Below are 115,343 nucleotides of genomic sequence, written 5' to 3' on the forward strand. Positions count from 1 at the left end.
TGGTTTTGTTTCCGGGCGCGCGGGGCGTTTTTTGGGGGCTGGGCTTGGCTGGGTGTGCGCTTTTTCGCGAGATAAATACGCTAACCCTAACGACGCCTTGCCCAAAAAATCGACCCGGCCCGGAGGGTTTCGCCGGATTTGGGCCTGCTGCCGCGTTAAAAATCGCTTGCTTAGCTCACTAAGCGGCGCGCTTTTTGCCTTGTATCAGGCCCAAATCCGACGAAACGCGATCCGGAAATAAAACGTCAACAGAGCCTAGAAGAGGCCGCGCAGGCGGATGGCCAGTGTGCCTGCGACGGGTGACAGGCCTCGCTCCGAACGGGCGCCGCCGGCCTGGCGGGTGGCAGCCAGGCCAAAACGCAGATGGGCACTCAACGGGGCTTCAAGGCTGGCGTACCAGGTTTGGCTACCATCGGCGAGACCGGTGTAGACCCCGGCGGTGAGGTCGCAGCCCGCGAGGGTCTGCGTGGCCGAGAGGCTCAGGTAGTGCCGCCGCATGCCTTGTGGAATCAGCATCTGTGCCAGGGTGGCGCGGTTGGCCTGGGTGAGCAGCGCAGGTTGCTGTGGACCGGCTTCGCGGTCGATCAGTTCCAGGTAGTGCCGGTATTGCGCATCGGAGAGGCCACGCCTGTCGTAAGCGTATTCGAGCTGGAAACGCGGCAGCTCGCGTGGGGTGAAGATGACGCCGATGGCTGCACGCGGGTAGGGCTCGTCATCGTTGGCCCGCACGCTGTCGAGGGTCTGCACGGGCGACTGCCGGGCCTGGCCCACCAACTCTGGCGCAATCGGGCGAGGAGTGCCTCGGGCGTGGTAAACCGAGCCGTAGTAGCTGAAGCTCTCGCCCAACGTGCCACTAAGGGTGGCGCCCACGCCGGTGGACTCGCCACTTGCCCGTCGTAACAGGATGGCGGCGCTCAGGCCGTCCCATTCATAGCCAAGCTTGAGCAGGCTTTGCTCCACGCCCCGGTTGAAACCATCGGGCGGATTCTCGAAATCTTTGCTGTAGACCGCCGCCAGACTGGCGCGACGACCCACCCAGCTGAATAGCAGCATTGGCACGCCTTCGCTCTGGCCCAGGCTATCGGTGGGGTCAGCCAGATCGGTGCGTTTCTGGAAGAAGCCCAGCGGCTGCAAGACATAAGACTGGTCGAGCGAATACTGGCGTTTGCCGACCGACACGCTGGTGCCCTCGCTCAGGGTGAAGACGCGATTCAGTTCCTGCACCCGGCTGCGCGAATGTTGGCCGTCCTGCCGGTTGTGTTCGGTTTCTAGGCGCAGCCGCCAGCTCACCTCCTGCCAGCGGCCTTCCAGCAGGCCGGCAAGGTGGAGCTGCTCGCTGGCGATGCCGGTGAAGTTGTCGGCATTCAAGGGGGCCCCGCGCACGCTGCGGGTTTGCCATTCGGCCAGCGCAAAGCCGCCAGCCCAGTCGTCTTCCGCCTGCGCCAGCGTGGCTGCGGTGAGCAGGCAGATCGTCGGCAGGGCCAGCCGGGCTTTCATTGTTCCAGACTACGCGGGTTGAACAACGCTGGCGGAAAGGTGGCGGCACTGAGCTTTTCAAACTCCACCCGGGTCTGTTCACTGGCGTCCTGCGGGTCGAGGTAGAGGGTGCTCGGCGGCAGATTGCCGCTGGCCGGGGTGAACTGGGCAATTTTCAGCAACTTGCCGCTGGCGACATGCAGCATGGCCTTGATGGGCACATAGCGGCTTTTCTGGCGGCTGACGATGAGTTCGATCCGGGTATAAGTGGCTTCGCGGTTCTTGCTGGTCAGCTGCAGGGCCAGGCATGGGCTGTCGGGGCAGCTCTGTGGCGGCAGCTCCATTTCGCTGGCGGTGTAGTCACTGGCAAAGCTGATGCGGGCGATATCGCCAATCGAAGCCTGGCCACGCAGGGTTTGCAGCGGCGTCAGCCGGATCGCCCGTTTGGTTCGGGGGGCATAGAAGAACAGCCCATTGTCAGTGGTCAGGAATTTCTGGCCGCGTTGATCAAAGCTGGTGGCTTCGACCAATACCTGATTCGGCCCGCCGCCCTTGATCAGATAAGTGCCCGGCTCTTGCTCCTTGCCGTCGCGTAGCGGCGTGATGCGCACCGAGGCTTCGAAGCTGGGCACCGGCATGCGGTAGTGGTCTACCTGCCGCAGGATGTCTTCGACAGGCAGATTGGCGGCTTGCGTCAGCGGCGTGGCAGCAAGCAGCAGGGTGAGCGGCAGCAGGCTTGGGCGGATGGTCATGATCGGGATGAAGGCTATGGTTAGGCGGGGGCGAGTCATCAAGTTCTGGCTGATGGCGCAATCAGGCCGGGGCCAGTGCGCTGACAATCGGCAGGCGACCCAGGCGGCGGCTGGTCCACCAGGCGGCCAGCATGGCGACCAGGGGCAGTGTCAGGCTGATGGGCAATACGTATTCAGGCAGCCACAGCAAATGCAGGATGACGCCACTATTGCGACCCGGCGGCGGTGGCAGTTCGATCTGCAGCAGATTGATGACAACGGTTGCGATTGCGGCGAGACCCGCGCCGATCAGACTGCTGGCCAGCCCGAGCAGCCAGCCTTCATGCACAAACAGCCGGCGAATGGTCTGGCTGGAGATCCCCATGGCACGCAGGGTGCCGATTTCACGCGCGCGTTCGAACAGGGTGGTGAGGGTCATGGTCGAGACGCTGAGGAACACCAGCAAGGCGATGACACTGCCAAACACCACAAACTGGTTGCGATAGAGCTGCAGCACCTGAGTGTAGAGCGGCGCCAGCTGTTGCCAGCCTTTCAGCTCGTAGCGGTGACCCAGGCGCAGGCCGATGCGGGCCTGTGTGGCTTCGCTGAGCGCGCTATCGTTGAGCAGGACGGCAAAGTACGAGAGTTTGTCGGTACGTAACAGCTCCTGCGCGGCCTCGATGGGCAATTGCAGCGAATACAGCTCGGTTTCGGGAATGCCGGTGGCGATCAGCCCGGCGACTTCGACGTCGATGGCGTTGATGGCCCCGCTGACGGTACTGCTCATGACCGTTACGGAATCACCCGGCTGTACGCCGAGGCGGCGGGCCATTTCCCGGCCCAGCAAGGCCCGGTAGACATTGCGGTCATGGGCTTGCAGGGGGACGCCGGCCGATAGCGTCTGAAACGCACCAAAGGCTTGCCGCTCGCGGCCGGGGTGGATGCCCTGGCCCTGAAAATTGAGGGTACGTGGGCCATTCGATACCAGACCACTGAACACCAGCCGTGGCACTACCCGCCGCACCGCCGCGTCACTTTCCAGACTGGCTTCGAGCCGGACCTGATCATCGCGCGTCAGTCCATACTGCAAGGGCTGATCGGCATAGCCATCAAACTGGCCCTGCAGGCCAATCTGAATATGACCCAGCCCGGCGCGGATGGTGCTTTCGCGCAGGCCGGTGAGGGTGGCGGCAATGTAGCCGACGAATAGCAGCAAGGCCAGATTGCCGATGCAGAGGGTGAACGCCAGCAATAGCGAGCGTCGTCCGTTGCGCCAGATATTGAGAAGTGCCAGTCGTAGCCACTGCATCAGCCTATCCTTTGGCCATCGGCCAGTTCGATCACGCTATTCGCCAGCTGCATGACACGCGGGTCGTGGGTGGCGATGACAAACGTCGTTTGCATGGTCTGGTTCAACTCGCTGATCAATTGCAGGATTTCGGCCGCCGTCTTGCTATCGAGGTTGCCGGTAGGTTCGTCGGCAATCACGAAGCGGGGCCGGCCGACCAGTGCGCGGGCGATGGCAACGCGCTGCTGCTGGCCGCCTGACAGCTCTCCGGGTTTGTGGGCGAGCCGGTAGCCCATGCCCACACGCTCCAGCATGGCGATGGCACGTTCGCGCCGCTGGGCGCGGCTCAGGGCTTGCGGCGCCAGCGCCAGCTCAACGTTTTCCAGGGCGCTCAGCACCGGCAGCAGATTGAACTGCTGGAACACGAAGCCGAGTTTGCGATTGCGGAACTCATCCAGTGCAGCCGGGCTGATGCTGGCCAGATCCTGACCATCGAGCCGCACCTCGCCGCTGTCGGGGACATCGAAGCGCGCCAGCAGATTCAGCAGGGTGCTTTTGCCACTGCCGGAAGGGCCGGCGATGGCGACCACTTCCGGGGCGTCGATGCTGAATGACAGATCGGTCAGGGCCACGATGCGCTCGCTGCCGCGTCGGTAATGCTTGGTGACTGATTCGACGGCCAGAATTGGCGGCTGCGGCCGGCTGGCGGGGGCCAGTGGCTGGCTTTGCGGGCTAGGGGGGGGCTGTAGATGTCCCATCAGTACACCAGTTCGATGCGCATTTCGTTGGCGCCGGGTTTGAGGTCGATGGCGGCGTCTTCAAATCGGGGCGGGCCCTGCTTGCCGCGTGCATTGCGCGAAAATCCCCAGCCTTCGGCCGGCATGCCGCCGGCGGTGTAATCAAACTGCCGATTGCCGTTTTCGTCGTGGTAGACCATCACCGCAAAGCGGCCGGAGCGCAGGGTGTCGAAGTGCAGCTTGACGCTGCCCCCGGCATCCGCCTGCACCATGCGGGACTGGTTGCAGGTCTTGAGAAAGTGGGCCTTGTCGCAGACCGAAGCCAGAATCCCGCCCTTGGCGTTGGCAATGCCGCTGACCTGTACCGTCAAGGTCGCCGGCGCCCCAACGGCCGGCTTGCCCGACACATAGCCCGCCAGCCACGCTACCAGCGCGCCAAAGCCGAGCATGATGAAAAACATCAGGCGCAAGGTGTGTTTGTTCATGAATCCCTCATGTTATGGGTGGGTTTGGCCAGTTGGTTCGGCTTGCGTTTATCAGCCTCTACGCGGCACCCAGCTGAAGCGCCGCACCGACAGCGCCAGACAGCCCCCCATCATGCCGAGCAGAATCAGCCCGCTATACAGTTCTGACTGCTGCTGCACGTTGCTGGCCAGACAGTGGCGCAGGCTTTCCACCATGGCATTGAGTGGCATGAAATCCAGTACGGTTCGAATCGTCGGGGGCAGGCCATTGACCGGAATCATCAGATTGCCCGAGAACATCAGCGGAAAGTACAGCAGATTGCAGAAGATGCTGGCGGCGGTCACGCTGTTCGAAACCGAGGCAATCAGTAGCCCCAGCGATAGAAACGCGCCGGTGCCCAGTGTCAGCATCAGCAGGGCGGCGGCCAGTTCCGGCCCACTTGGCGCCGGACGGACACCGTAAAACCACCAGGCGGCGGCGAACATCAGCAGGCTGGCCAGAAGCGTGACGACCAGCCGCGATAGCCACCATGCCACCACCACCCAGCCAGTCTTGATCGGGAACAGCTGGTATAGCCGGAACATGCCGCTCTCGCGCGCGGCAACCAGCGGGCCGGCAAAGCCCATCAGACCGGTGGACAGGATCACCATGCCAACCAGACCGGTGACCAGATACAGGCCGTAGCTGAGTGTGGGCGCGGATGACTCGGTTGCCGGCGGTATCTGCACCCGTTTCGGCTGGGAGAGGCCGTTCAGGTTGTAGTTGTCGCTCATGGCGTAGATCAGGCCGTAGGCGGCCTCGAAGGCTGGTCCGGTCGTCTGTTGGCCGCCCAGCTGCAAGGTCGTGGTCTGACCGGCGCCAACATTCGCCGCAAAACCCTTGGGCACCGTTACTACGATGTCCTGCCTGCCATCGGTCGGGCTGCTGTGCAGGCTGATCTTGAAGCCGACACTGCCCTGCATCGACAGGCCGGAGCGCAGTTGCCGCAGATAGGCCTGGCTGGCTGGGGTCTGGTCAAGATCGACCAGTGCCAGGGATACCGGCCCCAGTTTGCTGCCGCCTCCGAATAGCGCCATCTGCATGATCAGCAGCAGCAAGGGGAAGGCAAAGGTCCAGAACAGCGCCAGACGACCGCGCAGAAACAGCACAAGGTCGGCGCGAATCAGGTGTAGCAGTACTTTCAGCATCGGGTCAGTCCTGGGCCACGCGGGCGAGAAAGTCTTCGGTTGAGGCGGCTTCGAGACTGAAAGCCGACACCCCGTGGCGGTCAATGAATTGGCGGAAGCTCTGGTCGAAGCCATCGCCGCCTTGCAACAGCCAGCCGCGTGGGGTGGGCTGGGGCGGATGCAGCAGGCCCGGCAGCTGGTTCATGGCTTCGGCGGCAGCAGCGGGCAGGGGTTGCAGGATCTGGCCCTTGAAGCGGCCGGCATAACGCTCGACCAACTCGGGCAGGCTGCCTTCATCGACGATCTTGCCGTCGTTCATGCAGACAATGCGCTGCATGCCGACAAGATCGGTCGGGTGGTGCGAGATGATGACCAGTGTCATCGGTAACTGCTGCCACAGCTCGCGCACGGCGCGTACAAACCATTCATCCAGCCCCAGCGTCGGTTCGTCGAGCAAGGCGATTTCCGGTAGATGCGCCAGCGCCAGCCATAGCATTACCCGTTGCTTCTGGCCGCGGGACAGGACGTCCCATTCGCGCTCCTTCAGTTCGTCGAGACCAAGAGCACGGGTTACCTCGGCATCGCTGCGCGGGTACATGACCTGGTGCATGGCCATGATCTCGCGCACTTTGCTCTGGCCGGGCAGGTCGCCGCCCTGCAGCAAGCCGCCCAGCAGGTGGCGGCGATCGCCGCCGGGGGCGGTGCCGGCAAATTCGAGGCGAATCTGGCCGCGATCCGGCTGGCGCAAGCCGAGCAGCGTTTCCAGCAACAGGGTCTTGCCGCTGCCGTTGCGGCCGACCAGCGCCAGACGCTCGCCTCGTCGCACTGTCAACGGGCCAGGGGCCAGGGTGAAGGCGGCCGAGAGCTTGAGCTGGATGCCGTCGATCTGGATCGCTACCGGCGCATCGTTGACCGGATGGGGGCTGGGAGGCGGGGGGGCGATGGTGTCTGCCGTGCGGGCTTCGGGTGTTTCGATGCCATAGCGGGCCAATACCCGCTGGGCGTGGTGATGGTAACGCGGGTCTTGCATCGCCTGCCGCAGCTTGGCGACGCCGAGATCCCGGTTGCCGCCGTAGGCTTCGGGCGCGTTCAGCAAAAGTGTAGCGTGCTGGACCAGCAGGTCGGGATCATCGGGTATCAGCTCGGCAGCGCGGTTGAAGGCGGCGACTGCCTGCTGGCCCGCCGCCGCAACCTTCACCAGATTGGGACGCGCCAGGGCGATGGCCAGCACCGCCCGGCAGCCCCGCCACAACCAGAGCCGGCCCACTGGCAGGCAGTCGGCTTCCTGCAGCAGCAGATCAATGCCGGCTTCTTCGTCTCGCGGCAGTTTGTCGCCATTGTGGGCGCGCAGCAGCGCGTGCTGGATGCGGGCGCACAACAGGCTGTCGAGCAGGCCGGGCAGGCTGTGGTAGTCCTGCTCCGCCAAGGCAGCCAGCACAGGTTCCAGTTCGGACGGTTGTTTGCTGGCCCAGGCGGCAAACATGGCTTCGCGTGCCCGGTCTACCAAGGCTTGCTGGTCGGCAGTGAGCGGCGCTTTCGATAGCACACGCGGCAGGCTGCGGCCCAGGGCCGCTTCGACGAGCGCGACGATTTCGGCGTCGCTGACGGCCTGGCTGATTTGTTCGTAGAGCCGGCAGAGGCCGGCACTGCCCTGGCGTTCCAATAGCTCGGCGACCAGTTCGGCACCCACAGCACAGGCAGATTGGTAGACGCGGAGGTCGCTATCGGTCGTCTCGCCAAACATCGCATCGGCACTGCGACTGAGCAAACGGCGCAAGGGGGGAAGCAATTCCGGCTGGGCGGGGGGCAAGCTGGCGCCTGCTGCCTGCGAGGCCACATGGTGGGCCAAGCCTTCATCCAGCAAGCGCACGCCACAAGTCAGAAAACTGTGAGTGACTTCGTGGAACAGGGTGTCGCGCAGTCCCAGCGGGTAATCCGGTGACAAGGTGGATAACCGCATCAGCGTGAGACCGGGAAAGGCTTCGAGCGCCAGATGGACATCCTGCTGCTCGGCCCGGCACTGCAGCAGGATGGTGGGGGCGGGGCGCTGCAGCAACTGCCGGCAATGCTGGATGGCTTCATCGAACTGCTGTCGCAACAGGTCGGGCAGGGGCGCACTCCCTTGCACGAACACCGGGCCTTGCTCCTGCACCGGCAGGCGCCCGGTCGCCACTTCGCGATACACCGCAAAGCCTGGAAAGCGGCCACGCAAGGCGAATAGCTGTTGCAGGCAATGGCTGGCGCCATCGGCATTGCCCGCCGCTGCCTGCATCAGCATCTGCCTTCCCAATCGGCGCAGGCTATCGCCACCGGCCATGTCGATGGGTGTGGTGCTGATGTCGGCAGCTGGGGCGGGCCGGGTGGCTTCCAGCAATAGATTGTCGCTCATGCACTTTCCTTGCCGAACAACATGACCGACACCACGGTCTCGCTGACGCCATCAATATCGAGCAACGCAGCCAGCTCGTCATCGTAGTAGGCGCCGTAAACCAGTGAACCCAAGCCCAGCCCTTGTGCAACCAGACACAGGTTCTGCGACGCATGGCCGGCCTCGAGCAACGACATGCGATAGCCGCGACTGCCATATTTGGCTGTCGCCCGCTGTGGCAGGCTGGTCAGGGCCATGACCAGGGGGGCCTTGAAGCCGGCCTCGCCAGACTGGATTTCGACGCTGGTGAAGGCCGTGCCATCTTGCGGCTTGAGTTGGCGCAGGCAATGTTCACGCGCATCGTAATGGGCGATGCAGGGCTCTACGCCTTCGATCTGGTTCAAAAACAGGTAGAACTCGGTCGGGTAAAGCCCACCCGGCGAAGGGTAGGGCCGGAATGCCAGCTTGATATGCGGGGCATTGTGGCTTTGCATCCAGCGGTTCACGCGGATGGCGTGGTGCAGCAGGCTGGAAACCTGCTGTAGCGTGAGGCTGGCTTCAAACGCACGGGCGCTATGGCGGCCAGCCAGCGCTGTGGCCAGTTCGCCCAGTTCCAGTGCGGGTTCGGGCAGGTCGATGCGGGGGTTGGCTGCAAAATGGTTGTAACCCGCTGCGCCTTTGGCGATATAGCTGGGGTGGTGCAGATACCGCACGATGTTCTTCACCTGCCCGGAAAAAGTGGCACGGTGGAACTTGGTCTGCTCGTGCAGGATTTCGGTCACATTATCGAGGTCGAATTCTCCCGCCATGGCTTGTGGTGGCAGAAGGTCTTGCAGGCTGTCATTCATGGTGTTTTCTATCCCATTCTCAAGGGAAAGGGTGGGGGTCGGTATTGGCGGGGGGCACAGCAGGCAGGCCCCAGTGCCGGGCGATCTGCTGCAGACGCCGGGTGTCGAGGCTGATGCGGCCGTCGCCAAACAGCAGGGGCTGCAAGCCCGGCACCACGGTGCGCACGACCTGAAAGCCCAGCGAACCGATGTCAGCGGCGGTGACATCGGCAGCCAGTGCCCGGTAGCCCATCTGCCGCAATCGGCCGAGCAGGGCGGTCTCGTCGCTCAGCTGCTGCAGGGCCGGATCATCACTACGAATGACCTGTGGGTTATCAAACAGGAAGTCGAGCGTGGACTGTCGGGAGCGATCGAGAAAATAAGCAAAGTGGTCGCTCGGGTTGTCGATAGCGGTCCGCTCAGGCAAGGGCGAGCCTGACTGCAGAATGGAATCCGCCCAGATATAGCCGTGCAGCGACTCTATCACCGCTTTATTGATGGCCTGGGTGATCGACAGGTGGGCGCTGGCGCCCACCGACATGGTGGCGCCGTTGCGGTTACGAGCCAGGCACAGAACCACTGGCAGGCCAATGTCGGTACTGATGTCCCACAAGTCGATTTGCAGCGGCGAGGCTTGCAGGGCGTGCTGCACGCCAGGCAGCAGGCTGGCCAGGGTGGCGTCGGTCACTTGCAGGCGGCGTGGGGCATAGCGCATCTGCCACATGGCGGCAAAGGCGTCGCGCTCGATGGTTTCACATAGTCCCGACAAGATGGCGCGCTCGGCATCCATACCGCAGGCCAAACCGGTTGAGGAGGACTGAAACACAATCTCGCCCGGCTGTTTGACGCGCATGCCCAGATACACCAGCTGCGCCGGCAACCAGCACTCGCGCTCTGGTTCGGTCAGGTCTAAGGCGGGTACCCAGGCGCGGACCAGATCGGCGTCGGGCGCCGCAAATTCGAAGCCGGGCTGCCGGGTTTGCTCGGCGCTGAATAGCACAAAGTCTTCAAGCGGCGTGGCGGCGGCACCCAAAGCGTTCTGGCTGGCGTAGTGCAATTCGTCATCAAAAAAGGCGGAGGCCGAGTAGCGCTCGATGGCTTCACCAAACGCCGACCACAGGGCGGAGGTGCGGTCAAACGCGGCACCCGAACCGGCCAGACTGGCCCGGTCGCTGGCCAGCTGCTTGCTGCGACTGGGGTCGATCATCAGGGCTTTGAAGTCGATCATCATCGCGTTGAAGACAAACAGGCCGCGTGCGGCCGGGTGCTCGGTTTCTTCAAACAAGGCGGTGATGATGCCGTGGCGCCGATGCACCAGAGCCTGATGGATCATGGCCAGACGGCCTGCTTCGGACAGTCTTTCCATGGTTTACCCCTTGCGCCGCAGCTGGGCATGCAAAAACGCGGTGCCCACCGGACGCCCGGTATTGGCGGTGCCGCAGACCGGGCAGCGCGGCAGGCGCAAGACCAGACTGCGCTGGACTTCGCCACTGAAACTGTCGATTTCGCAAAACTGGCCCAGATGCAGGTTTTCCAGCGTGCCACTCAGATAGCGCATCACCATGCGCGAAGCTTCGGCAACGGCCCACTGAATGGCCAGTTTGCTGGGCAGCGCGTGGTAGAGCACATTGTCCGCAACGGCGCGCGAATCGAATTCGGCAACAAACCGACGGGTGGCCCGTACGCGGTGGAAGTAGCACTCATAACAGGCAGTGGCCTTGGGGATCACCAGCGGGCCGCACTGCACGGTGGTCCAGTCGATGCCCAGATACAGGCTGGTCATGTTGTGCGCGATGGCCTGCTGGTTGAGCTGTCGTGACTGCGCGAAATTTTCATAGTCGGCACAGGCCACCAGCATGCAACGACGATCCGGGAACGCCGGCAGCGTGGTGTCGGCGGATAGTCGCGTCACGGGTACGTCCATGTCGATCAAGGCTTGCGCCAGCGCATCAGCCAGGGCGCCTTTCCCTGCCAGCGCCACCATCCAGGTCGAGCTATCCATAGTCGAAGCCGGATCGACACCGATCTGGCCATCCGCTTCACGCCGATGCGCCAGATGCTGGTGGGTGGCATCTCCACGACTGCGTGCATCGTGGCTGACCAGAACCTTGGTCTGCGCCAACGACTTCACCGCCGCTTCGACCGCCGAGGCGGGAAACACGGCAGAGAGGGTCGAAGTCAGCTGATCGAGCACGATGCCATCCTGCGCGTGTTCCAGAATGCTTTTGATCATGCCGGCGCGATCTTCAACCGTGAAGCGGCGGCCCACGACGGAGAGCGCAATCTTGTCGTCGCCCAGTTGGGTGACTTCGGCCAGCGGAGAGAGGTAGAGACGTGAATTCATGGCGCTATCGTGGTCGGTATGGTTTGGGGTTTGGCCGATGAGACGGTGCGCGAGCACTGAAGCCGGCTGGCTGATCCTGCAACGGCTCCCGAGGTTTCGGGCGGGCTTCAAGCCGGGGATGGCCAGGCGGTCATCCCCGACACTGCAAACGGCATCCAGCCATCAGACCGCTGATGCCGCATCAGCACCTGCGTGCAGGGTGATTAGCAGCAGCAGGAGCAGGAGCAGGTGCAGCAGGAGATGCTGACGCCAGCCAGTGCGCCTTCCATATCGTCTTGCAGGTACTCGGCTTCGGTCGAATCAATGATGAGGATTTCGGTCGTTTCAATCGTGATATTCATTGCTACGTTTCCCTTCTCCGAATTGTTGGAAAAATGGGCAAACAAGTGTTTGCTTGGGGCAAACGACCAAGCCTGCCCGCAAACATCCTAATATGTTGAGAATAATTGAATCAAGAATTTGCGATGCTGCAACTGCACACAAAACATGAATTGCCGCGATACGCTTTGTTTAGCTGTTTGTCATTTAGATCAAATGATCTAAGTGAGCTTTTTTAGTGTTTCTCCACAATTAACCCGCAATGTGACGCGGTATAACGCAGTTCTTCTAAAAGATGCCGCTTGTTTTACAAGGTGCGTAGAGCTATGACACTAATTGTAAGGTTTGGTTGTCGATTCAAAGTATGTGATTGTGACGGAGGATGGGTGTCCCGATGAGTCAGGCTGGATACTGGTCGAATGGCTGATAACACCGGTATTGAATGACCACACCGGTTGCAAAAACGGTGTTGCCCGGTATGGCAATGCGGCAGCTCAGCAACTTCAGGGTCTGGTGTAATTGTTGTCGTCAGCGTTGAGCATGTCGGGATAAGCGGGCTGGCCCGTCAGCGGGGGGGATGCAATACTCAATCGAGATTGCAGGAGTGAGAACACGATGTTCAAGCTTTGCCGTGACATCCTTCCAATGGTCTGGGCCCTGGCAGCAATGCCTGCTGCCGCTTATACCAGCATCAAGTATGTTCAACCGGCGGTAGATGCCAATTTCTACAAGCCGGTTTCCGCGCCGGGGCAGCTGCTGACTTCGGCGTGGGTGAATCCGTTTTCATCACCGACCGGGGTGCCGATGCCTTGGTCGCACCTGAAGTCCGATACGCATCTGCGGCTTGCGGTGCTGGTGCCGCCAGGGGTGAGTGTCGCAACCGGTTATATCAATTCGTATTTCTTTTCTGAACAGCTGTTTGGCGCCTCTTACCTGGACGCCCCTTACTGCCCGAATACCAGTCGTCCGGCCGGCAAGCCCGTCTGCAGTTATCCGGGCGTGGATACCGGCAGTGATTACTTGTACAAGGGCGATTTGCCGGCGTATCGCGTATTCAATAACTGGATCTATCCGCAGGGAAGCATCAGCCCGGTTGTCAATGAACGCGCCCGATATGTCTACGTCAACGTCTACAACCCCGCAGGTTACGAATTCGTGTTTGGCCAGTTCGATGTGATGATGATGGTGGCTGATCCGGCGGCTTACCTGAGTTGGCTGAAAAAGCGCCCCTGGTCTGTTGTTTTCGATGGTACGCCAGGGCAATCGAGTGATGGTGTCGATAGCGCGACCACACCCGTCAACCCGACCAACCCGGCAACCTGGACGCCGACCCTGGCCAGCATCGACAGCCGCAACCCCAGAGCGGTGGAAATCAAAGGCTTCAAGGTGCCGTTGGCACCGGCGCATGCCAATATGCCCACCAGCCTGTTTGTATTCGCGACCATCGGCAACACCTTTTACTTCCTGACCCGGCAGGGCTGGCTGATACCAACGGCTCATACCAAGCCCTTCGAACTGAGCTACAACCAGGCCACCACCTCCGCCTACAGTGCCAACATCCTGCCCACACCAACCGATTTGAGCGGCTTTCGCAATCTGGATCTGTTCATTGGCTATGGCATCGACAACACGGGCACCGATGCCTTGACCGAAATGCAGCGCAGCAAGCGCGCCATCAAGCTGCTGCATCTGGACTGATTGGCCGGCATGGCTGGGGTTCGTCGCTGACTTAGGCTCTGTTGACGTCTGGGTTGTCACGTTTCTGCAGATCTGTCTTTGTAGAGCCTTCGCTGTGCGCTTACCGTTCCCGCAAACTCTCCTGCAGATGCTCAGAGAGCGGGCTGAGGAAGTATTCGATCACCCGGCGTTTGCCGATCTTGATCTCGGCTGAGACGGCCATGCCGGCCGCGAGGTTGACGTCCTTTTTCTCTACCCGCACTTGGCTGCGGCTCAGCTCCAGCCGGATCGGGTAAGTCAGGCCGCGCTTTTCGTCCTGCACCGCATCGTTCGAGACGGTCAGCACCTTGGCGTCGATGGTGCCGTACTTGGTGAAGTTGAAGGTTTCGACTTTCACCTCGGCTTGCTGGTCGGCATAGACAAAGCCGATGTCCTTGTTTTCAACCCAGGCTTCCACCACCAGCCGCCCTTGCTTGGGCACGATCTGCATCAGCGGCTCGGCCTCTTTCAATACCCCACCGATCGTATGCACGGCCAGCTGTTGCACTACGCCATCCACGGGTGCCGTCAGCGTCAGCAAATGGCGTCGCTGTTCCGCCTTGACCAACTCCTGTTTCAGGCTGCTGGCTTTGTCCTTGGCCTGGTTTAGTTGATCCAGTGTTGAGCGTTTTGCTTCCGCCAACAAGCTGATCCGCTGCTGCTGGTTCTGGGCAATGGCATGCTGGATCTCACGCTCCTTGCTGCGCTGGGCTGCCAGATCACGCTGGGTTTCGACCAGCGCCTGCTCTTTTTCGAGCAAGGCGTGCTTGGCCACAAAGTTCTTGTCGGCCAGACCTCGGAAGTCTTCGGCCCGTTGTTTGACCAAGGGCAGCGTATCAGCCAGTTTGGCGACCAGCTCGCGCGTGGTTTCCAGCTCGGCCTGACGGCGGGCGGTTTCTTCATCCAGTGTGGCCAGTTTGGCCTGCACTTCCTGATACTCGCCCAATAACAGACGTTGCTGGTCGGCCAGATTGAGGCGGGTCGGTGGCCTGAGTGGTTGTAGCTTCGGGGGCTTGCCGCTATTGAGTGCTTCGTACAGGGCTTGGGCCCGGGCCAGCGCCAGTTCAGCGGCTTCCAGTTCAGCGTCCAGTCGTTTGGCGTCGGCGCCGGCAACGGTGGCATCCAGCTCGACCAGGCTATCGCCGGCCTTTACCGGCTGGCCATCGCGCACCAGAATCTTGCGGATCACCGCCAGCTCGGGCGCTTGGATCGTCTTGGTCCGGTCATCCGGAATGATCTTGCCCTGAGCGACGGCCACGACGTCGATCTTGCCGAAGATGCTCCAGAGCAGGGCAAAGCCACAGAGAACAATCAGGGTCCACATGGTCGCCCGTGGAATGGGCGAAGGCGGGGTTTCCTGCAGTTCCAGCGCGGCGGGCAGGAATTGCGCCTCATGGGCCAGTCTTTCCTTGGGGTCCAGTTCTTCCCGGATATCCCAAGCGGCGCGCCAGACGGCGGCATAGCGTTTGAGCAGATCAAGGGTAGCAGCGAGTCTCATGGCATCACCCCTGTTGCAAGCTGTAAAGGTAGGCGTAATAGCCATCGGCCCTGGCCAGCAGGCTGTCGTGGGTTCCTTCCTCGACAATCTGGCCCCGGTCCATGGCAATGATGCGATCGGCGTGGCGCACCGCAGACAGGCGGTGGGCAATGACGATCACGGTGCGACCCTGGCAGATGGCCTGCATATTGTCGCGGATCACCCGTTCCGACTCGTAATCCAGCGCACTGGTGGCTTCATCGAAGATCAGGATGCGTGGATTGGTGGCCAGGGCGCGGGCAATGGCAATGCGCTGGCGCTGACCGCCTGATAGCCCGGTGCCATGTTCGCCGACAATGGTGTCGTAGGCTTCCGGCAATTCGGTGATGAACTCGTGCGCGCCCGCCAGCTTGGCGGCTTCGATGATGGCCGGCATCGGCATGCCGGGGTCGGCCAGGGCAATGTTGTCGCGGATGCTGCGGTTGAACAGCAGGTTTTCCTGCAGTACCACCCCGATCTGCCGCCGCAGCCAGACCGGATCGGCCAAGGCCAGATCAACCCCGTCGATCAGTACCCGGCCGGTTTCCGGCACGAACAGCCGTTGCACCAGTTTGGTCAACGTGCTCTTGCCCGAGCCAGAGCGACCGACGATACCGATGATCTGGCCGGGGGCGATCTTGAGCGAGACGCCGCGCACGACTTCGGGGGCATCGGGTTTGTAGCGGAAGCGTACCTGGTCGAATTCGATGCTGCCTTCGATGGCAGGCAGGGCGGCCCGGCTGACCGGGGCGACCTCGGTGCGGGTGTTGAGGATGTCACCCAATCGTTGCATGGAGATGCCAACCTGCTGGAAGTCCTGCCATAGCTGGGCCAGTCGCATGATGGGGCCGGAGACGCGACCTGCCAGCATATTGAAGGCAATCAACTGGCCGACTGACAGTTGGCCGTCGATGACGAGACGGGCACCCAGCCACATGGTGAGCACGGTGACGACTTTGCCGATCAGCGAGACCGACTGGCTGGCGAGGTTGCCCAGATGGCCGACCCGGAAGCTGGCCGAGACATAGGCGGCCAGTTGGCGGTCCCAGCGTTCGATCACCCGCGGCTCGACCGCCATCGATTTGATGGTTTCGATGCCGTTGACGGCTTCCACCAGAAAGGCTTGGTTCTCGGCACCACGGGCAAACTTGGTATCCAGCCGGGCACGCAGCACCGGCGTGACCAGTAGCGATAGCGCGATATAGCAGGGCAGGCTCAGTAGCACGATCAACGTCAGCCAGCCGCTGTAGTAAGCCATGACGGCGAGGAAGATCACTGAGAACAACAGATCCATCACCAGGGTGATGGCGTTGCCGGTGAGGAACTGGCGGATGTTTTCCAGTTCACGCACCCGCGCCACCGAATCGCCGACCCGTCGGGCCTGAAAATAGGCCAGAGGCAGGTTGAGCAGATGGCGGAACAGCCGGGCCCCCAGTTCAACGTCGATGCGGTTGGTGGTGTGCGAGAACAGCCAGCCGCGCAGGCCGGTAAGCACCACTTCAAACACCGAGACCACCAGCAGGCCGCCGGCCAGCACATCCAGCGTCGACAGGCCGCGATGCACCAGTACCTTATCGGTCACAACCTGAAAGAACAGTGGCGTCAGCAGGGCAATGACCTGCAATACCAGCGACACGATCAGCACTTCACTCAGCAGCTTGCGGTATTTGACAACGGCGGGGATGAACCAGCTGAAGTCGAAGCGGGCCAGTTCACCCGCCAGCGAGGCGCGCGAGGTGAAGAGGATGGCGCGGCCACTCCAGCGGCTACGCAGCTGGTCGAGGTCCAGCGTTTCCGGACGACCGACGCGGGGGTCTTGAATCAGCACCTTGCCATCGCTGGCCCGTGCCAGCACAAAGTAGCCGCCATTGACGTCTTCGACCAGCGCCGGCAGGGGCAGCTTGGCCAGCCGCTCAATCGATGAATCGACGGCCCGGCATTTCAGCCCGAGCTTGCGACCGGCCAGCAGAATGCGGGTTTCGTTGAAAGCCACCCCGCCACCAAACTCGTGGGCAAGCTGGGCGGGTTCGGCGGCAATGGCGTGAAAGCGGGCCAGGATCACCAAGCCCAGCAGGCCACTGTCGAGCGGCGGAGCCTGAGTAGCGGCCACCGCCGGGGCTGAGGGCTGGTCGGGGTTAGGAGTGTCCATGGGCGGCATGTCTGGCAAAAAAAGGGGTGAACTATAGCTGAATCTGCCAGCGGCTATCTAATGGTTTGGTTGGGCTGTCTGGCGATTGTCGGATTTATGTCATGCAAAATTTTTTAAACTCGCAAAATCCATCAGGAAAATACAGATGCCCCTGATTGGTCAGGAGGCGGGGTCAACCAAAGCCAGATTTCTGGCCGTGCTGGCGCTTTCTAAGAACTAAGCCATACCGCCATGACAATTTGAATAATCGGCAAACCAGAGTGGTTTGGCGGGAAATTCACACGAATCAGCTGATGAATCCTTAGGCTCTGTTGACATTTTATTTCCGGATCGCGTTTCGTCGGCTTTGGGCCTGATGCAAGGCGAAAAGCGCGCCGCTTAGTGATAAGCCACGCGATTTCCCGTCTGGGCGCACAGGCTGTAAGGCTTGCATCGCAAGCCAACAGCCTGGCAGTTAACGCGGCAGCAGGCCCAAATCCGGCGAAACCCTCTGGGTCGGGTCGATTTTTGGGGCATGGCGTCGTTAGGGTTCGTTTATTTAGCTCGCTAAACCTCACTCACCCTGCCTCGCCCTGCCCCAAAACTCGGCCCGGCGCGACCGGAAACAAAACGTCAACAGAGCCTAGTCATCAAACTGGCCTTCTGGCCAGCTTGATGACTATCAGTCGATAGCTGCATCAAGCAGCAGGGCGATGCCCGTTCCCAGCAGGTCGAACAGGCCGTCCGAGCTCGACGCAGCAGCGGGGCTCTTGGCCGGCGCATCGAAGAGCGGTTGTCCAACAGCCGGGGGCGACGATGGGGGGGCCGGTGTGCCGGTAACCCGCTCGGATACGGCAGCGCCGGCCTGTAAGCGTTGGGCGTCGCTACGGTATTCGCCCAGGGCTTTGGATACGGCATTCTGGTCAAGCACCGCTAATGGGGCGCCGCAATAGCTGCAATGGTCTTCCTGGCGAATATCCACAGCGCCGCCGCAGCTATTGCATTTGACCTGTGCGACCTTGACCGACAGCTGCTGTCGTTCGAGTGTCGTGAGGTCGCGTACGAATTGCTTCTCTCGCAGGAAGTGCCAGAAGTTGATCAATCGGCCGTGCCCTTGCGGGCAGCGGTGGTATCTGAACCGGTTGGTGCGGACCAGATCATTGGTCAGGACCAGCTCGGCATAGCAACGGACGCAATGCAAGGCCCCGGTTTGCTGGCGTGGCTGGCCTTCTTGCTGATGCTGGTTGATTTCTTCAAACAACGTCAGCACGGCATTAGGCGCCAGCTGGCCACTTTCGTTCGGGTCAAACCAGATTTGCTGGCAGCTGAAGCAGAAGTCGAGTTCGATGCTACCGCCAAGCTTGCGCTCGTACTCACGTGCCTGCATGGGTTGACTACATTGTGGGCAGTTGATGGTCATGGCGCTTTCCTTTCCCATTGAACTATAGACGCTGGTGACGGCTCCTTTCCGCTCGCACGGGCCGAAATCCGGGATAGCCAGCCTCGCTTATGCCACCTGGGCAGGCCCCGCAACCAGACCCGAGCCAATGGAATAGGTGGGAGGCGCCGGGTTGAGGCCCATCAGTTGTAACCAGCCACGGGTGCCATCGGCCTGACTGTAATTGCCAAGGACGGTCGCGCGCGCAGCGTGGCGGATCGGCGTGAGGTCTGCTGCGTCCAATAGCACCGAGATCTGCCGGCACAGAGCGGCGTCGTCGAAGAAGTCAACCAGAAAGCCGTTGACCTCATGCCTTAACACTTCTTGCACGGGAGCGGTCGCCGAGCCCACCAGCACACAGCCACAAGCCAGCGCCTCAAGCATCGACCAGGACAGCACAAATGGGTAGGTAAGGTAGGTGTGAACGGTGGATATCTGTAGCACTTTCAGATAGTCGGCATAGGGCAGCTTGCCTAGAAAGTGAACGCGGTCGGCATTGAGAGGGACTTCGCTTGCCATTTTCTCGCGCCAGTTGGCGGCACCTTCAGGTTTGCTGCCGTAGCTGACATCATCGCCGCCGACGATCAGTACGGTGACCTCCGGGCGCTCTGCCAGCAACCGACCCATCGCACGGATGAATTGCGGAAAGCCTCGATAAGGTTCGAGGTTGCGGGCGACGTAAGTGATGACCTGGTCCGACCGGCTGAGGACGCGCCCGTTGGGCAGGGTGAAGCGGACGTCTGGATCGGGGCGGGCGGCCTGGGTGTCTACGCCTTCGTGGATCACCCGGATCTTGGGCTGATAAAGCGGCGGGTGTAGTGATTGCTGCCAGTGGGTGGGAGCCACGGCGATATCGCACTGTTCAAGGTTGAGCAGGTGCAGGGCATTGCGGGTGCGGATGCGGGCGCGGTCATCCAGCGAGACGGGGGAGGCGGGGTCAAAGCCGGCATCGGCGCCGTCCGCGTGGTAGTAGAACTCGCAGAAGTGGATCAGCGTGGCGTCAGGAAAAACATCTTTGACGTATAGCGACTCTCCCCAGCCAGGGTGGGCAATGATGAATCGTGGATTGAAGCCATGTTGTTTGAGTTCAACCAGCTTGCGCACTACTTCCTGCCCCACCAGCACGGCGCGTTCGAAGGAAACGAGATAGCGGTGGGTGGCTTTGTGGGCGTCGCGCTTGGGCTTGTAGCGGATGGTCTGTACCCCCTCCATGCTGCGCGCCTGCGGTTGTGCCAAGGCCACCAGGCGATTGCCGGGCTGATCTAGCAGGGCTTGGGCAATATGGCGGAACTGGCCGGGGAAGTTCTGGTGCAGAAACAGGATGTCCATGAATGAGTATCAGCGTTTCGTTTGGTAGAGCAGGACGATAGATAAGCCGACGGCCGATGGCTTATAAAGCGCATCGGCCGTCCGGATGGCGGATACACCTGATTTCAGCCTTGTGAGCCCTCGTAAACAATTTTCCAGCCAGGGCCTTCCTGCTTCCAGTAAAGCCGCTTGCGGGTGCGATTGTTGAGATTGTTGCTCTGGTAGTCCTGATCAAACGAGGTCAGCAACATCGGGGTTTCGGCCGGGTAGGCGAACAGGCTGACATTTTCAAGCTTGACCTTGGCCCACTGTTTGCTCGCATTGATCTGCGACTTCTGCTTGCGCCAAGTATTGATATCGGTGCCATTGGCGCGAAAATCATCGCTGTAATGTGCCAGATAGTGTTCGGTATCCAGCTTTTCCCAATCACTGCGCCAGTGGTCAAGCTGGGCCTGGGCCTTGGCGGCGCGGCTACGCCACTCGTCCATGGCCAGCCATTCGATACGGGGAGTAATCACGACCGGAGTGCCGGCCGACAGATAACGCCCCAGCGCGGCCATATCCGGGTTGGTCAGCACGACGCAACCATTCGAGGCCAACGGCGGGCGGCTATAGGTATCGGAAGGCGAACCATGCAACCAGATGCCGTGGCCGTCCCGCCCCTGCCGTTTGTCCCATTCATTGGGATAGGACAGCGGCCAGGCGCCAACACCGTAAAGATCGGCCTGAGCACCGTAGGTTTTGTCCAGATCGGCTCGCGGCAGCTTGCCGGTGACAAAGTACACACCAACCGGTGTGCGCTGATCGCCTTCACGATTTTTGCCAGCGCCCTGTTTGCCGATGGTGACGTAAAAATCCAGCAGGTAGCGGGGCACCCCATTGTCGTTGCGGAACATATAAAGCCGCGAGCTGGTGGCATCGACCACCACGGCATAGGCTTGCTGGGGAGAAAGCTTGACCAGGCTGGCAGGAATGGCCTCGCTGGGGGGCGGTGCCAGATAATGCTTGAGCCGCACCTGCGCTTCTGCTCGCAGATCGTTGAGCTTCTCGGCGTGTGCATCCCCGGCATTGCCAAGCGTGGTGAGCGGGCGCGTACGCGCCAGCAGCAAGTCACCCTTGATCAGATGGGCAAGCTTGTAGTTGGGGTTTTTTTCGATCAGCGCATCGACCAGCCGGAGCGCATCGTCCAGCCGGTTACTGCGTACCGCATTGAGCGTGTCGATCAGCATGCGCTCGGGCGCTGCTTCCACGCTGGCTTGCGCCATGGTGGCGGCAGTAACCGGAGGCGGCGGTACGCTGCGTGACCAATTCATCGAGTTGGCCGACGGGGCCACGTAGACGCCGATCAGCAAAGCACTGGCGAGCTTGAAGTGGTGCGCCATATTTGACCTATCCAACCCGTTCTTCCTTGATCAGCCAGCGTCCGCCGGTCTTGATCAGCACAATGGTCTTGCCGGTCGAACTCTTCAGGGCGTCCGAGCGATACGCCTGCACCATCCGTACGGTAGCTGTGTCGTCATCGTCGAAATCCACCTTGAAATTGCTGAGCTTGACGCTGATGCTCTTGGCTGCGCTGATCCGTTCGCGCCGCTGTTTTTCCCACTCGCCACGGCTCTCGCCTTTGGGTGGCTTGAAGTTCTTGGCATAGAAGCCAAGGTAGGCGCTGACCTTGCGATCCGACCAGGCATCTGCCCAGTCATTGAGCGACTTCAGCACTTCGGCTTCGGTGGCTTTCTTGTCGTTCTTGCTGTCGGCCACCTTGGCCGGCTCGGCCGGTTTGGTTTCGACCGGCTTGGCATCGACAGGTTTCGCATCAGCCGGCTTGGTCTTGCCGGGATCTGCTGCAGGCTTGGTGTCCACAACCGGCTTAGGCTCAACCGGCTTGGGGGGATCAATCTTGGCAATCGTCTGGGCCGGTGTCGGGGTTGGCACCGGCTTGGCGGGCGCGGGTGTGACAGCCGGTGGCGTTATCGGTGGCATCTGGGGCTTGGCCGTGCTACTGGCGGTTGCCAGCTGCGGCAACTTGCTGCCCCGTGGGTTTTTGTTGAACAGCTCACGAATCAGCGTCAGCTTGGCCTGGGCGCCGCTATTGCCCTTTTCCAGCGACAAGGCTCGGTCGTAAGCCTGGGAGGCTAGGCGTGCGTAGAGGTCGCCCAGGTTTTCGTGGGCGGTGGCATAGGCCGGATTGGTCTGGATCGCCAGTTGCAAGGCCGATTTGGCCTTGTCGAGCTGATTCTGTTGTGCATACAGCACAGCCAGATTGTTATAGGGCTCGGGTAGTTCGGGGTAGTCCTCAGCCAGAGCGGTGAATACCTTGATGGCTTCATTGGCGCGATTCTGCTCGGTCAGGATCAGACCTTTCAGAAAACGTACCTGCGCATCCTTGGGATTGCTGGCGAGGAACTTGTCGGCGCGTTCAAGCGCATCTTTATGCTGGCCCTGCTTCAGTAAGCGGCCGATATCTTCTGCTTCATCGGCATAGGCTGGGGGCGCGAGCACAAGGCCGGCGCCGACGAGCAGCGAAGCGAGGCGGCGTAAGGTCATCTGTTGTAGTCTCTCGCGGTTTGGAGCCTGAATTCTAAACCGGAAATTTTACCAAGAAGGCAAACGCCTTCCAAACCAACCCTGTTTTGATGCGCTTTTACCCATGTCTGCACTGTTTCCTCCCGCGTTCTTATCGGTCTTTTTGCTGATTTGCTCGAATGTCTTCATGACTTTTGCCTGGTATGCCCACCTGCGCAATATGGCCGGCAAGCCGTGGTATCTGGCGGCGCTGGTCAGCTGGGGAATCGCTCTGGCCGAATATCTGCTGCAAGTCCCGGCCAATCGGGTCGGCTATGACGTGTATAGCCTGTCACAGCTAAAGATCATCCAGGAAGTCATTTCCCTGTCGGTGTTCATACCGTTTGCGGTGTTTTACATGCACCAGCCATTGAAATGGGATTACCTGTGGGCGGCCTTGTGTCTGGCCGGGGCGGTGTATTTCATGTTCCGTAGCGCCTGACGGACGTGGCTCTGTTGACGTTTTGTTTCCGGTCGCGCCGGGCCGAGTTTTTGGGGCAGGGCGAGGCAGGGTAAGTGAGGTTTAGCGCGCTAAATAAACGAACCCTAACGACGCCATGCCCCAAAAATCGACCCCGGCCTTGCGAGGCTGTTGCCGCAAAGCGGCTTACGGCCACGGCATCCCCCTTGCGGGGACAGAGGGTTTCGCCGGGTTTGGGCCTGCCGCCGCGTTGACTGCCAGGCTGTTGACTTGCGATGCAAGCCTTACAGCCTGTGCGCCCAGACGGGAAATCGCGTGGCTTATCACTAAGCGGCGCGCTTTTTGCCTTGCATCAGGCCCAAAGCCGACGAAACGCGATCCGGAAATAAAATGTCAACAAAGCCAATTTGCCTTGCCGGAGCGTTTGGTTTAATTTGTAATCATTAATGTTTATAAATTAAATGGAGCATCAACCATGCCTGACTCATCCGCCAACGCATCACTCATGACCTTGCTGGATGCCAGCCTGCAGCAGGCCGCCTGGTATCAAGGCGGCTATTTCAATCATCTGCCCATGGCGCTGCATGCGCTGGCAGAGCTGGGGGCCTCTGAGCAAAGGCTGCAGGTCTGGTTCGATCACTACGCAAGCCGCCTGCAGCCTGTAGCGGCGATTGAACCGGCGCCGGACTTCGACCCCATGGCGCATCTGGGCGAGGCCGATACCTTGCCAGCTTGTCGCGCTTTCTTCCTGAAGGCGGTGGAAGAGGGTGATGCGCTGGCGGTTGCGCGCACCTATTGGCCCCGGCTGGCGCGTGGCCCTGCTGCGGCGGCGTTTCATGGCCTGATCCAGCTAGCACATGCCCTGCAAGTGGGTCACCCCGGGCAAGTGGCGCATGGGCTAGCGGCCCTGACGGCCTCAAACTGTGATTTGGGGACGCCAGGGCTGTCAGCTCAGGCTGACAGCGTGGTTCAGCGATTGGTGGCGTTGCGGCAGTGGCGGCTGCTACTTGCATCGCAGCCACTGAGCGATTGGATCATCGGTCGCATCCAGTGGGCGGTGAATCTGCCGGGTTTTGCGGCGGCCGCCTGCATGCCAGAAGGGCTGACCCTGGCGGATCTGACGGCGGCTTGTGCCCAGCTGTATTGGCAGCATCGCAATCTCACGGCCTTGCATATGGTGACGGCCTGCCATGCTTACCGGCAGATCACCAACCATCTGGGCGATGGCGATCTGGGCGCACTATGGCTGGCGCTTGCGGCAGCGTTTGTGGCGGTGGATGAAGATTTCGACCCCGTACCGCCGCAGCTGCCGGCCACTCTGCCGGACTGGGCACAGCTACGCGCCAAGGCCTGCGAGTCGGACAACGAGCATGTCATCAAGCTAACGCATTGTTGCTGGCGAGAGTTCGAACATTACGGCTGGCCCCTGCACCAGGCGATTGCGGCGCGGGTGAATGGCTTGCTGGTTGCGGCCTGAGGGCCGGTTCAACCGGGCATGCACGGCGGCAGTCTGCTGATTGGGGTAGAATTCAGGCCAACCCCCCAATTCAGTATCCCTATTCATTTATTTAGACTGACATTCAATATGAGCAATAAGACTCCCGAGCCGGTTGCACCGGCGCCCAGCAATTTCATCCGCACCGTCATTGACGACGATCTGGCCAGCGGCAAGCACAGCAAGACCGTGACCCGTTTTCCGCCGGAACCGAACGGCTATCTGCATATCGGTCACGTCAAAGCAATCTGCATCAACTTCGGCATCAAGGAAGATTATCTGGCGCGTGGTTATGCCAGCGAGTGCAATCTGCGTTTTGATGACACCAACCCGGAGAAAGAGTCCGAGGAATACGCCAACGCGATTCAGGAGGACATTCACTGGCTGAACTTCGAGTGGAATGGCAACGTCCGCTGGGCGTCCGACTACTTTGAGCAGCTCTATCAGTTTGCCGAGTCGCTGATCAGCCAAGGCAAAGCCTTTGTGTGCGAGCTGAATGCCGAGCAGATGCGTGAGTATCGCGGCAGCTTTTCCGAGCCCGGCAAGAACAGCCCCTTCCGTGATCGCAGCGTTGAGGAAAACCTTGATCTGTTCCGCCGCATGCGTGCCGGTGAGTTTGAGGATGGCAGCCGGACGCTGCGCCTGAAGATCGACATGGGGTCGCCCAACCTGAACCTGCGTGATCCGGTGATCTATCGCATCCGCCGGGCGCACCATATCCGCACGGGTGATACCTGGTGCATCTACCCGATGTACGACTACACCCACTGTATTTCGGATGCACTGGAAGGCATCACGCATTCTTTGTGCTCGCTCGAATTCGAAGACCATCGCCCGCTCTACGACTGGGTGCTCGACAATATCGAGATCCCTTGCCATCCGCAGCAGATCGAATTCAGCCGGTTGGAATTGCTGTATGCGATTACCAGTAAGCGCAAGCTCAATCAGCTGGTGATTGATGGCCGGGTGACCGGTTGGGATGATCCACGCATGCCTACCGTCTCGGGCATGCGGCGGCGGGGGTACTCGCCCGCTGGCCTGCGCCTGTTTGCACAGCGCTGCGGGGTATCCAAGCAACCCAATGTGATTGATTACAGCGTGCTCGAAGGTGCGGTGCGTGAAGTGCTGGAGAGCGAAGTACCGCGCGTGATGGCGGTGATCAACCCACTCAAGGTGACACTGACCAATTTCGACCCGGCACAGACCGGGAGCCGTGCGGCAGGGTTCCACCCCAATCACCCGGAGTTCGGCGAACGTGAAGTACCGATCAGCCAGACGCTCTATATCGAGCGCGATGATTTTGCTGAGCTTGCACCGGAAGGCTGGCAGCGCTTGGCGCCGGGCACTGAAGTCCGCTTGCGGTATTCCTATGTGATCCGCTGCGATGACGTCATCAAGGATGCTGCCGGCGAGGTGATTGAGCTGCGTTGCAGCATCGACCACGAGACGCTGGGCAAGAACCCGGTTGGCCGCAAGGTCAAGGGCGTTATTCATTGGCTGAGCGCAGCCCATGCGATTCAGGCGGAGGTTCGTCTGTATGACCGCCTGTTCACCGAACCCCGGCCGGATGCAGTACGGGGTGAGGATGGCCAGTACCTGGACTTCCAGCAGTTCCTGAACCCCGAATCACTGCGTGTGGTGCAAGGCTGGGTAGAAGCCTGTGTGGCGAATGCGGCGCCGGAAACCCGTTATCAGTTCGAGCGCCTCGGCTATTTCGTCACCGACCGGTACGAACATCAGCCGGGGAGTCGCGTGGTGTTCAACCGCACCGTGGGGCTCAAAGACAGCTGGCAGAAGGCGAGCTGATGGCGGTTATCAACCTGCGCGACGTCAATCGGGATAATTGGCGTGCCTGTGCGGCTCTGACACTGGCCCCGGCACAGCAAGACTGGGTGGCGCCAAATATGGCGTCTCTGGCTGAAGCCGGTTTTGAGCCGCACTATCGACCGCGAGCCATCTATGCCGACGATGTGCTGGTGGGATTTTTGATGTACTGCCCGGATATCGAATCGGACGACGCCAAACGGTTCTGGTTGTTTCGCTTCATGGTGGACGCCCGCTATCAGCAGCGTGGCTATGGGCGTCAGGCACTGGCGCTGGCTATTGCTGAAATGCGAGCGCTGGGCGCCGCTACCATTCGCATTCCCTTCAAGCCCGATAACCTTGCAGCGGCCAGCCTGTACGCGGCAGCGGGTTTTGTGCCGACAGGGGAGCGTGATGAGGCCGGCGACGTTCTGGCAGACCTGAGTTGGCCGGAATCTGAGGGAGTGCCGCATCAAGAGCCGGCCGCCGGGAACCTGCAGAATCATCTGCAGTTCTTGCTGGAGTTGGAGAAGCTGAAAGCCATCCTGCGCAAGACGCGACCAATTGGACTGGAGCGCTATGAAAATAGCGCGGAGCATAGCTGGCATGTCTCGCTGATGGCGATACTGTTGGCCGAGCATGCCGAGCCGCAAGTAGACATCGCCCGTGTGGTGAAAATGCTCTTGCTGCACGACATCGTGGAAATCGATGCCGACGACACCTTCCTGTACGACGAGGTCGCGGCACAAGCCAAGGCCGGCAAGGAAGTGCAGGCCGCCCAACGGCTGTTCGGCATGTTGCCACCGGCCCAGGCGGCTGATTTCATGGCAGCCTGGCAGGAATACGAAACACGGGCCACGCCGGAAGGGCGTTTCGCCTATGCCTGCGACCGGATGTTGCCGGTTCTGCAGAACCTCGAAACGCAAGGTCGAACCTGGCGGGAACATCAGGTGCGGCTGGAGCAGGTTCTGAACAAGAATCAAGTGATCAATGATGCGGCACCGCGACTCTGGCAATACCTGCGTGCCCGTCTTCAGACCGCCAAGATGGAAGGATGGCTGGATTGAGGCGAGCACCCCGGTTTCTCGCATTGTTTGCCCAATTTAATGATATGTGCGGGTTGGTCGCGCGCTGGTTTGACTGCCGGCCAGCCTGAGATGTCCTGAGTGATAGGAATCCTGTGAGTACCTTAAAGAACGATACTTTCCTGCGTGCCTTGTTGCGCGAACCCACTGAATACACCCCTATCTGGATCATGCGTCAGGCGGGGCGTTATCTGCCTGAGTATTGCGAGACACGCCGCCGCGCCGGCTCCTTCCTTACGCTGTGCAAAAGCCCGGATATGGCCACAGAAGTGACGCTGCAACCGCTGGCCCGTTACCCGCTTGATGCGGCAATCCTGTTTTCGGACATCCTGACGATTCCGGATGCGATGGGCTTGGGCCTGTATTTTGCAGAAGGTGAGGGGCCTAAATTTGAGCGGCCTTTGCGTGAGGAGTGGGAGATCCGTAACCTGGCCGCCCCCGATCCGACCGATCGACTGGGCTATGTTATCGACGCCGTACGCCAGATTCGTAAAGCGCTTGATGGCAGTGTGCCCTTGATTGGCTTTTCGGGCAGCCCGTTCACCCTCGCGTGTTACATGATCGAAGGCGGGGGCTCTGATACCTTCTCCAGGGTCAAGACCATGCTGTATGACCGGCCGGATCTGCTTGATCACATCCTGGCAGTGAATGCCGAGGCGGTGACCAGCTATCTGAATGCCCAGATCGAAGCCGGAGCGCAGGCAGTCATGATTTTCGATTCCTGGGGCGGCGCACTGGCGGCTGGCAAGTATCAGCGCTTCTCGTTGAAGTACATGAAGCAGGTGGTAGATGGTCTGACCCGCGAGAAAGATGGCCGCAAAGTGCCGGTTATCGTCTTCACCAAAGGCGGTGGGCTGTGGTTGGAAGAGATCGCGGCAATCGGTTGTGACGGGCTTGGCCTTGACTGGACGGTTGATCTGGGTGATGCCCGGCGTCGGGTGGGCCGTCGGGTCGCCCTGCAAGGCAACCTCGACCCGAATTCGCTATTTGCCTCACCCCAAGCCATCGAAGCAGAAGTTGCCCAGTTGCTGGCAAGCTATGGTGCCGGTTCCGGGCACGTATTCAATCTTGGGCACGGCGTATCGCAGTTCACCAAGCCTGAGCATGTGGGCGCATTGGTCGAAGCAGTACATCGGCTGTCGCGTGCTTATCACTGATTCTGCATTCAGAATGCCGCAAAACAGACCTTGATGGGGATCGGCTTCCTTTCAGGGTCTGTTGGCGTTTGGCAGCGCCAGGGGGGAGCGGACCTCTCGACCAAGAGCCGGATTGCGATCAGCAAGGCTGGTATGTGTAATGACCGCCCTGAAATTCGGCCAAACGGGCCATATTAGCCGAATGGCTACTTTTCGAGCTTGGCTGAATAATAAAAAAGTCTTTTTGAAACATTGGTTTATGGGCATTTGTTAATCCCTTGCGCGGGTTGTGTCGCCTAACTTATGCACACAGTTCGAATCTGGAAAATTTGCACCTGTCAAGCCCTGAAAAACACATTCACGTAGAATCTGCTGCTGATTAATACATTGATTTTTAAGTATTTTAATTTTCGCCTAAGTTTTGAACAAGCTAGGACTTTGCTTGATGGATCTTGGGTTTAGCGCGTTTCCCCAGTCTTATTCACAAGCTTATCCACAGAACCTGTGGAAAGAATGCAAACCCGCCTCCCTCAAGGCTTTGCTGCCGATAGCCCGCATGCGACAGTGATCAAGCGGCTATAAAAAGCACGAGCATTCGCAATGGCGCCGCTTGGTGTTTTTCGCTACCGGAGCCGTGCCTCAGAAATCAGCAATTCCAACCCAGGTGAGTCTGAATGTACGCAAATGTTGTGCTGGACGTACCGCTGGCCAAGGCTTTCGACTACCACGCCCCAGAGCTGACACACGCTGATATCGGTCGTAGGGTGTTGGTGCCCTTTGGCAACAAGCTCAGGGTGGGGCTGGTGGTGGGAGTGTCGAGCCAGCCCGAATACGCCAGTGAACGCATAAAAGCCCTCTCTGCAGTGCTGACTGACATGCCGCCACTTGGCGAGGATTTGCTGCAGCTATTTCGTTTTTGCAGCAATTACTATCAGCATCCGCTCGGACAGGTGGTATTCACCGCCTTGCCCGGCCGGTTGCGCGATCCCAAGCCCTTTGCGACGCGAGAGCGCTGGCGATATCAGTTGCAGTCGGTGCAAGCGTTGATTGCGCAGCTGCCAGCTAGGGCGATTTTGCAGCATCGGCTGGCCAGCTTATTGACCGAGCCTCGTAGCGAAGCAGAAATCCGGCAGATTTCACCAGGGGCATGGAAGATCGTGCGGGAGTGGCTTGCTGCGGGCTGGGTGACAACAGTGACCGAAGCCCCGGTATCGGTTTCAGCTGAGGCTGGCAAACCTTTGAACGCCGAGCAACAGGCGGCCGTGGCTGAAATTGCCGCAATACGCGGGTTTCAGCCATTTCTGTTGTTCGGGATTACAGGCAGTGGCAAGACCGAGGTCTATCTGGAGGCCATTGCCAACGTGCTACGCCAGGGCCGGCAGGCGTTGGTGCTGGTGCCGGAAATCAACCTTACCCCCCAGCTACAGTCCCGATTTGCCGGTCGCTTTCCCGGCGTGAACCTGGTGAATCTGCATAGCTCCGTGGCCGATGCCGAGCGTGCCGCCAACTGGCTGCAGGCGGCGCGTGGAGAGGCTGCCATCGTGTTGGGTACCCGGCTGTCAGTTTTCGCGCCCATGCCCAAGCTCGGCATCATCGTGGTGGATGAAGAGCATGACAGTTCCTTCAAGCAACAGGACGGATTGCGCTATTCAGCCAGGGATCTGGCGGTATGGCGGGCTCATCAGCGCCAGGTTCCCATTGTGCTCGGTTCCGCCACGCCCAGCCTCGAAAGTTGGTACAACGCGCAAAACGGGCGCTATCGCCGACTGGATCTTCATCAACGGGCCGTAGCAGGCGCTCAGCCGCCGAATGTCCGACTAATCTCCACCAAGCATGTCGAGTTGCAGGATGGGCTGCATCCCTTTGTCTGGTCCGAATTATCCGAACGGTTAAGTCGGCGTGAGCAGGTGCTGGTATTCGTCAACCGACGTGGCTACTCCCCGGTGCTGTTTTGCGGGGAGTGTGGTTGGATGGCCGCATGCACCCAGTGCACGGCCCGGATGACCGTGCACCTGTCCGAACGGCGTCTGCGCTGCCATTACTGCGGAGCGGATAGCGCGATTCCCCGTGCATGTCCCGGCTGCGGCAATGCGGATCTGCACCCCTTGGGACACGGTACCCAGCGGCTCGAAGCCGCGCTGAGCTCGCGCTTTCCTCATGCCAGGGTTTTGCGGGTGGATCGAGATACCACTCGCCAGAAAGGCAGCTTCGAATCCGCGCTGGATGCGGTACATGGCGGCAAGGTAGACATTCTGGTCGGCACCCAGATGCTGGCAAAAGGGCACGACTTTCCCCGGCTGTCCCTGGTGGTTGTTGTCAACGCCGATGCAGGCTTGTATAGCGCAGACTATAGAGCTGCAGAAAGGCTTTATGCTCAACTTGTACAGGTTTCTGGTCGTGCTGGCCGAGCCCAGATCAGCGGGGATGTGCTGGTGCAGACCGATTTTGCGGAACACCCACTCTATGCCGCTCTGGTGGCGCAGGACTTTCCGGCCTTCGCAGATTTTCAGCTGGCCGATCGGCGCGTTGCGGGTTTTCCGCCTTTTCGGCATCAGGCTGTTCTGCGTGCCGAGGCAGCCAAGCTCGAAATAGCCATGCAGTTTTTACAGGAAGCTACGGCGTTGGCACCTGACGTCTCCGGGGTGACGATTTATGACCCCGTACCGGCTAGCCTCACCCGTTTGGCGGGTATGGAGCGTGCGCACATTCTGATTCAGAGCGCCTCGCGGCCGGCACTGCAAAACCTGTTGACCACCTGGCAAACATCGCTGCGTGATATCAAGACCCGGCAGCTTCGCTGGGCACTCGATGTCGATCCGCAAGAATTTTAGATTGTCCAACATAAGGGTTTTCCCACCCCTTTTTTTGCACCGAACTGGTGCGGTGTAGGTTCTTGTGTGCGTTGCGTATTGGCTTATCTTGTTGAAATGAATGAATAATTTAAATTGCACTATTGCAGTGCATCAAAACTCATTGTTCGGAATGATTGACAGACAGGAAATGTCACGTTTACCTTAGGGACGCCTTGTAGAGAAAAGTCACAAATCGAAAAGCGGCCCGATTCTTGTTTCGGAGACATGTCGGGTAAAGCGGAAATAAATCCGACGCTGGATGAACGAGCTACTGGGCGCAGAGAAACTATCCAACCATTTGAGAACGACGGAGTGAATCAATGAGGCTGACTGCTTCCCACCAAGCAATTCTTCTGGCTTTTGCAGGCGTTGTTGCTGCATCTTCTGTTGCCCACGCTGCTGCTCCAGCACCGCGTTACATTGTTACCTTCAAGCAAGACCAGGAATCGCTGTCCAAAGCAGCAAGCGTCCGTGCTTATGGTGAAGTGAAGCGCGAGTTGGCTGAGCACGGTTCTGTTGCAATGGAACTGTCCGCATCAGCATTGAAGTCTGTTCAGAATCACCCCAGCGTAGCTTCTGTTGAAGTCGATGCACCTCGCTACCCCCTGTCGAACGAACTGGCTGCAGCAGGCCAAGTAGTTCCTTACGGCATCAAGATGGTTCAGGCTGATCTGCTCAGCGATGCCAATGCAGGCAACCGCAAGGTTTGTATCATTGACTCTGGTTACGATCTCTCTCACGAAGATTTGGCTGCAAACAACGTTACTGGTGACGACGACCCATTGGGCACAGGCAAGTGGTCCGTCCCTGGTGGCCCCCACGGTACCCACGTGGCTGGCACCATCGCTGGCATCAACAATGCCGTTGGCGTTGTAGGCGTATTGCCGAACAAAAAAGTTAAGCTGCACATTGTTAAAGTATTCAGCGAAGGTGGCTGGGCTTACTCGTCCGACCTGGTTGCTGCAACTGACAAGTGCAAGGCCGCTGGTTCCAACATCATCAGCATGAGCTTGGGCGGTGCTGCATACAGCTCTGCCGAGAAGAAAGCATTCGACAAGCTGCTGTCCGCTGGCGTTCTGTCAATCGCTGCTGCTGGTAACGATGGCAACAGCACCATGTCCTACCCCGCTTCGTACCCCGCTGTAATGTCTGTTGCAGCGCTGAACGACAAGAAGGAATGGGCTGACTTCTCCCAGTACAACAGCGCTGTAGCGATTGCTGCTCCAGGTGTTGACGTACTGTCGTCCGTAACCATGGGCGAAGGCCGTGATGCTACGCTGACCGTTGATGGCGCAGCAGTAACCGCTTCTGTTTTCACTGGCTCCCCAGTGAAGACTGCATCGGCAGCTCTGGCTGATTGCGGTATCGCAGACAGCGTATGTAAAGATGTGTCGGGCAAGGTTTGTCTGATTCAGCGTGGCACTGTCAGCTTCGCAGTCAAGGTCAAGAACTGCCAGTCCGGTGGTGGTATCGGCGCTATCGTTTACAACAACGCTGCTGGCATGCTGAACGGCACGCTGGGTACTGAAGTTGTATCGATCCCGGCTCTGGGTGTTTCCGACACTGACGGCGCAGCTTTGAAGGCCAAGCTGGGCAAGACTGCTAATGCAGCAGTTGTTGCAACCAACTACTCCAAGATGAACGGTACATCGATGGCAACACCGCATGTATCTGCTGTTGCTGCCCTGGTATGGAGCTACTTCCCGACCTGTACAGCTTCCAACGTGCGTAAGGCTCTGCAAGCAACTGCAGAAGACCTGGGTGCATTGGGCCGTGACACCAAGTACGGCTACGGTCTGGTTCGCGCCAAGGCCGCTAAGGACTACATCAGCAAGTACGGCTGCCAAGGTCTGTAATCTCTACTGCGGGCTGATTTCAGCTCGTGGAAATGTTGGAAACAAAAACGGGGCGGAAACGCCCCGTTTTTGTTTTTATATGGGACGCTATATAAAATCAGGGTCGGATGGATTGGTTTGTGCTATTTCCTCTGGCTCTCCTCAAACAAAATGCGTCATTTCCCCTTTCAAAGAAAATGTCTTCTTTTCTACGCATCTCTTTAATTTATATCGTCATTATATTTAGCATTCCAACGGCCTGGGCGCGACAGCCTCTAGGCAGCAAAGCCATTCCTCCTGGCGTAAAGCAGGCATTGGCCAAACAGCGAATACCTCTGATGTCGCTGGGGTTGGCGGTGCTGGATCCCGAAGGGCGGCCCCTGCTGATGCATCAGGCAGACAAGGCTTTCAATCCAGCTTCCACCATGAAGCTGCTGACGACCTTCGCTGCGCTGGATTTACTCGGGCCGGCGCATCAGTGGCGCACCGAGTTGTGGAGTACCGCGCCGGTAGTCAATGGGGTACTCAAAGGTGATCTTTATATTAAAGGTCAGGGAGACCCCAAGCTGACGATTGAGTCTATGTGGTTATTGCTGCGAAAGCTGCGGGCGGCGGGGATTCATACCATCGAAGGTCGGCTGGTTCAGGATCGGACAGCGTTTGGCCAAGTTGCGGTGGAGAATGAAGCCCAATTCGATGAGCAACCGGAGCGAGCCTATAACGTCAAGCCAGACGCATTGCTGATCAATTTCAAGGCAGTCGGTCTCGACATTCAGTCGGACTCGCAAAAAATTGTCGCCCGTTATGAACCTGCACTGTTCGGGGTGGCGCTGGATAATCAACTCGCGCTGGTTGATGGTGATTGCGAGCTTTGGCGCAGTGGCATGGAGCGTGTAAGGATTGAGGGAAGGCGCCTGCTACTGGCTGGTCGCTTTCCCCGTCAGTGTCATCAGCTGTTTTATACCGGGCTGCTGACGCATTTTGAGTTTGATGATCTATTGATCCGCGCTCTATGGAGCGAGATGGGCGGCAAGCTGATCGGAGAAGGGGCCGACGGCCGGGTGCCAGCAGAGGCCCATCTGATCGCCGCACACGCTTCTTCCCCCTTGGCGGAGCTGGTGCGGGATATCAACAAAGTCAGTAACAATGTGATGGCCAGGCAGTTATTTCTTGGATTGGGCGTGGGGCGGGATGATACGCAACCATTGCGTACCAATGCCCGTTTGGCGGTAGAAAGCTGGTTGCATGGCCAGAACCTGCGTTTTCCTGAGCTGGTTCTGGAAAATGGCTCGGGATTATCTCGAAGCGAGCAGATCAGCCCTGCGCATCTGGCCAGCCTGCTGCAGCTGGCGCGAAACCACCGATATGGGCCTGAATTGATGGCGTCGCTGCCGATTGCCGGGGTTGATGGTACCTTGCGCCGCCATTTTGTCGACACAGGTCTTGCCAGCGAGGTGCGCGCCAAGACGGGCTCGCTGGATAATGTCCGGGCCTTGGCGGGCTACGTGCGCGACCGGCAGGGACGTGGCCGCATCATGGTGGCCATGATCAACCATGATCGGGCCGAGGCCGCTTGGCCTGTGTTCGAAGCACTGGCAAAGTGGGTGGCGTCGGGAGGCAGTCGAACCCACGCGCGGTGAGGTAGGCTCACCCCGTGCCGGGTCTCTTGAGGGGCGGTGATGATCGGGAGTGTTCGCTCAAGGTCAATCATGGGTCAAGCCGCTTTGATGCCCAACTGCAAGGTGGGCCTAGGCTACTGCCTGCCTGTCTTCAGCCTGGTTTACCTGATCGGCTTTCAAAATGCCCCGTGCGCATGATGTAGGAAGGCCGGGGGCCTGCGCTGCTCTTGTAGAATCTCTACTTTCGTTTCCTCTATCGGAACTCGCATGCAATATCAGGATCTCCGCGACTTTATCTCCCAGCTTGAAGCGATGGGGGAGTTGAAACGGGTCAAGGCTGCTGTATCCCCCGTGCTCGAAATGACTGAGGTGTGCGACCGCATGCTGCGACAAGCCGGGCCGGCACTCTTGTTCGAAAACGTGCCAAGCTATACCACGCCCGTGCTGGGCAATTTGTTTGGTACGCCGAGGCGAGTAGCGCTGGGGATGGGGGCGGACGAAGTATCGGCCTTGCGGGAAATTGGCAAGTTGCTGGCTTATTTGAAAGAACCGGAGCCGCCCAAAGGCTGGCGGGATGCCATAGATAAATGGCCCCTGTTGAAGCAAGTGCTGAATATGGCACCTAAGGAAGTGCGGTCGGCACCCTGTCAGGAAGTGGTGGTGGAGGGAAATGAAGTGGATCTTGGCAAGCTGCCGATCCAGCATTGCTGGCCCGGCGATGTGGCGCCATTGATCACCTGGGGGCTGGTGGTGACACGCGGCCCCTATAAGAAGCGCCAGAATCTGGGGATTTACCGACAGCAGGTACTTGGTCGTAATCGTGTCATCATGCGCTGGCTGGCACACCGGGGTGGGGCGCTCGATTTTAGGGAATTTGCGCAGGCCAACCCTGGCAAGCCCTTCCCGATTTCTGTGGTCCTTGGTTGCGACCCCGCGACGATTCTCGGCGCGGTGACACCCGTGCCGGACTCGCTGTCTGAATATCAATTCGCAGGCCTGTTGCGGGGGTGTCGCACCGAACTGGTCAAGAGCCTAGGAAACGACCTGCAAGTACCGGCAAGAGCAGAGATCGTTCTGGAGGGACATATCTACCCCGATGCCAGCTCTCCCACCGGCTATGAGCAGGCGCTCGAAGGCCCGTATGGCGACCATACCGGTTATTACAACGAGCAGGATTGGTTTCCGGTATTTACCATCGACCGCATCACGACACGCCGTAACCCGATCTACCACTCCACTTACACCGGCAAACCACCGGATGAGCCAGCGGTGCTAGGGGTAGCCCTGAACGAGGTATTTGTCCCCATCTTGCAAAAGCAGTTTGGCGAGATTGTGGATTTTTTCCTTCCACCAGAAGGGTGTTCATACCGCATGGCCGTGGTATCGATTCGCAAGCAGTATCCCGGCCACGCCAAGCGGGTGATGTTCGGTATCTGGTCCTTTCTGCGGCAGTTCATGTACACGAAGTTCATTATCGTCGTCGATGACGACGTAAATGTGCGTGACTGGAAGGAAGTGATGTGGGCTATCACCACCCGCATGGATCCGATGCGTGATACCACCCTTGTTGACAGCACGCCCATTGACTATCTGGATTTTGCCTCACCAGTATCGGGCCTCGGCTCCAAGATGGGGCTCGATGCCACCAATAAGTGGCCGGGCGAGACGACGCGTGAGTGGGGCACCCCCATTGTCATGGATGAGGCGATAAAGCAGCGGGTGGACAGAATTTGGTCTGAAATCAACGTCATATAACCACTCAAAAAGCACCAGTAATTACGGAACTGCCCACTTGGCTAGCAGGCGTGGGACGGCTATAACGTTACTAGCCGGCCCGCTTGACAACACAGGGAATTACTGAGTTGTCAGATGAGGTTTTGAGCCAACGCTTACTTAGTCTGTTTACTACAGGGGGTAGTCATGGTTGCCAAGGTGAAACGTTTTTCAATCGGTGCAGGGTTCCTTCTCGCCGCGCAGGCAGCATTCGGTAAATCTGGAGATGGAACCACCACCACCCAGCCGGTAGTTGGTGTGGATCGCCTCATTCTTGAAGAAGCGCCCTCCAAGAACGTGAAGATCTGCTTCCGCCCAGGCACTGGCCCAGGGCCGGGAACGCCGGGGACAGGAACGACTCCTGGTACAGGAACCCAGCCAGGTACCGGTACAGGTACAACTACACCTGGTACCGGTACGGGTACCACGCCAGGCACGGGTACCGGTACCACCCCTGGCACGGGGACGGGAACGACGCCAGGTACGACGGGTACTGGCATGACCGGTTCCAAGACCGACAACCGTCAGTTGGGAACAAACGTTGTCAGTATCGTCATGGGGTCAGAAACCACCGACGTTCAGCTGTCCTTTGCTGTGGGCGACATCCTGCCGGATACCTCGGCCAAGAACATGATGTTGTTCATTGCGTATTCGAATAAGGTCGAAACCACACCACAGCTGCAAACCAAGAACACGCAGTTCCCGTTCTTGCTGAGTGGTGGTTTGAATATCCTTACTCAATACAAGGTTCCACCTCTGGCAGAGTTGGCCCAGGGTGAGACCACCATTGGCAAGTCCACAGGCAAGGCCCGAGCCAAACTGACATTCGATGTAACACTCGACAAGACCAAGGTGCAGTCGTTGATGTCCGATACCGGGCACAAGCTGTATGTTCAAGCCGGCTTGATTCCTGAAGAAGATTTGGCGGCAGGCAAGTTTACGAATTTGATCTTGTCTGAAGTGGACACCATCAACTTTGTTGCCAACAGCTGCCCAACCGATACCACAACCAACGTTAATGCAACGGGTTCAGGTGGCAAGTCAACCGGTAACGGTGGATCCACCGGCTCTGGCAAGACCGGCGGAAGTACCGGCGGCACAGGCGGAGGTACTGGTGGTGGCAAGACAGGTGGCGGTACATAAGCGTTTCTGATGGATTGTCGTCGCGCTGTCGGTAAGCCGTCGGCGCGACGACTGCAATCTGTCTGCTGGATCACCGTACCGTCCGGAGGCGCCAATGCTGATGCAAAACCGTGGAAATACCTTGTTGCTGCGGGCGATCTCGCCCGATGACTCGGCTTGGCTGGCTAAAACTTATGCCAACACCGAGTTTGTGACGCTGTACTGCTCAACCGTGAATGCTGTGGATGAAGACACCATCCGGCAGTCGCTGATTGAGCGCGACAAGCTTTCCCCGGAGCAGGTTGGGTTTATTGAATATGTGATCGTGCATCCAAAGTTTGATCGGATCGGCTTGGTGACTCTGGGTAACTACTCACCTCTGCACAGTCGGGCGGAATTCCTGATTGGCATCGTTGATCCGGCGCATCGCCATTCCATGTTCAGCGTTGAGGCAACTTTGCTGACGCTGGATCTGGCCTTCAATGCTTACCATCTCAATAAAATCTTTACCTACGTCTACGGCTACAACGAGTATTCCGAGCGGAATACGGTGAAATTCGGCTTCCGGCAGGAAGGCTTGCTAAAGGAACACCACTTCTGCCAGATTGAAAATCGCTTTGTTGATCTCTACATCAACGGCATGACCTTGGCAGATTTCCGCAACAATGAACGTATCGCCGGATTCAGCCGCAAGCTACTGGGGCGGGACATCACCCTGGCGCCGCAACGATTGCAAGGGCCGGCGGTGCAGGAAGTGCCGGTTGAAAACCCATCACGCCTGATCGATGCGCTACGCAACTTGGCGACTGCCGCTGGCTCGGTACATTGACCGTCTATAACTTGGCCAAAAATTGCGTAATCGCGGTGCATTTTCCCTTACGGTATGGGTTGCAACTCAGTTTCTCAAACTGATGGCTTGTTCGCCTGCAGCAGGTCGGTCGCGGTGGTTTGATGTGCCTTGGACGATCCGGGTGCTGGGCTGACGCAGCACGCTGTCCATGAAGTCCATTTTTTCCCTTACAAAATAAGGCCGCAGGTGATTGCTGTCTTTGTATAGCGGTCGTCCCTGCTCATCCAGAACGCTGCACTGCCCAGCCGGACAGACCTGTTGTGCCGGGTCCAGTACGGTGGCCCCAGCGGCTTCTGCCAGCATGCGTATCTCCTGATTGAGCGCTTCCTGCTCGGTTTGAGCGGGAAACTGCTGCCGGAAGTCACGTGTTTGCGGATGTAGAGTAAAAGTCTGGCTGCGTCGCCAATGTGCCTGACCTAGCATGCCCAGCGGATCAAACCGCTTGTCGGCAGGGTTGTCGAGCAACACATACACCGTGTAACGGTGCCGCAGATCACGAATGAACTGTTTGAAGCTGCCTAGCGCCTTGTCCCGGCCTTGTCCGCCGCGAAACTCTTCTCTGTCCTTGTCCTTTTTGAAATAGTACCGATAGTGGTCACCCGGCTTGGGTTCTCGTGCAGTCTGCTCAATGAAGTAACCGGCCCAGTAGGCACCCAGCACGACGGTATGCACCGACGGATGCTCGGCAAGAAACTGCTCGAATCGCTTGGTGAAGTTGAGGCACTGACCGTGCTCATCTTCAAAAACATTGGGTATGGGCAAGCAGCCCGGAGCGGTCACAAAGGCTGTTGGCCGGGCCTGCCCGGCGTCAGACAGGCTGCTCACCCTCGGCCCATACTGCTCGACATGGGAGTCGCCAAACAGCGCTACCTCGGGGTGGCTGCTTTGGTTGACATGAATGTCCAATCCGCTTACCTGACGCTTGGTTAGCTGACCTGGATAGTCCCAGTCGCCAATGGCTTTGGCAATTTCCGGGTTGAAGTAGTCATCCATGCGAGTTTTCGGCCAGTCCTTGTTGAATCCGACCAATCCCCCCAGGGTGGCTACGACTAGCATGCCGGCGGCTAATCCTCCTACGGCCATACGAGGAGGGAGGCTGTGACGGATCGGTTGCTCGACAAAGCGATAGGTCAGATAAGCCAAGGGGAAGGCCAGAAGTACCAGAGATGCCCGGACTGAACGGGTGGGGTCAATTTCCTCGATGATGAAAGCGAACGACAACAGGGGCCAGTGCCACAAGTAGAGTGGGTAGCTGATAAGCCCGATACCGACCGCCAATGGGTTGCCAAGGAGTAGTCGGCACAGCCAGGATTGCTGACCCGCCAGGATCAACAAACAGGTACCGCCAACCGGCAGCACAGCCCATAGGCCAGGAAAGGCGCGATGACGATCAATCAGATAGAAGCCGGCCAGCAGGCAGGTTAACCCGGCCAATGCCAAGGGTTCACGTAACCAGGGGCGCGTGAACAGGTGGTCGAGAGACGCAGGGATGCGTGTCAGCAAGGCACCAGCGAACAGTTCCCAGATGCGTGTCAGGGGTGAGTAAAAAGTCGCCTCGGCATCGTGTTTCACCCCTTTCAGGTTCAAAGCGAAGGACGCTGTAAAAATCAGCAGCATGACCAGCGGCGTTGCCCGCTTCTGGCGCCAGATCAGCCAGGCGAGTAATGGCCAGACCAAGTAGAACTGCTCCTCAATGCCGAGGCTCCATAAATGGAGCAGGGGTTTAGTATCGGCGGCGGTGTCAAAGTATCCGCTTTCGCCCCACAGGACGAAATTCAACACAAAGCCACTCGCGGCCAGTATATGTCGCCCCAGTTGCTGGAATTCGGTACTGATCAGGACCAGCCAGCCAGCGATCAGACAGCTCGCCAACATCAGCAGCAGGGCTGGAAAGATACGGCGGATACGGCGGATATAGAACTGGGCAAAACTGAAGGTTCCATCAGCCAGCTCGTTGAGGATGATGCGGGTGATCAGGTAGCCAGAGATGACAAAAAAGACATCAACGCCAATGAATCCACCTTGAACCCGGGTTGGAAAGGCATGAAACAGAATGACAGCCAGCACGGCAATGGCGCGCAGGCCATCAATCTCCGGTCGATAGTTTGAAGCGTTACGATACTCAGATGATCCTGGCATGAGAAATGGATGGATGGGTTGAATGGTCGCAAGCGCGGGTAACGATCCCTGATTCCGAGCCTGGCCCGGCCAGATCGGAAATAAAACCTCAATGAGCGAAATGGCAAACGTACAAACGACTTGCGGGGACGCACCCCCAAGTCGAGTCAATTTAGGACAATCATGCCGTTGAATTCAAGGTCTGGCGCGGCTTTGATGGAGGATTCGGTCAAATGATCGATCTGCAAGTAAAAAGGGTGGCCATGATTGGCCACCCTTTTGTTTGACGCCGAACCGTCGGACCGGCTTACAGACGGACGGTTTGCGGAGGCGTCTGTGTGGCGGGCTTGCTGACCACACCACGGAATTGCGACAGCTTTTCTTCAAACAAGCGCTTTGCTGCTTCAGCGGTGGCAATCTTGATATGGCCATAGCCGCGAATCTGGTCGGGAATCGACGCAATTTCGGCGGCCAGCGCCAGATTTTCCGGCTTCAGCTGATCCAGCACGTCATTGATGATGGCCTCGTATTCACCGATCAGACGACGTTCCAGCTTGCGATCTTCCGCAAAGCCGAAAACATCCAGCGAACCGCCACGCAGGCTCTTCATCTTGGCGAGCATGCGGAAGCCGGTCATGATCCAGGGGCCAAAGCTGAATTTGCGCGGCGAACCATGTTTGGCCATCCACTGCAACCAGGTCGGACCAAGGTTGAAGTGCACCTGATAGTCACCTTCGAAGGTCTGCTCCAACTGCTTCTGGAATTCCCCATCAGTGTAGAGTCGGGCGACTTCGTATTCATCCTTGTACGCGAGCAGCTTGAAGTAGTGCTTGGCAACGGCCCACGAGAGGGTTTCCGACTCAGGATTGATCCGGCGTTCTGCCGCACGCACTTTCTCGATGAAAGCCAGGTAGCGCTGGGCATAGGCGTCATCCTGATAGGCGACGAGATCGTTCATGCGACGCTTGACCAGATCATCAATTGTCTCGGCCGCACGCTGAACCGCCTTGGCGATTTCAGGGAAGGCGATTTTCTCAACGTAGATACGGTCGTGCGCGGTCTGACGTCCCCAGCGGAAAGCCTGCTTGTTCATCTCAATGGCGGCACCATTGAGTTCGATGGCCCGCAGGATCGACGCTTCGGAAATCGGCACCATGCCCTTCTGGTAGGCGTAGCCGAGCATGAACATATTGGTGGCGATCGAGTCACCCATCAACGCGGTGGCGATAGCGGTGGCATCAACCATCGAGAAATTCTCTTCGCCCACCGCTTCCATTACCGACTGTTCCATCGAACGGGCCGGGAATTTCAGATCGGGATTCTTGGTGATGTCGCCGACCGGTGCTTCGTAGCTGTTGACGACGGCGCGTGTCATGCCTTTGCGCATCTTGGCCAAGCAGTCGTTGGTGGCGGTGACGACAATGTCACAACCCAGAATCGCATTTGCATCGCCAGCGGCAATCCGCACCGCATGCAGCTTTGCCTGATGATCGGCAAGGCGGATGTGGCTGGTCACTGCGCCACCCTTCTGAGCCAGACCGGTTTGATCAAGCGTTGTGGCGCCAATGCCTTCCAGGCGCGCAGCCATGCCCAGCACGCCGCCAATGGTTACCACGCCGGTTCCACCAACGCCGGTCACGAGAATACCGTAAGGCTCGTGCAGCGATGGCATGACAGGGGCGGGGAGATCAGGTAATTCCGCAAAGGCTTTGGCACCCTGCGCGCTCTTGCGGATCTTGGCCGGACCTTCGATGGTGACAAAGCTTGGGCAATAGCCCTTCAGGCACGAGAAGTCTTTGTTGCACGAAGATTGGTCGATCTTGCGTTTGCGGCCGTACTCGGTCTCCACGGGGATGACGGAGAGGCAGTTCGATTGCTTGGAGCAATCGCCACAGCCCTCGCAGACGCGCTCATTGATCACGACGCGACGCTGTGGGTCTGGGAACTTGCCACGCTTGCGACGACGACGTTTCTCGGCAGCACAGGTCTGATCATGGATGAGAATGGTGACACCGGGGGTGTCGCGCAGCTCCTTCTGGATGGCGTCGAGTTCTTCCCGAGGATGGACGGTGACACCCGCAGCGAGGCCGCTTACGCCACCGTACTTCTCTACATCATCGGTGGTGATGATGATCTTGTTGACGCCTTCGGCTTCGAGCTGGCGGGTGATCATCGGCACGGTCAGCGTGCCATCCACCGGCTGGCCGCCGGTCATGGCGACGGCATCGTTGTATAGCAGCTTGTAGGTGATGTTGGTTTTGGCGGCAACCGAGGCACGGATGGCCAGAATGCCGGAGTGGAAATAAGTCCCGTCACCGAGGTTGGCGAATACGTGCTTGGTTTCGGTGTAGGGTGAAATGCCAATCCAGGGCACACCTTCTCCGCCCATCTGGGTGAACATCTTGGTGCCTGGCTGAATCCACATTGCCATGTAGTGGCAACCGATACCGGCCAGAGCGACGGAGCCTTCGGGCAGCTTGGTTGAGGTATTGTGCGGGCAACCGGAGCAGAAGTAAGGCTGGCGCAGGATGATCTCGCGCGGCTTTTTCAGTGCATTTTCTTTTTCGTCGAGAAAACGTAAGCGCTCTTCGATAACCGGGCTGGTGTAGAACCGAGCAATCCGGCCGGCAATAACGCGGGCCACCATGGCTGGCGTCAACTCTCCTGCCGCAGGCAGCAGCCAGTTGCCGGCAGGCAATACCCACTCGCCCTTCTCGTCGTACTTGCCGATCACGCGTGGCCGCACATCTTCACGCCAGTTGTACAGCTGCTCTTTCAGCTGATACTCCATGACCTGACGCTTTTCTTCAATGACCAGAATTTCGTCGAGGCCTTCGGCAAACTGGTGGACGATTTCGGGCTCGAGCGGCCAGGTCATGCCGATCTTGAGAATGCGCAATCCGATGTCGGAAGCGAGCTTTTCATCGATTCCCAGATCATCCAGGGCCTGCATCACGTCCAGATAAGACTTGCCGGAGGTGACAATGCCAAGCCGTGGCTTGGGGTTGTTGATGACGATACGATTGAGGCCATTGACGCGAGCATAGGCCATTGCCGCATACACCTTCTGGTGCAACAAGCGGTCTTCAACGACCAGGGGCGGATCAGGCCAACGGATATTCAAGCCCTGTGCGGGCATGCGGAACATCTCGTCATCGGGCAGCTTGACCTGTACCCGTTGCGGGTTGACTTCGACAATTGCCGAGCTCTCGACGGTGTCGGTAATGGCCTTCATGGCCACCCAGCAACCGGAATAGCGGCTCATGGCCCAGCCATGGATGCCGAAGTCGAGGAATTCTTGTACGCCTGCCGGGTTCAGTACCGGGATCATGAACGCGTCAAAGACGTGATCGGACTGGTGGGGCAGGGTGGAGGATTTGGCGGCATGGTCATCACCCGCAATCAGCAGTACTCCGCCGTGCTTGCTGGTACCCGCTGCGTTGCCGTGACGGAAGACATCGCCGGAACGATCAACCCCTGGTCCTTTGCCATACCACATGGCATAGACGCCATCGACGGTGGGATTCGGGAACAGGCCAACCTGCTGGGTACCCCAGACAGCGGTTGCGCCAAGGTCTTCGTTGATGCCGGGCACAAACTTTACTTTGTGCTGTTCGAGGTATTTGCGGGCACGCCAGAGTTCTTGATCAACGCCACCCAGCGGTGAACCGCGATACCCGGAAATAAAGCCTGCCGTGTTGAGGCCGGCGGCTTCATCGCGCTGGTGCTGCAGCATGGGAAGCCGCACCAGGGCTTGGATGCCGGTCATGTACGCCAGACCGGACTCAAGAGCATATTTGTCTTCCAGTGTTACGCCATTGGTCATGGCTTCTCCTTCTCATTGTTGTACCGCTTCGGATATCAACGGGTAGCTGATTTCCGGCATAGGGTCTGCCCGGCCGTGGTACGACCAGACTTGCGTGAATTCTAACGCAAACCGTCTGGCCAAACCCGCTGCACTGCCGCAAAACACCTTGAGCGCAGTTGCTGTTTTCTGTCCAAGCCGCGCTGGTTCTGGCTTTAAGCCAGGGCTCTACACAGCCGGAAACGAAAACTTCGACGGCACTTGAAGGGTGATTGCTCTACCGGGCGATTGCTCTAATTGCAATGTGGGCGGCTGCGTTATACAGCAAAGAGATGAAGAATTGGTACTGCAACCACCGCCAACGGACAAAAGCGTCCGTTATGCGGTTGTTTCTTGGGTCTGAAGGCAGGGTCTGCAGAGTGAGGTTGCTTGCAGGGATGTGTTGCAGCTTAGCCAAGGCCAGACAGGCGCTTAGCGTTGACCAGAGGCTTGGTCGGGGGCGGGATAATACTCGGCCATCAGCTGACGGCAGTCGAGCACTTTCAGGTCGTTATCGCGGGCGAAACTCATCAGAAAACTGAATACGCGCGGATCGACTTTTTCAAGTTGTTTATCAATGGCTACGCAGCGAATGTTGTCGAGCATCATCGGTCTGACATAAGGCGCATAGGACAGTTTCTGGTCCATGCCAAAGGTAGACAGGATGCCGGACAGCCGCTCGGCCCAGTCGGAAGGACGGAACTCGCGGCCACTCTTGGTAACCCCTTGGATCACGATCTCGTACGGGTTGCAGATCATTGGGAAAAGGCTGGATAAGCTATGCTGGACAAGGGACGATAACCATGTGGGTAAATCTGCCGGGGCAGATGGCCGAATGGTATTTACGGCTCAAGCTAATCGCGTATTTTAGCTACAAATGCTCAGTATGGCGATTACTGACACGATTTGAGTTATGACAATGCCTATTTACCGGTGTAGCTTAGCTGATTGATTTGTAGCAGATATTTTTCAGACTGCTTAAGCGGGTATTTTGGGCGGAAACTTAGTTAATAGATAAAAATCAATTACATAAGTGATTTTATCTGGCGATCTTGGTTATAAGCTGGAAATAGGGCGCCTGTTGTATTGGCGCGAACGCAAAGGCATCTGGACTCAACAAAGCCTAGGCTTTGATATGTCCTTTCAATTTTTCAACACGCGGACATGGCGATGAGCGGTCGATCCTGGCCACAAAACCTGATACACGCATGGGATTCGGTGCTGCTGGAGCCTGGCCGTACCTCGTCATGGCTGGATGGAGCGGTGGGCCTGATGCCCGGCGTATGCAGTCTGATCCGGGCGCGTTGGCAAATTATCCATGGCGAGCTGAACCTGGCTGAACGGGAACTAGCCGAAGCCCGCTTGCGGCTGGCATCCATCGGCGATGCGTTGAGCCTGTCGATAGCCCAGATTCTTGGTGCTGCGATCCGGTTGAGACGGCAGGATGCGATTGGCGCCAGGGTTGAATTTCTCTCGGTCTTGAACGCAGCCTGCGATGCAGACCAGCCTTGGCCCTTGGCTTATGCCCGCTCTGGCTTGGCCGATGCGCTGGCGATTGAGGGGGATCTGGAAGGCGCATTGCGTTATGCGCTGGAAGCGCTTGATGTGCTTGAGGCTTGTGATGATCTGGCCTACCGGCCGGTTGTTCACAACAAGCTGGGGCAATATCTGGTCAGCTATGGGCTGTTTGACGAAGCGCAGTCGATGTTCGAGGCGGCATGCCAGCTATGTCAGCGGTTTCCCGACCATGTAATGCGGGTGGTTGCCTTGGCCAATCTGGCGATCTGTCATTGCCGGATGGGCGATATTGCCAGGGCCGAATCTCTGCTTGCGGAGTTTTATCCGCTGCAACCGGAGCGGATCAACGCATACCATCAGGCCAATGTCACTCTGACGACCAGCAAGGTGCTGGCCTTGCTGGGAAGAGCTGATGAGGCCATGCAGCTGGCTGCTGGGCTGGATGATTTGATCGAGCCGCTGAATCGCCAGGGTTTCGAGGCACACAAGAGCTATCTTCGTACGTTGCTGGCGTTCCGAACTGGCCAGACTCAGCAGGCCAAACTCTGGCTGGCAGAGGCCGAGTCGCGTCTGGCTGGGGCGTCGAGTGATTTGCCGGTGACCTTGTACGAGCTGGCCTCCCAGCTGGCTGAGGTGACTGATGGTGCGGCCGCCGCACTGGGTTATCTGAAGCGCATGCTGGCGGCCGAGACGGCTCAGGCGGAGCGCGCCCGCCAGGCGCGGGCGCGCTGGTTGAGGCTGGAGCGCGAGTTGAAAGCGGCCAAGCTGGAACGCGCCGTGGCTCAGCATGATCAAGGACTGGCGGCCGATACACAGCGCAAGCTGGCGGACGAACGAGAGCGCCTGGCGCGGCATATCGTCGAGGTGGAAGACCTGCAATGCCAGTTGCGGTTACAGGCGGTGGTTGACCCCCTCACGGGCTTATATAACCGGCGCTACTGCGATGACGCCTTGCCACGAGAGTTGATGGCTGCCCGTAACGATGGATTGCCGCTGGCGGTGGCGATGATTGATCTGGATTTTTTCAAGCTGATCAACGATCAGCATGGCCATCAGGCAGGGGATGCCGCGCTGGTGTTCCTTGCCCGCTTTTTGCGGGAGCGTCTACGTGGCGACGATGTGGCGTGCCGGGTAGGGGGGGAGGAGTTCTGCCTGATTCTGCGGGGGAGCGATGGGCCGCAGGCGGTGGCGCGGCTGGCTGACATTCTGCACGAGTTGCTGAAGACCCGTTGCCCGCCCGCCAGTCTCTTGTTGAGCTATTCGGCCGGCGTGGCCGCTTACCCGGCAGATGGCTGTCGGGCTGACGTGCTGCTGCGATGTGCGGATCGGGCGCTCTACACCGCCAAGCGCGCGGGCCGGCAGCTGGTAATTGGCTACTCGGCAGACCTGGAGCTGCCAGCATGACGGCGAAGAAGTCAGGCGGCGGCCACCGGCTGGATGCGGCAGAACTGAACCGCCGCGCCTGGGCTACCCAGTTCAGTCAACCCGAGAAAGCCCGGAGCCTGGCTTTTCGTGCGCTGGAAGAGGCGGAGCGGGAGTCGAATCAGGCCGAAAGCGGCTGGGCCCAGTTGTCCCTGGCTTTTCACGAATTGCGCTATGGCTCGATTGAGGCAGGTGAACAGCGCCTGAGTCTGGCTGAGCCGGCCTTGCTGGCCGTGGAAGACCGGCGGGGCATCTGGCTGACCCGGGATGCGCGTGGGTTTGTCCTGATGCGGCGCCATCAATTGCAACCGGCGTTGGAGCTGTATCTCGAAAATGCCGCAGCGCCTCTGGATGAGCGCCATCCCGAAGACTTTGCCTGGTCATGTAACGGCGCCGCGACGGCGTATTCCTATCTTGGCCGGCATCCGGAAGGTTTGCGCTGGTTTTACCGGGCCGCTGGCTGGCTGGATCATGCCAACCAGCCCGTGCTGCTGGGAATGGTGCTGGCCAATATCGGTGTTGCCCAAAGAACCGTCGGCAACGACGACGACGCGCTGGCGGCGCTTGATGCCGCCTGGAAGCAAGTGCGGCGCTCCCCCCGCCACCGGGTGACGGGTCAGATCCTGGCCCTGCTGGCGGCGTGCTATCTGGGCGTAGGGCGTTACAACGAGTCGCTCAAGCTGGTGGGGCGCCTGGAACAGATCGGCGAGGCGGCACAGCCCGTCTACGCACAGGGCTTTGTTCACCTTACCGCTGCCCGCGCCTATTACGAAGCTGGCGATTTCGACCGCGCCGAGCAGCGCCTGCAAAGGGCGCTGCCCGTGTTGGAATCGACGTTGGGCGACCCCAATCATGCTGTCTACAACTGCCTGCATGGCCTGCTGGCCTTGCGGCGAGGGGAGTTGCACCAGGCATGCGAGCGCCTGAACGAGTCGTGGGCATTACTGGCGGCAGAACGGCATCCATCGATTGGCGTCTGGATTGCCCAAGCCAGAGCCCAGGCCATCGAACAAGCGGGGGATCTGACTGCGGCGCTGGCGGCCTGGCGTGACTTTGGCACGCTACGGCGACAATTCATGCAGCTGGGAAACCGATCACGGGCGCAGACCATCAGGCTGGAGCTGGAGCTCGAACAGGCTCGGCGTGAACGAGAGCAGTCGGTGCGTGCCCGTGCCTTGCTGGACGCCACTAATTCCGAGTTGCTCAGCACCAATGCCGAGCTGATGCGCAAGATTGCCGAGGCACGGCGTCTGGAGCGACGGCTGCGCATTGACGCCAGCCGGGATGCCTTGACCGGGCTCTCGAACCGCCGCTATCTGTTCGAGAACTTTGCGGCGCGCATGGAGCGGGCGCAGCGGGACCGCCAGCAAGTGGTGGTCGCGCTGATTGATCTGGATCGCTTCAAACAGGTTAATGACCGGCACGGCCACGCCACGGGTGATCTGGTTCTGCGCACTTTTGCTCGGGTTCTGCGTCGCTGCGTGCGGCCGGGGGATCTGCTGGGGCGCTATGGTGGCGAGGAGTTTTGTCTGGTAGTGCCTGCTGTTGAGACCGACGTTGCCCTGGCGCGTCTTGAAACCTTGCGCAAACGTCTGGATGACGTGCGCTTGACGACGGTAGAAGGTGATCTGCTGAAGATTGAATTCTCGGCCGGACTTGCGGTGTATCCCCTGCATGCCGACTCACTGGATGGCCTGCTGGCCGCAGCAGACAAGGCGCTGTATCGGGCCAAGGCGAGCGGTCGCGGATGCACGGTCGTGGCCGGTACACCCGATGCGCCGCATCCTGCCTGAGTCGGCCTGAGAACCCCATCGGCACATCGGGCGCTGCCGGTATTTACAGCGCCTTCTCTCTGGCCGCTTTTCGCCAGAACGCGATCCACAAAAAAGTACCAACAGGGCCTAGAATGAGCCGATGAACCCACAAACCTTCCCAACTGCTGAAGCCGCCCGACTGCATGAAGACAGCGCGGGGAATGCCGTGTCGTCGTTGAATGAAGAGGCTTGGCGTCTGCAGTATCAGGATCCGACCCGTTCGCAGGAGCTGGCAGAAGCCGCCCGAGCACTGGCTGTGTCGCGGGATGATGCAATGGGGTGCCACTATGCGGACCTGACATTGGCGTTTTTTGCCATACGCTATGGTCGATTCGAGGAGGGCGTTGCCCGCTTGCGTGAGTTGCTGCTGCTGGCGCCGGTTCAGGCCGATGAGCGTGCGCGCATGATTGCGTTGTGCGGGCAGGCGATTGTGGAGTCGCGCTTCAACCGGCAGGACCAGGCTTATGCCCTGGCGCTGGAAGCAGCCGATCTGGCTGAGCGGGTTGGGCGGCTGTTTGATCAGTTTGTGGTGTACAACACGCTGGGCGTGGCCAGCTTTGAAACGGGGCGCAATGTAGACGGGTTGCGCTATCTGTATCGAACACTGGATGTCGCGAGGCAGGATGGCAGCCCGAGCAGTCTGGCCATCATCCTGTCAAATCTGGGCTCCACTCAGCACGAGCTGGGCAACTACGAGGATGCCAAGCAGCTACTGCTGGAGGCGATGGCCGTGGTCTCCAACCATAGGTTGGAAAACTATATGCAGCTGGTAGCAGGCAATCTGGCGGCCAGCCTGTTGATTTCTGGCGATCCTGAAGGGGCTTACGACATCATCCGGCCATTTCTGAGCCAGAAACGGCAGATTACCTCGGGGGGCGATTACGCCTTTTTCGAGGCGATTGCTGCCCACACCTTTGCCAGCCGGGGCGATTGGGAACTTGCCACCGACTACATCGAAAATGCTCAGATTCATGCCGAGGCGGCGCATGAGGTACGGGTCGGTGTGCATTGCTGGTGGGTCAAAGGGCTGATTCTTCGTGGCTTGGGGCAACTGGCCGCCTCGCTTGAAGCGCTACAGATGGCAGAGTCGAAGCTCGTTGGCCTGCAGGATCTCTACTACGCCTGTCAGGTAATGCGGGAAACCGCAGAGACTTATGCCTTGATTGGCGACTGGCAGCAGGCTTATCGCTACCACCGACGTCATCATGAGTTATATGAACAACATCTGGGCAATACTTCCAGGGCACGCCTGCAGACCCTGCAAATCCAGAATGAATTGATTGAGGCTAAGCGCGAGCGTGATTTTGCGCGACTCAAGCAAGCGGAAGCCGAACGAGCGCAGCGCGAGCTGGAGGCGCTGAACGACGAACTCAAACACAAGGTCGAGCAGATCGAGCGCTTGCAGAATGCCTTGCGGGAGCAGGTGATACGCGATCCGTTGACCGATCTCTACAATCGCCGTTACCTGCACGATGAGTTGTTCAACGAGCTCAAGCTTGCCGAGCGGCGTTTTTATACCCTGTGTGTGGTGCTGATGGATGTTGATCATTTCAAGTCCGTCAACGACCGCTTTGGTCATCCGGCTGGCGACAAGGTGTTGATGGCGCTGGCGCATCTGCTGCGGGAAAACATTCGCGGCAGTGACTTTGCCAGCCGCTACGGGGGCGAGGAGTTTTGCATTGTCATGGCGGACATTTCGGTCGAGCAGGCGGTTGGGCGTGTCAATAAACTGCTTGGCGGCTTTCGCGATGCAACGTTGACTCTGGACGGACTGGCTCTGGGCGGCCTGACCTTTTCCGCCGGGGTTGCCGGCTTTCCCCATCACGGCCGGGATTCTGAAAGTTTGCTACAGGCTGCTGATGCCGCGCTTTACCGCGCCAAGGCTGGTGGACGCAATCGCATTGAAGTCGCCCCCTGATCTGGTTTGCTCTGGCATAGCGGCAATGGCATCAGCCGGGTCGTTTCTCATAAAATTTGCGTCGCAAATTAATAAAATTCTGTCGCATTGCAGCAAATCCTACTTGCCTTAGCTGACTTCATCGGTTAAACATCTTGCCTTCACCTGCAAACTGCCGGATGCAGGCCCCGTCCCCGTAAAGCCGCGACTGTATTGGTGTGGCGCAGTGCCGAGGCGGGGCGTCCGCAGGGTCAGGGTATAACAAAGCGATAAGGTTCCATCATGTCAGCCAAACATTTCCTTCGGTTCAATGACTTCACCAAAGAAGAACTCGTGTACCTGTTCGAGCGTACCCGCATTCTGAAACAACGCCACAAGGCCGGGGAGCGACATGAGCCGCTGCGAGGCAAGGTGCTGGCAATGGTGTTTGAGAAGTCATCGACCCGCACCCGGGTGTCGTTCGAGGCGGGCATGGCCCAGCTTGGTGGGCACGCCATGTTCATCAACTCCAAGGACACACAACTGGGAAGAGGCGAACCGATTGAGGATGTCGCACGCGTGATGGGGCGCATGGTGGATGTGGTGATGATCCGCACCTTCGAGCAGACCATCATCGACACCTTCGCCCGTAATTGCGATGCACCGGTCATTAATGGTCTGACCAATGAATATCACCCATGCCAGACCCTGGCGGACGTTTACACCTTTATCGAGCATCGTGGCCCGATCGAGGGCAAAACACTGGCTTGGATCGGCGATACCAATAACATCGTCCGGTCGTGGTTGCAGGCAGCCCAGCTGTTCAACTTCAAGGTCAGGATTGCCCGCCCCAAAGGCTACGAGATGAAGCCGCTCGATGGTGAGGTATTCGGGCCGGATGTTCTGGAAGAAATGGTTGATCCGGTCGAGGCGGTCAAGGGCGCGGATATCGTTGCTACCGATGTGTGTGTCTCGATGGGCTTTGAGCGCGAGAGCCTGCAGCGACGGGTCGATTTCCTCAACTACAAAGTGACTACCCAGTTGATGAGCCACGCCAAGCCTGAGGCGGTCTTCATGCATTGCCTGCCGGCACATCGGGGCGAGGAAGTGGATCCGGAGGTATTGGATGGGGTGAATTCGATTGTCTGGGACGAGGCGGAAAACCGCATGCATACCCAGAAAGCCTTGCTTGAATACCTTCTGATCGGCAAGGTCAATGATTAGGCGCTGTTGAGAGGTATTTTGATCGCGACAGTCCGTGATGGGCGTCAGCCCCTCCGCTGACGTACGCGATCCGAGCATGAAATACCCATACCACCTATGCTGAAGCGAATTCTTCATGCCCCATATCGTGATCGACTACTCCGATAATCTAGCCGAAAGGCCAGATTTTCAGGCGCTGTTTGCACAACTGCATGCCGCTTTGCATGCTTTGGGTGATGTGCAGCTGGAGGAAATCCGCAGCCGCGCCAATCGTCTGCTTGATTGGCGGGTTGGCGACGGCGACCCGAATCGGGCATTTATACACGTCAAGCTGCATCTGCTCGACAGTCGTCCGCTCAACTTCAAGCGACGGGCCGTGGCGGCCGTCAAACCGATTGTGGCGGCTTACTTTGCGGCAACCCTGGCAGAACGCGCCTGCCAGATCTGCTTCGAAGTTGTCGATATTCGCGCTGATTGCTACGAAAAAATTGTTTCCCACTGAATTGCACTACAGGGCTCATCATGTCTGAAATCAAGAAAGTCGTTCTCGCTTACTCAGGTGGTCTCGATACATCGGTCATTCTCAAGTGGCTGCAGGATGTCTACAAATGTGAGGTTGTGACCTTCACCGCAGATATTGGCCAGGGCGAAGAGCTGGAGCCAGCCCGCAAGAAGGCGCTGGCTATGGGTATTTCTGCTGAGAACATCTTCATTGATGATCTGCGCGAAGAATTCGTGCGGGACTTTGTATTCCCGATGTTCCGTGCCAACGCCATCTACGAGGGGGAATACCTGCTGGGGACTTCGATTGCCCGGCCGCTGATCGCCAAGCGCCAGATCGAAATTGCCAATCTGACCGGGGCAGATGCCGTTAGCCACGGCGCCACCGGCAAGGGTAATGATCAGGTGCGGTTTGAGCTGGGTTACTACGCCCTCAAACCGGACGTCAAAGTCATTGCGCCTTGGCGCGAGTGGGATTTGCTCTCCCGTGAAAAGCTGCTTGCCTATGCCGAGAAGCACGGCATCGACATTACCAAGAAGAAGGACGGCGGCAGCCCATATTCGATGGATGCCAACCTCCTGCACATCAGCTATGAAGGCCAGGTGCTGGAAGATCCGGCCAAAGAACCAGAAGAAGATATGTGGCTTTGGTCGGTTAGCCCAGAGAAGGCGCCAGACCAGGCTGAATACCTGGAGCTTGAATACGAGCGCGGCGATGTAGTGGCGATCAACGGCGTGCGCCTGAGCCCTGCTCAGGTATTGGCCCAGCTCAACAGCATTGGTGGCAAACATGGTATCGGTCGGCTCGATCTCGTAGAAAATCGCTACGTTGGCATGAAGTCGCGTGGTTGCTACGAGACCCCTGGTGGAACGATCCTGCTGAAGGCGCACCGTGCTATTGAAAGCATCACTCTTGATCGGGAAGTTGCCCATCTCAAGGACGAGCTGATGCCGCGCTACGCCAAACTGATCTACACCGGCTACTGGTGGGCGCCAGAGCGGAAGATGCTGCAGACCATGATTGATGCCAGCCAGGAGAGCGTCAGCGGTACCGTTCGCCTGAAACTGTACAAAGGCAATGTGATTGTCGTGGGCCGGGATTCCAGAAAGTCGTTGTTTGACGCTAATATCGCGACTTTCGAAGACGATGGCGGTGCTTACAATCAGGCCGATGCCGCTGGCTTCATCAAGCTCAATGCGCTCAGAATGCGTATCGCCGCCAAGCTTGGCCAGCGCTGATCTGGTAAGCGAATCGCCATACCGCAATGCCCGCGCAGGTCGCGGGCTTTTTTGTCTTCAGGGGATGATCGTGAAACAGTTCGACAACGTATCCGTACTCAAGCAGGCCAATGTCTATTTCGATGGCAAATGTGTCAGCCATACTGTGGTTTTTGCCGACGGCAGTCGCAAATCGGTTGGGGTGATTCTGCCTTCCAGCCTGACTTTCAATACGGCAGCCCCCGAGGTCATGGAGCTGATTGCTGGCCGTTGCCGCGTCCGGCTTCAAGGGGAAGAGGGCTGGACTGACTTTGAAGCCGGCCAGAGCTTCTCGGTAGCCGGCAATTCAAGCTTTGACATTGAAACCTTTGAGACGGTCCACTACGTTTGTCATTTTGCTTAGGAAAGTGCTATGCCGTCATTTGATGTGGTTTCGGAAGTCGATGAAGTAGAAGTACGCAATGCCGTTGACCAGTGTAACAAGGAGGTCACCAACCGTTATGACTTCAAAGGAAGCGATGCGAGGGTCGAGCAATCCGAAAAGGTGTTGACCGTGTTTGCAGATTCGGATTTTCAGCTGGATCAGGTTAAGGATGTGCTACTGACGAAGCTGGCCAAACGCAATGTCGATGTGCGTTGTCTCGATTATGGCGAGGTTGGCAAAGTCAGTGGCAACAAGGTCAAGCAGGTTATAACGGTCAAGGTTGGGGTCGAAACCGAATTGGCCAAGAAGATTGTCCGGTTGATCAAAGATTCGAAGTTGAAAGTCCAGGCGGCGATACAAGGGGATGCGGTGCGTATTACTGGCGCCAAGCGTGACAATCTGCAGGAAGCGATTGCCTTGATCAGAAAGTCGATTACAGACTTTCCTTTGCAGTATCAGAATTTCCGCGACTAAGCGCGCATTTAAAACAATACGGGCCGGTCAAATGACCGGCCCGTATTGTTTGGGGCAACTCTCTGTTTCCGTAAGGAGGAGCCTATTCGGGTTCTGTTTTTCGCCTACCTGAACTGGGCTCAATCTGCCTAAGCTTGGGGCGATTGGAAGCAAAGCTTCAACACAGCCTAATCAATGTATTCGTAAAACGTTTCAACGCGGCTGACGCCCGCAGTCTTGCTGGCGATCTCGGCGGCATCACGCCCTTCTTGTTGTTTGACCAGCCCCAGCAGGTAAACAACGCTCCGTTCAGTTACCACTTTCACATGTACTGGCGAGAATTTTCCCGCTTCGAACATGCCGGTCTTGACCTTGGCTGTCAGAGCGGTGTCGCTGCTGCGCGCGGCCACCCCAGAGGCTGGAGCGACGACGACTTCATTGAAGACTTTTTTTACATCGGGCGTTGTCTGCGCCATTTTTTCGACTTCAGCACGCGTGGCTTCATCAGGCGCTTCACCTGTCAGCAACACCGTCTTGTTGAAGCTGGTGACATTGACATGCGTGGCCGTGCCGAATTTGTTGTGAATCTTGTCTACGGTGCGCAATTCGATTTGCTGATCGGTCCAGACCGTTGCGGTAGCCCGCCGGTCGTTGATCAGGCTCATGCCGGTGCCGGCTCCAACCACTACCAGCGGCGCGCAGCCATTCAGCAAAGGAAGCGCGCATGCGATGGCGAGCGCAATCAATTTGCCGCGCATCATTCTCCCCCCAGCAGGATGTAGTCGATGGCATCACACAGGCAATGGATGACCAGAATATGGGTCTCCTGAATCCGTGCAGTTCGTTGGGTATCCACATTCAGCAGAATGTCTTCGCCGGACAGGATTTCAGCGATCTTGCCGCCATCTCGGCCGGTAAGTGCAATGACGGTCATTTGCCGTTCGTGGGCGGCATGGATGGCTTCCACCACATTGGCAGAGTTGCCTGAGGTCGAGATGGCCAGCAATACGTCACCAGGTTGACCCAGGGCGCGAACCTGCTTTGAAAACACCAGCTCGTAGTCGTAATCATTGGCGATGGCCGTCAGCGCCGAGGAGTCGGTGGTGATGGCGATGGCTGCAAGCCCCGGCCTTTCCTTTTCAAACCTTCCCAGCATCTCGGCGGCAAAATGCTGCGCATCTGCAGCGGAGCCGCCATTCCCACAGGCAAGAATCTTCCCGTCCGCCATCAGCGCGGCGACCATGCGCTCAGCGGAGGTAGCAATAGGCACGGACAGCGTGTTCACTGCAGCCTGTTTGACTGCAATGCTGTCGAGAAAATGTTGGCTTACGCGATTAACAAGTTCCATATCGGGGTACCGCAAAAGGATTAATTGTTGGAAGTGACGTACCAGAAGGGGCTTTGGTTCCTCATCTGGCAACACAACGGGGTCGTTTTCGCATGCCGGAACAAAGCCGGCAATCTGGCATTGCGGCGACGCTTCTGGTTGGTATAACGACCTACCTCAGCCACCAGCCTGAAAAGCATTCTTTATCCACTCAATGGCCTGATCACCTTCGAATAATATGGCATCAAAGCGACAGGCGGGTGTCCTTGGCAAGGTGGAGAGATAGTGCTCAGCAGTCGCCACCAGCTTTTTCATTTTGGCGGAAGTAATACTGCTGGCGGCCCCGCCATAGCGCAGATTGCTGCGTTTGCGTACTTCTACGAACACCACACAGCTACCGTCCCTGGCAATGATGTCGATTTCGCCAAAGCGGCAACGCCAGTTCTGCGCAAGGATATCCAGACCCTGTTGCCGCAGAAAGGCCACGGCCAATGCCTCTGCCGTGGCGCCTGTTCGATTCATTGCGCTTAGCGTGCCGTCGAAGGGTTGGGGGTGGTGCCGCTTGCGCTGGTCTCCGCTGGGGTCTCTGCAGGCGGGCTGGCGGGCGGTGGGGGTGTCAACGGTTCGCCGCCGATTTCTCCCCTTACGGGATGCCGATGAAATTCCCGTGACTTATCGAGGCGCAGGCCCCCTGTCACCCCTTGCATCTCAATCGCAACACCGGCTTCGGCAACGATCAGTTGCAACGACAGTCGATACGCATCTATGCCCAGAGCGTAGAGCCGGGACAAATCTGCCGAGAGGGGCTTGTCGGGGGAGGCATACGCGGCTACTTCGGGGTTGTGTGGATCAAGCAGCCAGGGCATATCGACAAACTTGATGCCGAGCAGGTCAACATTGGCCGCTGTCTTGCCAAATTTGCCCCCCCAAATCTGGGAAGTCGCGTAGACCGGACGATCATTACCGATATAGGGCCTTACCAGCCGTGCTTTTTTTAGATCTGATGCCAGGAAAACGGCGTCGGCGTCGGCCTGGTTAAGCAGTTCTTTGAGTTTCGCCAGCCCAACGGTTTTGGCGTCGTAGACAACTGGGGTTGTGCTACCACCTTTGATCTGCCATTCCGCAGAAAAGGCTTGTTGCATCCGCTTGGTGAGTGGGGCATCGGTCAGGATGACGGCGGGCCGGCTTCTGCCATCCTCTCGCATCAGTCTGGCAATTTCCCTGGCTTCCGACTCGATCGACAAACCGACGCCATATAGATTGGTGACGCTCAATGCGCCGTCATCAAGAGCATTCAGCGCCAAAACAGGAATGTCCAGTCGGCCCGTTGCAGCGATTTGGCTGATAGCCGGCCGTGTAACCGGGCCAATTACGCCGACGGCCCCTTCTGCCAGCGCACGTTTATATTGGGTGACCGTGTCTTCCTCTTTTTCTCCGGTTGGGTAAAGGCGCAAGATAGGGGTACGGCTTTCAGCCAACTTGGCTTGAGCCGCTACGGCACCACTCTTGATCGCCTCAGCAACGGTGCCGAGAGACTTGGACTTGATGGGGAGCAGCAAAGCAATATGGGGCGTAGGAGGTTCCGCCTGCGGGCTGGCCTCGGCTGCGCTGGCAGCGGCGGTGGCTCCTCCGTATAGTAGCGACCCGGCCAGAATAGTGCCGATCAGCGAACCTTTTGTCCGCCAGAATGGAGCAAGACCTTGCATAGCGAAGCACAATCCGTAGAGAAGCCTGCATTATATGTGGTGGCTACTCCTATTGGGAATCGAACTGATCTTAGCCCGCGCGCGTTGGCTGTACTGGCTGCGGTAGATGTTGTTGCAGCGGAAGATACCCGTGTCAGCGGGCAGCTGTTGCGCAGTTTTGGTGTTCAAACCCCGCTGTTCAGCCTGAGAGAGCACAACGAGCGTGAAGCGGCCGACAAAGTGATTGAGCGGTTAAAGCGTGGGGAAGCGGTGGCTCAGATCTCTGATGCAGGTACCCCTGCGGTCAGTGATCCCGGTAGCCGTTTGGTCGCCGCAGTGCATGCTGCGGGCTTCAAAGTGGTACCGATTCCGGGCCCGTCTGCGGTGCTGGCGGCTTTGGCGGCGGGCGGAATGATCTCCCCAAGGTTCTATTTTCACGGCTTTACCGACTCTAAAGCCCAAGCTCGCCGCAGGGAGCTGGAGCCGTTGAGCAAACTACCTCATACCCTGGTGCTGTTTGAAGCGCCCCATCGCATCGAAGAATGTCTCAATGATTTGGTTGCCATCATGGGTGCTGACCGGATTGGCGTGCTGGCTAGAGAGTTAACCAAGACCTTTGAAACCATCCGGCGCGCCCCGTTGCACGAGCTTGCGACCTGGGTCGCGGCCGACACCAATCAGCAAAGGGGGGAGATTGTCCTGCTGATTGAGGCTGCCGAAATGCAGGCAGATGGCGAGGATGAATGGGATGATCTACTCACGACATTGTTATCAGAACTCCCCGTAAAACAAGCAGTTAAGCTGGCTGCGGAGATTTCTGGCGCCCCCCGCAATCGCCTGTACGAGCGAGCGCTTGATCTCAAAAAAGCCCTGTCGGCAGGGTAGGGTGTTGCCAAGGATTGCGGTATGATCCGCCGCGTACAGCCCCTCCCGGCCGGGAGCCGGGCTGCTTTTCCAACTGACAAACTGGCGTTGTGATGCGCCAACAGAAGCGGGTCTGAGCGATGAAAACCACCTTTCTCGACTTCGAGCAACCGATAGCGGAACTGGAAGGCAAGATTGAACAGCTGCGCTTTGTTCAGGATGATTCAGCGGTAGATATATCAGTTGAAATTGGTCATCTGCAGAAGAAGAGCCAGGAACTTACCAAGTCGATTTACGCCAAGCTCACCCCTTGGCAGATTTCCCAGGTGGCCCGCCACCCACAGCGGCCCTATACCTTGGACTACATCAAGGGATTGTTTTCCGACTTCGAAGAATTGCACGGCGATCGAGCCTTCTCTGATGACCCGGCGATCGTGGGCGGATTGGCCCGCTTCAATGGCCAGACCATCATGGTGATTGGCCATCAGAAAGGTCGAGATACCAAAGAAAAGATTTTCCGAAACTTTGGCATGCCCCGTCCGGAAGGCTATCGCAAGGCTCTCAGAATGATGCGACTGGCCGAAAAATTCGGAATTCCGGTGCTGACATTTGTTGATACCACAGGGGCCTACCCCGGTGTTGGGGCTGAAGAGCGAGGCCAGTCCGAGGCAATCGGCCGCAATTTGTTTGAAATGACCCGTCTGAAAGTGCCCGTTATTGTCACGGTCATTGGCGAGGGGGGATCGGGTGGTGCGCTGGCGATTGCTATTGGCGACATTGTGCAAATGCTGCAGTACGCGACCTACTCGGTTATTTCCCCGGAAGGTTGTGCTTCGATCCTGTGGAAGAGCGCCGAAAAGGCACCTGAGGCCGCTGAGACCTTGGGCATTACTGCAACGCGCCTCAAAACAATGGGTCTGGTTGACAAAGTATTGACGGAGCCTTGTGGCGGCGCACACCGTGATCCGCAAGCCATGATCACAACCCTGCGCAAAAGTCTTCAAGATGCACTCAAGCAATTGCAGGACAAATCAATCGACGAATTACTGGAAGCCCGCTTCGAGCGGCTGATGGGGTATGGCAAATTCAAGGAAGTTGCCATCGGCTGATTCCGGCGATGCCTTGCCGATTCGAGTAGCTCGATCCATGCCGGATCTGGCTGGTCGAGCGGTTACCGTGGGGCTTTCTGGAGGATTGGATTCCGTATGCCTGCTGCGGGTTCTCCATCAACTGCAGGATTCGATCCCCCACATTTTAAGGGCTGTGCATGTTCATCATGGCCTATCTCCGAATGCAGATTATTGGGCGGAAAGTTGCCAACGGCTGTGTGAGCGTTTGGAGGTTCCACTGCAGGTGTTTCGTGTCGTTGTAAGGCGACATGGTGGCCAAAGCCTGGAAGCTGAAGCCCGTCGCGCCCGTTATGAAGTTTACGAAGCGTTGCAGACGGATATCGTGGCCTTGGCGCACCACTTGGACGATCAAGCTGAAACGGTACTTCTGCAGTTATTACGCGGCGGTGGCGTACGTGGGATGGCGGCAATGCCAGCTCAGCGCAAGCTTGAATCTGGCACCATATTGTGGCGCCCATTGTTGCAAACCCCGCGCACCGCACTGCAAGCCTGGATGTTGCAGGAGGGGGCGGGTTGGGTTGAGGACGAAAGTAATCAAGACTCCCGATTTGACCGGAATTTTCTAAGAAACGAAGTTGTTCCGTTACTGAAGTCACGATTCGATGACTGTGCGGAGGTGCTTGATGCAACATCCCGCCAGATGGGCATGACTGCCAGTCTCACGGACGATCTGGCCGAGCTGGATTGTGGACTCTGGAACGGCGTGCTTGACCTGGCCCGATTGGCCTCGTTACCGGATCGACGCAAGCTTAATGCCCTGCGCTGGTTCATGGCTCGATATAAGGTCAGCCTGACTGGCCGGCAGCTGGAAGAGTGGGCTCGCCAACTGTGGAATGGAGCGGCAGATGCTATGCCGGTTCTGGTGCAAGGCAAGCGGGCTTTTCGACGCTACCGGGAAAAGCTGTTTGTGGATGATCTGACCCTGAATCCATCGCCAGTTTCATTGGGTTGGCAAGGCCAAGCCAATCTGACATTGAAAGACTGGGGAGGGGAGATGCGGTTTGAAATTGTGCCTGAGCGTGGCATTGATCGGTCCATATTGCCCCGATTGACGATACGACCCCGAAGCGGGGGTGAGCTTATCCGTCCCGGTCCAGGGCGGCCGCTAAGGCCGGTCAAGCACTTGTTTCAAGAGGCGGATATTCCGCCCTGGTTACGTAAGCGCTGGCCGCTGTTATTTGATGGTGATGCTCTGGTTGCCGTGCCAAGTTTGGCTATTGCCGCCGAATACCAATCGATCGATGGTTTCAGACCTCAGTGGAGGCCAAATGATTGGCCTGACCGGGATTTGCCAAGATGGATCTAAGCTTGATTTAGATCCGGGTTGTCAAAGTTTTTTTGACAGGGTTAGTGTCGCAAAACCTTTTCCTTTCCTGACCGAGTTAATAGCGACTTAGGGTGCGGGAGGCTGGAGAATTGGAGTGATTCCCAACTCTCTTAACCGTCGGATGGTCATATCCGCTTCCGCCTTATTGGCAAAAGGTCCTACCTGAACTCTGGTTTCCAAATGGGCTGGCAACCCGGCTGCATGTAATTTCTGCAGGAGCTTGTCCGCATTTTGGGCGCTACCGAATACCCCGGCTTGTACCAGATAGCCTTTACTATTCGGAGGTAGTGCGCCTGTTGCGAGCGCAATAATTGCCTGCTCAGCCTTGGCTGCTTCGGTGGCGACTGGAGGGATGGACACAGTTTTGGTCGTGGCGGACGAAGGGGGCGTTACGATGGCGAGTGATGGCTCGGTTTTTGATGATCCCATCTGAGGCGTTGGGGGTTTTGATCCGCTATTGATTGGTGCGGTTCGGGGTGTGGTCTGAGCTGGGGGCGTCGTTGCCTGCATCTCTGCAGCAGCGGTCTGGGTCTTTGGCTTGGGGATGGGGGTTCCTTCATTCCTCGCGGGGGACGGCGAGACTTGTGTTGAACCCGCTGCTGTTGATTGCGCCAGTGGTGTTGTAGGTACTGCCGGGCTAACCGGGGCGGCTTTGACCTCTGCTTGGGGTTTGCCTGGTATTGAGCTTGGTTGCGTTACGGCTTCATCCGTAGGTGCCGCTTTAGCAGGGGTAGTCGCCTCCACGGGGGCATCATCTGCTTTCGGAGTCGCGCTGGGGTGGCCTTCTGCAGGGGTTTCGGGCTTGCTTGAGATTACCTCAGTTTGCTTTGCCGGAGCATCGACATGGGGAGGCGTTATTCCACTTTGGGCAGTATTTATCTGCGGCCCCTCGATTTTTGCGGGCGGCTTGGATTCCAGCTGGTCAATGAGTGGGATTGCAATGGCGACAAGAACAATCAGGACAACGGCAATGGCAAGTTTATTGCCTAGCCGACGTCGCATTTCTCTTTGTTCCAGTAAATCATGGTCTGAAGCAGTATTTTGTTTTGATTCAGATTTTTCTGATTGCACCGGGAGGTTTCCAGTCTTGGTCGAATTAGGCATCGCTGACGCACTGCTTGTAAAAGCTGTTAGAATATTCGGTCGTATTTTGGGCAGCAAGCACGCTGCCAACTGAAGAATCAGCTTGCTTAGCTTGTTTTCTCAGATTTTCATGCTCGTCATAATTACCAGTTTTGGAGATTTTCAATGGCTGTCGAACGTACCCTGTCCATCATTAAACCCGATGCAGTAGCAAAAAATGTAGTGGGGCAAATCTATGCTCGTTTTGAAGCTGCTGGCCTCAAGGTTGTTGCAGCCAAGATGAAGCATCTCTCCCGTGCTGAGGCAGAAGGGTTCTATGCTGTACATCGTGAGCGTCCTTTCTTCAAGGATCTGGTTGACTTCATGGTATCCGGCCCAGTCATGATTCAGGTGTTGGAAGGTGAGTCTGCCGTCCTGAAAAATCGTGAACTCATGGGCGCTACCGATCCGAAGAAAGCAGATAAGGGCACCATCCGCGCGGATTTCGCTGACTCCATTGACGCCAACGCAGTTCATGGCTCTGATAGTGCAGAAAATGCTGCGATTGAAGTTGCTTACTTCTTCCCGTCTTCAGAAGTGTATAGCCGTTAATTTGTTGTAGCAGTGTAAGGCCGGGAATATGACTACGAATTTGCTCGATTTCGACTTCGCCGCCCTATCGGCATATTTGCAGGAAAGGGGGGAGAAGCCATTTCGTGCCAAGCAGTTAATGAGATGGATTCACCACTTCGGCGAATCGGACTTTGAAAAAATGACCGATATTGCCAAGTCGTTTCGGGCAAATCTTGCCGCAGAAGCAACGGTCACGCCCCCGGCCTTGATGGCAGAACAGATTTCCGAAGATGGAACACGTAAGTGGTTGCTGGATGTTGGCACCGGTAATGGCGTGGAAACTGTCTTTATCCCTGAAGATGATCGCGGGACCTTATGTGTTTCATCTCAAGTGGGCTGTGCCCTGGAGTGCACCTTTTGCTCGACCGGCCGCCAAGGCTTTAACCGGAACCTAAGCGTCGCTGAAATCATCGGCCAGCTATGGTGGGCGAATCGTGCTTTGGGCAGAGACCCTAAGGGTGAAAGAATCATTTCAAATGTTGTCATGATGGGCATGGGGGAGCCACTTGCTAATTTTGACAACGTAGTCGCAGCTATGCGTCTGATGCTGGATGACAATGCTTATGGCTTGTCACGGCGTCGCGTCACCTTATCGACCTCAGGTATCGTTCCGGCAATGGATAGGTTGCGAGATGCATGCCCGGTTGCAATGGCCGTTAGCCTGCATGCGCCGAATGATCTATTGCGTGACGAGATAGTCCCGATTAACCGAAAATACCCATTGAATGAGCTGATGGCGGCGTGTTTGCGCTATCTTGAGAAAGCTCCGAGAGATTTCATCACATTCGAATATGTTATGCTGGATGGGGTCAATGACACAGACCAGCATATTGAACAGTTGTTGCGCTTAGTGAGAGATGTGCCTTGCAAGTTTAACCTGATACCTTTTAACCCGTTCCCAAATTCCGGCTACAAACGATCTTCGCAGGAGTCCATTCGAAGATTTCGAGATGCGTTGATTCAAAACGGCTATGTAGTGACCGTACGCAAGACTCGAGGGGATGACATTGACGCGGCATGTGGTCAGTTGGCGGGTCAGGTGCAGGACAAGACAAAACGTCAGGCTCGGCGGCAGCAGATTTCGCTTGTTGAGGTAAATTCGGCAATGAGCGCTCCCACAAAACCAAATGCATGAGGCTTGGGGAATGAGATATTTACCTCTCGGTATTATCGTTTGCTTGATTGCAGGTCCGGTTTTCGCAGACAAGGATCCCAAGAGCCAGGAGAGGGCAAGATTAAGAACGGAATTGGCTGCAGCGTATTTTACTCGAGGCCAGTTTGGCATTGCTCTGGAAGAAATACAGAATGCACTATCGGTGGATGCTGAATACGCACCAGCATTCAATGTACAAGGATTGATTTATTCAGAATTGAAAGAGGATGACAAAGCTGAGGAGAGTTTTAGAAAGTCGCTTCAGCTAGATGCTCAGGATTCTAATGCCAATCACAACATGGCATGGTTTTTGTGTAACAAGAAGAGAAAATACGCAGAAGCTGGTGTCTATTTCCGCAATGCACTCAAAAACCCTCTTTATTCAACGCCCGAGAAGTCGTTATATTCTGCTGGGATCTGTGCTGCGCGTTCTGGAGAAATGGGCGAGGCAGGAGACTGGTTCTCGCGTGCCTTGCGTTTGAAGCCAAATGATCCTCAGCTGCTATTTGCATCGGCGGAATTGGCTTATAAGCGGCAGCAGTATGAACTGGCTAAGCAATATATCGGACAAATGGGGAAATTGACTAAGGCTTCGCCTGAAGTCATGTTACTGCATATTAGGGTTGAAAGGCGCCTGGGAAATAAAGAACTGGAAACCGCACTTTCTGAGCAATTAAGAAGGCAGTTCCCTGATTCATCCGAAGTGAAAATGCTGAACGATGCACAATCTGATCAATATACCAGCACGATAAAATGACTGATATGAATGTAGGTGGGATGATTGGGGAAACCGAATTTCAATCGGCAGGTGCTGCGCTAGCTTCCAGACGGCGACAAATGGGTTGGTCGATTGATGAGGTAGCTAACAAGCTGAAGCTAGGTAAGAAACAGGTTGAGGCCATTGAGGCTGATCGTTTTGGGCAATTGCCAGGAAATACATTTGTCCGTGGATTTGTAAAAAATTATGCGCGGCTTCTGGAAATGGATGCTGCCCCTCTATTGCGATATTTGGATCAGCATTTGCCAAATGAAACGCCTCAAGCGGCATTGCCTCAGTTACGGGAGGAAGCAATGCCTGTACTTGGGTTGAGCGGTGCGCGTGGCCGGACTTCAACAATTGGCATTGTTCTGGGTTTAGCGGCGGTTGGCCTTGTATCTTTTGGGATATGGAAATTGTCTAGTCAACGTTCCGAGCCAACTTTATCCGTTTCAAAAGAAGCGGTTACTTCTTCTTCGGCCGCTCCTGTGACTATGGCATCCAGCCTTCCTCGTAATTCAGAGATCAGTTCTGCGGTGACCAAGGAGAGTTCAAGCGTTACTTCTGAAGTTATCAAAGGTAATGAGGGCGGTAGTTCGGCTTCTGAGGCGCCCAAGGCAGTCGATAGTAGCGCGCTGCCGCCCGTAGGTAACGCTGATCAACAATCTTATAGGCCCCCTGAAGCTATCGCCGCAACCGCATCTCACGTTGATGTTGCAAGTACTTCAGCTATTCCTGCTACTGCCGGCAATGAGTTGAAAATTGTGGCGGACGCAGATACTTGGGTTATGGTGGTTGATTCGCAAGGAGTGAAGCTAGCAAGTGAGTTGATGCGTGCAGGTATGACGAAAGACCTGAAGGGAGTTGTTCCGTATCGTATTCGCATTGGTAATGCTCCTCATACCAAGTTGTATTTTAAAGGCCAAACCGTTGATTTGGGACCTTATACCAAAACAGACGTTGCCAATCTTGAATTGAAGTGATCGTCGGATTTTGAAATGTCGAATTTATTGCGCCGCAATACCCGTGCTGTCGTCGTAGATCATCTGAAAATCGGTGGGGGTTCGCCGGTTGTGGTGCAGTCTATGACTAATACCGATACTGCCGATGTTGATGCGACAGTTTTGCAGGTATTAGATTTGTGGCGCGCAGGCTCTGAAATGGTCCGAGTGACCGTTAATACTATCGAGGCCGCCGCCGCGATTCCTGCAATCCGAGTGGCGCTGGATAACCAAGGGTGTCCTGTTCCGTTGATTGGTGATTTTCATTTTAACGGACATAAACTGCTCAGTCAGTATCCAGAATGTGCTGATGCACTTTCTAAATATCGAATCAATCCTGGTAACGTTGGAAAAGGTTCCAAAAAGGAGGAACAGTTTGCAACGATGATTGATGCTGCCGTCCGCTACAGCAAGCCAGTCCGCATTGGTGTAAATTGGGGTAGCCTTGATCAAGCAATGCTCGCCTCCATGATGGACGAGAATAGTCGCTCGGATTCTCCCTTGGCTGCCGATGCTCTCATGCGGGAAGCATTGATACGGTCTGCTCTGGAAAGTGCATCGGCTGCCGAGGTGTTAGGGTTACCTGCTGATCGAATTGTTCTCTCATGCAAAGTTAGCGGTGTTCAGGATTTGATTGCCGTTTATCGTGAGCTCGCTCGCCGGGGTGATTACGCCTTGCATCTTGGCTTGACGGAAGCTGGCATAGGTTCGAAAGGGATAGTTGCCTCAACCGCAGCGTTATCGGTTTTGCTTCAGGAAGGGATTGGAGACACAATTCGTGTGTCATTGACACCTCTGCCAGGGGAGTCACGGACCACTGAAGTAGTGGTTGCTCAGGAAATCCTCCAAACGATGGGTATCCGTTCCTTCACCCCGTTGGTTACTGCTTGTCCGGGATGTGGGCGTACAACTTCCTCATTCTTTCAAGAGCTTGCCCAGAAAATTCAACAATACCTTCGTCAGCAAATGACGATTTGGCGAAGCACCTATCCTGGTGTTGAAAATATGAATGTGGCTGTCATGGGGTGTGTGGTTAATGGCCCTGGAGAGTCCAAGCTTGCCAATATTGGTATTTCGTTACCTGGTACAGGGGAGGTGCCTGTTGCACCGGTTTTTGTTGATGGTCAAAAAACGGTGACATTAAAAGGCGAGACAATTGCGGAAGATTTTCAGGCAATTGTGGATGCCTATGTAAAAGAAAATTACGGTGAGGGTGGGAGGTTGCGAGCTACTCGTCGAATTATTCCAGTTAAGGCCATTGCTTGAATGAACGAGAAAATAGAAAGAATTAAAGGCTTTTACGATGTTCTGCCTGGGGATTCAGCCTTGTGGCAGCGGTTTGAGCAAACAGTCCAAAAGGTCTTGGCTCAATACGGCTATCGCAGCATCCGTCTCCCGATTGTAGAGATGACCTCACTATATGTTCGGAGCGTTGGCGAGCATACGGATATTGTCGAAAAAGAAATGTACTCTTGGATCGATGCTCTGAACGGTGATCACCTCACCCTTCGACCGGAGGGAACGGCTGGGTGTGTTAGATCTGTCGTCGAACATAACTTGACATACAATGGTCCGCAGCGGTTGTGGTATATGGGGCCAATGTTTCGGCATGAGAAACCACAAAAGGGGCGGCAGAGGCAGTTTTCTCAAGTTGGAGTGGAGGCCTTTGGCTTTCAAGGCCCTGACATCGATGCTGAATTGATCATCCTGCTTGCAAGGCTTTGGAAAGAACTTGGCATTGCGGATGTTTCGTTGCAATTGAATACGATTGGAAATGCTGAAGAGCGAGCGAAGTATAGACAGTCGCTGATAGATTATTTTTCACGGCATCCAGCCCTCCTGGATGAAGACTCTAGAAGAAGGCTTCATTCCAATCCGATGCGTATTCTTGATAGTAAGAATCCTGCAATGCAGGAACTTATTATGTGCGCACCCAAACTTTCTGATGTTCTGGGGGAAGATAGTCGCCTTCATTTTGAAGGGCTTTGCAAGCTTCTACAGCTTGCCGGTGTTGATTACCAACTCAATCATCGTTTGGTGCGTGGGCTGGATTATTACAATCGAACAGTTTTTGAATGGGTTACCACTAAGCTTGGTTCGCAAGGCACGATTGCTGGCGGTGGCCGATATGATGGGCTGATGGAAACATTGGGAGGAAAGCCAACCACTGCTTGTGGGTTTGGTCTTGGCATAGAGCGGGTTATATTATTGATGCAAGAATATGGCCTGGTTGGGAATGATGCGCCGGATGTGTATCTCGCATTTTCGGGAGAGCGGGCGGCCCATATAGCGCCCTTAGTTGCTGAGAGGTTGAGAGATTCGGGACGATCGGTAGTATTGCACGCCGGTGGTGGTAGTTTTAAGTCTCAGATGAAGCGTGCAGATGCATCAGGTGCGCAATTTGCTGTGATTATTGGCGATATGGAAGCCAATGCGAATGCGGTGAACTTGAAGGCCCTACGGTTTGAGATGGAGCAAAGGCTGGTATCAATATCAGATTTGCCGGATATATTGCGCAAAGAAATTTCGAGTCGGGTGAACTAAGTACTAATTTTCAGGTCAACTCTTGCCTTGGAACTTAGTAATTTTTGCAAGCTAGGCGCTCTTTGCCTCCGCCCTTTAAGCGGAGGGGTAAATATTGGATTGGGCATGAAATGGCATATGATTTACAGGAACAAGAGCAGATCGCAGAGTTAAAAGCTTGGTGGGGAAAATGGGGTAAGCTTATATTGACCTCCGCTGCTGCCGGTATATTTACATTTGGCGGTGTTCAAGCATGGAATTACTACAATAGCCAACAATCTATTGGTGCTAGTCTGTATCTCTCTGATATGGAGAAGATATTAGCAGAGAAAAATCCTACAAAGATTATTGCATTGGCAGACAAGGCAATTGCTGAATATCCAAAAAATGCGTACACCGCTAGGGTGGTTTTTCTAGCTGCTAAAGCAGCTCATGATAACGGGGATGTTCTGGCATCCAAGAGATTACTGATGTGGATTGCTGATAATGCTTCTGAGGATATTTTATTGCCAATTGCGAAGCTTCGGTTAGCCGCGATTTTGGCGGATGAAAAGAAGTATGATGCTGCTTTGGATCAAGTTAAGACCTTCAGTGACGACGGCTATGCTGGGCTTTTCCTTGATGCGAAGGGTGACATTTTGACGGCTAAGGAGGATTTTCCTGCAGCAAAGACAGCCTACAAAGAGGCAATTGCTAAACTCGGTAAAGACTCCCCTAATGTAAGATTTGTTGAGCTGAAATTGAGTGCGCTGGAGACTAAAAATTGATTTTAAAGTCCGTCCGTGCATTTTTATTATTTGGATTTTTTTTCGTCCTAACGGGTTGTTCTTCTGTCGATAATAGCCAGCCACCTTCGCCATTGGTTGAAATTACGAAGCCGATCGGTAAGTTGGAAATTGCTTGGAAGGCGTCGGGTGGTTCAGCAGAGATATATCGTTTTTTTCCTAGCGTTGATTCAAATGTGCTTGTCTCTGGAGCGGCTTCCGGACAAATAAATGGATTCGATATAAATTCTGGCCAACAGTTATTTTCGGTCAAACCGGAAGCAGGACTTTCTGGCGGTGTGGCAGGTTGGGGGGAGTTGGTTGTCGCGGGAACGAATAAAGGGGCTGTTTTGGCCTATGGCCGTTTGACTGGCCAAAAGAAATGGCAGACTCAATTAGGAAGTGAGATTATTGCCTCACCTGTTATTGCAAACGGGCGTGTTGTTGTAAGAACTGGGGATGGTCGTATCTTTGGTTTGGAAGCGACTGATGGGAAAGTTGTATGGCAGGTTCGACGTAGCCAGCCGGCACTGATTTTGCGCAATTATGCATCAGCAACCGTTGTCGAGGGTGTCGCCTATGTGGGGTTGGCTGGAGGTAAGCTGGTAGCCATCGCAGTATATGATGGCAAGATTCTGTGGGAGTCTGTAGTGGCGTCTTCTCGCGGGGCGACAGAGCTTGATCGGATCAGTGATGTTGTAAGCCAGTCGGTTGTTTCCGGCGGACATGTCTGTGCAGTTGCGTTTCAGGGTAAAGTTGCCTGTTTTGCTGCGTCGAATGGCACGCTACTTTGGGCTAAAGATGTCTCAAGCTCTGCGGGATTAGCAATTGATGCTCGGAATGTTTATGTCACAGACAGCGCGGGTGCTCTAGCAGCGTATGAACGGTCTATAGGAAGGCTTGTTTGGCGGCAGGACTCATTAACCGGCCGTAGATTGACGGCACCGATTCTTTTTGGGAAGTATCTCGCTGTTGGAGATTTCGAGGGGTTTGTTCACTTACTTGATGCTGAGGATGGTGCCTTGGTCGCGCGTACGGCAACCGACAGCAGTAAGGTTTTGGTAGCCCCAATTGTGAATAATGAGCGTTTGATCGTTCAGACTGAAAGTGGCAGCGTTTATTCGCTTGCCTTGCGGTAAGTTAAATACATGAAACCAACAGTAGCATTGGTGGGTAGGCCCAATGTGGGCAAGTCTACCTTGTTTAATCGTCTTACCAAGACTAGAGATGCCTTGGTTGCGGATATTCCTGGGCTTACTCGTGATCGCCATTATGGTCACGGTCGCGTTGGAAATAAGCCCTACTTTGTGGTTGATACAGGTGGTTTTGAACCAGTCGTGCAAGATGGGATTATGCATGAAATGGCCAGGCAGACTTTGCAGGCTGTTGATGAAGCAGACTGCGTCGTGTTCATCGTTGATGCCCGTATCGGTATTACCCCCCAGGATAAGGTTATTGCAAATCACCTACGTCAGATCTCGCAGCCGGTCTGGCTTGTGGTCAACAAATCTGAAGGCATGCAGCAGAGTATTGTGGCGGCGGAATTCTACGAGCTAGGATTGGGTGATCCTTTGGCAATATCCGCTAGCCATGGTGAGGGTGTGAAGCACCTCATGGAGTTGGTGCTTGAGCCATTTGAGGTTGTAGATGATGCTACTTTGAGTGATCACCCGAAATTTGCGGTTGTTGGTCGGCCAAATGTAGGTAAGTCCACTTTGGTTAATGCGATCCTCGGTGAAGAGCGGGTAATTGCGTTTGATCAGCCAGGGACTACGCGAGATAGCATCTATATTGAATTTGAACGAGATTCACGTCCCTATACTGTTGTTGATACAGCAGGCGTGCGCAGGCGAGGCAAGGTCACCGAGGTGATCGAAAAGTTCTCTGTTGTTAAGACTATGCAGGCTATTGAGGACTGCAATGTTGTTGTCTTGGTGTTGGATGCAAGGCAAGACGTTTCGGAACAGGATGCAACTATCGCTGGATTTGTTCTGGAGACAGGCCGCGCCTTGGTTGTAGCTGTAAACAAGTGGGAGGGGCTTGATGTCGCTGTAAGGGATCAAGTCAAGCGCGATATTGGCCGAAAGTTAAATTTTTTGGAATTTGCGAAGTTTCATTTTATCTCCGCTTTGCAGGGCAAAGGTGTTGGTGATTTGTTTGACTCGATTGATACTGCCTATAAGGCTGCGATGGTCAAATTGCCAACACCAAAGCTGACCCGTGCTTTACAGCTTGCCGTCGAAAAGCAACAGCCGCCTCGCGCTGGTGCGGTCAGACCCAAGCTAAGATATGCCCATCAAGGGGGGGTGAATCCGCCTGTTGTGGTGGTCCATGGTAATGCGTTGGAGCATATTCCTGATAGCTATTGGAGATACCTTGAGCATACATTTGTCAAAATGTTTAAGTTGCAAGGAACTCCGCTGAGAGTGCAATTCAAACGCAGTGACAATCCATTTGATAGCCAAAGTGGTTGATTGATGGTGGCGTAATGCCATAAAAGCTGCTATTACTCCTAGGTGCCTTTACTTACAAGATTGTTTTTATTTAGGTACCACTTCTAATTTTATTACCCTAAACGGAGAACTAAAAAATGAGCGCAAAAGGGCAAATGCTACAAGACCCGTTTCTCAATATTCTGCGCAAAGAGCATGTGCCTGTGTCGATCTACCTTGTGAATGGCATCAAATTGCAAGGGCAGATAGAGTCATTTGATCAGTATGTCGTGCTATTGAGGAATACTGTCACTCAGATGGTATATAAGCACGCCATTTCGACAGTCGTTCCATCCCGCCCTGTTAGCATTCCTTACGAGCAACATTCCCACGGTAATCAACCGCAAACGACGGGGTCTGCTGAGTCGTAAACTAGCAAATCCTCTCAAGCAGTCGCCATTCCCTCTGTGGTATGGCGACGTTTTTGTGTCGGCTCTATAAGGTCGCAGTTAAATAGTGTTTGAACGTCATAATCGTGGCGCTTCTGCTGTGTTGGTCTGCCTGGATTTTGGAGACAGCGAGTATCAAGAAGCGGTGGAGGAGTTCAAGCTTTTGGCTTCCGGTGCAGGTATTGATCCTGTTGCGGTTGTTCAAGGGCGAAGACATCGACCAGATCCAGCTTTGTTTGCCGGAAGTGGTAAAGTCGAAGAAATTGCTGAAGTAGTGCGCCTACATGGCGCTCAAATGGTGATGTTCAATAGCACCTTGTCAGGTGCGCAGGAACGCAACCTTGAACGAGCTCTGCAATGTCGTGTAATTGATCGAACTAAGCTAATTCTGGACATATTTGGGCAACGTGCCCGAAGTCATGAAGGTAAGCTTCAAGTAGAGCTGGCCCAGCTGCAGTACTTGTCTACGCGCCTTGTAAAAGGGTGGACTCATCTGGAGCGTCAACGTGGTGGTATTGGTGTGAGGGGCGGGCCTGGTGAAACTCAGCTTGAGATTGACCGACGGCTGTTGAATGAAAGGATCAAAGCCTTAAAGGATAAATTACAGAGCCTTGGAAAACAACGGGCGGTGCAGCGCCGGGCGCGCGAAAGAAGTCGGCAATTTTCAGTTTCCTTGGTAGGTTATACCAATGCGGGTAAGTCAACGCTCTTCAATTCACTGACGCATGCAAATGCGTATGCTGCAGATCAGTTGTTCGCGACTTTGGATACAACAAGTCGCAAACTTTATCTGCAACCTGGTCAGCAAGTAGTTCTCTCCGATACCGTCGGATTTATAAGGCAATTGCCACATGGCTTGGTCGCGGCGTTTCGGGCTACTCTGGAAGAGACGGTTAGGTCTGATTTATTGCTACATGTGGTGGATAGCCACAGTACCAGTCGCGATTCTCAGATTGAAGAGGTAAATAAAGTATTGAGTGAAATCAGTGCTTCCGATATTCCGCAGATATTGGTCTGGAACAAGATTGATCTGTGCGAATGGGAGCCCGGTATCGAGCGTGATGAGGTCGGCAGAATCAAGGCGGTAAAAGTTAGTGCAAAAACTGGTGTAGGACTTCAGTATCTGCGAGATGCTTTGATCGAAATCACTGCAAATACAAATTCCAATAACTTGGAACCGACATAAGACTATGGCACAACAAGACCCTCAATGGGGACGTCGAAATAACGATGGTCCGCCAGATCTTGACGAAATATTCCGGAATTTTAAACGCCGATTGCAACAATTTTTTGGTGGTAAAGGCTCCGCACAGGACCCAGAACCTCCGGCTGCTTCAGCTGTAAATGGTGGCTTAATTATTGCGGGTTTGATTTTTGTATTTTTATGGCTGTCGAGTGGGTTTTATGTCGTCGATGAACGTGAAGATGCCGTTCTGATTCGATTTGGCAGCTACTTAGAAACTGTTAAGGAGTCAGGACTGCATTGGCATATGCCCTATCCCATAGAGAGGGCTGAGATTGTAAATGTTACTGAATATAGAAGTCTGAAGCTTGGCGTGAAGGGAGAGGCTGGAACAGCACAGGAAGCCTTGATGGTGACTGGCGACCAGAATTTGATCGAAGTGCAGCTTGAAATTCAATTCAACGTCAAAGATGCCAAAGACTATGCCTTCAATAATTTGATTCAAGAAAAAGATGGTCGTGATTTGGTGCGGCAGGTGGCTCAGACCGCAGTGAGAGAAGTCGTTGGACGTAGTCGGGTTGATTCGGTACTTAACGAAGATCGGGGAGCGATTGCCGATACCACCAAGAGCATCATGCAGGTGCTGCTTGACAAATATGGTTCGGGTATATCTTTGTCCAGGCTGAATATTTTGGATGTGCAGCCGCCAGAGCAGGTTCAGGAGGCTTTTGCAGACGCCGTTAAGGCTCGCCAAGATAAGGTTCGATTGATCAACGAAGGTAAGGCATATTCGAATGATGTTGTTCCGAAAGCAGCAGGTATTTCTGCTCGATTGAAAGAAGAGGCTGAGGCATACAAGTCTAGGGTTGTTTCGACGGCTGAGGGCGACGCTTCGAGATTTAAGCAAGTGGCTGCTGAATATGCGAAAGCGCCCGTGGTCACGCGAGAGCGTATGTATCTTGAAGCCATGCAGCAGATATATACCAATACCACCAAGGTCTTGGTGGATCAAAAGTCAGGCGCTGGTAATTTTCTCTATCTACCTTTGGATAAGCTCATTCAGTTAAGTGGGCAAGGTACCAGTGTGGCTGATAACACTAACAAGCCGGCGGCAGATCCATCCGGCAACTTAGAGTCAGGCCCAAGGGCTAGGCTGGATTTGTCGGTACGTGGTGAGAGGGAGGGGCGCTAAATGAATAAGCTTTTGACAACAGCGCTGACGCTTTTGCTTGCATTGATGCTTGTTAATGCAAGTATTTTTACCGTTGATCAACGACAATATGCAATTGTCTTCCAGTTTCGTGAAGCTGTTCGAGTGATTACCAAGCCAGGAATACAATTCAAGATTCCGTTGCTGCAGGATTATCGTTACTTCGATCGTCGTATCCAGACGATTGACGCTGATGAACCCGCAAGGATTCAAACTATCGAAAAAATGAATCTTAAAGTCGATAGTTACGTAAAGTGGCAAATTGTTGATGTTGAAAGGTATTACAAGGCAGTTGGTACCGAGTCGCGCCAAGCTGCGGATCGTTTACGCAATACCGTCAATAACGTATTGCGCAACGAGTTTGCCCGTAGAACTGTGCAGGATGTGATATCCGGCAAGCGGGATGAGGTGATGGCTTTGGCACAGACGATTGCTGATGCGGATGCTCGCCGTATTGGCGTACGCGTGATTGACGTCAGGGTGCGCCGTGTTGATTTTGAGGATCGCACTAGCCAGTCGGTATTTGATCGAATGCAGTCTGAGCGAAAGGCGGTGGCGAATCAGTTGCGTGCAGAGGGGGCTGCTGAGGCAGAACAGATACGTGCTCAAGCTGATCGCACGAGAGAGGTGATGCTGGCTGAGGCATACAATCATGCACAACAAGTAAAGGGTGAGGGCGATGCCAAGGCGTCCGCCATTTATGCACAAGCGTATGGGCAGAATCCTGAATTCTATAGTCTTTATAAGAGTCTGGACGCTTATAAACAGAGCTTTAAAAGTCGTACTGATGTAATGGTTTTGGACCCTAGTTCTGACTTCTTTAAATACCTGAAGACACCTGGACGAAGTGGGGGTAAGTAGGTTATTGGTGTTTGGCAGTTATTCGTATTTGTGTAAAGTGAGTTGCCCTCGAATTAATTTCGAGGGCATTTTGCTGTCTGTGAATTGCGTTGTACCAGGGTCTGGCTTGCCGTTCATTTTTGTCAATTTGGAGTAGGTTTAAGTGTCGATTGCATCCATGCAACACTGGATATTGCCGGAAAATATTTCAGACGTACTGCCACCAGAGGCAAGGCGTATTGAGTTTCTGCGGCGTAAGCTGCTGGATTGCTGTTCCCGGTTTGGGTATGAATTGGTGATGCCCCCGCTACTGGAATACGTCGAGTCACTTTTTACTCTAGAGGATGCTGCTCTTGATCTAAAGACATTTAAGTTGACGGATCAATTATCTGGGCGGCAGATGGGGTTGCGTGCTGATATTACTCCTCAAGTTGCACGGATTGATGCACATTTACTCAATCGGCACGGCGTAACGCGACTGTGCTATGCCGGTTCGATTGTGAATACCCGACCGGATGGCATTTTGAGTTCCCGTGAACCACTGCAGGTTGGAGCTGAGTTGTACGGCCACGATGGCCTCACTGCGGATGTTGAGATCATCGAATTGATGCATTCATGCCTGAAGTTGGCAGGAGTGGAGAGTATTCATCTGGACGTTGGCCATATTGGACTATTTTTAGCCTTGGCTGACGAGGCGGAGCTGAGTGGTGATCTGCGGCAGGCAATTTTTAATGCAATGCAGAAGAAAAATTTACCTGAGCTCGCGACACTTACTGCACACTTACCCGAGACTATTCGCAAAGGCATTACCTCTTTGCCTCAGCTTTATGGTGGAGTGGGAGTATTGCATGATGCAGCAAGACTTTTGCCGGATTTTCCTCAAATTCGTTCCGCATTGAGTGATTTACAGCTGCTATCTGAAGCTTTGCAGCTGCTGGGGATTGAGGTCTTTTTTGACTTGGCTGAATTGCGGAGTGGTTACTATCACACAGGGCTGGTTTTTGCTGCATATGCTCCGGGCTGGTCTAACGCGATTGCCAGAGGTGGCCGTTATGATCGAGTGGGAGAAAAATTCGGTCGACCCAGGCCCGCGACGGGCTTTAGTGTTGACTTGAAGGAACTGGCTTGGAAGTTGCCACCACCTCCTGCCAGACCGGCTATCTTGTCTCCTGATTGCATCGATCCCGCTCTAATTGAGTTAACCCGTTCGCTACGTGCTTCCGGTGAGACTGTAGTGGTCAAGCTTGGGGATGTCATGGATGTTGATGAACTCAAGGCGGATCGAGAAATTCGGCAGGTTGCTGACAAGTGGATAGTTGTGCCGATTGATGTCTGATGCACTGTAGTAAGTTGGTAATTTACTTGCAGACTTGTTTGCGGCGCACGTTTTCTGATTTGGTTCACGGTTCTTGGCTGTAAATTTCAGTGAGCAATGAGTGTATGAGCTACCCTTTACGTGAGGGTGGGGTTGGACTTGGGTTGAAGTAGGTGTTTCGAACTGAAACAAGCATAGAGGAAGTTATGAGCCGTAATGTTGTAGTTATTGGTACCCAGTGGGGTGACGAAGGTAAAGGCAAGATTGTTGATTGGCTGACCGATCATGCCGATGGCGTTGTCCGCTTCCAGGGGGGCCATAATGCAGGACACACTTTGGTGATTCGTGGGAAGAAAACCGTATTGCGTTTGATTCCGTCGGGAATCTTGCGCGAAGGTGTGGCTTGCTATATCGGCAATGGTGTTGTCGTATCTCCGCAGGCACTGATGTCCGAGATTGACGAGTTGGAGGCGAGCGGGGTGGATGTTGCAAGCCGACTGAAGATTTCTGAAGCTTGTAGCTTGATTCTGCCTTACCACGTTGCGATGGACCAAGCACGGGAAAGTGCCAAAGGTGCTGGAAAGATCGGTACTACCGGACGTGGCATCGGTCCAGCGTATGAGGATAAAGTCGCTCGCCGCGCCATTCGGGTACAGGATCTATTCCATCGTGAGCGATTTGAAACCAAGCTCAAGGAAAATCTCGAATACTACAACTTTCAGCTTACCAATTACTTTAAGGTCCAGCCGGTTGACTTCCAGCAGACTCTCGACGAGGTGATGTTGCTTGCCAAGCGCATTGCACCTATGGTGGCGGATGTGTCTCGCTTGCTGAATGATGGCAGTGTCGCGGGTAAGCAATTCTTGTTTGAAGGGGCGCAAGGCACATTATTGGATGTTGATCATGGGACTTATCCTTACGTGACCTCGTCCAATTGTGTGGCAGGCGCCGCTGCGCCGGGTGCCGGAGTGGCTCCGCAGATGCTTCACTATGTTCTGGGTATTACAAAGGCGTATACCACCCGCGTTGGTTCTGGGCCATTTCCCACTGAGTTGTTTGATGACGTCGGTGCAGGCTTAGCCAAGCGTGGCAATGAATTTGGGTCGGTGACCGGACGCCCACGCAGGTGTGGTTGGTTTGATGCAGCTGCGCTTAAGCGTTCCATCCAGATTAATGGTGTTTCTGGCCTTTGTGTGACCAAGATGGACGTCATGGATGGCATGGAGACCATCAGGCTGTGTACCGGATATAAGATTGATGGTGAGGTCCGCGATATCTTGCCGGTTGGCGCTGAAGAGTTGGCGGGTTGCTCACCAATTTACGAAGAGCTGCCGGGATGGTCGGAAAGCACTGTTGGCGTGAAGCGGTATGAAGATCTGCCATTAAATGCCCGACTCTATCTGGAGCGGATTGAAGCGGTTTGCGGTGCGCCGATCGATTTAATTTCGACTGGCCCAGATCGTGAAGAAACCATTGTTAGGCGGCACCCATTCGGCGCGCGTTAACTAGCAACAAGAGCGGCAGCTTGCCGCTCTTTTATTGCACGGCATGGCAACTGACTGCATCACACAGCTTGGTTGTAAAGGCGTGGGCTTATTCTGCTGTTTTGGTCTGTATGCGAAGAGCTGGGCGGGAATGCAAAAAAGCCCTAGCATTTGCTAGGGCTTTTCCTAAATTTGATGGTGCCCAGGAGAAGACTCGAACTTCCACGGTATTGCTACCGCTAGGACCTGAACCTAGTGCGTCTACCAATTCCGCCACCTGGGCTTCGACTAACTGCAAAGAACTTTTCAGTGCGTCGAGAGGTGTGAATTATAACGTTTTATTGCCGCCTGTCAACAATAAATTCATAAAAACAACTTTGAATTATTTGGATGACATTTGGAAGAAACAAAATAAAAAAGCCCCAGAATTATCTGGAGCTTTTTCTGAATTTGGTGGTGCCCAGGAGAAGACTCGAACTTCCACGGTATTGCTACCGCTAGGACCTGAACCTAGTGCGTCTACCAATTCCGCCACCTGGGCTTCGATTTGCTGTAATACTTAGTCAGCGCGTCGAGAGATGCGCATTTTAGAGAATCTGAACGGTGTGTCAACACTATGAACGCTAAAAAATCAAAAATTAAATCTGCTAATTTTAAATCCCTTAGAGAATCAGACCCCTATCTGGAGGAGGAGCGAAAAAAATATCCGACGCCGCTGCCCAGCCGGGCATTCATGCTGGAGGTCATGGCGCAAAGAGGGGTGCCGATGTTCTCGGATGAACTGGCTCAGCTCTTTGAAATTTCGAAGCAAGAGCTGGAATTTTTCACGCGTCGCTTAAGTGCCATGGCTCGTGACGGTGAGATCGTTGTCAATCGCAAAGGCGCTATTTGTGTTGCAGACAAGCTTGACCTGATCAAGGGACGGGTACAGGGGCATCCAGAAGGCTTTGGTTTTGTTATCCCTGAGGACGGCAGCCCAGATCTATTCCTTTCGCCGAAAGAGATGCACAAGGTCTTGCATGGCGACAAAGTCATGGCAAGGGAGATTGGGCTTGATCGTCGCGGGCGGCGCGAAGGCAAGGTTGTTGAAGTGCTGGATCGTGGTAATAGGCTCGTTGTGGGGAGATTACATTCCGAGCGCGGCGTAGCCTTTGTGATTGCCGAAGATAAACGCATCAGCCAGGACATTCTGATTGCCCAAGGAGCCGATGCAGGTTTGCCCGCCAAGCCGGGCCAGGTGGTGGTGGCCGAGATCCTTTCTCAGCCCAGCAAGTATGCGCAGTGTGTGGCGAAGGTGGTTGAAATCCTTGGGGATTATGGAGATCCGGGGATGGAAATCGAGATTGCCTTGCGTAAACATAATTTGCCGCATGTGTTTTCTGATGCCGCGTTGGCGCAGGCAAAAAAGACACCAAGCAAGGTGCGTAAGCTAGATTGGAAAACTCCTGAAGGCTTGAAGCGTGTGGATCTTCGCGATATTCCTCTGGTGACGATTGATGGCGAAACCGCTAGAGACTTTGATGATGCGGTCTTTGCTGAACGCAAAGGCAAAGGCTGGCGCTTGGTGGTGGCGATTGCAGACGTTAGCCACTATGTCCGGCCGGGGGATGCGTTGGATGAAACAGGTTATGAGCGGGGTAACTCCGTGTATTTCCCTCGCCGCGTCATCCCAATGCTGCCGGAAGCGCTGTCGAATGGCATTTGCTCATTGAATCCGGACGTCGAGCGTTTATGCATGGTATGCGACATGACCATCGGGGCGCGGGGCGTGGTTAAGGATTACCGTTTTTATCCGGCGGTGATGTTGTCTCAGGCACGTTTTACTTACACCGAGGTATGGAACATTCTGCAAGAGCCGCAAGGTGTCGCAGCGCAGAAGCGGGCGTCGCTGGTCCCTCACCTCCAGGAACTGTACGCGCTATTCAATGTGTTGTTGCAAGCCAGGCAGCGCAGAGGGGCAATTGATTTTGATACCACTGAGACGCAGATGATCTTCAACGACGTGGGCAAAATCGAAAAGATCGTGCCAGTTCATCGGAATGACGCCCACCGCCTGATTGAGGAATGCATGCTGGCTGCTAACGTTTGTGCTGCAGAATTCCTGCGTAGCAATCGGCACAAAGCTCTGTATCGGATTCATGAGGGGCCAACCGAGGAAAAGCTCGATAATCTGCGGCGGTTCCTGAACGAGCGTGGTTTGAGCTTAGGCGGCGCAGAAGAGCCGACCACCAAGGACTATGCGAAGCTGGCGGAACAGATCAAAGCCCGTCCCGATGCGGCGCTGTTGCAGACCATGTTGCTTCGTTCCATGCAACAAGCGGTGTATAGCCCGGACAAAGTCGGCCACTTTGGTTTGGCATATGAGTCTTACACCCACTTCACTTCCCCGATACGGCGCTACCCGGACTTATTGGTACATCGGGCCATTAAGGCTGTGCTGTCTCAGACCGAGTACAAGCCGGGCAAGTGGAAGGATATTGGTGAGCATTGCTCGGCAACTGAGCGTCAGGCCGATGATGCAACGCGCGACGTGGAGAATTGGCTCAAGTGCTACTACATGCGCGACAAGCTTGGCGAGGTTTTCTCCGGTACGGTCAGCGCCATTACCAGCTTCGGCTTGTTCGTGTTGCTTGACGATGTGTTCGTGGAAGGTCTCGTGCATATTTCCGAATTGGGAAGCGACTATTTCCACTACGAAAAGGGGCGGCACGAGTTGCGTGGAGAACGTAGCGGCAAGGTCTATCGGCTCACAGATCGTTTGACCATCAAGGTTGCCCGAGTCGATCTGGAAACCAGCAAAATTGACTTCGTATTGGTGGAAACGCCGCGTGAGCGTGTGTCGGCCGAGGCAGCGCCTGCAATACCCGCCAAAGGCCGTAAGCGGGTCAAACGCTAGGCGCTATTGACGTTTTTCCGGCCGACGTTTTTGCGGCCGCGCCGGGCTGAGTTTGGGGGCGGAGCGATACCCTTAAGGGAGTAGACCGTGAAGGGTAAGGAGCTAAAGCGCCAACCACCACACATGGCGGGGTGAGAGCAGCTCGGCGCGCGAATTAAGCGGCCCCTGACGACACCCTCTGCCCCAAAACCCGACCCGGCCTTGCGTGGCGGTTGCCGCAAAGCGGCTTGTTGCCACGCCATCCCCCTTGAGGGATGGAGGGCCTCGCCGGATTTAAGCCGGTCGCCACATTGATGGCCAGGTTGTAAAGCTTGCATCGTGCGCCAACAGCCTGTGAGCCGAGACGGGAAATCGCGTGATTTGCCACTAATCGGCGCGCTTTCGCCTTGCATCAGGCTCCAATCCGACGAAGCGCGATCCGGAAATTCAATGTCAACAGAGTCCAGGCAGATAGCGCAATGAAAGCAATCGAATGGTCAACGTTACCAGCGTATGAATGGCTGGCGACTCCTGTCTGGGTATTCGATCTTTCGTTGTGGCGCATCCGCTGGGCCAATGCTGAGGCGGTCAGGCTATGGCAGGCCAGCAGCCTGGAGGCGTTGCTGCAGCAAGATTTTTCTGGGATTTCCGAAGTCGCGATCGTACGGCTGACTGCTGCGCTGGCACGTGTAAGTGCTGGTGAGTGTTGCTCGGAGCAGTGGACCATCTACCCTGGGCAGGAGCCCAAGCCACTGCACCTGACGGAAATGGCTGTGGCCTTGCCCGAAGGCAGAATGGGACTGCTGTTTCAAGCGCAGCTGGCTGACCAGATTGCCGACCCGGCAACGCTACGCGGTCTTGAAGCCATGCGGCACACGGATGCCGTAGTCGCCTTGTTTGGCCTGGATGCCGGGGTATTGATGCACAACCCTGCAGCCTTGCAGGCGTTTCCCCAGCTGGCTGATACCAATAGCCGGAATCACCTCACAGAACTGTTTATCGACACCGATCTGGGCTTGCTGGTGTGGAGCCAGGCTGTGGCCGGGGAGGTGGCCAGCGTTGAGGCGGAACTGCAAACCCGGCGTGGCCAGGTCTGGTTCAGCATTGACTTGCGCCAGATCCCGGACCCGGTGACCGGCTCGACGGCCTTACTGCTAAATGCCCGCGATGTCTCTGGTCAGCGGGAATCGGAAGACCAATTTCGGCTGCTGTTTGAGCAGTCGGCAGATGCCATGCTGCTGGTTGATCCTCGCAACAATCGAGTAGTGGATTGCAACGCCGCCACGCTGGAAATGCTGGGTGTGGATCGTGGCGAATTGATTGGCCACGACACCGCACGGTTCTATCCAACCACTCAGCCTGATGGGTCGCTCTCCGTCGAGCGTGCCCGCCAAGCCGTTGAGCTGGTTCGTCGGCGGGGCTGGCATCGCTTTGACTGGCAATTCAGGCGCGATGACGGCAGTGACCTGTTTGTCGAAATTGCCATCACTGAAGTCACCTTGGGCGACCGCTCGCTGATTCTGGGCATCTGGCGTGACCTGACCTTGCGTCGGGCATTTGAGCGTCAGCTGATTGACGCGCGTGAAGCGGCGGAAGCGGCGAGCGTCGCCAAGAGCCAGTTCCTCGCCAATATGAGCCATGAGATCCGGACGCCGATGAATGCCATTGTCGGCGTGAGTGGTCTGCTGGCGGAGACGGGGCTTAATGATGAGCAGCGCGAGCTGGTCGAAATCGTGCGGGTGTCGTCACAGAACCTGCTGAAAATCATCAATGACATTCTCGATTTCTCGCGGATTGAGGCCGGCAAGCTGGCCATTGTGCAAGAGCCTTTCAGTTTGCGGGAGGTTGTCGATCAGACCATTGCTGTTCTGGGCCTGTCGGCCGAAGACAAGGGGTTGGCGCTGGCAAACGAGGTTGCGGAGGCCGTGCCAAACGGGCTGCTGGGAGATCCTGGCCGTTTGCAGCAGGTGCTGGTGAATCTGATTGGCAACGCCATCAAGTTCACGGAAGTCGGCACGGTTTCGCTAAGGGTAAAGCTGGAGGCTGCCGAACCATCCCAGGTGCGTTTGCGGTTTACTGTGGAAGATACTGGCATCGGTATCGCCCCGGATAAACAAGGCGCGGTTTTCGAGTCGTTCTCGCAAGCTGACAACTCGATTACCCGGCGTTACGGCGGAACCGGGCTGGGCCTGACCTTGAGCCGTCGTCTGGTGACGATGATGGGCGGAAAAATGTGGCTGGAAAGCGAGCTGGGCAAAGGGAGTACCTTCCGCTTTACTCTGGAATTCCCAATTGCCGAGCCGGTTGTGGAACCACAACCGCAAGAGGCTGAAATTGCCAAGCCCATGAACATTCTGGTGGTGGAGGATCACCCGATCAACCGGCGCTTGGCTTCGGCTCTACTGGAAAGAGATGGCCATGTAGTGACCTTGGCCGAGAATGGTGCAGAAGCGCTGGAACAGTTTGCCAGCCAGCCCTTTGATCTGGTGTTGATGGACATGCAGATGCCTGTCATGGACGGCCTGGAGGCGACGCAGCGTATCCGTGCCATGGAACGGGAGTGGGATAACAAGCCGGTGCCGATCGTGGCGTTAACGGCCAATGTTCTGCCGGCAGATCGGCTGGCCTGCTTCGAGGCTGGGATGGATGCTTATTTGTCCAAACCCATCATGCCTGATGCCTTGCGGCGAACGCTGGTTGATGCGGCAGCGGGCCGCCTTGGTTCTAGTCCCGAGACTTTGCCGGTGGCTGAGCATGGCCTTCCTCCTGCCTTGTTTGACCCAGATCAGGCACGTCAGCACGCCGGAATCGACCACGCCTTGTTTCGTCAGTTGGCGGAAATGTTTGTCCGCAGCTGGCCTGCCGAGCGGGAGGAATGCCTATCTGCGATGGAGCACGACGATGCCATCACGGTGCAACGTTTTGCCCATCGCCTGAAGAGTACGCTGGCGGCGGTTGGCGCGGCACAAGCGGCCCTGCTGGCGGCTGAATTCGATCGCATGGCCAAGCAGATGCTGCGTGTGGGCGGCGAGCATCAGATGAGTGAGCTGCACCCGCAGTGGGTGAAGCTGGACGATACGATTCGCCTGTCGGTGAGGAAAATGCGGCGTTGGCTCGCGAAAGGTCAAACCTGATCAGCCCGCATCGGCAACCCGCCCAAGCCTAGACATTCTGGTTGCGAGAATACTGCTCCAGTTTGGCTTTGTATTCCGGGCTGACTTCGGTCAGCTTCATCCCCGTGCGAAATTCGCCATTCGATCCGACCAAGGAGGAATAGACCGGCTTGCCATAGACCTCGACATAGCTCTGTGTCGAGTGGGTGAGGTCGGGTACGGCAATGATGATGCGGTAGGTAGTGTTGACCTGCAGCTGCTCCTTGCAGAACATCGCCAGCCCCTTCGGTGCGACTTCGGTGCAGAAGGCCTGTATGACGTGCTCTGTATTGACTGGAATCACAGCGGCTTTCCAGCGTACCAGTCGGCGATTGCCAGTGCGTTGATCGAACATGATGCGTGCTATCCGACGGTTCGATAGTTGATGAGATGCCCAGACTGAAATGAAGTTTCTTTTATCGATGACACTTCTTCGAGGCGGTGCCTGGCATAAAGTGAAGCGCGCTCAGCGTCTTCGGTCATACATGCGTTAATCAATGCCCAAACTGACCAACTCCCTGGCTTCGCAAGAGAACGTGTGGCAGTTAGAGAGCTACCGCAACGGCCGTGAAAGATCCGACCACCCCGAAGCTGGTGCCAATTCTGGTGGGTTCTAGCCAGAGAATTGGCATGGCAAAAAGCCTGACCTGAGCCTAAATGTCACACGTTGGCGATTCCGTGGCAAGACTTTGTCGAACTGGCATACGGCTGTGACGGAGTGAGATCTGAATGACGCAAAGCCCCCTTCCTTGTGTACTTACTTGAAAGAATAGGATGCTTTGAACCGAGGTGCCGCCACGTTGATTGATGGTGCGGGCCATTACATCCCATTCGGTGAATGCTATGCTGTGGTGCAGCATACTCGTTGGGAAACGCCAGGCATTGCCGATAATGAGTTTGTGGATTGCGCTGAGGATCAAGCTGATTTAGGAGGCGAACTCATACCGCAGCAAACCCAATTCCGGCGAGATCGGGCGTGAGATACCAGCAGAGACAGGCATTCGCCGGATTTCGCAGTTCTAATCAATTTCAATTCAATACCGCTCAGGAGCCCACTATGTATTTTGTCGATAGATCCATCGCGGTCATCAAACCCAAGCAGCCATTTCTGGACTGGCTCAATGGCGTGCCAGAAAACGACATCAAGCTCTCGCTGGCGGACATCCGCAACGACTGCACGGTGCTGATGATTCCCGAAGTCAACGAACAGGAAGACGGCATTTCGTACATCGACGACATTGCCGACAAGTTGTTCGAAATGGAACTCGCCTCCTGGTACGAAGACGAATCAGTATGGCCGCAGAAACGGACGCTCAAATTGTTCTGGGAGTGGTTCGATGTGGAAATCCATTCCATGCTGGTCGATACCCTGGATAGTGAAATCCAGAACAGCCCGCAAGACGTTATTGCTCAATAAACTTGGTCGAGGAGAGATGCTGTTGAATCTGCACCTGAAACATTTTGTATTGGCTGCCGGCCTGCTGGTGGCGCTGCCTGCTTTCGCAAAAACTACCGTGAATCTGCAGGCGGAAGCCCGGCGGGAAGTTGCCAATGATGTCGGCTTTGCCACCCTATATGTCGAACTCGATGACAAGGACGCGGCCCGACTGGCCGATAAAGTGAATCGCAGCGTGACTGAGGCATTGGCGGTCTCGAAGCCTTTCAGCGCTGTCCGGGTGACCACAGGTGGCAACAGCAGTTACCCGATTTACGGCAAATCGAATCGGATTGATGGCTGGCGGGCCAGGGCCGAAGTCCGGCTTAACAGCAAGGATTTTCGTCAGCTGGCAGAGTTGATTGGCAAGCTGCAACAGACAATGCAGCTGACCGGAGTAAATTTCTCGGTCTCGCCTGAAGCGCGCGAAGCGGCTGAGAATCAGCTGGTGCAGGAAGCCATGCAGGCATTCAAACGGCGGGCTGAGCTGGTGCAGCGCGCCTTGGGTGCCAAGAGCTATCAGCTTGCCAATATTTCGCTCAATACCCGTGGCGGAGTACAACCACAGCAGCGTTTCGAGTCATTCCGGGCCGCACCAATGGCAGAAGCGGCAATTGCTACGCCCTCGTTTGAAGCCGGGTCTGGGGAGGTCACGGTCAATGTAAGCGGCGCGGTTGAAATCAGCGACTGAGCACCAATCCCAATTCCCGTTTGATACGGAACACTCCGCCGCCTTGATCCCGCCGGAAAGAAGGGAGTGTAGTGAGTTTCAATACGACACTGCATTTACCATTGCGCCCGAGTCGTTTACAGCAGCTGTGGCTGTTGGCCCTGCATGGCTTGGCGGTGCTGTGCCTGCCTTGGCTGGAACCCGCACTTACCGTAGCGGCGGGCGTGCTTTGGGCGGCTAGCGCCGGGTGGTGCTGGTACCGCTTTCACCACCAGCCGGCGCACCAATTGCAGTGCCAGCCTGGGGGACTGCTTCAACTCGATGGTGAGCCCATACAGCTGTTGCCGCAGCCTTTTGTGTCTATTTGGCTCATTTCCTTGCGTTACCGATCTCAGGATGGGCGAAAAGCCACTTTGCTGATCTGGCCGGACAGCTGTGATGCAGTGGCTCGCCGCCGCCTGCGGGTATGGTTGCGTTGGTGCTGGGCCCGTACCTGATGCTCGGATTTCTTCCTCAAGCTGTGACCAGTCATGGCGTAGCATCCCGAACCGGGTTACGATTCGCGCCCGTTTTCCGGAATTAATCTGCAAGGAGCCTGGCCCGTGTTTTACCAAAAGCTTGTGTTTATCAATCGCGAAGAGCATGCCAACCTCAAGCTCGACCCGATTACCGACTACTTGTTTGCCGCCACGGCGGATTCTGTCCCGGTGGCTGGCGTCGAATTCTCAGAGCTGGCGCGTGAAATGCCGGTGGTGTTTGCTGTGTCGCCTGACGGTTCTGCCATGCCAGTGGCGCTGATGGCGCTACGTGATGGCGAAAACCTGTTTGTGACCGAAAGTGGGGCTTGGGATGGCCGCTACGTGCCAGCTTTTATCCGCCGCTATCCATTTGCCCTCGCTGATAACGGCACAGGCCGCTATGCCCTGTGCTACGACGAAGCCCACACCGGCTTCGGCACGGAAGCTGGTGAGCCGCTATTCAAGGCCGATGGCGAGTTGGCAGAGCGCCTGGCGGGCACGCTGGACTTTCTTGAGAATGTTCGCGTTCATTTCGACGAGACCCATGAATTCACCAAATGGCTGGTTGAGAACCAGCTCTTGGTCCCAACCGATGCCAAGGTGACGCTGCGTTCAAACAATCAGGAATTCCGCCTTGCCGGTTTTCATGTCGTTGATTCGGAGAAATTCGGTCAGCTGAGTGGTGAAGCGCTGGAATCCGCATTCCGCAAGGGCTTTATCGGCTGGGTGTTTGCGCACTATCAATCGCTGGGTAATCTCGACGCCCTGGGGACTCGCCTGTCGATGCGTATGGAGCAGGATGTAAAGAAGGCCCCGCCTGCCGTGCATTGATCTTCAAGCCGAATTGCGCATCATTGTTGCAGATTCGAAACACACTTCTGACCGAATGGTGTTTGCCCGTGCAGAAGTAGCGACCGGCAGAGTGCCGGGCTGCTGATAGCTGCCGGGCAACGCCCAAAAAACTATATCTATATGTGGAGTTTAATGACATGCGATTGATGGTCACGCTGGCGTTTGCTTTGCTGATGGGAGGGCTGGTGCAGGCTTCCGACGTCAAGCAAGGCGCCCTTGAGATTCAACAGCCCTGGGCCAGGGCCAGCATTCCTGGGACTACCACCGGTGCGATTTATCTGAAGCTGGGGAATTCTGCCGATGTTCCGGACGCCCTGGTTGGTGCCAAGGCTGATGGACTGGCGGACCGGATCGAGTTGCACACCCATGTACATGAAAAGGGTGTTATGAAAATGCGGCAAGTCTCAAAAGTTGTCGTTCCAGCCAAAGGCAGCATTGCGCTGCAGCCCGGAGCGGAACACATCATGTTGTTTGGCTTGAAACGTGCGCTGAAGTCGGGTGAGAAAATACCTTTGACCTTGCAGTTTGAAAAAGCAGGCATGGTGGCAGTTGAGGTCAAAGTCGAAGCAATCGATGCCAATCCGGCTGATATGCAAAAGAAGGCACACTAACTGCTGATCCCGAAAACCCGAGTTGTCGGGCACTACGGGATGGGAAGTTCCCTAAAGGCTGGTCAGTGACCAGCCTTTTTATTATCCGGCATCCTGTTTCATCTCAACCGGCTTGCTTGCGTGCATAGCCCATGTAAGCGATCTGCTGGTTCTTGCAAGCCACCATCCGCATGTCCCTACCGAGCTGCGCATAGCTGGAGAAGCCTAGCTTTTGCCGCATCAGGGCTAACACTGCAGCCCAGGGCGATACCCCTGGACCAAGCCCTGAAATATCAGCTAGCGTCAAACGTTGCTGCCCCAGCAGTTGCTGCAGATCATTAGGCTTGATGAATTGGTGCCATACATGGGTATTCGGTGGCATCACACGCGTCAACCTCCAATCCTGCGCCAGCTTGACTGCCACCAGCCAGCTAAGAGGGGTGCGGTTAATTGTATCGAACAGGAATAGTCCCCCAGGCTTAAGAACACGGGCGATCTCACTGACGACCTGCGGGAGGCTCTCCACGTGCTCCAGGACATCGCAACAGCACACCACATCCATGCTTGCTGGCGGGATTGGCAGGTTTTCAGCAACCCCCTTTTCATAGTGAATATCTAAGGCCTGTTGTGTGGCATGCCGACGGGCAATGCTCAACGTAGCGTCGGAACGGTCTATTCCTGTCACCTGATACCCGAGTTCAGCGAATGCTTCCGCCAGAAAGCCACCACCACAGCCGATATCAAGTACTTGCGGCGATGTTTGTGGGCCAGCCCCAGAGGTTTGCAGGATCTGCCTGAAGTAAGCCAAGCGTGCAGGATGAATACCGGTGCGCAGCAATGCCATGAAGCTCTCGTCGCTCCACCATTCTTCGTAGAGGGTGTCGTACAGCGCATTGTTTATGCTGGGAGTGTTCATAAGATTCTCGTTACTTGAATGGTTGTGGTTGCATTAGTATTAACTAAATAGTTAAATATGTTCAAATCTTTCTTCATCATGAAAGGAACTGCAATGCAAACACAGGCACAGGACCGGGCGGATATCTGGCTGATCTACGATGGCGAATGTCCAGTCTGCACAATGTACTGTCGCTATGTCCGTATCCGCGAAGCAGCAGGGGTGTTGCGTCTTGTGGACGCACGCCAACCCGGTGCGCTGATGGACGAAGTCACTGCCGCCGGTTTGGATATCGATCAAGGGATGGTGGTAAAAATGGGCGAGGTGCTTTACTACGGTGCCGATGCGATCAATGTTCTCAGCCTGCTTTCCACTCGGTCTGGCTGGTTTAACCGGCTGAATTACCTGGCATTTAGTAGCCCGCTTGGGGCTAGGGTGCTCTATCCGATAGGGAAGGGATTCAGGAATCTGCTGTTGAAACTGCTGGGGATTCGTTATATCGATAACTTGCAGCAGACAAGTCGCTCTGACCAGAAACGAGGAAAAGCCGGCTTGGAGCACTAAGGCGAGGCTTGACCACTCCTGGGTGACGGCTGAAAGTGGCATTATGGGCGGCCATCGTCGCCGTGATCGACTGAGACCAAAACAAATGAAAGTAACCCGCCACCTTTCGATGATTCGCAGTTTTCATCTTGCAGACTGGATTACCCTCGGCAATGCATTTTGTGGGACGGGTGCCTTGTTTTCGGTGATGTCTTACCTGCAGAGCGGGGAGGCATTTCATCTGTTGCTGGCATGTGGTTTACTGCCGCTGGCATTGGTGTGCGATGTGATGGATGGTCAGGTTGCGCGTTGGCGTCATGAGCAATCCCCACTGGGAAGGGAGCTGGATTCGCTGGCGGATGTGATTTCATTTGGAATCGCCCCTGCGGCGATTGCCTATGGTGCAGGGATGCAGGGGCTGTGGGATCGTGTGATTCTGCTCTACTTTGTCGCCTGCGGCGTTAGCCGCCTCGCCCGATTTAACATTACAGCCGAGGAGCTGACTGGGGATGCGGGCAAGGTGCGCTACTTTGAAGGCACACCTATCCCAACATCCCTGGTGCTGGTGTTGGTGCTGGCGATTGCGGCATGGCAGGGCAGAATTGGGGACCAGCTGTACCTCGGGTTGATCTACATTGGCCCCTGGCAGTTTCACCCACTGGTTACCATGTATGCGATTTCAGGCTCGCTGATGATCAGCCGGACGTTGCGTATCCCCAAGCCCTGAGCGGCTTCAGTCGCGATTGAATCGGTCGATTTGACGGCGTAGCTTTTTGGTCGGCCGACCTTTGACGTCGGGGTGATCAAACTGCGGCGCCAGAGCTTTCAGTTCGGCTTCCCGTTCGCGTTTGACGAGGCTCTCTTCCGTTTCTCGATACAGAGTCCGGGCTTCAGTGGCCGGTCCTCTCCGGTCCGAAAGGCCCTCGACGACGATTTCATATTCACCGCTTTGGTTCCGGACTCTGATCCTGTCGCCAAGTTTTACCGTACGAGCGGGCTTGGGCCGGTCACCATTGATGTGGACATGGCCGCCATCAATGGCATCTTGTGCCAAGCCCCGCGTCTTGAAGAAACGGGCCGCCCAAAGCCACTTGTCGATGCGTGGTGCATCCATCAGCTTTGACCTGATGCGGCAACGTCAATGAGCTCACCGCTACGTCCTGTGCTGGCTGGGCCCATCCAATAGAGCAGTCCTGGTAGCAAGGATTCGATCGACGGCAGCGAGTCTTTGGATTCGCCTGGGTGAGTCTTGGTACGGAAGGGGGAGTGGACCGGCCCCGGCACAAGCATATTGATACGCAGGTTTGGCAGGTTGTCCCACTCGCTCGCGGCAATGGTCAGGAATGGCGACAGTGCCGACTTGGTGACTGCATAGCCGCCCCAATAAGCTTTGGGTGCCTGCGCGTGCGTTTCGCTCACCAACAGCACGGCAGCGTCTGGGGAGCGCTTCAGTAGCGGCATACAGGCGCGGGTAAGGCCGAATGGTGCGGCAACGTTAACGCGGAACATCTCTACCCATTCATCGACCTTCTGCAGCAAAAGGGGCGAAAGGTGCGAGAAGCCATGGGCGCAGTGCAGGATGCCATCCAGCCGCCCCAATTCCTTCCAGACCAGATTGGCCAGGTTTTCGTAATCCTGATCAGTCGCCGACTTCAGGTCAAAGGGGATGGCGGCAGGTTGTGGGCCACCGGCAGCCTCGATGGCGTCATAGACTTTTTCCAGCTTTTTTGCGGTACGGGCGATCAATACCACCGTGGCGCCATGTCTGGCCAGCGCCAGCGCAGCGGCTTCGCCAATACCTTGAGATGCCCCTGTTACCATGATTACCCGATCTTTCAAAAGGTCTGATGGGGCCGAGTAGTGTTTCCAGTCGCTCATGTCTGCGATGTCGTTGGTTTGATGTCAAAGCAACATTTTACCTGAATCGCACCTCCGGCCGTCTTGCGACAACGCAAGAAGGTCGGCGCTTTGTGGCACAGGGTCTTTACGTCAAAAGTGCGAAAGCGAAAGGCGGTGGGTAAGAAAACTGCAAAGTCAAGCGGGCAGGAATTGTGACTTTGCCGGATAATACGAGGGTTTTCTTAAATCCTGACTGATCTAAATGTTCGAAATATTCTCAGGGCTTGAGCCGGGTATTGCTCTAAGTCTTTGTTTGGCATTGTCTTTTGTTCTGGCTTTTGAATTTATCAATGGCTTTCACGACACCGCAAACGCAGTTGCCACGGTGATCTACACCAAGGCGATGCCGCCAAGGGTGGCTGTGGTTTGCTCGGGCATCTTCAATTTTTTGGGCGTGTTGCTGGGGGGGGTTGGCGTAGCGTACGCCATCGTGCATCTGCTACCTGTCGAGTTGCTGATAAACGTCAGCACCGGGCATGGTCTGGCAATGGTCTTTTCCCTGCTTGCTGCAGCCATTCTTTGGAACTTCGGGACTTGGTACTTCGGTATCCCCGCATCGAGCTCCCACACTCTGATCGGTTCAATCCTGGGCGTTGGCTTGACCAATGCCGTGTTGACCGGTGTGCCAGTAGCGGAGGGGATCAACTGGAAAAAGGCCACTGATATCATGATATCGCTGGTGGTATCTCCTACAGCAGGATTCCTGCTGGCAGGCCTGATGCTGTGGCTGTTCCGGCGCTACCTGCCTTTGTCGAAAATGCACAAGACGCCAGAGATGCGTCGCCTTGATGACGGAAAGAAGCATCCCCCATTCTGGAACCGCTTGGCACTGGTGCTGAGCGCGATGGGTGTGAGCTTTGTGCACGGTTCAAATGACGGCCAGAAAGGTATCGGCCTGATCATGCTGGTGCTGATTGGGATTGTTCCGGCCAAATTTGTGCTGGATCTGGATGCTACGCCCTACCAGATTGAGCGAACACGTGATGCAGCAGCGCATCTGGCACAGTTTTATCAGCGCAATCAAGCCCACCTTTCTGATTATCTGGCTCTCGGCAAGCGGACGCAGAGCGAGCTACCCGCCAAGTTCAAATGCGAACCCACGCTGACCGAACCGACCATTTTCGCCTTACAGGCGGCGCTTAACGGCGTAAACAACTACAACACGCTGGCCCCAGAAACCCGCCAACAGGTTCGGCGCTATCTGCTGTGTCTGGATGACACAGCCAAGAAGGTCGCGAAGCTGCCCAAGTTGCCAAAGCGTGAAGTGGCTGATCTGGAGAAGTTGCGTAAAGATCTGACTACCACTACCGAGTACGCGCCGGTGTGGGTGATTGTGGCAGTGGCCCTGGCATTGGGCATTGGCACCATGGTGGGTTGGAAGCGCGTGGTGGAAACGGTTGGTGAACGTATCGGACGCCAAGGGATGACCTATGCCCAAGGTATGTGTGCGCAGATCGTTGCTGCCTGTTCAATTGGTCTGGCAAACGTCTTCAGCCTGCCGGTGTCAACGACCCATGTGCTGTCATCTGGCGTGGCGGGCACGATGGTGGTTGGTGGTAGTGGCGTTCAGGGCGGTACGGTTCGCACTATCCTGATTGCCTGGGTGCTGACTTTGCCATCAAGCATGGCGCTTGCAGCCGGATTATTCTGGATACTGACCCATATTCTGGGCTGACCTTAAATCCCGGCTTCTACCCTAAAACGCTGCTATCGCGAGATGGCAGCGTTTTTTTATTACCTGAATGGATTGCCTGAGTGCAAATCCAATCCGTATCTTGCTACATGCAGTTTGTTTGCTTGCATCTTATTCGCATGTTTTATAGAGATTCTCTGATCGCCCGTATCAGGTATTTGATAGTAATGGAAGAGGCAATAATCCCATCTCAATACCTCTATTTTTCTTTGTTTTGGTATACGGGAAAACGCTAATACTTGTTAAAATCCAACGTAGTTTGATTGTTTGATGGTTTGACAATCATTCTGGTTGAGGTGCGAGCTTGCAAGGGAAATGCTTGTTGCATAAAGCTTATGCCCGTCAGAGTTTTTGATCTGAAAATTCAATCATAATTAAGTTATTGATTTCTATAAATATTTAAAACGAAGATGGATCAATGACATATCTTGTTTATTGCGGAGAAACCAATTGAATACCCGAATTTCATTTCGTGGTACATGGCTCATGCTATGTGCGATTTTCCTTTGTTGCCTTGCAATTCATCGAACCAGTTTTGCAATAGGTCTTGAGTTTGATGGTGTTTACCAGGCTAACGATGCTGCATCCAAACCCTGCAATGTGGCCAACTTCCTGACAGGTAAGTGTTCTTGCCCAAGTGTTGAGGGACCCGCTTATAACGTTCGTGTGATTGGAGACGGTGCTGGGGGAATTGGCGGTTCTAATTTCTTGGCGTGCTCATCCGGCTCCTCGGCGCTGAGTTCATTTGCTGGTCTATATATGCATGATGACAGCAAGAACTGCAGGATCGCGAATAAGTTGACAGGGTCCTGTTCCTGCCCAAGCGGTTCCAGTCCAATTGCGTTGCGTACCCTGTTTGATCCCAGTCCTGGCGTGATTTGGGGTTCGACACTAGCGCTGTGTGCTAAGAGTACGAATGCTCCCGTGGCATTCGGGGGGGCATATCAGATTGATGACAATGCGGTGTGTCGAAGCGGGAATCCCTACACAAATGGCACTTGCTCGTGCCCTGCAAATTTCCAGGCGCAGCCCACGCGTGCGGTTATTGATCGGGGACCAGGTCAGTATGGTGGATCTACCATTCACACCTGTTTGCCACAAAAAATAGTCCAGATCTGTAAGTCCTCAACTGGGCAACCGGTGATGGCTGATATTTCCGGCGCTACTCCTGCGTCAAGAGCGATTCAAACCTGTTTGGATAGCTTGCCAACCGGGGGGGTTCTTGCGTTACCCGCAGGGAAATATCGGGTTGATAGTCAGATTGGCCTGAAGAAGTCGGTAACGCTCCGCACCCAAGGATTGGAGAATTCAACGACCAGATGCGCCATAGACGGTAATGAGTGTGTGCGTTTGATCGCTGATCCACAGCTCCTCGTCTATGCAGGGATGTTGAACACGGTTGATGCCAATGGTAAGAGCGGCAGTATCGATAGTAAGACCAATCCACCCAATCGAGTAGATGGGATCACAATTGATCACATCGTACTGGACGGCAATCGTGCAAGTCGAAGTGGGAGTGCCGCATATACAAAGTGTAAAGGCGCTGGCGACGGCGGTTTCGATAATCGTTATGGATTTAATGCAGAATTATTCGGTGACAATCTCACCGTAAAGTATTCGGCATCAATTAACGCTCTGTGCGGTACAGCGCTCGGTTTTTTGGGTAACAACGCTACGATTCGCTCAAACACTATTTCAAATAACGGGGTAAATGAACCCAATCTGTGGTCTGACGGATTAACGGCAAGTTATGCGCACAACAGTGTGATTGCTGACAACTGGCTGGTTGACAATACCGATGTGGGTCTGATCGTTGGAGGGGGTAGAAACGTTAAAGTGACCGACAACAGGGTAACTCAAGTTGGAAAGAAAGCTTTCTCTGCCATGATGTTACATAGTTTCTTTCACAATACGCCGGAGGATCGCATCAGTGCCAAAGGATGGGGAGACTTTACCGGGGCTTTAATTACCGGTAACACCGTAGATTGTGCATATACCGATACCAATCCAGGTAAGCAGTGCTTTTATGGCTTTAATTTAGGTGACCATGCCTGGACGGCTGGAACGATCCCGCTGTGGGGAGGGACTATTGCCAATAACAATATTCGCGGGGGTGTTATCGCGATCAATCTGGATGGGATGGGCGATGCAACTCACCCCACTACGTTGAGTAATAACACGGCTGTGACAAAACTTAACGTTCTTACTTCCTGCACTGAGGTTCCAAGCGGCAGGGCTATCGCCAGTAGCGCTTATAACTACAATACGGCAGATTCGAAAGCTGTCTTCAGCCCGATGCCCGCTGGTGTAACCAATCAGGAAACGCACGCTTGTATCGGTAACTAAGTAGATCTTTTCGTAGGTTTTGGGCCCCGCCGTAAGTTGATTGCGACGGGGCTTTGTTTTGTCGAAAGGTCTGTCGGGAATGCGACTCCAACGAGGGGGGGCTGATGCGGCTTTAATAAAGCCTCGGTATATCAAGCAATTGTCTGATGCACGGTTTATATTTTGAGAAGTCCGTCTGCTTTAAGACGATGGTCGCTTACTGGTTGGGGAGGCGCCGATGCAACGCTTGCTGTGGATCTGTGCGGGGCTTTTGTCGTTCTGGAGTTCGACCGTCTGTGCTGACGACGAAGTAATTTTTCCGGCTCCGGAATCAGCGGCGGATGTTCGGCATAACGATGTGCTGGAAATGCTGCGAACGTCGCTGGAGCGAACCAAGGCCAAGCATGGTGGTTATGTGTTGCGTCAGGCCGACTTGCCGATGAACAAGGCCAGACAACTTGCGACTTTGAGTAAGGGCGACCAGCTCACCATCATCTGGAGCGGAACGTCGATGGAGATGGAGACGGACTTTCTTCCCGTAAGAATCCCTTTGCGTAAAGGCTTGGGTGGCTGGCGGATTTCGCTGATAGCGAGGGAGATGCAGCCAGAGTTTGATAAGGTTCGTACTCTGGATGACCTCAAACGCTTTTCGATGGGGCAGGGCAATGGCTGGGCCAGTGCAGATGTCTTGAAGATGGCAGGTCTGAATGTGGTAACCAGTAACTATGACAGCCTGTTCAAGATGGTGGCGATGAAGCGGATTGATATGTTCCCGCGTGGCCTATCGGAAGCCTTTGTCGAGCTGGAGGCCAATGCGGCAAGGATTCCCAATCTGATGGTCGAGCAGAGTCTGGTGATCCGTTATGACACCGCCTATTACTTCTTTTTGAACAAGCAGAATAACCGGCTTGCCAAGCGAATTGAGGAGGGGCTGCGCATGATGATCAAGGATGGTAGCTTCGACGAGATTTTCTGGCGTTACAACGGCGATTCGATTCGCAAAGCCCGGCTTGCAGAGCGACGTGTGATCCGGATCGAAGACCGTACTTTGCACCCGTTAACGCCGCTTGCGGATAAAAGTCTCTGGTTTGACCCGGCAACGACCAAGATGCCACCCGCTCCGAAATAAGACTGCTCCAAGGCGAGATGGGCCTGCAGGAGGGGGGATCAGATTGACTCGCCCAAGGCGGCTGCCCATTGCATGGCGGCTATCAAAAATTGATTGAGTTCATTCAGATCCAGTCGCTGCCAGTGGCCGAGTAGCGCCGAGGCCGTTGCGACGTCGCCTTGCTCCGTGGCTTGGGTCAGGCGTAGAAGGTCACCCAGCAAGCCTGCCTGGCTGATCAGTGCCGATTCGACAGAGGCGTCGAGGTTGAGGGGCTTGATGATTTCGGGTAGCGGCATCCCGAACAGTACGTCAATCAGTGACAGCATTCCTACCATGAAGGCCCGGTCTTGCAGGACCTTGTTATCGGGCGCCAACTTGCCCGCCACTAGCTCCATCATCCTGCCGCGGGTTGCTGCGGTTTGCACCAGCGGGTCGCGGTCTGGTGCGATGCCGGATGAGCTGGCAAATACCATGATCTGAACCCAACGCTGCAAATGCTGCCGACCCAGCATGGTTAACGCGGCGCGCATGCTGCCAATTTTGCGGGATGACCCGAATGCCACCGAGTTGATCAGCCTCAGCAGGGCGACCGAGAGGTCGGGGGCGAGTTTCAGCGTCTCTTCGATTTCCAGGGTATCGGCATCTGCCATGACTTGCGTCAGTAGCCTGATCAGCAAGCCGACCGATGGGCTGGCTGGTTTGCCGGTAAGGATGGTGGGCTTGGCAAAGTAATAGCCTTGAAAGTAATCGAAACCCAGGTCCAGACAAAGCTTTTGTTGTTCGGGGGTGTCTATCTTTTCGGCGAGAAGTTTGACCGGATATTGGCGCATGGCCTTCACCAAAGGCGCCAGCTGATCAGGAGGGATGGCCAGGACATCAAGCTTGACCACGTCAATCAACGGCAAAATGGCTTTCTGCGTAGCATCGAGGCCAATGACGTCATCCAGCGCCAGCCGGTAGCCTGCTGCTTTGAGGACCTTGGCGCGGGCGATGACCTCCGGTGTCAAGGCGACGGTCTCCAGTATCTCTAGTACAACGTGCTGTTTGGGCAGCAATTGCAGCGCATCGCTCATCAACAGGCCTTCGCCGATGTTGATGAAGCCCAGGCTCTGGCCGAGTACATTCTGTACCCCGAGATTGGAAAATGCATGCTGAATGACCGACGCCGAGGCCTCGTCATCATCCAGGACATTTGCTTCGTTGACTTTTCCATCCCGGAACAGCAACTCATAAGCCTGCAGTTCCTGCTTGCGTCCCACAATGGGCTGCCGACCGAGGAAGAACTGTTTCGGGTCCATGAGCTGTCTGTGTCCCCTGCTGAGAAGTTCACGCGCACTACGGCTACCCGCTACGCCTGGCTGCATCGGGCTGACGGTGGGCAGACAATGGGTGTTTGTTCAATGACTATAGCAGCTGGCTGGCGCGATGCTGCTCATTGCGGCTGTGCCATCTGGCGCAACCGGGCGAGACGGGCGGGTTCGTTGCGCACCAGCCAGGCATCGTGGTTCAGCACGAAATAGGCTTTGCCGTAGTAGTTGCGTGCTTCGTTGGCGCGGCCCAGCAGGCGCAAGGTCTCGGCGATTTCCTCGTAGACGTAACCATCTTCCTCCTTGCGGGCAGCGAAGGCAGCTTCAAGCCGGACCTGCATATCGAGCGCCTTTTCCAGCTGACCACTGATGCGCAGTAGCTTGCCAACCGACCAGCGAGCGAGCAACAGCGGCTTGCCGGTGCTGTTGGCCTCGTGCCATTCCAGGGCTTTTTGCAGGTAGACCAGCGCCTTGGCGTAGTCGTTCAGGTCGTGATAGGTCCAACCCATATTGTTATAGATGGAGCCGACCCACTCATTGGCGCGCTTGTCGGTAGTGGTCTCGGCCAGCTGCAGGGCTTTCTGGTTCCATTCCAATGCGGTTTTGCCGGTTTCGCTCAGGGCGACCATATGGGCGGCGTCAATTGTGTAGAAATCCAGTCGGTGCTTTTCGGCAAACAGATAGGCACTACGAAACCAGCGCTGGGCTTTCTTGGGTTCGCCCGCCGCGCTGATCAACCGACCACGTTCGAGCATGTAACGGGCGCTGACGGTAGGGGAGAGGTGGCTGAGTTCATCCTGAACCGAATCGAGTGTCAGGTGGGCCTGATCAAACTTCTCCTGCATGCCCTGGGCGCGGGCAATCTGTGTCCTGACTTCGGCTCTGGCGGAGGGGTTGGACTTGAACTCTTTACTGTCGAGAAGCTTGGCAAAGCGTGTTTCGGTCTTGGCGGGATTGTCATAATCCCACTGCTTGTCAAAATCAACCAGGGCGCTGGCAGTGGCACAAAGCCAAACTGCCATACCCATTGCGAGTGCTACGGAGCGCATATTGGTGGGCTAAACACGTATAAAGCCGCTTTCTACCAGTTCGTCGAGCAAAAAGGCAAAATCTTCTGCGCCTTCCGAATCGGGTGCGAAGCTGAAAACGTCTTGATGAGCGCCGACACCTTCCATGACGTTTTGACTTTCATAAATCTTGGTCCGGCAGAATTCCTTGCCGTAGCGCTTCGAAAGCTCGTGCCCGACTTTCTCGCCGCTGGGATGGCCGCGAATATAACGGTTGAGGAAGTAGCGGCGTGGCCGGTATAAGCCCATGGCAGTCAGGCCGCGCAAGGTATTTTCGAGTTGGTGGGCGCCGTTTAGGGCCAGATACTCGGCAGTGACGGGCACCAGAATCACGTCGGCGGCAATCAGGGCCGACAAGGACAGCACACCCAGCATGGGGCAGCAATCGATCAGTACCGGGCAACCACTATCCGCCAGCATTTCCTCCTGCATGCCCCGTCTTAGCTTGCGCAGGCTTTTCTGATTCTGACTCATCAGCACATCGACCCGTGCCAGCTCCATATGCGAGGGGATCAGATTGACGCGGTTGCTCAGCTGCCTCACCAAATCCGAAAGACCTGCCTTTTCCTGAAAGAAGGCGTAGACCGACTGGTCGGCGGGTACTTCGACCCCGCATAGCATGGTCAGGTGTGCCTGCGGGTCGAGGTCTATCATCAAGGGTTCGAGATTGTTGCGTGCCATGGCCGCTGCAAGGTTAGCGGTCGATGTGGTTTTGCCTACTCCACCTTTCTGGTTGAACACTGCAATCACGGTCATAGGTTTTCCTTGTTGCCGATCGTTTTATGGGCCGGACTCCGCACAGACGGGGCCGGCCCCACCACCATTAAAGCACCTCGGCTGCGTGGTCGGCGAGTCGTGAGCGCTCCCCGCGCTGCAACGTGATGTGGCCGGCGTGTTCCCAGCCCTTGAAGCGATCCACGACATACGTCAGGCCGGAACTGCCTTCGGTCAGATATGGCGTGTCGATCTGCGAGATATTGCCAAGACACACCACCTTGGTGCCTGGGCCGGCGCGGGTGATCAGGGTCTTCATCTGCTTGGGGGTCAGGTTCTGCGCCTCGTCAATGATCAGGAATTTGTTGAGGAAGGTCCGCCCGCGCATGAAGTTGAGCGATTTGACCTTGATGCGGGAGCGGATCAGATCGCGCGTGGCGGCACGTCCCCATTCACCAGATTCGCCATCGCTTTGATTGAGCACATCCAGATTGTCGTCCAGCGCCCCCATCCACGGTGTCATCTTCTCTTCTTCGGTGCCAGGCAGGAAGCCGATGTCTTCGCCAACCGGCACGGTGACGCGGGTCATGATGATTTCGGTATAGGTCTTGTGCTCCAGCGTCATCATCAACCCTGCGGCAAGCGTCAGCAGGGTCTTGCCGGTACCGGCCTGACCTAGCAGCGTGACAAAGTCGATTTCCGGATCCATCAGGAGATTGAGCGCAAAATTCTGCTCTCGATTGCGGGCGGTGATCCCCCAGATCGCGTTCTTGGGATGGGTGTAGTCCTTGATGCTGGCAAGGACAGCTGTCTTGCCGCTGACTTCGCGCACAATCGCCAGGAACGGGCGCTCCCCGCCCTCCTGAAACACCATCTCGTTGAGCAGCAGGTTGCTGCAGTCTGGCCCTGTCAGCCGGTAATACGCATGCCCGGCTTCCTGCCACGACTTCATGTCCTTGCCATTGCGCTCCCAGAAGGTGTCGTCAATTTCACGCATGCCGGTGTAGAGCAGATCGGCATCTTCCAGCACTTGATCATTGAAGTAATCCTCGGCGGATAGCCCGAGCGCGCGGGCCTTGATCCGCATATTGATGTCCTTGGACACCAGAACCACTTCACGCTTGGGGTTCAGCCGCGCCAGATGCATCACGACGGCCAGAATCTGGTTGTCCGCCTTGCCCACCGGTAGCTGTACCGGCAGCTCTCCTGAAACCGCCTGGGTTTGCAGAAACAGATTGCCACCTGCCAGCCCTTTGCTGGGCTCGCTCAGGGCAACGCCTTCGGTAATTGAGGCTTCAGATCCTGAAACAATTTCATCCAGAAAACGACTGGCCTGCCGTGCATTGCGCGCTACTTCCGACATGCCTTTCTTGTGGCTGTCGAGTTCTTCCAGCGTCACCATTGGCAGATAAACATCGTGCTCTTCAAAGCGATAGAGGCTGGTAGGGTCGTGCATCAATACATTGGTATCGAGCACAAACAGCTTGGATTGCCGGGCTTTCGATTTGGATTTGCGAGTAGCCATGACCAAGGTTTCCTGAAGAGCCGGCAAGGTACCGGCGATGGAACGCTGCCCGCTGGCAGGACACGCTTCCTGCCGGATCGGGCTCTGTGGGCACCCGTCATGACGGCAGGGCCGTTTGGGGGTGCCAGGGCACGGTTGAGGTTTTGTTTCCGGCGAGACCCGGAGAGGCACGCTGTTGTGGAGGCTCTCCCGCTCGGGATAGCCGTACTGCGCACACTGCCTTGCCCCAGAGTTCGGTCCGGTGCCGACCGGAAATGAAAATCAACAGAGCCTATGTGAGTGCATCAGGTGTGCGAGAAAGTTGTTTGAAGATATCAGCCCTCTTTCAGTACAAGCGCAAACAGAGCCTAGGCCAGTTTCTGCACGAATGCCAGAACCTCGGCAACATGGCCCGGAACCTTGACCCCACGCCACTCTGCGACGATCTGACCCGTGGCATCAATCACAAAGGTACTGCGCTCGATGCCTCTTACCTGTTTGCCGTACATGTTTTTCATTTTCATGACAGAGAAGGCAGTGCAGGCGGTTTCTTCGGGGTCGGATACCAGTTCAAACGGTAAGGTCATCTTGGTCTTGAACCCTTCGTGCGACTTCAGACTGTCGCGTGAAAGGCCGAAAATGCGGCAATTGGCTGCAGAAAATGCCGCATGATGATCACGAAAGTCAGCGCTTTCGGTCGTGCAGCCAGGCGTGTTGTCCTTAGGGTAGAAATACAACACAAAGGCTTGCCCGCGCAGACTGTGGGTATCAAAGGTGGCGCCGCCGGTCATGGGCAGGGCGAGAGTAGGGCAGGGGGTGTTCAGCATGAGGGCTCCTGAGAGGGATGGCTTGTGTGGGTTGTTTGACGTCGTAGAAGCCGGGAGCCTGTCCGCAGAAGCGGACAGGTCGAAGAGTCAACGGAACCTAGCTATGTGCGCCCTGGCAACCCGTCAGCAGGCGCTTGATCGCCGGTAGATCGACGAGTTCGATCTGCTTGTTCTGTACAGTGATCAGGCCGTCAGCCTGGAATTTCGAGAGGGTGCGGCTCACTGTCTCCAGCTTCAGGCCGAGGTAGCTACCAATTTCCTCTCGCGTCATCCGCAGGTGAAATCCAACGGCCGAGAAGCCTCGGGCAGCCAGGCGTTGTGACAGGTTGATCAGAAATGCCGCCAGCCGCTCTTCTGCCCGCATATTGCCTAGTAACAGCATGACGCCTTGGTCTCGGACGATTTCGCGGCTCATTACCTTGTAAAAATGCAACTGCAGGGCTGGAATGTCGCGGGACAGGCTCTCGATCTTGCTGAAAGGCAGTTCGCAGACTTCGCAGTCTTCCAGCGCAATGGCATCGCAGGCATGGGTTTCGGTACTGATCGCATCCAGGCCGATCAACTCCCCAGACATCTGAAAACCGGTGACCTGCTCTCGCCCATCTTCCGAAACCACACAGGTTTTGAAAAAGCCGGTGCGGATGGCGTAGAGCGAGCGGAACGGGTCTCCGGCACGAAACAGATACTCGCCCCGTTTAACCGGGATGCGCTGGTTGATGATGGTATCGAGCTTGTTCATCTCGTCCTGGCTCAATCCCAGCGGCAAACAGAGTTCGCGCAGGCTGCATGCCGAGCAGGCGGCTTTGAAATGGTGAAGGGAGACGTCGGTGATCGGTACCGTTACGTTGGGCTGCATGGTGTTGCTTTCAAGTTGGATGCGATTCTTTATGGCCGCGTAAGTCGGTGTTACGCGCTGCGAACCGGTTGATCAAGGTCAATACCGTCAGTTTGCCGTTTAGGCACACTGCGAATCAATCTCAGTTGGAAAATTTAAATATGAATACGCTGCCTTTCCCGTCGCCACTGGCGCGGGCATCAGAGTTGCAGAGGGTCGAATTCGACCGTGAGCTGATTCGCCGGTACGACGGCAAGGGGCCGCGTTACACTTCCTACCCCACGGCTGACCGCTTTATCGAAGCCTACACTGCAGAAACTTACGCGAACTGGGTAGGAAAGCGGCAGCTGGGCGCAGTCAGCCATACTCTGTCGCTCTACGTTCATTTACCGTTTTGCAACACGGTTTGTTACTACTGCGCCTGCAACAAGGTCATTACCGCCAATCGTAACCACGCTGACAAATACCTTGACTATCTGGAGCGGGAAATTGCCATGCAAAGGGCGCTGATCGAGGGGCCTGCCAAAGTTGATCAGCTGCATTTCGGTGGGGGGACGCCGACTTTTCTGTCGGATGCCCAACTCGAACGTCTGATGACAACCATCCGCCACCACTTCGATTTGCAACCCAATGGCGAATTTTCGATCGAGATTGACCCTCGCAAAGTGGCACCCGCCACCATAGCATTGCTTGCGCGGCTGGGTTTTAACCGGATGAGCGTCGGTGTGCAGGACGTCAATCCGCAGGTGCAACAGGCGGTGAATCGTGTTCAATCCATCGACGACACTATCGGGGCAATCAAAGGGGCGCGTAGTCATGGTTTCAAATCTGTCAGCATTGATCTGATTTATGGCCTTCCGCTGCAAACGCCTGCCAGCATGCACGAGACCATTCGGACCGTCATCGACATGGACCCCGATCGCATTGCCCTGTATAGCTATGCGCATCTGCCAAAGCTGTTCAAACCCCAGCGACAGATTGATGAGCAACAATTGCCGTCAGCTGCTAGCAAGCTCGATATCCTGCAACAGTCGGTTGAACAGCTGCTGGCTGCCGGATACCTGTATATAGGTATGGACCATTTTGCCAAGCCCGGTGATGAGCTGGCAGTGGCTTTACGCCAAGGGCGCCTGCATCGCAATTTCCAGGGCTACTCTACGCACGCGGATTGCGACATGCTGGGGCTTGGTGTTTCCGCCATTGGTAAGGTGGGGCCAACCTACAGCCAGAATCAGCGTAGTCTTGACGACTACTACGACATGATCGACCGCGGCGAACTACCGATCATGCGGGGCATGGTGCTGAGCGCAGATGATCTGGTGCGCAGGGCGGTGATTCAGGCGCTGATGTGCCAGTTCGAATTGAGTTTCGAACCGATTGAAACTGCCTATCTGATCGAATTTGATAGCTACTTCGCCAGCGAATTGCAGCGCCTGCAGGCATTGGCAGAAGATGGCCTGATCCAGTTCGAGCCGGGCCGCCTGGTGGTGACGCCCAAAGGACGCTTTCTGGTCAGGGTGATTGCCATGGTTTTTGACAAGTACCTTCAGGCCGAGGAAGCAAGTCATCGCTACTCGAAAGTAATCTGACCCGTTTGCGAGCCCGTCAGTGGCCGGTGGAGCTAGCCTCCATCGGCCATTTTCGTTTAGGGTGTATTTAGGCGCTGTTGTTGTTTGCTTTTGGTCCCCTCTGCAGGGACGGAGGGGGCTGCCGAATTCGGGCTTGCTGCCACGTTAATCTGCATCTGGCAGCTAAATAAAATCCGCCGCTTAGCGAACCGACAATATTTGATACCCCAAGTTAAATTTGAAAGTTGAGCAGAGTTGTTAGACCCCGGATTGATCGGCATTTTTCTGGCAGGTTTGCTGGGTGGCACCCACTGCGTTGGCATGTGCGGTGGTTTGGTAACCGCTTTCGCGCTGCAACTTCCGTCGCACCGACGCCCATTTCCATACTTTCTGGCGCTCAATACTGGTCGATTGTTTTCCTATTGCTTGATAGGTGCCTTGCTGGGTGGCATTGCGGGTGGTGCTCTTGCGCTGAGCCCCGCAGCGAAATTGCAACAGGTGCTGTTTATTGTGGCGAATGCACTGCTGGTCGCGATGGGCTTGTACCTTGCGGGAATCAGTGCCATCACCTCCCGTCTTGAGCTAATCGGCAACTGGCTGTGGCCACGCCTGCAGCCGCTGCTTCGCCATTTCCTGCCGATACGAAGCGTGTTCTCGGCGACCGCTGCGGGGGCCATCTGGGGCTGGTTGCCCTGCGGTTTGGTTTATACCGCTGGTTTGTCTGCCTTGGCCTCTGCAAGTGCCTGGCGGGGGGGGCTGGTGATGCTGGCGTTCGGGTTGGGAACCCTGCCTAATTTGCTGCTGATGGGCGTTGCGGCACAGACCCTGCGCCAGTGGGTGGCAAAGCGGCCATTGCGCTTGGCTGCCGGGCTCTGTCTCATATCAATCGGCACGTGGCGCTTGCTGGACACCATCTGGTATCTGAGCGCAACCCAGTAAATATTGAAACGTACCCTTACCTAAACCTACTTCAGCCCACCCCAAAGCGGAGGTCTTCAGCATGGAAACCGAAACCGGCTTGCAACCCGGCCCTTTTGACAGCGAAACGATCTGGCGTGAGGCGTTGTTCTCATGCCTGCAAAAAGCCCAGCGTCGTATTTGCCTGTTTGATCGGGATTTGGCTGGATGTGGTATCGAAACTTTGGCCACGGCCGAGCTGATGCAGAAATTTCTGGCAGAGTCGCGTTACAACGAAGCGCATTGGCTGATCCATGACTCGGACTATTTCCTGCGCCGCTGCCCTCGTCTGATCAAGTTGCTGGAGACATTTGGCCATGGCTTCAAGATAAAAGTCACAGCCCCCCATGATCAACGTGCCGAAGATTGCTTTCTGTTCGCTGACAAAGCGTATTCGGTGCGACGTTTTCATGTGGATCAGCCCCGTGGCGTTTACAGTGAGAACCCTGCTGATGTCGCTGTACTGCAACAAAAATTCGCCAGAATGTGGCAAGAAGCAACTGACCTGAGCGGCTGGCAGCGCCTGATGGTATAAACTATGTTCCTGACATGCAGGGTGAGATTCGCTTTTGCATGTTGCAGTGCAATTTGCGACTGGCAATTTTTGCCGGACCTGCTAGAATTTTGCGGTCGGTCGTAAGTGAAGCTTCTGGGCCGGTTAGTAGTTGGGTTGCAACTGATACGACTCAATTACTAACCGGCCCCGGTTTAAAAGCCCTCGATCAACGGTCGATCGAATGGTTGGTTTAATTTCTCTGTCTTAACTCTGTACTAGTTTAAAAGGTATAACGATGAACAAGTCCCTGCTCGTTGCTGCTCTGTTTGCTGTTGCTCTGACCGCTTGCGGTGAGAAGAAGGCTGATACTCCTGCTGCTGATCCTGCTGCTGCAGCGCCTGCTGCTACCACTCCTGCTGCTCCTGCTGCAGAAGCCAAGCCTGCTGAGCCTGCAGCTGCTCCTGCTGCCGCTCCTGCTGCAGAAGCCAAGCCTGCTGATCCTGCTGCTCCTGCAGCCGCTCCTGCTGCTGCTCCCGCAGAAGCTCCTAAGCAGTAATAAGGATGCTAGCCGCCTGCCTTATGGGCGGGCGGTGCGCCTACTGGCGTAAAATTGTAATCAGTCAGTAATTGATTGGTTAAAACAAAAAGCCCACCAATGGTGGGCTTTTTGTCGTTCCAGGGCCTTGAGAAGCTTCATTGAAAGCCATGTGTTGTGAAGTTGGGAGTACTACGCGAGTTAGAGTTGATCAGATATGAGTGGCAACCAAACTATCCCCAGGCTTGATCGCGTGCTTGCGGACTTTCCCTGAAGCAAAACAAAACCCCCTGCTACGACAAGCAGGGGGTCTGTCTGTGGCATCCAATTAACGTCGATGGCTGTACATCAACAATTTTATTGTCGGCATGCCGCCTTAGTTGCCAATACTGGTTGCACGCTTCAGGTAATCGGCTAGCGACCCCAAATCATTCAGTGCCCCGCCATTGGCATCAAGGTAGTAGACACGGTCATCGCGAACACCAACGTATCGGTTAGTACCTTCAAAGTAACGATAGTAGTAACCGCCAGCGGTCAGGGATGGTGCATCTGCGGGTTGCAGGATCGTTGGGTAGGTTTGTACCGCCCAGTCGAGTACACGGTCTGCATCCGACTTCTGGTTGTCGGCAGGCAGGCCGCGAATGCGATTGTTGCCGCTATCTGCAAAGAACAGATTCCCCTTGGCATCTACCGCAACGGCACGCGGCTGGCTTAACAGAGCAGCTTTGCCAGGCATACCGTCACCATTGAAGCCTGCAGCGCCACTACCGGCAACGGTGTCGATGGTGCCTGTTTTGGCATCAACACGGCGGATGGCGTGGTTGAGGGTGTCGGCGATGTAAATATCGCCATTTGGCGCAACCGACAACGAAGCTGGGAAGTTCAGGGAAGCGACGACCGCTGGCCCACCGTCACCGGCGTATAGCCCTGCACCCTTCGATGTCTTGCCGTTACCGGCGATGGTGGTGATGGTGCCATCGAACAGATTGACCTTACGCACCAAGTGGTGAGTCCAGTCTGCAATCAGCAGGTGACCATCCTGTGACATGGCGATATGGGCGGGTGCACCAATATCGGCCTGAGTGGCCAGGACGCCATCTGCCAGCTCTTCGCCACCCCCTGCGATCGTGGTAATGACACCAGTCTTAGCGTGGATGCGACGGATCAGACCGTTCAGCGAATCGGCGATGTACAGGTTGCCGCCTTTATCAACAGCCAGACCTGCCGGCTTATTGAAGGCTGCATCGATAGCTGGGCCATCATCGCCGCCGTAGCCAGCCGTTTCTACGCCAGCGATTACAGACAGTACGCCGGTCTTGCCATCACGGCGCAGAATACGATGGTAGCCGGTATCGGCGATATAGACGTTGCCGCTGGCATCGACGGCGACACCTGCAGGCGCCTTGGCGTATTCAGCATCAGGAATCCGGCCATCGGCTCCGCGGCGCTTGCCGCCGGCGATGGTGGCAAGACGACCCTTGGTATCAATCATGCGGACGCGGTTGTTGTCGGTGTCGGCAACATAGAGGTTACCGACCGCATCAAAGGCCATGGCGCGGGGGGCCACAAACGGTGCAGAGAGGGCAGGGCCGCCGTCACCGAGGATGTCGCCAACACCAGCAAACGTGCTGATCAAGCCCTTGGTATCGATCTTACGGATGCGATGGTTTTCCGAGTCGGCAACAAACAGGTTGCCAGCGGGGTCGATTGCGATCTGTGCCGGGTTGTTCAGACGGGTCTGGTTGGCGGTAACGCCATCCTTGTCGTAGCCGCCGTAGGTGGTGTTGCCATAACCGGCCAGAGTGGAAATGACTTTGCTGCGACTATCGATTTTACGCAGACGGTTGTTCGAACTGTCGCTGATATAAACATTGCCTGAAGCGTCAACTGCTACGCCTTGTGGCCAGTCGAAGTTGGCGGCGGTGGCAGCAATGCCATCCCCCCCCATGCCGGTGGCGCCAGTGCCCGCGTAGGTCGTGAGCAGACCCGACACGGCATCGACGCGGCGGATGCGATTGTTGGCTGCATCGGCAATGAACATATTGCCAGTCTGGTCGAAGGCAATGGCTGTCGGGTTGGCCAACTGTGCGCCAATGGCGGGACCGCCATCACCACTGAAGCCACCATCGCCTTGAATGCCGGCAAAAGCGGTCACGATGCCGGACTTCATGTCGATCTTGCGCACGCGGTGGTTGTAGCTGTCGGCAACGTACAGATTGCCGGTGCGGTCAAAAGCCAGACCTGTCGGGTAGTTGAAGCCTGCCTGCTTGGCTGGGCCGTTGTCGCCACGGTAGTCGGCAAATTCGGTGCCAGCAATGGTGGTGATGATGCCGGTGGCGGCATCAATGCGGCGGATGCGCTGGTTCAGGCTGTCTGAAACGTAGACATTACCGGCTGCATCGACGGCGATGCCTTCGGGAGAGTTGAAGCGTGCCAGTCGGGCAGGGCCGTTATCACCGGCAAACCCCAGTGCGCCGGTGCCAGCGATCACTTCACTCTTGCCCGTGGCGCCGTCGATCTTGCGGATCATGTGGCGCTGGGTGTCGGCGATATAGAGATTGCCTTTCGAGTCGGTTGCAACAGCGGTGGGACGTCTCAGAATCACATCCGTCGCAACGGCCGGCTCAATCTTGGCATTGCCGGCGATTGTTACCAGACCGCCAGCATTCGCGGCGACAGGGAAGCAGAGTGAAAAAGCGGCGCAGAGCGCGGTCAGCCCAAGTGTGGTTTTTTTGTAGTGTCTCATCGTTAAATTGTCGTCTTGAAAAAATCAGGAAAATGAACAAGCGCGAGGGATTATTGCGGGCAGCGGGCGAGCCTTGCAAGTGGATTCATCAGAGAAGTCGAATATAGTTTCGAGCCGGGCTTTAGAGTGGGGGCCAGAAGCAGTCTGGTGTCAGGTTGTCCTGCGTAATCTGTAAGGGCCAAAGTGACATTACGGATAACGATGTTTGTTGCGGTAATTGCAATGTGCGGGTTAAAACTTTTTTAAATTCAACGATAAACAGCAATATCAAGCCAGTTGCTTGTCGGCTAGAAATAAGAAATGAACAGGCCGCCTAGCCAAACAGCTATGGAGCCAGGTTGGTCTGACTGCCTGGCATGTGTCTGGGCAGGTCATGGCGAGGTGTTCTGATCCGTGTCGGTGCAACATTTGGTGAATCACGCCATGGGTGCAGATTGGGGTACCTGTTGCCTGACTACGACAGTTGGTCGGGTGAATTGTTCGATTCGCTGGCTTTTGAGGTGAATCCTGGCTGGATCAGCCCCCGGCGCAGGGGGGTAGGGGGCGCAGAGGAATCGTTGATGGAACTGGATGTCAGAACCCTCTATGTCGCACTGATGGTCGCCACGCTCTGGTCGGCCATCATGGTGGGGGCTGCCAATCTGGGAAACCAGGCAGCACCCGGCGTTTGGCGTTGGGTGTTGGCCTACTTGATGTTGACTGCGAGCTGGGGGCTGGTGGCGCTGCGAGGACACGCCCCGAACTGGCTGACGGTATTGACGCCAAATTTGCTGATTTTCTCGGCATGCGCGCTGATTCACTCGGCGATCGTGGTGGTGCTGGGCAGTTATCGCCGATTGCAGCTGACATGGTCGATCACTCTGGCTGGCAGCCTGGCTTTCACCCTCTGTTTTCCCTTCGTTGAGTTTTGGGCACTGATCTGCATCAATTCGTTCACTGTGGGGTGCATCCTGCTCAATGTTAGTACCGTGTTGCTGCAGGGAGCCAAGCGCAGTGCTGCCCCCGCTCGATGTACCTTGGGTTTGTGGCTGGGAATGGGGGGCGTGATGATGATGGTGCGGCTGGTCAACGGCGTGCTCAACCGGCCGATTGACCTGATGCCCAATGGCTGGCCACAAGTCTTGATCCTGCTGATCGCGTTAACCATTGTGCTGGGCAGCGTATTCGGCTTTGCCCTGATGTCGCGGGAAGAAATGTTGCTGGAGCTGAACCGGCGCGCAACATTCGATGCCCTGACCTGCGCCTATAACCGCCATGCCTTCGACCCGGTCGGACAGGCTGCGCTTGCCCGCCTGGCACGCGAAGGCGGCGCGGTGTCTGTGCTGATGCTGGATCTTGATCATTTCAAGCAGATCAATGACAGCTATGGCCATGCGACGGGCGATGTCGTGCTGCAGACCGTCACAACCCGTTTTCAGGATCACCTGCGAGCAGGCGATGTATTGGCGCGTTATGGCGGGGAAGAGTTTTGCGTGCTGCTCCCTGCAACACCTTTGCATGACGCCCTGGACGTGGCTGAGCGTCTTAGACTGGCGATTGCTGGCCAACCGGTGATGGCGGAGCAGCGTCAGCTGATTGTCACCGTGAGCATCGGTGTTGCTTCCACCGCTACCAACGGCGTTTTCTCCGATCTGATTGCCCGTGCAGATTCTGGTCTTTACGCAGCCAAGGCAGCGGGCCGCAACTGTGTGCATGTTGAAACGACATTCAGCTAGGCGCCGTTGACGTTTTGTTTCCGGTCCTCCTTGTGGGGACTTCGAATTTCGCCGGATGTGGGCTTGCCGCGGTGTTGACTGCCAGGTTGTAAGGCTTGTATTGCAAGTTTTACAACTTGTACGCCCCTTTGACCGTGGCTGCCTGGTCGCTCATGCCAATCGCCGCCGGCTAGGATGAACAGCTGACTGACAGGGTTGCAGCCCAATCCGGGGGCAGATCGGCGTAGGCCTCCCATGCCGGCTGTTCGTCGAAAGGTGCCTTCAGCAGCTGATGCAGGCGCTCCACCTCGCTGAAGTCCCCGGCTTGCGCATGACGGATGGCGGACTCCGCCAGATGGTTGCGCAGGACGTATTTGGGGTTGACCTGATTCATGCGGATGCTTCGGGCCGCATGCTGGCTTTCCTCTCGTAATAGACGCTGGCTGTAGCGCTCTGCCCAGGCGTCGAAACGTTCCCTGTCCAATACCTGATCACGCCAGCGTGTGAGATCGCCCCCTGGCGTGAACATGGCGAGGCTGCGCCAGAAGCGGGTCCAGTCGCTGCGTGCCTGGGCAAGCAGCTCCAGCAATTCTTCCAGCAGCGCTGCGTCCGTGTCTTCTTCGGTAGCAAGCCCAAGTTTGCGGCGCAGCATGGCCAGATAGTCAGCCTCGAATCTTGGCTGGAATGCCTGCAGCGCTGCCACCGCAGCATCTCGGTCGAGCAACGGGATCAAGGCCTGGGCCAGGCAGCTGCAGTTCCACAGTGCAATCTGTGGCTGCTGGCTGTAGGCATATCGCCCGGTTTCGTCGGAGTGGTTGCAGATGTGGCCTGGATCAAAGCCGTCCAGAAATCCATACGGGCCATAGTCGAGCGTTAGCCCGAGGATGGACATATTGTCGGTATTCATCACGCCATGGCAGAAGCCAACCGCCTGCCATTGCACCAGTAGGTCGGAAGTGCGGGCGATCACTGCTTCCAACAGCGCCTGATACGGATTGTCTTGCTCCCGGCAGGCTGGGTAGAAGTGGTCGATGACGAAGTCGGCGAGTGTCTGGATTTGCGCGTGCTGACCTCGGTAGAAAAACAGTTCGAAATGGCCAAATCGGATATGGCTTGGCGCCAGTCGGGTCAACACGGCAGCTGTTTCCAGCTGCTCTCGCCAAACCGGTGCGTTTGAGCCGCCAATCGCCAGCGCACGGCTGGTGGGGATGCCCAGACCGTGCATGGCCTCAGAGGCCAGATATTCGCGGATGGTTGACCGCAAGACGGCCCTTCCGTCCCCCATGCGTGAATACGGCGTGGGGCCGGCACCTTTCAGCTGCATCTCCAGCCAATCGCCGTTGCGCGTCTGCACCTCGCCCAGCAGCAAAGCCCGGCCATCTCCCAGCTGAGGGACATACACACCAAACTGATGGCCTGCGTACACACTGGCAATGGGGCGCGCCGAGGCGGGCATCTGGTTGCCGACCAGCCAGTGTGGTAACTCGTCGCCAGAGGGCAAGGCGATGTTCAGTTCACTGGCCAGATCGTGGTTGAACGCCACCAGATAGGGGTTGGGCAAGGGCGTAGCAGGCACTTCGCGGTAAAACGAAGGGCCCAGGTCGTGAAAGCGGTGCTGCATCGGTATGTCGGAAGAGGTGGGCATGGCGCTTGCTGACAATGGCAGGAAAGACCGGAAACGGTGGCTCGGCAAGATCAGATCAGTGCACGGCCGCACAGCTGCTCCAGCACCTTCAGCGGCGAGCGGCTGGGGTCGTACAGACCGGACACGGGTAGGTGCAGGGTTTGTTCAAGCAGAAACTGGCCTGACATGGCGGCATGCGGGGTTTGATCGGAAAAGCAGATCCAGACGCTGCCAGGGGGAAAATCAACCGCCAGCTGCGGCGAATGGATCTGATAATCGTTGTCTGCCTTCATGGCATCGTGCAGATGGAGCATCAGATGGTCATATTCACTACGACGTGACTTGGTGATGCCCAGTGCCTGCAAGATTGCGGCGCTACCCGGAAAAGGGCGGCTGATACCCGGCAGAAAGCGTTGGGCGACCGTGGTGAAATCCTGCCCCACTCGCCAGCGGCGCGGGAGGTCATCCGGGTTGATATTGCAGAATACCCTCAGGATCCGCTCCCCATGATTCGGCCGCGACGGAAATGCATCGACGTGCAGTCGAGTATCGTCCTTTTTGCGCGAAGACGGGCGGCCTGCCACCTCAAATGGGCGAAAGCTGGTCCGCGCGACCTGCAAGGTCTTGCTGTAATGCGGTAACAGCGATTGGATCAGGCCCACCGCGCGGCTACGGTAACGACTGATCATCGCTCCAAGGGCTTTCAGCTCCTCCTCGTTACCGTGGGCGCCTTTTAGCTGACCATTTTTGGATTCAAAACTGATGTTCTTGGCACGGCCATTTGACCAGCTTGGCGACAGGAAGCGCTCCTCGTCCGAATTTAGCCGAAAAGCCAGCTGCGGCAGATAGAGCACTTTGCCGTCTTCCAGGGCCGATGCCAGCTGGTTGGTTTGCTGAGGGTCAATCTCGGGGTCCCATTGGCTGATGTTCAGCGTCATCAGGCGGTTTTGCATGGCGTTCATGGGCATGATGAAAAGACGGTACCGCCGCGAGGGTTAAAAACGGCCCGAGGCTAGCAAAAAGCGCTGGTCGGGACAAAACATTTCCTGATGGCTACTTGCCCTGCGCCGCTGGCGTGAGATCGTGCCTCTGAAAAAGCGAGTGCCGGAGAAACCGCCGCTGCCGCTGCGGAACAGGCGGATGGGTGCAAAAAGTGCGCCGTTTGTACAACACTTCTGGGGGAGACGGTCGGACGGATCGTCGGGTTACAAAACCCGGGTGTCTAGTGGCAATTGCATGAATCGAAAAGAAATTTGTTACTGCTCTGGTGTCGATGCCCACCCACTGCCAACGCCAGGCTGACTTGGCTGCCGGGCTTGCTATAAACCAATCACACGGGCCGCCGGATGCGCGAGTACAATGCGCGCCCTTTTAACCCCCCGTTTCACATAGGAAGCAGCCATGAACTGGACGGTCGCGGACAGCCGCAGCGTGTACGGCATCCGGCACTGGGGTGCCGGTTACTTTGACATTGGTAGTAACGGTCAGGTGATTGCCCGGCCGAATGGTCCGCAAGGGGGAACGATCGACCTGTATGAGCTGACACACAGCTTGCGTCAGGCCGGTCTTAGCCTGCCCATGCTGGTCCGCTTTCCCGCCATCCTGCAGGATCGGGTAAGGCAACTGACCGGCGCCTTCAACGAAGCTTGCCTCAAGTTTGGTTACAACAACCGCTACACCGCGCTGTATCCGATCAAGGTTAACCAGCAGGAAGCGGTGGTCAACAGCCTGATTGCCACGCCAGATGTCTCGATCGGGCTGGAAGCGGGCAGCAAGCCAGAGTTGCTGGCCGTGCTGGCCTTGGCGCCGGCAGGGGGCACCATTGTCTGCAATGGCTACAAGGATCGTGAATTCGTCCGCCTTGCACTGATTGGCCAGAAGCTTGGGCATCAGGTGTTCATCGTTATCGAGAAAGAGGCAGAAGTGCCTCTGGTGATCGAAGAAGCCCGCAAGCTTGGCATCATGCCGAATGTGGGTGTGCGTGTACGTCTGGCCTCGCTGGGGAGCAGCAAATGGGCCGATACCGGGGGTGAGAAGGCGAAGTTCGGCTTGTCGGCGGCACAGTTGCTCTCTGTGGTGCGGCGCTTTGTCGATGCCGGGATGCGTGAGAGCGTACGTCTCTTGCATTTCCATATGGGTTCACAGATCGCCAACCTTGCCGATTATCAGGTTGGTTTCAAGGAAGCGACCCGCTATTTTCTGGAGCTACGCAATCTTGGCCTGCCGATCGACCATGTCGATGTAGGGGGCGGTCTGGGTGTGGATTACGACGGGACTCACTCGCGCAACCCAAGCTCCATCAACTATGACCTGGACGAATACGCGGGTGCCATCGTCTCGATGCTCAAAGAGTGTTGCGACGAGCATGAAATGCCGCATCCGCGCATCATGAGCGAGTCGGGTCGGGCGCTGACGGCGCATCATGCCGTGCTGGTGCTGCAGGTGACTGATGTCGAGCAGCCCTTTGACACCATGCCTGAGATTGAAGATCTGCAAGATCAGCCGGAAACCATGCAGTGGTTGTATGAGTTGCTGTCGCAGTCCGATGAAGACATGGCGACCGAAACCTACCATCGTGCCACCCACTACTTTACCGATCTGCAGCAGCAGTATGCTGATGGCCGCATCAACCTCGCGCAACGCGCACTGGCCGAGCAATGCTATTTTGCGCTGTGCCGGCGCCTGCAGCGTATTTTGCAAGCCGCACATCGCTCGCATCGTCAGGTGTTCGACGAGCTGCACGAGAAGATGTGCGACAAGTATTTCTGCAACTTCTCGGTATTTCAGTCCTTGCCAGATACCTGGGCGATCGGCCAGGTGCTGCCGATTTCTCCGCTGCATCGTCTCGATGAACAACCCACGCGCCGTGCTGTCCTGCAGGATCTGACCTGCGATTCGGATGGCCGCGTCAAGCAGTACGTGGATCAGCAGAGCATTGAATCGAGCATGCAGGTCCACGATCTGCGGCCCGGCGAGGAATACCTGTTAGGCGTGTTCCTGGTGGG

Annotated in this window: 94 protein-coding genes, 2 tRNA genes and 1 pseudogene (1 of these 97 running past the window's edge); 57 read left to right on the plus strand and 40 right to left on the minus strand. The window is 56.2% G+C overall.

Annotated features, from left to right (window positions below; all coding sequences use genetic code 11):
• Positions 1 to 241 (plus strand): hypothetical protein (locus tag PZA18_RS04250; RefSeq protein ID WP_284099555.1); only part of this gene is annotated, 241 nt, incomplete at its 5' end.
• Positions 242 to 255: 14 nt separating this feature from the next.
• Here PZA18_RS04250 and PZA18_RS04255 read toward each other — a convergent pair.
• The 11 genes from PZA18_RS04255 to PZA18_RS04305 form a co-directional block, all read right to left on the minus strand.
• On the minus strand, positions 256 to 1,497 hold the full coding sequence (locus PZA18_RS04255) for a hypothetical protein (RefSeq protein WP_284099556.1): 1,242 nt from the start codon (positions 1,495 to 1,497) through the stop codon (positions 256 to 258).
• Positions 1,494 to 2,267, minus strand: coding sequence for an outer membrane lipoprotein-sorting protein (locus tag PZA18_RS04260; protein ID WP_284099557.1), 774 nt, complete (start codon positions 2,265 to 2,267; stop codon positions 1,494 to 1,496). Before PZA18_RS04260 ends, PZA18_RS04255 begins: the two co-directional genes overlap by 4 nt.
• A gap of 22 nt (positions 2,268 to 2,289) precedes the next feature.
• A complete protein-coding gene (locus PZA18_RS04265; protein WP_284099558.1) occupies positions 2,290 to 3,516 on the minus strand; it encodes an ABC transporter permease in 1,227 nt (408 codons plus the stop codon).
• Entirely contained in the window at positions 3,516 to 4,253 is a 738-nt protein-coding gene (locus tag PZA18_RS04270) for an ABC transporter ATP-binding protein (RefSeq protein ID WP_284099559.1), read from the minus strand. The genes PZA18_RS04265 and PZA18_RS04270 overlap by 1 nt, the downstream gene beginning before the upstream one ends.
• Positions 4,253 to 4,717 carry a DUF2141 domain-containing protein gene (locus PZA18_RS04275; RefSeq protein ID WP_284099560.1) on the minus strand — a complete coding sequence of 155 codons (465 nt, stop codon included), beginning with the start codon at positions 4,715 to 4,717 and terminating at the stop codon, positions 4,253 to 4,255. The genes PZA18_RS04270 and PZA18_RS04275 overlap by 1 nt, the downstream gene beginning before the upstream one ends.
• Positions 4,718 to 4,768: 51 nt before the next feature.
• Positions 4,769 to 5,884 carry an ABC transporter permease gene (locus PZA18_RS04280; protein WP_284099561.1) on the minus strand — a complete coding sequence of 372 codons (1,116 nt, stop codon included), beginning with the start codon at positions 5,882 to 5,884 and terminating at the stop codon, positions 4,769 to 4,771.
• Between the two features lie 4 nt (positions 5,885 to 5,888).
• Positions 5,889 to 8,252 (minus strand): ATP-binding cassette domain-containing protein, encoded by a 2,364-nt coding sequence (locus tag PZA18_RS04285; protein WP_284099562.1) that lies wholly within the window; start codon positions 8,250 to 8,252, stop codon positions 5,889 to 5,891.
• Complete coding sequence (locus tag PZA18_RS04290; protein ID WP_284099563.1) at positions 8,249 to 9,079, minus strand: SagB family peptide dehydrogenase; 831 nt, start codon at positions 9,077 to 9,079, stop codon at positions 8,249 to 8,251. The genes PZA18_RS04285 and PZA18_RS04290 overlap by 4 nt, the downstream gene beginning before the upstream one ends.
• Before the next feature lie 19 nt (positions 9,080 to 9,098).
• Positions 9,099 to 10,424 (minus strand): YcaO-like family protein, encoded by a 1,326-nt coding sequence (locus tag PZA18_RS04295; protein ID WP_284099564.1) that lies wholly within the window; start codon positions 10,422 to 10,424, stop codon positions 9,099 to 9,101.
• A 3-nt stretch (positions 10,425 to 10,427) separates the two neighbouring features.
• Positions 10,428 to 11,402, minus strand: a complete 975-nt coding sequence (locus PZA18_RS04300) for a TOMM precursor leader peptide-binding protein (RefSeq protein ID WP_284099565.1) — start codon at positions 11,400 to 11,402, stop codon at positions 10,428 to 10,430.
• A gap of 203 nt (positions 11,403 to 11,605) precedes the next feature.
• Positions 11,606 to 11,743 (minus strand): hypothetical protein, encoded by a 138-nt coding sequence (locus PZA18_RS04305; RefSeq protein WP_284099566.1) that lies wholly within the window; start codon positions 11,741 to 11,743, stop codon positions 11,606 to 11,608.
• Positions 11,744 to 12,335: 592 nt separating this feature from the next.
• On the opposite strand from PZA18_RS04305, the gene PZA18_RS04310 reads away from it, so the two are divergent.
• Complete coding sequence (locus PZA18_RS04310) at positions 12,336 to 13,418, plus strand: hypothetical protein (RefSeq protein WP_284099567.1); 1,083 nt, start codon at positions 12,336 to 12,338, stop codon at positions 13,416 to 13,418.
• 100 nt (positions 13,419 to 13,518) lie between these two features.
• Here PZA18_RS04310 and PZA18_RS04315 read toward each other — a convergent pair whose 3' ends face one another.
• The 6 genes from PZA18_RS04315 to PZA18_RS04340 form a co-directional block, all read right to left on the minus strand.
• Positions 13,519 to 14,934: an HlyD family type I secretion periplasmic adaptor subunit gene (locus PZA18_RS04315; protein WP_284099568.1), complete on the minus strand. Its 1,416-nt coding sequence runs from the start codon at positions 14,932 to 14,934 to the stop codon at positions 13,519 to 13,521.
• Between the two features lie 4 nt (positions 14,935 to 14,938).
• Complete coding sequence (locus PZA18_RS04320; protein WP_284099569.1) at positions 14,939 to 17,101, minus strand: type I secretion system permease/ATPase; 2,163 nt, start codon at positions 17,099 to 17,101, stop codon at positions 14,939 to 14,941.
• 661 nt (positions 17,102 to 17,762) lie between these two features.
• Positions 17,763 to 18,500, minus strand: a complete 738-nt coding sequence (locus PZA18_RS04325) for a zf-TFIIB domain-containing protein (RefSeq protein ID WP_284099570.1) — start codon at positions 18,498 to 18,500, stop codon at positions 17,763 to 17,765.
• Between the two features lie 87 nt (positions 18,501 to 18,587).
• Positions 18,588 to 19,847, minus strand: a complete 1,260-nt coding sequence (locus PZA18_RS04330; protein ID WP_284099571.1) for a glycosyltransferase family 4 protein — start codon at positions 19,845 to 19,847, stop codon at positions 18,588 to 18,590.
• Between the two features lie 104 nt (positions 19,848 to 19,951).
• Positions 19,952 to 21,208, minus strand: coding sequence for a L,D-transpeptidase family protein (locus tag PZA18_RS04335; protein ID WP_284099572.1), 1,257 nt, complete (start codon positions 21,206 to 21,208; stop codon positions 19,952 to 19,954).
• 7 nt (positions 21,209 to 21,215) lie between these two features.
• On the minus strand, positions 21,216 to 22,370 hold the full coding sequence (locus PZA18_RS04340; RefSeq protein WP_284099573.1) for a nuclear transport factor 2 family protein: 1,155 nt from the start codon (positions 22,368 to 22,370) through the stop codon (positions 21,216 to 21,218).
• Positions 22,371 to 22,473: 103 nt separating this feature from the next.
• Here PZA18_RS04340 and PZA18_RS04345 point away from each other — a divergent pair, with 103 nt between their 5' ends.
• The 11 genes from PZA18_RS04345 (at position 22,474) to PZA18_RS04395 (ending at position 38,358) form a co-directional block, all read left to right on the plus strand.
• Positions 22,474 to 22,830, plus strand: coding sequence for a DMT family protein (locus PZA18_RS04345; RefSeq protein WP_284099574.1), 357 nt, complete (start codon positions 22,474 to 22,476; stop codon positions 22,828 to 22,830).
• A gap of 454 nt (positions 22,831 to 23,284) precedes the next feature.
• Positions 23,285 to 24,286 carry a questin oxidase family protein gene (locus PZA18_RS04350; protein WP_284099575.1) on the plus strand — a complete coding sequence of 334 codons (1,002 nt, stop codon included), beginning with the start codon at positions 23,285 to 23,287 and terminating at the stop codon, positions 24,284 to 24,286.
• Between the two features lie 108 nt (positions 24,287 to 24,394).
• Complete coding sequence (locus PZA18_RS04355; RefSeq protein WP_284099576.1) at positions 24,395 to 26,110, plus strand: glutamine--tRNA ligase/YqeY domain fusion protein; 1,716 nt, start codon at positions 24,395 to 24,397, stop codon at positions 26,108 to 26,110.
• A complete protein-coding gene (locus PZA18_RS04360; RefSeq protein ID WP_284099577.1) occupies positions 26,110 to 27,174 on the plus strand; it encodes a GNAT family N-acetyltransferase in 1,065 nt (354 codons plus the stop codon). The genes PZA18_RS04355 and PZA18_RS04360 overlap by 1 nt, the downstream gene beginning before the upstream one ends.
• 113 nt (positions 27,175 to 27,287) lie before the next feature.
• On the plus strand, positions 27,288 to 28,349 hold the full coding sequence (hemE, locus tag PZA18_RS04365) for a uroporphyrinogen decarboxylase (RefSeq protein WP_284099578.1): 1,062 nt from the start codon (positions 27,288 to 27,290) through the stop codon (positions 28,347 to 28,349).
• Positions 28,350 to 29,002: 653 nt separating this feature from the next.
• Complete coding sequence (locus tag PZA18_RS04370) at positions 29,003 to 31,159, plus strand: primosomal protein N' (RefSeq protein ID WP_284099579.1); 2,157 nt, start codon at positions 29,003 to 29,005, stop codon at positions 31,157 to 31,159.
• Between the two features lie 341 nt (positions 31,160 to 31,500).
• Positions 31,501 to 33,036, plus strand: a complete 1,536-nt coding sequence (locus PZA18_RS04375) for a S8 family serine peptidase (protein ID WP_284099580.1) — start codon at positions 31,501 to 31,503, stop codon at positions 33,034 to 33,036.
• A gap of 176 nt (positions 33,037 to 33,212) precedes the next feature.
• Complete coding sequence (gene dacB, locus PZA18_RS04380) at positions 33,213 to 34,655, plus strand: D-alanyl-D-alanine carboxypeptidase/D-alanyl-D-alanine endopeptidase (RefSeq protein WP_284099581.1); 1,443 nt, start codon at positions 33,213 to 33,215, stop codon at positions 34,653 to 34,655.
• A gap of 246 nt (positions 34,656 to 34,901) precedes the next feature.
• Positions 34,902 to 36,389, plus strand: a complete 1,488-nt coding sequence (gene ubiD / locus PZA18_RS04385) for a 4-hydroxy-3-polyprenylbenzoate decarboxylase (protein ID WP_284099582.1) — start codon at positions 34,902 to 34,904, stop codon at positions 36,387 to 36,389.
• Positions 36,390 to 36,554: 165 nt separating this feature from the next.
• The gene (locus PZA18_RS04390) at positions 36,555 to 37,550 is read left to right on the plus strand and encodes a hypothetical protein (protein WP_284099583.1); all 996 of its coding nucleotides are present in this window, start codon (positions 36,555 to 36,557) and stop codon (positions 37,548 to 37,550) included.
• A gap of 94 nt (positions 37,551 to 37,644) precedes the next feature.
• Positions 37,645 to 38,358 carry a GNAT family N-acetyltransferase gene (locus PZA18_RS04395; RefSeq protein WP_284099584.1) on the plus strand — a complete coding sequence of 238 codons (714 nt, stop codon included), beginning with the start codon at positions 37,645 to 37,647 and terminating at the stop codon, positions 38,356 to 38,358.
• Between the two features lie 66 nt (positions 38,359 to 38,424).
• On the opposite strand, the gene PZA18_RS04400 is transcribed toward PZA18_RS04395, so the two are convergent.
• The 3 genes and pseudogenes from PZA18_RS04400 to PZA18_RS04410 form a co-directional block, all read right to left on the minus strand.
• Complete coding sequence (locus tag PZA18_RS04400; RefSeq protein ID WP_284099585.1) at positions 38,425 to 40,518, minus strand: acyltransferase family protein; 2,094 nt, start codon at positions 40,516 to 40,518, stop codon at positions 38,425 to 38,427.
• A 286-nt stretch (positions 40,519 to 40,804) separates the two neighbouring features.
• On the minus strand, positions 40,805 to 44,323 hold the full coding sequence (locus PZA18_RS04405; protein WP_284099586.1) for an indolepyruvate ferredoxin oxidoreductase family protein: 3,519 nt from the start codon (positions 44,321 to 44,323) through the stop codon (positions 40,805 to 40,807).
• Positions 44,324 to 44,812: 489 nt separating this feature from the next.
• Positions 44,813 to 45,100 (minus strand): annotated as a pseudogene (locus tag PZA18_RS04410) (DUF3579 domain-containing protein); the annotation flags it as partial.
• Positions 45,101 to 45,511: 411 nt separating this feature from the next.
• On the opposite strand from PZA18_RS04410, the gene PZA18_RS04415 reads away from it, so the two are divergent.
• From PZA18_RS04415 to PZA18_RS04450, 8 genes are all read left to right on the plus strand, one after another.
• Positions 45,512 to 47,263: a diguanylate cyclase gene (locus PZA18_RS04415; protein WP_284099588.1), complete on the plus strand. Its 1,752-nt coding sequence runs from the start codon at positions 45,512 to 45,514 to the stop codon at positions 47,261 to 47,263.
• Entirely contained in the window at positions 47,260 to 49,074 is a 1,815-nt protein-coding gene (locus PZA18_RS04420; protein ID WP_284099589.1) for a GGDEF domain-containing protein, read from the plus strand. The genes PZA18_RS04415 and PZA18_RS04420 overlap by 4 nt, the downstream gene beginning before the upstream one ends.
• 121 nt (positions 49,075 to 49,195) lie before the next feature.
• On the plus strand, positions 49,196 to 51,013 hold the full coding sequence (locus tag PZA18_RS04425; RefSeq protein ID WP_284099590.1) for a tetratricopeptide repeat-containing diguanylate cyclase: 1,818 nt from the start codon (positions 49,196 to 49,198) through the stop codon (positions 51,011 to 51,013).
• Between the two features lie 261 nt (positions 51,014 to 51,274).
• Positions 51,275 to 52,195, plus strand: coding sequence for an ornithine carbamoyltransferase (gene argF, locus PZA18_RS04430; protein WP_284099591.1), 921 nt, complete (start codon positions 51,275 to 51,277; stop codon positions 52,193 to 52,195).
• Between the two features lie 115 nt (positions 52,196 to 52,310).
• A complete protein-coding gene (locus PZA18_RS04435) occupies positions 52,311 to 52,676 on the plus strand; it encodes a 5-carboxymethyl-2-hydroxymuconate Delta-isomerase (protein ID WP_284099592.1) in 366 nt (121 codons plus the stop codon).
• 20 nt (positions 52,677 to 52,696) lie between these two features.
• Positions 52,697 to 53,914: an argininosuccinate synthase gene (locus tag PZA18_RS04440; protein WP_284099593.1), complete on the plus strand. Its 1,218-nt coding sequence runs from the start codon at positions 52,697 to 52,699 to the stop codon at positions 53,912 to 53,914.
• A 64-nt stretch (positions 53,915 to 53,978) separates the two neighbouring features.
• On the plus strand, positions 53,979 to 54,296 hold the full coding sequence (ppnP, locus tag PZA18_RS04445; RefSeq protein ID WP_331488595.1) for a pyrimidine/purine nucleoside phosphorylase: 318 nt from the start codon (positions 53,979 to 53,981) through the stop codon (positions 54,294 to 54,296).
• Positions 54,297 to 54,305: 9 nt separating this feature from the next.
• Positions 54,306 to 54,791: a YajQ family cyclic di-GMP-binding protein gene (locus PZA18_RS04450; RefSeq protein ID WP_284099595.1), complete on the plus strand. Its 486-nt coding sequence runs from the start codon at positions 54,306 to 54,308 to the stop codon at positions 54,789 to 54,791.
• A 167-nt stretch (positions 54,792 to 54,958) separates the two neighbouring features.
• On the opposite strand, the gene PZA18_RS04455 is transcribed toward PZA18_RS04450, so the two are convergent.
• From PZA18_RS04455 to PZA18_RS04470, 4 genes are all read right to left on the minus strand, one after another.
• Positions 54,959 to 55,531, minus strand: coding sequence for a BON domain-containing protein (locus PZA18_RS04455; RefSeq protein WP_284099596.1), 573 nt, complete (start codon positions 55,529 to 55,531; stop codon positions 54,959 to 54,961).
• Positions 55,528 to 56,118 carry a phosphoheptose isomerase gene (locus PZA18_RS04460; RefSeq protein WP_284099597.1) on the minus strand — a complete coding sequence of 197 codons (591 nt, stop codon included), beginning with the start codon at positions 56,116 to 56,118 and terminating at the stop codon, positions 55,528 to 55,530. Before PZA18_RS04460 ends, PZA18_RS04455 begins: the two co-directional genes overlap by 4 nt.
• Positions 56,119 to 56,274: 156 nt before the next feature.
• The gene (locus tag PZA18_RS04465) at positions 56,275 to 56,619 is read right to left on the minus strand and encodes a YraN family protein (RefSeq protein WP_284099598.1); all 345 of its coding nucleotides are present in this window, start codon (positions 56,617 to 56,619) and stop codon (positions 56,275 to 56,277) included.
• A gap of 5 nt (positions 56,620 to 56,624) precedes the next feature.
• Positions 56,625 to 57,803 (minus strand): penicillin-binding protein activator, encoded by a 1,179-nt coding sequence (locus PZA18_RS04470; protein ID WP_284099599.1) that lies wholly within the window; start codon positions 57,801 to 57,803, stop codon positions 56,625 to 56,627.
• A gap of 39 nt (positions 57,804 to 57,842) precedes the next feature.
• Here PZA18_RS04470 and rsmI point away from each other — a divergent pair, with 39 nt between their 5' ends.
• The 3 genes from rsmI (at position 57,843) to tilS (ending at position 61,082) form a co-directional block, all read left to right on the plus strand.
• Positions 57,843 to 58,667, plus strand: a complete 825-nt coding sequence (gene rsmI / locus PZA18_RS04475; protein WP_284099600.1) for a 16S rRNA (cytidine(1402)-2'-O)-methyltransferase — start codon at positions 57,843 to 57,845, stop codon at positions 58,665 to 58,667.
• A 119-nt stretch (positions 58,668 to 58,786) separates the two neighbouring features.
• Positions 58,787 to 59,755 carry an acetyl-CoA carboxylase carboxyltransferase subunit alpha gene (locus PZA18_RS04480; protein ID WP_284099601.1) on the plus strand — a complete coding sequence of 323 codons (969 nt, stop codon included), beginning with the start codon at positions 58,787 to 58,789 and terminating at the stop codon, positions 59,753 to 59,755.
• A gap of 37 nt (positions 59,756 to 59,792) precedes the next feature.
• The gene (gene tilS / locus PZA18_RS04485) at positions 59,793 to 61,082 is read left to right on the plus strand and encodes a tRNA lysidine(34) synthetase TilS (RefSeq protein WP_284099765.1); all 1,290 of its coding nucleotides are present in this window, start codon (positions 59,793 to 59,795) and stop codon (positions 61,080 to 61,082) included.
• A gap of 87 nt (positions 61,083 to 61,169) precedes the next feature.
• Here tilS and PZA18_RS04490 read toward each other — a convergent pair whose 3' ends face one another.
• Positions 61,170 to 62,207 carry an SPOR domain-containing protein gene (locus tag PZA18_RS04490; protein WP_284099602.1) on the minus strand — a complete coding sequence of 346 codons (1,038 nt, stop codon included), beginning with the start codon at positions 62,205 to 62,207 and terminating at the stop codon, positions 61,170 to 61,172.
• 144 nt (positions 62,208 to 62,351) lie between these two features.
• Here PZA18_RS04490 and ndk point away from each other — a divergent pair, with 144 nt between their 5' ends.
• From ndk to PZA18_RS04565, 15 genes are all read left to right on the plus strand, one after another.
• A complete protein-coding gene (gene ndk, locus PZA18_RS04495; protein WP_284099603.1) occupies positions 62,352 to 62,777 on the plus strand; it encodes a nucleoside-diphosphate kinase in 426 nt (141 codons plus the stop codon).
• A gap of 28 nt (positions 62,778 to 62,805) precedes the next feature.
• On the plus strand, positions 62,806 to 63,933 hold the full coding sequence (gene rlmN, locus PZA18_RS04500) for a 23S rRNA (adenine(2503)-C(2))-methyltransferase RlmN (protein WP_284099604.1): 1,128 nt from the start codon (positions 62,806 to 62,808) through the stop codon (positions 63,931 to 63,933).
• Between the two features lie 10 nt (positions 63,934 to 63,943).
• Positions 63,944 to 64,708 (plus strand): type IV pilus biogenesis/stability protein PilW, encoded by a 765-nt coding sequence (pilW, locus tag PZA18_RS04505; protein WP_284099605.1) that lies wholly within the window; start codon positions 63,944 to 63,946, stop codon positions 64,706 to 64,708.
• A complete protein-coding gene (locus tag PZA18_RS04510) occupies positions 64,705 to 65,691 on the plus strand; it encodes a RodZ domain-containing protein (RefSeq protein WP_284099606.1) in 987 nt (328 codons plus the stop codon). Before pilW ends, PZA18_RS04510 begins: the two co-directional genes overlap by 4 nt.
• Positions 65,692 to 65,706: 15 nt before the next feature.
• Positions 65,707 to 66,975, plus strand: coding sequence for a flavodoxin-dependent (E)-4-hydroxy-3-methylbut-2-enyl-diphosphate synthase (gene ispG, locus PZA18_RS04515; RefSeq protein WP_284099607.1), 1,269 nt, complete (start codon positions 65,707 to 65,709; stop codon positions 66,973 to 66,975).
• Entirely contained in the window at positions 66,976 to 68,253 is a 1,278-nt protein-coding gene (gene hisS / locus PZA18_RS04520; RefSeq protein WP_284099608.1) for a histidine--tRNA ligase, read from the plus strand.
• A gap of 110 nt (positions 68,254 to 68,363) precedes the next feature.
• On the plus strand, positions 68,364 to 68,999 hold the full coding sequence (locus PZA18_RS04525) for a YfgM family protein (RefSeq protein WP_284099609.1): 636 nt from the start codon (positions 68,364 to 68,366) through the stop codon (positions 68,997 to 68,999).
• Complete coding sequence (bamB, locus tag PZA18_RS04530; protein ID WP_284099610.1) at positions 68,996 to 70,135, plus strand: outer membrane protein assembly factor BamB; 1,140 nt, start codon at positions 68,996 to 68,998, stop codon at positions 70,133 to 70,135. The genes PZA18_RS04525 and bamB overlap by 4 nt, the downstream gene beginning before the upstream one ends.
• Positions 70,136 to 70,144: 9 nt before the next feature.
• Positions 70,145 to 71,470 (plus strand): ribosome biogenesis GTPase Der, encoded by a 1,326-nt coding sequence (der, locus tag PZA18_RS04535; RefSeq protein ID WP_284099611.1) that lies wholly within the window; start codon positions 70,145 to 70,147, stop codon positions 71,468 to 71,470.
• Between the two features lie 116 nt (positions 71,471 to 71,586).
• Entirely contained in the window at positions 71,587 to 71,859 is a 273-nt protein-coding gene (gene hfq, locus PZA18_RS04540) for an RNA chaperone Hfq (RefSeq protein WP_284099612.1), read from the plus strand.
• Positions 71,860 to 71,944: 85 nt separating this feature from the next.
• Positions 71,945 to 73,063: a GTPase HflX gene (hflX, locus tag PZA18_RS04545; RefSeq protein WP_284099613.1), complete on the plus strand. Its 1,119-nt coding sequence runs from the start codon at positions 71,945 to 71,947 to the stop codon at positions 73,061 to 73,063.
• A 4-nt stretch (positions 73,064 to 73,067) separates the two neighbouring features.
• Positions 73,068 to 74,252: an FtsH protease activity modulator HflK gene (gene hflK, locus PZA18_RS04550; protein WP_284099614.1), complete on the plus strand. Its 1,185-nt coding sequence runs from the start codon at positions 73,068 to 73,070 to the stop codon at positions 74,250 to 74,252.
• Positions 74,253 to 75,131 (plus strand): protease modulator HflC, encoded by an 879-nt coding sequence (gene hflC, locus PZA18_RS04555; RefSeq protein WP_284099615.1) that lies wholly within the window; start codon positions 74,253 to 74,255, stop codon positions 75,129 to 75,131. It begins immediately after the preceding gene.
• 142 nt (positions 75,132 to 75,273) lie between these two features.
• Positions 75,274 to 76,446 carry an ATP phosphoribosyltransferase regulatory subunit gene (locus tag PZA18_RS04560; protein ID WP_308447325.1) on the plus strand — a complete coding sequence of 391 codons (1,173 nt, stop codon included), beginning with the start codon at positions 75,274 to 75,276 and terminating at the stop codon, positions 76,444 to 76,446.
• A gap of 185 nt (positions 76,447 to 76,631) precedes the next feature.
• Entirely contained in the window at positions 76,632 to 77,930 is a 1,299-nt protein-coding gene (locus PZA18_RS04565; RefSeq protein WP_284099767.1) for an adenylosuccinate synthase, read from the plus strand.
• 175 nt (positions 77,931 to 78,105) lie between these two features.
• Here PZA18_RS04565 and PZA18_RS04570 read toward each other — a convergent pair.
• Both PZA18_RS04570 and PZA18_RS04575 read right to left on the minus strand, forming a co-directional pair.
• Positions 78,106 to 78,192 (minus strand) — tRNA-Leu (locus PZA18_RS04570).
• Positions 78,193 to 78,363: 171 nt separating this feature from the next.
• Positions 78,364 to 78,450 (minus strand) — tRNA-Leu (locus tag PZA18_RS04575).
• Positions 78,451 to 78,525: 75 nt separating this feature from the next.
• Here PZA18_RS04575 and rnr point away from each other — a divergent pair.
• Positions 78,526 to 80,805 (plus strand): ribonuclease R, encoded by a 2,280-nt coding sequence (rnr, locus tag PZA18_RS04580; RefSeq protein ID WP_308447326.1) that lies wholly within the window; start codon positions 78,526 to 78,528, stop codon positions 80,803 to 80,805.
• 458 nt (positions 80,806 to 81,263) lie between these two features.
• Complete coding sequence (locus tag PZA18_RS04585; protein WP_284099616.1) at positions 81,264 to 83,918, plus strand: hybrid sensor histidine kinase/response regulator; 2,655 nt, start codon at positions 81,264 to 81,266, stop codon at positions 83,916 to 83,918.
• 28 nt (positions 83,919 to 83,946) lie between these two features.
• On the opposite strand, the gene PZA18_RS04590 is transcribed toward PZA18_RS04585, so the two are convergent.
• Positions 83,947 to 84,291: a hypothetical protein gene (locus PZA18_RS04590; protein ID WP_284099617.1), complete on the minus strand. Its 345-nt coding sequence runs from the start codon at positions 84,289 to 84,291 to the stop codon at positions 83,947 to 83,949.
• A 702-nt stretch (positions 84,292 to 84,993) separates the two neighbouring features.
• Here PZA18_RS04590 and PZA18_RS04595 point away from each other — a divergent pair.
• The 5 genes from PZA18_RS04595 to PZA18_RS04615 all read left to right on the plus strand — a co-directional run bounded on the left by PZA18_RS04595 (position 84,994) and on the right by PZA18_RS04615 (position 88,022).
• The gene (locus tag PZA18_RS04595) at positions 84,994 to 85,353 is read left to right on the plus strand and encodes a hypothetical protein (protein WP_284099618.1); all 360 of its coding nucleotides are present in this window, start codon (positions 84,994 to 84,996) and stop codon (positions 85,351 to 85,353) included.
• A gap of 16 nt (positions 85,354 to 85,369) precedes the next feature.
• Positions 85,370 to 86,062, plus strand: a complete 693-nt coding sequence (locus PZA18_RS04600; protein ID WP_284099619.1) for an SIMPL domain-containing protein — start codon at positions 85,370 to 85,372, stop codon at positions 86,060 to 86,062.
• A 71-nt stretch (positions 86,063 to 86,133) separates the two neighbouring features.
• Positions 86,134 to 86,538 carry a protein YgfX gene (locus PZA18_RS04605; RefSeq protein ID WP_284099620.1) on the plus strand — a complete coding sequence of 135 codons (405 nt, stop codon included), beginning with the start codon at positions 86,134 to 86,136 and terminating at the stop codon, positions 86,536 to 86,538.
• A 105-nt stretch (positions 86,539 to 86,643) separates the two neighbouring features.
• Positions 86,644 to 87,390 (plus strand): SapC family protein, encoded by a 747-nt coding sequence (locus PZA18_RS04610; protein ID WP_284099621.1) that lies wholly within the window; start codon positions 86,644 to 86,646, stop codon positions 87,388 to 87,390.
• Positions 87,391 to 87,548: 158 nt separating this feature from the next.
• Positions 87,549 to 88,022 (plus strand): copper chaperone PCu(A)C, encoded by a 474-nt coding sequence (locus tag PZA18_RS04615; protein WP_284099622.1) that lies wholly within the window; start codon positions 87,549 to 87,551, stop codon positions 88,020 to 88,022.
• Between the two features lie 103 nt (positions 88,023 to 88,125).
• Here the strand turns inward: PZA18_RS04615 and ubiG are convergent, their stop codons facing one another.
• A complete protein-coding gene (gene ubiG, locus PZA18_RS04620) occupies positions 88,126 to 88,917 on the minus strand; it encodes a bifunctional 2-polyprenyl-6-hydroxyphenol methylase/3-demethylubiquinol 3-O-methyltransferase UbiG (protein WP_284099623.1) in 792 nt (263 codons plus the stop codon).
• 57 nt (positions 88,918 to 88,974) lie between these two features.
• Between ubiG and PZA18_RS04625 the strand changes: the two genes are divergently transcribed.
• The gene (locus PZA18_RS04625) at positions 88,975 to 89,460 is read left to right on the plus strand and encodes a DCC1-like thiol-disulfide oxidoreductase family protein (RefSeq protein WP_284099624.1); all 486 of its coding nucleotides are present in this window, start codon (positions 88,975 to 88,977) and stop codon (positions 89,458 to 89,460) included.
• Positions 89,461 to 89,545: 85 nt separating this feature from the next.
• On the plus strand, positions 89,546 to 90,166 hold the full coding sequence (locus PZA18_RS04630; protein WP_284099625.1) for a CDP-alcohol phosphatidyltransferase family protein: 621 nt from the start codon (positions 89,546 to 89,548) through the stop codon (positions 90,164 to 90,166).
• Positions 90,167 to 90,172: 6 nt separating this feature from the next.
• Here the strand turns inward: PZA18_RS04630 and PZA18_RS04635 are convergent, their stop codons facing one another.
• Positions 90,173 to 90,553, minus strand: a complete 381-nt coding sequence (locus tag PZA18_RS04635; protein ID WP_284099626.1) for an RNA-binding S4 domain-containing protein — start codon at positions 90,551 to 90,553, stop codon at positions 90,173 to 90,175.
• The gene (locus PZA18_RS04640) at positions 90,553 to 91,317 is read right to left on the minus strand and encodes an SDR family oxidoreductase (protein ID WP_284099627.1); all 765 of its coding nucleotides are present in this window, start codon (positions 91,315 to 91,317) and stop codon (positions 90,553 to 90,555) included. Before PZA18_RS04640 ends, PZA18_RS04635 begins: the two co-directional genes overlap by 1 nt.
• A 274-nt stretch (positions 91,318 to 91,591) precedes the next feature.
• Here PZA18_RS04640 and PZA18_RS04645 point away from each other — a divergent pair, with 274 nt between their 5' ends.
• The 3 genes from PZA18_RS04645 (at position 91,592) to PZA18_RS04655 (ending at position 96,485) form a co-directional block, all read left to right on the plus strand.
• Complete coding sequence (locus PZA18_RS04645) at positions 91,592 to 93,013, plus strand: inorganic phosphate transporter (RefSeq protein WP_308447327.1); 1,422 nt, start codon at positions 91,592 to 91,594, stop codon at positions 93,011 to 93,013.
• 1,161 nt (positions 93,014 to 94,174) lie between these two features.
• The gene (locus PZA18_RS04650; RefSeq protein ID WP_284099629.1) at positions 94,175 to 95,377 is read left to right on the plus strand and encodes a right-handed parallel beta-helix repeat-containing protein; all 1,203 of its coding nucleotides are present in this window, start codon (positions 94,175 to 94,177) and stop codon (positions 95,375 to 95,377) included.
• Positions 95,378 to 95,594: 217 nt separating this feature from the next.
• On the plus strand, positions 95,595 to 96,485 hold the full coding sequence (locus PZA18_RS04655; RefSeq protein ID WP_284099630.1) for a substrate-binding periplasmic protein: 891 nt from the start codon (positions 95,595 to 95,597) through the stop codon (positions 96,483 to 96,485).
• A 38-nt stretch (positions 96,486 to 96,523) separates the two neighbouring features.
• Here PZA18_RS04655 and PZA18_RS04660 read toward each other — a convergent pair whose 3' ends face one another.
• The 6 genes from PZA18_RS04660 to fnr form a co-directional block, all read right to left on the minus strand.
• The gene (locus PZA18_RS04660) at positions 96,524 to 97,762 is read right to left on the minus strand and encodes an EAL and HDOD domain-containing protein (protein WP_284099631.1); all 1,239 of its coding nucleotides are present in this window, start codon (positions 97,760 to 97,762) and stop codon (positions 96,524 to 96,526) included.
• 134 nt (positions 97,763 to 97,896) lie between these two features.
• Positions 97,897 to 98,793 (minus strand): tetratricopeptide repeat protein, encoded by an 897-nt coding sequence (locus tag PZA18_RS04665; protein ID WP_284099632.1) that lies wholly within the window; start codon positions 98,791 to 98,793, stop codon positions 97,897 to 97,899.
• A gap of 36 nt (positions 98,794 to 98,829) precedes the next feature.
• Positions 98,830 to 99,594 (minus strand): ParA family protein, encoded by a 765-nt coding sequence (locus PZA18_RS04670; protein WP_284099633.1) that lies wholly within the window; start codon positions 99,592 to 99,594, stop codon positions 98,830 to 98,832.
• 67 nt (positions 99,595 to 99,661) lie between these two features.
• Entirely contained in the window at positions 99,662 to 101,077 is a 1,416-nt protein-coding gene (locus tag PZA18_RS04675) for a PhoH family protein (protein ID WP_284099634.1), read from the minus strand.
• Positions 101,078 to 101,424: 347 nt separating this feature from the next.
• Positions 101,425 to 101,883, minus strand: a complete 459-nt coding sequence (locus tag PZA18_RS04680; protein ID WP_284099635.1) for a peroxiredoxin — start codon at positions 101,881 to 101,883, stop codon at positions 101,425 to 101,427.
• A 97-nt stretch (positions 101,884 to 101,980) separates the two neighbouring features.
• On the minus strand, positions 101,981 to 102,739 hold the full coding sequence (fnr, locus tag PZA18_RS04685; protein WP_284099636.1) for a fumarate/nitrate reduction transcriptional regulator Fnr: 759 nt from the start codon (positions 102,737 to 102,739) through the stop codon (positions 101,981 to 101,983).
• A gap of 140 nt (positions 102,740 to 102,879) precedes the next feature.
• On the opposite strand from fnr, the gene hemN reads away from it, so the two are divergent.
• The 4 genes from hemN (at position 102,880) to PZA18_RS04705 (ending at position 106,347) form a co-directional block, all read left to right on the plus strand.
• Positions 102,880 to 104,307: an oxygen-independent coproporphyrinogen III oxidase gene (gene hemN, locus PZA18_RS04690; RefSeq protein ID WP_284099637.1), complete on the plus strand. Its 1,428-nt coding sequence runs from the start codon at positions 102,880 to 102,882 to the stop codon at positions 104,305 to 104,307.
• Positions 104,308 to 104,541: 234 nt separating this feature from the next.
• Positions 104,542 to 105,225, plus strand: coding sequence for a sulfite exporter TauE/SafE family protein (locus PZA18_RS04695; protein ID WP_284099638.1), 684 nt, complete (start codon positions 104,542 to 104,544; stop codon positions 105,223 to 105,225).
• Between the two features lie 61 nt (positions 105,226 to 105,286).
• On the plus strand, positions 105,287 to 105,778 hold the full coding sequence (locus PZA18_RS04700) for a DUF7931 domain-containing protein (protein WP_284099639.1): 492 nt from the start codon (positions 105,287 to 105,289) through the stop codon (positions 105,776 to 105,778).
• 311 nt (positions 105,779 to 106,089) lie between these two features.
• On the plus strand, positions 106,090 to 106,347 hold the full coding sequence (locus PZA18_RS04705; protein ID WP_284099640.1) for a hypothetical protein: 258 nt from the start codon (positions 106,090 to 106,092) through the stop codon (positions 106,345 to 106,347).
• 303 nt (positions 106,348 to 106,650) lie between these two features.
• Here the strand turns inward: PZA18_RS04705 and PZA18_RS04710 are convergent, their stop codons facing one another.
• A complete protein-coding gene (locus PZA18_RS04710) occupies positions 106,651 to 109,020 on the minus strand; it encodes an NHL domain-containing protein (protein ID WP_284099641.1) in 2,370 nt (789 codons plus the stop codon).
• Positions 109,021 to 109,466: 446 nt separating this feature from the next.
• Between PZA18_RS04710 and PZA18_RS04715 the strand changes: the two genes are divergently transcribed.
• Positions 109,467 to 110,735, plus strand: coding sequence for a GGDEF domain-containing protein (locus tag PZA18_RS04715; RefSeq protein WP_284099642.1), 1,269 nt, complete (start codon positions 109,467 to 109,469; stop codon positions 110,733 to 110,735).
• A 169-nt stretch (positions 110,736 to 110,904) separates the two neighbouring features.
• Here PZA18_RS04715 and PZA18_RS04720 read toward each other — a convergent pair whose 3' ends face one another.
• Positions 110,905 to 112,359, minus strand: a complete 1,455-nt coding sequence (locus PZA18_RS04720) for a protein adenylyltransferase SelO (protein ID WP_284099643.1) — start codon at positions 112,357 to 112,359, stop codon at positions 110,905 to 110,907.
• A gap of 50 nt (positions 112,360 to 112,409) precedes the next feature.
• Positions 112,410 to 113,300, minus strand: a complete 891-nt coding sequence (locus tag PZA18_RS04725) for a Kdo hydroxylase family protein (protein ID WP_308447328.1) — start codon at positions 113,298 to 113,300, stop codon at positions 112,410 to 112,412.
• 439 nt (positions 113,301 to 113,739) lie between these two features.
• Here PZA18_RS04725 and speA point away from each other — a divergent pair, with 439 nt between their 5' ends.
• Positions 113,740 to 115,343, plus strand: partial view of an arginine decarboxylase gene (speA, locus tag PZA18_RS04730; RefSeq protein WP_284099644.1) — the 5' portion only. The gene runs 277 nt beyond the window's last position; only the first 1,604 of its 1,881 coding nucleotides appear in the window; its start codon is at positions 113,740 to 113,742; its stop codon lies beyond the right edge, outside the window.

Origin of the sequence: Parachitinimonas caeni (assembly GCF_030129945.1) — a bacterium.
Classification (GTDB): domain Bacteria; phylum Pseudomonadota; class Gammaproteobacteria; order Burkholderiales; family Chitinimonadaceae; genus Parachitinimonas; species Parachitinimonas caeni.

Coding starts and splice junctions, on each gene's coding strand:
- PZA18_RS04565 (WP_284099767.1), top strand. CDS start 76,632: ATGAGCCGTAATGTTGTAGTTATTGGTACCCAGTGGGGTGACGAAGGT.
- PZA18_RS04435 (WP_284099592.1), top strand. CDS start 52,311: ATGCCCCATATCGTGATCGACTACTCCGATAATCTAGCCGAAAGGCCA.
- PZA18_RS04340 (WP_284099573.1), bottom strand. CDS start 22,370: ATGACCTTACGCCGCCTCGCTTCGCTGCTCGTCGGCGCCGGCCTTGTG.
- PZA18_RS04270 (WP_284099559.1), bottom strand. CDS start 4,253: ATGGGACATCTACAGCCCCCCCCTAGCCCGCAAAGCCAGCCACTGGCC.
- PZA18_RS04395 (WP_284099584.1), top strand. CDS start 37,645: ATGCTGATGCAAAACCGTGGAAATACCTTGTTGCTGCGGGCGATCTCG.
- ubiD (WP_284099582.1), top strand. CDS start 34,902: ATGCAATATCAGGATCTCCGCGACTTTATCTCCCAGCTTGAAGCGATG.
- PZA18_RS04350 (WP_284099575.1), top strand. CDS start 23,285: ATGCCTGACTCATCCGCCAACGCATCACTCATGACCTTGCTGGATGCC.
- PZA18_RS04465 (WP_284099598.1), bottom strand. CDS start 56,619: ATGAATCGAACAGGCGCCACGGCAGAGGCATTGGCCGTGGCCTTTCTG.
- PZA18_RS04720 (WP_284099643.1), bottom strand. CDS start 112,359: ATGCCCACCTCTTCCGACATACCGATGCAGCACCGCTTTCACGACCTG.
- PZA18_RS04590 (WP_284099617.1), bottom strand. CDS start 84,291: ATGTTCGATCAACGCACTGGCAATCGCCGACTGGTACGCTGGAAAGCC.
- PZA18_RS04295 (WP_284099564.1), bottom strand. CDS start 10,424: ATGGAAAGACTGTCCGAAGCAGGCCGTCTGGCCATGATCCATCAGGCT.
- PZA18_RS04345 (WP_284099574.1), top strand. CDS start 22,474: ATGTCTGCACTGTTTCCTCCCGCGTTCTTATCGGTCTTTTTGCTGATT.
- PZA18_RS04420 (WP_284099589.1), top strand. CDS start 47,260: ATGACGGCGAAGAAGTCAGGCGGCGGCCACCGGCTGGATGCGGCAGAA.
- PZA18_RS04375 (WP_284099580.1), top strand. CDS start 31,501: ATGAGGCTGACTGCTTCCCACCAAGCAATTCTTCTGGCTTTTGCAGGC.
- PZA18_RS04425 (WP_284099590.1), top strand. CDS start 49,196: ATGAACCCACAAACCTTCCCAACTGCTGAAGCCGCCCGACTGCATGAA.
- PZA18_RS04635 (WP_284099626.1), bottom strand. CDS start 90,553: ATGGATGCACCACGCATCGACAAGTGGCTTTGGGCGGCCCGTTTCTTC.
- fnr (WP_284099636.1), bottom strand. CDS start 102,739: ATGCAGCCCAACGTAACGGTACCGATCACCGACGTCTCCCTTCACCAT.
- PZA18_RS04355 (WP_284099576.1), top strand. CDS start 24,395: ATGAGCAATAAGACTCCCGAGCCGGTTGCACCGGCGCCCAGCAATTTC.
- PZA18_RS04585 (WP_284099616.1), top strand. CDS start 81,264: ATGAAAGCAATCGAATGGTCAACGTTACCAGCGTATGAATGGCTGGCG.
- hflK (WP_284099614.1), top strand. CDS start 73,068: ATGGCACAACAAGACCCTCAATGGGGACGTCGAAATAACGATGGTCCG.
- PZA18_RS04405 (WP_284099586.1), bottom strand. CDS start 44,323: ATGACCAATGGCGTAACACTGGAAGACAAATATGCTCTTGAGTCCGGT.
- PZA18_RS04680 (WP_284099635.1), bottom strand. CDS start 101,883: ATGCTGAACACCCCCTGCCCTACTCTCGCCCTGCCCATGACCGGCGGC.
- tilS (WP_284099765.1), top strand. CDS start 59,793: ATGCCGGATCTGGCTGGTCGAGCGGTTACCGTGGGGCTTTCTGGAGGA.
- PZA18_RS04630 (WP_284099625.1), top strand. CDS start 89,546: ATGAAAGTAACCCGCCACCTTTCGATGATTCGCAGTTTTCATCTTGCA.
- PZA18_RS04390 (WP_284099583.1), top strand. CDS start 36,555: ATGGTTGCCAAGGTGAAACGTTTTTCAATCGGTGCAGGGTTCCTTCTC.
- PZA18_RS04300 (WP_284099565.1), bottom strand. CDS start 11,402: ATGAATTCACGTCTCTACCTCTCTCCGCTGGCCGAAGTCACCCAACTG.
- PZA18_RS04525 (WP_284099609.1), top strand. CDS start 68,364: ATGGCATATGATTTACAGGAACAAGAGCAGATCGCAGAGTTAAAAGCT.
- PZA18_RS04370 (WP_284099579.1), top strand. CDS start 29,003: ATGTACGCAAATGTTGTGCTGGACGTACCGCTGGCCAAGGCTTTCGAC.
- der (WP_284099611.1), top strand. CDS start 70,145: ATGAAACCAACAGTAGCATTGGTGGGTAGGCCCAATGTGGGCAAGTCT.
- PZA18_RS04360 (WP_284099577.1), top strand. CDS start 26,110: ATGGCGGTTATCAACCTGCGCGACGTCAATCGGGATAATTGGCGTGCC.
- PZA18_RS04670 (WP_284099633.1), bottom strand. CDS start 99,594: ATGACCGTGATTGCAGTGTTCAACCAGAAAGGTGGAGTAGGCAAAACC.
- PZA18_RS04400 (WP_284099585.1), bottom strand. CDS start 40,518: ATGCCAGGATCATCTGAGTATCGTAACGCTTCAAACTATCGACCGGAG.
- PZA18_RS04600 (WP_284099619.1), top strand. CDS start 85,370: ATGCTGTTGAATCTGCACCTGAAACATTTTGTATTGGCTGCCGGCCTG.
- hflC (WP_284099615.1), top strand. CDS start 74,253: ATGAATAAGCTTTTGACAACAGCGCTGACGCTTTTGCTTGCATTGATG.
- PZA18_RS04700 (WP_284099639.1), top strand. CDS start 105,287: ATGGAAACCGAAACCGGCTTGCAACCCGGCCCTTTTGACAGCGAAACG.
- PZA18_RS04675 (WP_284099634.1), bottom strand. CDS start 101,077: ATGGCTACTCGCAAATCCAAATCGAAAGCCCGGCAATCCAAGCTGTTT.
- PZA18_RS04265 (WP_284099558.1), bottom strand. CDS start 3,516: ATGCAGTGGCTACGACTGGCACTTCTCAATATCTGGCGCAACGGACGA.
- PZA18_RS04260 (WP_284099557.1), bottom strand. CDS start 2,267: ATGACTCGCCCCCGCCTAACCATAGCCTTCATCCCGATCATGACCATC.
- PZA18_RS04615 (WP_284099622.1), top strand. CDS start 87,549: ATGCGATTGATGGTCACGCTGGCGTTTGCTTTGCTGATGGGAGGGCTG.
- rnr (WP_308447326.1), top strand. CDS start 78,526: ATGAACGCTAAAAAATCAAAAATTAAATCTGCTAATTTTAAATCCCTT.
- dacB (WP_284099581.1), top strand. CDS start 33,213: ATGTCTTCTTTTCTACGCATCTCTTTAATTTATATCGTCATTATATTT.
- ubiG (WP_284099623.1), bottom strand. CDS start 88,917: ATGAACACTCCCAGCATAAACAATGCGCTGTACGACACCCTCTACGAA.
- PZA18_RS04470 (WP_284099599.1), bottom strand. CDS start 57,803: ATGCAAGGTCTTGCTCCATTCTGGCGGACAAAAGGTTCGCTGATCGGC.
- PZA18_RS04275 (WP_284099560.1), bottom strand. CDS start 4,717: ATGAACAAACACACCTTGCGCCTGATGTTTTTCATCATGCTCGGCTTT.
- PZA18_RS04255 (WP_284099556.1), bottom strand. CDS start 1,497: ATGAAAGCCCGGCTGGCCCTGCCGACGATCTGCCTGCTCACCGCAGCC.
- PZA18_RS04320 (WP_284099569.1), bottom strand. CDS start 17,101: ATGGACACTCCTAACCCCGACCAGCCCTCAGCCCCGGCGGTGGCCGCT.
- PZA18_RS04310 (WP_284099567.1), top strand. CDS start 12,336: ATGTTCAAGCTTTGCCGTGACATCCTTCCAATGGTCTGGGCCCTGGCA.
- PZA18_RS04460 (WP_284099597.1), bottom strand. CDS start 56,118: ATGGAACTTGTTAATCGCGTAAGCCAACATTTTCTCGACAGCATTGCA.
- PZA18_RS04455 (WP_284099596.1), bottom strand. CDS start 55,531: ATGATGCGCGGCAAATTGATTGCGCTCGCCATCGCATGCGCGCTTCCT.
- PZA18_RS04650 (WP_284099629.1), top strand. CDS start 94,175: ATGGCTGATATTTCCGGCGCTACTCCTGCGTCAAGAGCGATTCAAACC.
- PZA18_RS04490 (WP_284099602.1), bottom strand. CDS start 62,207: ATGCCTAATTCGACCAAGACTGGAAACCTCCCGGTGCAATCAGAAAAA.
- ppnP (WP_331488595.1), top strand. CDS start 53,979: ATGATCGTGAAACAGTTCGACAACGTATCCGTACTCAAGCAGGCCAAT.
- rlmN (WP_284099604.1), top strand. CDS start 62,806: ATGACTACGAATTTGCTCGATTTCGACTTCGCCGCCCTATCGGCATAT.
- PZA18_RS04325 (WP_284099570.1), bottom strand. CDS start 18,500: ATGACCATCAACTGCCCACAATGTAGTCAACCCATGCAGGCACGTGAG.
- ispG (WP_284099607.1), top strand. CDS start 65,707: ATGTCGAATTTATTGCGCCGCAATACCCGTGCTGTCGTCGTAGATCAT.
- PZA18_RS04335 (WP_284099572.1), bottom strand. CDS start 21,208: ATGGCGCACCACTTCAAGCTCGCCAGTGCTTTGCTGATCGGCGTCTAC.
- PZA18_RS04330 (WP_284099571.1), bottom strand. CDS start 19,847: ATGGACATCCTGTTTCTGCACCAGAACTTCCCCGGCCAGTTCCGCCAT.
- ndk (WP_284099603.1), top strand. CDS start 62,352: ATGGCTGTCGAACGTACCCTGTCCATCATTAAACCCGATGCAGTAGCA.
- PZA18_RS04480 (WP_284099601.1), top strand. CDS start 58,787: ATGAAAACCACCTTTCTCGACTTCGAGCAACCGATAGCGGAACTGGAA.
- argF (WP_284099591.1), top strand. CDS start 51,275: ATGTCAGCCAAACATTTCCTTCGGTTCAATGACTTCACCAAAGAAGAA.
- PZA18_RS04640 (WP_284099627.1), bottom strand. CDS start 91,317: ATGAGCGACTGGAAACACTACTCGGCCCCATCAGACCTTTTGAAAGAT.
- PZA18_RS04305 (WP_284099566.1), bottom strand. CDS start 11,743: ATGAATATCACGATTGAAACGACCGAAATCCTCATCATTGATTCGACC.
- PZA18_RS04655 (WP_284099630.1), top strand. CDS start 95,595: ATGCAACGCTTGCTGTGGATCTGTGCGGGGCTTTTGTCGTTCTGGAGT.
- PZA18_RS04660 (WP_284099631.1), bottom strand. CDS start 97,762: ATGGACCCGAAACAGTTCTTCCTCGGTCGGCAGCCCATTGTGGGACGC.
- PZA18_RS04595 (WP_284099618.1), top strand. CDS start 84,994: ATGTATTTTGTCGATAGATCCATCGCGGTCATCAAACCCAAGCAGCCA.
- PZA18_RS04280 (WP_284099561.1), bottom strand. CDS start 5,884: ATGCTGAAAGTACTGCTACACCTGATTCGCGCCGACCTTGTGCTGTTT.
- hemN (WP_284099637.1), top strand. CDS start 102,880: ATGAATACGCTGCCTTTCCCGTCGCCACTGGCGCGGGCATCAGAGTTG.
- pilW (WP_284099605.1), top strand. CDS start 63,944: ATGAGATATTTACCTCTCGGTATTATCGTTTGCTTGATTGCAGGTCCG.
- hisS (WP_284099608.1), top strand. CDS start 66,976: ATGAACGAGAAAATAGAAAGAATTAAAGGCTTTTACGATGTTCTGCCT.
- PZA18_RS04725 (WP_308447328.1), bottom strand. CDS start 113,300: ATGAACGCCATGCAAAACCGCCTGATGACGCTGAACATCAGCCAATGG.
- PZA18_RS04285 (WP_284099562.1), bottom strand. CDS start 8,252: ATGAGCGACAATCTATTGCTGGAAGCCACCCGGCCCGCCCCAGCTGCC.
- PZA18_RS04415 (WP_284099588.1), top strand. CDS start 45,512: ATGAGCGGTCGATCCTGGCCACAAAACCTGATACACGCATGGGATTCG.
- PZA18_RS04510 (WP_284099606.1), top strand. CDS start 64,705: ATGACTGATATGAATGTAGGTGGGATGATTGGGGAAACCGAATTTCAA.
- PZA18_RS04440 (WP_284099593.1), top strand. CDS start 52,697: ATGTCTGAAATCAAGAAAGTCGTTCTCGCTTACTCAGGTGGTCTCGAT.
- PZA18_RS04450 (WP_284099595.1), top strand. CDS start 54,306: ATGCCGTCATTTGATGTGGTTTCGGAAGTCGATGAAGTAGAAGTACGC.
- PZA18_RS04315 (WP_284099568.1), bottom strand. CDS start 14,934: ATGAGACTCGCTGCTACCCTTGATCTGCTCAAACGCTATGCCGCCGTC.
- PZA18_RS04290 (WP_284099563.1), bottom strand. CDS start 9,079: ATGAATGACAGCCTGCAAGACCTTCTGCCACCACAAGCCATGGCGGGA.
- PZA18_RS04710 (WP_284099641.1), bottom strand. CDS start 109,020: ATGAGACACTACAAAAAAACCACACTTGGGCTGACCGCGCTCTGCGCC.
- PZA18_RS04665 (WP_284099632.1), bottom strand. CDS start 98,793: ATGGCAGTTTGGCTTTGTGCCACTGCCAGCGCCCTGGTTGATTTTGAC.
- hfq (WP_284099612.1), top strand. CDS start 71,587: ATGAGCGCAAAAGGGCAAATGCTACAAGACCCGTTTCTCAATATTCTG.
- PZA18_RS04625 (WP_284099624.1), top strand. CDS start 88,975: ATGTTCAAATCTTTCTTCATCATGAAAGGAACTGCAATGCAAACACAG.